This is a genomic window from Vibrio ostreae, from assembly GCF_019226825.1.
Lineage (GTDB): Bacteria > Pseudomonadota > Gammaproteobacteria > Enterobacterales > Vibrionaceae > Vibrio > Vibrio ostreae.
The window spans coordinates 2766792-2882134 of the sequence record NZ_CP076643.1; the positions used below are offsets into that span (position 1 = coordinate 2766792).

Annotated in this window: 101 protein-coding genes, 6 tRNA genes, 3 rRNA genes, 7 pseudogenes and 1 riboswitch (2 of these 118 cut by a window edge); of the genes and pseudogenes, 79 read left to right on the forward strand and 38 right to left on the reverse strand. The window is 53.0% G+C overall.

Annotated features, from left to right (window positions below):
* From atpA to glmU, 5 genes are all read left to right on the forward strand, one after another.
* Positions 1 to 279, forward strand: the 3' portion of a protein-coding gene (gene atpA / locus KNV97_RS18840; RefSeq protein WP_136487714.1) for a F0F1 ATP synthase subunit alpha. It extends 1263 nt beyond the left edge of the window; 279 of the gene's 1542 nt are visible here — the last part of the coding sequence; its start codon lies off the left edge, out of view; it ends in the stop codon at positions 277 to 279.
* A gap of 43 nt (positions 280 to 322) precedes the next feature.
* The gene (atpG, locus tag KNV97_RS18845) at positions 323 to 1189 is read left to right on the forward strand and encodes a F0F1 ATP synthase subunit gamma (RefSeq protein WP_136487713.1); all 867 of its coding nucleotides are present in this window, start codon (positions 323 to 325) and stop codon (positions 1187 to 1189) included.
* Positions 1190 to 1223: 34 nt separating this feature from the next.
* Positions 1224 to 2627, forward strand: coding sequence for a F0F1 ATP synthase subunit beta (atpD, locus tag KNV97_RS18850; protein WP_136487712.1), 1404 nt, complete (start codon positions 1224 to 1226; stop codon positions 2625 to 2627).
* An 18-nt stretch (positions 2628 to 2645) separates the two neighbouring features.
* On the forward strand, positions 2646 to 3068 hold the full coding sequence (locus tag KNV97_RS18855; protein WP_136487711.1) for a F0F1 ATP synthase subunit epsilon: 423 nt from the start codon (positions 2646 to 2648) through the stop codon (positions 3066 to 3068).
* A 148-nt stretch (positions 3069 to 3216) separates the two neighbouring features.
* The gene (gene glmU, locus KNV97_RS18860; protein ID WP_218562572.1) at positions 3217 to 4578 is read left to right on the forward strand and encodes a bifunctional UDP-N-acetylglucosamine diphosphorylase/glucosamine-1-phosphate N-acetyltransferase GlmU; all 1362 of its coding nucleotides are present in this window, start codon (positions 3217 to 3219) and stop codon (positions 4576 to 4578) included.
* A gap of 82 nt (positions 4579 to 4660) precedes the next feature.
* On the opposite strand, the gene punC is transcribed toward glmU, so the two are convergent.
* Positions 4661 to 5863: a purine nucleoside transporter PunC gene (gene punC, locus KNV97_RS18865; protein ID WP_136487709.1), complete on the reverse strand. Its 1203-nt coding sequence runs from the start codon at positions 5861 to 5863 to the stop codon at positions 4661 to 4663.
* A 154-nt stretch (positions 5864 to 6017) separates the two neighbouring features.
* On the opposite strand from punC, the gene punR reads away from it, so the two are divergent.
* A complete protein-coding gene (punR, locus tag KNV97_RS18870) occupies positions 6018 to 6923 on the forward strand; it encodes a DNA-binding transcriptional activator PunR (protein WP_218562573.1) in 906 nt (301 codons plus the stop codon).
* A gap of 134 nt (positions 6924 to 7057) precedes the next feature.
* On the opposite strand, the gene fadA is transcribed toward punR, so the two are convergent.
* Both fadA and fadB read right to left on the reverse strand, forming a co-directional pair.
* Positions 7058 to 8221 (reverse strand): acetyl-CoA C-acyltransferase FadA, encoded by a 1164-nt coding sequence (gene fadA, locus KNV97_RS18875; RefSeq protein WP_218562574.1) that lies wholly within the window; start codon positions 8219 to 8221, stop codon positions 7058 to 7060.
* 29 nt (positions 8222 to 8250) lie between these two features.
* Positions 8251 to 10419, reverse strand: coding sequence for a fatty acid oxidation complex subunit alpha FadB (gene fadB, locus KNV97_RS18880; RefSeq protein ID WP_218562575.1), 2169 nt, complete (start codon positions 10417 to 10419; stop codon positions 8251 to 8253).
* Between the two features lie 227 nt (positions 10420 to 10646).
* On the opposite strand from fadB, the gene KNV97_RS18885 reads away from it, so the two are divergent.
* The 20 genes and pseudogenes from KNV97_RS18885 (at position 10647) to thiH (ending at position 27964) form a co-directional block, all read left to right on the forward strand.
* Entirely contained in the window at positions 10647 to 11270 is a 624-nt protein-coding gene (locus KNV97_RS18885) for a YigZ family protein (RefSeq protein ID WP_136487705.1), read from the forward strand.
* Between the two features lie 32 nt (positions 11271 to 11302).
* Positions 11303 to 12760 carry a TrkH family potassium uptake protein gene (locus tag KNV97_RS18890; protein WP_136487704.1) on the forward strand — a complete coding sequence of 486 codons (1458 nt, stop codon included), beginning with the start codon at positions 11303 to 11305 and terminating at the stop codon, positions 12758 to 12760.
* A 10-nt stretch (positions 12761 to 12770) separates the two neighbouring features.
* Entirely contained in the window at positions 12771 to 13295 is a 525-nt protein-coding gene (gene hemG, locus KNV97_RS18895) for a menaquinone-dependent protoporphyrinogen IX dehydrogenase (protein ID WP_218562576.1), read from the forward strand.
* Between the two features lie 493 nt (positions 13296 to 13788).
* Positions 13789 to 15341: ribosomal RNA gene (locus KNV97_RS18900) — 16S ribosomal RNA — on the forward strand.
* Positions 15342 to 15409: 68 nt separating this feature from the next.
* Positions 15410 to 15485, forward strand: a tRNA-Glu gene (locus KNV97_RS18905).
* 20 nt (positions 15486 to 15505) lie between these two features.
* Positions 15506 to 15581, forward strand: a tRNA-Lys gene (locus KNV97_RS18910).
* A 32-nt stretch (positions 15582 to 15613) separates the two neighbouring features.
* Positions 15614 to 15689, forward strand: a tRNA-Ala gene (locus tag KNV97_RS18915).
* Between the two features lie 12 nt (positions 15690 to 15701).
* A tRNA-Val gene (locus KNV97_RS18920) sits at positions 15702 to 15778 on the forward strand.
* A gap of 331 nt (positions 15779 to 16109) precedes the next feature.
* Positions 16110 to 19000 (forward strand): 23S ribosomal RNA (locus KNV97_RS18925).
* A 99-nt stretch (positions 19001 to 19099) separates the two neighbouring features.
* Positions 19100 to 19215, forward strand: a 5S ribosomal RNA gene (gene rrf / locus KNV97_RS18930).
* The 16S, 23S and 5S rRNA genes sit together here with 6 tRNA genes alongside, the layout of an rRNA operon.
* 79 nt (positions 19216 to 19294) lie before the next feature.
* Positions 19295 to 19371, forward strand: a tRNA-Asp gene (locus tag KNV97_RS18935).
* Between the two features lie 87 nt (positions 19372 to 19458).
* Positions 19459 to 19535, forward strand: a tRNA-Trp gene (locus tag KNV97_RS18940).
* Between the two features lie 166 nt (positions 19536 to 19701).
* Positions 19702 to 21084 carry a multicopper oxidase family protein gene (locus KNV97_RS18945; RefSeq protein WP_136487256.1) on the forward strand — a complete coding sequence of 461 codons (1383 nt, stop codon included), beginning with the start codon at positions 19702 to 19704 and terminating at the stop codon, positions 21082 to 21084.
* 140 nt (positions 21085 to 21224) lie between these two features.
* Positions 21225 to 21608: a fluoride efflux transporter CrcB gene (crcB, locus tag KNV97_RS18950; protein ID WP_136487257.1), complete on the forward strand. Its 384-nt coding sequence runs from the start codon at positions 21225 to 21227 to the stop codon at positions 21606 to 21608.
* A 52-nt stretch (positions 21609 to 21660) separates the two neighbouring features.
* Positions 21661 to 21759: riboswitch (TPP riboswitch) on the forward strand.
* A 108-nt stretch (positions 21760 to 21867) separates the two neighbouring features.
* Positions 21868 to 23818 (forward strand): annotated as a pseudogene (gene thiC, locus KNV97_RS18955) (phosphomethylpyrimidine synthase ThiC).
* Positions 23819 to 23853: 35 nt separating this feature from the next.
* Positions 23854 to 25047 carry a thiamine phosphate synthase gene (locus KNV97_RS18960; protein WP_256613004.1) on the forward strand — a complete coding sequence of 398 codons (1194 nt, stop codon included), beginning with the start codon at positions 23854 to 23856 and terminating at the stop codon, positions 25045 to 25047.
* Complete coding sequence (locus KNV97_RS18965; protein WP_136487260.1) at positions 25037 to 25795, forward strand: HesA/MoeB/ThiF family protein; 759 nt, start codon at positions 25037 to 25039, stop codon at positions 25793 to 25795. The genes KNV97_RS18960 and KNV97_RS18965 overlap by 11 nt, the downstream gene beginning before the upstream one ends.
* Positions 25796 to 25799: 4 nt before the next feature.
* Positions 25800 to 26006 (forward strand): sulfur carrier protein ThiS, encoded by a 207-nt coding sequence (gene thiS / locus KNV97_RS18970; protein WP_136487261.1) that lies wholly within the window; start codon positions 25800 to 25802, stop codon positions 26004 to 26006.
* A gap of 5 nt (positions 26007 to 26011) precedes the next feature.
* A complete protein-coding gene (locus KNV97_RS18975) occupies positions 26012 to 26836 on the forward strand; it encodes a thiazole synthase (protein ID WP_218562579.1) in 825 nt (274 codons plus the stop codon).
* A gap of 15 nt (positions 26837 to 26851) precedes the next feature.
* Entirely contained in the window at positions 26852 to 27964 is a 1113-nt protein-coding gene (gene thiH, locus KNV97_RS18980; protein ID WP_136487263.1) for a 2-iminoacetate synthase ThiH, read from the forward strand.
* A gap of 113 nt (positions 27965 to 28077) precedes the next feature.
* On the opposite strand, the pseudogene choV reads toward thiH, so the two are convergent.
* From choV to KNV97_RS19020, 8 genes and pseudogenes are all read right to left on the reverse strand, one after another.
* A pseudogene (gene choV / locus KNV97_RS18985) lies at positions 28078 to 29261 on the reverse strand (choline ABC transporter ATP-binding protein).
* 2 nt (positions 29262 to 29263) lie between these two features.
* Complete coding sequence (gene choW, locus KNV97_RS18990) at positions 29264 to 30100, reverse strand: choline ABC transporter permease subunit (protein WP_136487265.1); 837 nt, start codon at positions 30098 to 30100, stop codon at positions 29264 to 29266.
* 45 nt (positions 30101 to 30145) lie between these two features.
* Positions 30146 to 31075 carry a choline ABC transporter substrate-binding protein gene (locus KNV97_RS18995; RefSeq protein WP_136487266.1) on the reverse strand — a complete coding sequence of 310 codons (930 nt, stop codon included), beginning with the start codon at positions 31073 to 31075 and terminating at the stop codon, positions 30146 to 30148.
* Positions 31076 to 31085: 10 nt separating this feature from the next.
* The gene (gene betA / locus KNV97_RS19000) at positions 31086 to 32807 is read right to left on the reverse strand and encodes a choline dehydrogenase (protein ID WP_218562580.1); all 1722 of its coding nucleotides are present in this window, start codon (positions 32805 to 32807) and stop codon (positions 31086 to 31088) included.
* 9 nt (positions 32808 to 32816) lie between these two features.
* The gene (gene betB, locus KNV97_RS19005) at positions 32817 to 34277 is read right to left on the reverse strand and encodes a betaine-aldehyde dehydrogenase (protein WP_136487268.1); all 1461 of its coding nucleotides are present in this window, start codon (positions 34275 to 34277) and stop codon (positions 32817 to 32819) included.
* Between the two features lie 23 nt (positions 34278 to 34300).
* Complete coding sequence (gene betI, locus KNV97_RS19010) at positions 34301 to 34903, reverse strand: transcriptional regulator BetI (protein WP_218562581.1); 603 nt, start codon at positions 34901 to 34903, stop codon at positions 34301 to 34303.
* 264 nt (positions 34904 to 35167) lie between these two features.
* Positions 35168 to 36959, reverse strand: a pseudogene (locus KNV97_RS19015) (aminopeptidase P family protein).
* A gap of 156 nt (positions 36960 to 37115) precedes the next feature.
* Positions 37116 to 38066, reverse strand: a complete 951-nt coding sequence (locus tag KNV97_RS19020) for a LysR family transcriptional regulator (protein ID WP_136487271.1) — start codon at positions 38064 to 38066, stop codon at positions 37116 to 37118.
* Positions 38067 to 38213: 147 nt separating this feature from the next.
* Between KNV97_RS19020 and KNV97_RS19025 the strand changes: the two genes are divergently transcribed.
* Positions 38214 to 39374: a multidrug effflux MFS transporter gene (locus KNV97_RS19025; protein ID WP_218563457.1), complete on the forward strand. Its 1161-nt coding sequence runs from the start codon at positions 38214 to 38216 to the stop codon at positions 39372 to 39374.
* A gap of 119 nt (positions 39375 to 39493) precedes the next feature.
* Complete coding sequence (tsrA, locus tag KNV97_RS19030; protein WP_136487273.1) at positions 39494 to 39775, forward strand: H-NS-like global regulator TsrA; 282 nt, start codon at positions 39494 to 39496, stop codon at positions 39773 to 39775.
* A gap of 180 nt (positions 39776 to 39955) precedes the next feature.
* Here tsrA and asnC read toward each other — a convergent pair whose 3' ends face one another.
* Positions 39956 to 40420, reverse strand: coding sequence for a transcriptional regulator AsnC (gene asnC, locus KNV97_RS19035; protein WP_136487274.1), 465 nt, complete (start codon positions 40418 to 40420; stop codon positions 39956 to 39958).
* A 228-nt stretch (positions 40421 to 40648) separates the two neighbouring features.
* Between asnC and KNV97_RS19040 the strand changes: the two genes are divergently transcribed.
* Complete coding sequence (locus KNV97_RS19040; RefSeq protein ID WP_136487275.1) at positions 40649 to 41431, forward strand: class I SAM-dependent methyltransferase; 783 nt, start codon at positions 40649 to 40651, stop codon at positions 41429 to 41431.
* Between the two features lie 172 nt (positions 41432 to 41603).
* Entirely contained in the window at positions 41604 to 42032 is a 429-nt protein-coding gene (locus KNV97_RS19045) for a hypothetical protein (protein WP_218562582.1), read from the forward strand.
* Between the two features lie 112 nt (positions 42033 to 42144).
* On the opposite strand, the gene KNV97_RS19050 is transcribed toward KNV97_RS19045, so the two are convergent.
* Entirely contained in the window at positions 42145 to 43029 is an 885-nt protein-coding gene (locus KNV97_RS19050; protein ID WP_136487277.1) for a carboxylate/amino acid/amine transporter, read from the reverse strand.
* Between the two features lie 57 nt (positions 43030 to 43086).
* Positions 43087 to 43512 (reverse strand): universal stress protein, encoded by a 426-nt coding sequence (locus tag KNV97_RS19055; protein WP_136487278.1) that lies wholly within the window; start codon positions 43510 to 43512, stop codon positions 43087 to 43089.
* Between the two features lie 163 nt (positions 43513 to 43675).
* Between KNV97_RS19055 and ftnA the strand changes: the two genes are divergently transcribed.
* The 3 genes from ftnA to KNV97_RS19070 all read left to right on the forward strand — a co-directional run bounded on the left by ftnA (position 43676) and on the right by KNV97_RS19070 (position 45895).
* Positions 43676 to 44203: a non-heme ferritin gene (gene ftnA, locus KNV97_RS19060; RefSeq protein WP_136487279.1), complete on the forward strand. Its 528-nt coding sequence runs from the start codon at positions 43676 to 43678 to the stop codon at positions 44201 to 44203.
* 77 nt (positions 44204 to 44280) lie between these two features.
* Complete coding sequence (uspB, locus tag KNV97_RS19065; protein ID WP_136487280.1) at positions 44281 to 44604, forward strand: universal stress protein UspB; 324 nt, start codon at positions 44281 to 44283, stop codon at positions 44602 to 44604.
* 103 nt (positions 44605 to 44707) lie between these two features.
* On the forward strand, positions 44708 to 45895 hold the full coding sequence (locus KNV97_RS19070) for a BaiN/RdsA family NAD(P)/FAD-dependent oxidoreductase (protein WP_168797050.1): 1188 nt from the start codon (positions 44708 to 44710) through the stop codon (positions 45893 to 45895).
* An 84-nt stretch (positions 45896 to 45979) separates the two neighbouring features.
* On the opposite strand, the gene yjfF is transcribed toward KNV97_RS19070, so the two are convergent.
* The 7 genes from yjfF to KNV97_RS19105 all read right to left on the reverse strand — a co-directional run bounded on the left by yjfF (position 45980) and on the right by KNV97_RS19105 (position 54512).
* The gene (yjfF, locus tag KNV97_RS19075) at positions 45980 to 46969 is read right to left on the reverse strand and encodes a galactofuranose ABC transporter, permease protein YjfF (RefSeq protein ID WP_136487282.1); all 990 of its coding nucleotides are present in this window, start codon (positions 46967 to 46969) and stop codon (positions 45980 to 45982) included.
* Positions 46966 to 47982, reverse strand: coding sequence for a galactofuranose ABC transporter, ATP-binding protein YtfT (gene ytfT, locus KNV97_RS19080; RefSeq protein WP_136487283.1), 1017 nt, complete (start codon positions 47980 to 47982; stop codon positions 46966 to 46968). Before ytfT ends, yjfF begins: the two co-directional genes overlap by 4 nt.
* Before the next feature lie 10 nt (positions 47983 to 47992).
* On the reverse strand, positions 47993 to 49498 hold the full coding sequence (ytfR, locus tag KNV97_RS19085) for a galactofuranose ABC transporter, ATP-binding protein YtfR (protein WP_218562583.1): 1506 nt from the start codon (positions 49496 to 49498) through the stop codon (positions 47993 to 47995).
* Positions 49499 to 49609: 111 nt separating this feature from the next.
* Positions 49610 to 50569, reverse strand: coding sequence for a galactofuranose ABC transporter, galactofuranose-binding protein YtfQ (ytfQ, locus tag KNV97_RS19090; RefSeq protein WP_218562584.1), 960 nt, complete (start codon positions 50567 to 50569; stop codon positions 49610 to 49612).
* Positions 50570 to 50918: 349 nt separating this feature from the next.
* Positions 50919 to 51905 (reverse strand): L-arabinose ABC transporter permease AraH, encoded by a 987-nt coding sequence (gene araH, locus KNV97_RS19095; protein ID WP_136487286.1) that lies wholly within the window; start codon positions 51903 to 51905, stop codon positions 50919 to 50921.
* A gap of 17 nt (positions 51906 to 51922) precedes the next feature.
* Positions 51923 to 53437: an L-arabinose ABC transporter ATP-binding protein AraG gene (gene araG, locus KNV97_RS19100; RefSeq protein WP_136487287.1), complete on the reverse strand. Its 1515-nt coding sequence runs from the start codon at positions 53435 to 53437 to the stop codon at positions 51923 to 51925.
* Between the two features lie 76 nt (positions 53438 to 53513).
* Entirely contained in the window at positions 53514 to 54512 is a 999-nt protein-coding gene (locus KNV97_RS19105) for an arabinose ABC transporter substrate-binding protein (RefSeq protein ID WP_136487288.1), read from the reverse strand.
* 361 nt (positions 54513 to 54873) lie between these two features.
* Here KNV97_RS19105 and KNV97_RS19110 point away from each other — a divergent pair, with 361 nt between their 5' ends.
* The 6 genes and pseudogenes from KNV97_RS19110 to KNV97_RS19135 all read left to right on the forward strand — a co-directional run bounded on the left by KNV97_RS19110 (position 54874) and on the right by KNV97_RS19135 (position 61252).
* Positions 54874 to 56568 carry a ribulokinase gene (locus KNV97_RS19110; protein ID WP_136487289.1) on the forward strand — a complete coding sequence of 565 codons (1695 nt, stop codon included), beginning with the start codon at positions 54874 to 54876 and terminating at the stop codon, positions 56566 to 56568.
* A 1-nt stretch (position 56569) separates the two neighbouring features.
* Complete coding sequence (locus KNV97_RS19115; protein ID WP_136487290.1) at positions 56570 to 57319, forward strand: L-ribulose-5-phosphate 4-epimerase; 750 nt, start codon at positions 56570 to 56572, stop codon at positions 57317 to 57319.
* A gap of 13 nt (positions 57320 to 57332) precedes the next feature.
* A complete protein-coding gene (araA, locus tag KNV97_RS19120) occupies positions 57333 to 58835 on the forward strand; it encodes an L-arabinose isomerase (protein WP_136487291.1) in 1503 nt (500 codons plus the stop codon).
* Between the two features lie 57 nt (positions 58836 to 58892).
* Positions 58893 to 59435 carry a hypothetical protein gene (locus KNV97_RS19125; protein ID WP_218562585.1) on the forward strand — a complete coding sequence of 181 codons (543 nt, stop codon included), beginning with the start codon at positions 58893 to 58895 and terminating at the stop codon, positions 59433 to 59435.
* 65 nt (positions 59436 to 59500) lie between these two features.
* Positions 59501 to 60340 carry an arabinose operon transcriptional regulator AraC gene (gene araC / locus KNV97_RS19130; RefSeq protein WP_136487293.1) on the forward strand — a complete coding sequence of 280 codons (840 nt, stop codon included), beginning with the start codon at positions 59501 to 59503 and terminating at the stop codon, positions 60338 to 60340.
* An 80-nt stretch (positions 60341 to 60420) separates the two neighbouring features.
* A pseudogene (locus KNV97_RS19135) lies at positions 60421 to 61252 on the forward strand (HDOD domain-containing protein).
* Here KNV97_RS19135 and KNV97_RS19140 read toward each other — a convergent pair.
* Positions 61249 to 62154, reverse strand: coding sequence for a DMT family transporter (locus KNV97_RS19140; protein ID WP_136487295.1), 906 nt, complete (start codon positions 62152 to 62154; stop codon positions 61249 to 61251). The pseudogene KNV97_RS19135 and the gene KNV97_RS19140 overlap by 4 nt on opposite strands.
* A 127-nt stretch (positions 62155 to 62281) precedes the next feature.
* On the opposite strand from KNV97_RS19140, the gene rmuC reads away from it, so the two are divergent.
* The 7 genes and pseudogenes from rmuC (at position 62282) to tatC (ending at position 68380) form a co-directional block, all read left to right on the forward strand.
* Positions 62282 to 63805: a DNA recombination protein RmuC gene (gene rmuC, locus KNV97_RS19145; RefSeq protein WP_218562586.1), complete on the forward strand. Its 1524-nt coding sequence runs from the start codon at positions 62282 to 62284 to the stop codon at positions 63803 to 63805.
* Positions 63806 to 63853: 48 nt separating this feature from the next.
* Positions 63854 to 64632, forward strand: a pseudogene (ubiE, locus tag KNV97_RS19150) (bifunctional demethylmenaquinone methyltransferase/2-methoxy-6-polyprenyl-1,4-benzoquinol methylase UbiE).
* Positions 64633 to 64641: 9 nt separating this feature from the next.
* On the forward strand, positions 64642 to 65247 hold the full coding sequence (locus tag KNV97_RS19155; RefSeq protein WP_136487298.1) for a ubiquinone biosynthesis accessory factor UbiJ: 606 nt from the start codon (positions 64642 to 64644) through the stop codon (positions 65245 to 65247).
* Entirely contained in the window at positions 65244 to 66878 is a 1635-nt protein-coding gene (gene ubiB, locus KNV97_RS19160; protein ID WP_218562587.1) for a ubiquinone biosynthesis regulatory protein kinase UbiB, read from the forward strand. The genes KNV97_RS19155 and ubiB overlap by 4 nt, the downstream gene beginning before the upstream one ends.
* Positions 66879 to 66928: 50 nt before the next feature.
* A complete protein-coding gene (gene tatA, locus KNV97_RS19165; RefSeq protein ID WP_136487300.1) occupies positions 66929 to 67174 on the forward strand; it encodes a Sec-independent protein translocase subunit TatA in 246 nt (81 codons plus the stop codon).
* Positions 67175 to 67177: 3 nt separating this feature from the next.
* A complete protein-coding gene (tatB, locus tag KNV97_RS19170) occupies positions 67178 to 67570 on the forward strand; it encodes a Sec-independent protein translocase protein TatB (RefSeq protein ID WP_136487301.1) in 393 nt (130 codons plus the stop codon).
* A 57-nt stretch (positions 67571 to 67627) separates the two neighbouring features.
* Entirely contained in the window at positions 67628 to 68380 is a 753-nt protein-coding gene (gene tatC, locus KNV97_RS19175; protein WP_136487302.1) for a twin-arginine translocase subunit TatC, read from the forward strand.
* A 144-nt stretch (positions 68381 to 68524) separates the two neighbouring features.
* Here tatC and KNV97_RS19180 read toward each other — a convergent pair whose 3' ends face one another.
* Positions 68525 to 69286 carry a TatD family hydrolase gene (locus tag KNV97_RS19180; protein WP_136487303.1) on the reverse strand — a complete coding sequence of 254 codons (762 nt, stop codon included), beginning with the start codon at positions 69284 to 69286 and terminating at the stop codon, positions 68525 to 68527.
* 231 nt (positions 69287 to 69517) lie between these two features.
* Between KNV97_RS19180 and hemB the strand changes: the two genes are divergently transcribed.
* The 4 genes from hemB to KNV97_RS22320 all read left to right on the forward strand — a co-directional run bounded on the left by hemB (position 69518) and on the right by KNV97_RS22320 (position 74783).
* Entirely contained in the window at positions 69518 to 70564 is a 1047-nt protein-coding gene (gene hemB / locus KNV97_RS19185; RefSeq protein WP_218562588.1) for a porphobilinogen synthase, read from the forward strand.
* Positions 70565 to 70637: 73 nt separating this feature from the next.
* Positions 70638 to 71066 (forward strand): GNAT family N-acetyltransferase, encoded by a 429-nt coding sequence (locus KNV97_RS19190; protein WP_218562589.1) that lies wholly within the window; start codon positions 70638 to 70640, stop codon positions 71064 to 71066.
* Positions 71067 to 71741: 675 nt separating this feature from the next.
* Positions 71742 to 74543 carry a DNA polymerase I gene (gene polA / locus KNV97_RS19195; RefSeq protein ID WP_136487306.1) on the forward strand — a complete coding sequence of 934 codons (2802 nt, stop codon included), beginning with the start codon at positions 71742 to 71744 and terminating at the stop codon, positions 74541 to 74543.
* A gap of 192 nt (positions 74544 to 74735) precedes the next feature.
* The gene (locus tag KNV97_RS22320; RefSeq protein ID WP_438356636.1) at positions 74736 to 74783 is read left to right on the forward strand and encodes a hypothetical protein; all 48 of its coding nucleotides are present in this window, start codon (positions 74736 to 74738) and stop codon (positions 74781 to 74783) included.
* 557 nt (positions 74784 to 75340) lie between these two features.
* On the opposite strand, the gene yihA is transcribed toward KNV97_RS22320, so the two are convergent.
* The gene (gene yihA / locus KNV97_RS19200) at positions 75341 to 76003 is read right to left on the reverse strand and encodes a ribosome biogenesis GTP-binding protein YihA/YsxC (RefSeq protein ID WP_218562590.1); all 663 of its coding nucleotides are present in this window, start codon (positions 76001 to 76003) and stop codon (positions 75341 to 75343) included.
* Positions 76004 to 76149: 146 nt separating this feature from the next.
* On the opposite strand from yihA, the gene KNV97_RS19205 reads away from it, so the two are divergent.
* From KNV97_RS19205 to hemN, 5 genes are all read left to right on the forward strand, one after another.
* Positions 76150 to 76767: a c-type cytochrome gene (locus KNV97_RS19205; protein WP_218562591.1), complete on the forward strand. Its 618-nt coding sequence runs from the start codon at positions 76150 to 76152 to the stop codon at positions 76765 to 76767.
* Positions 76768 to 77492: 725 nt separating this feature from the next.
* Positions 77493 to 78131, forward strand: a complete 639-nt coding sequence (locus KNV97_RS19210; protein WP_136487309.1) for a class I SAM-dependent methyltransferase — start codon at positions 77493 to 77495, stop codon at positions 78129 to 78131.
* Complete coding sequence (gene yihI, locus KNV97_RS19215; RefSeq protein ID WP_218562592.1) at positions 78131 to 78700, forward strand: Der GTPase-activating protein YihI; 570 nt, start codon at positions 78131 to 78133, stop codon at positions 78698 to 78700. The genes KNV97_RS19210 and yihI overlap by 1 nt, the downstream gene beginning before the upstream one ends.
* A gap of 9 nt (positions 78701 to 78709) precedes the next feature.
* Complete coding sequence (locus KNV97_RS19220) at positions 78710 to 79198, forward strand: DUF2489 domain-containing protein (protein ID WP_218562593.1); 489 nt, start codon at positions 78710 to 78712, stop codon at positions 79196 to 79198.
* Positions 79199 to 79338: 140 nt separating this feature from the next.
* Positions 79339 to 80727: an oxygen-independent coproporphyrinogen III oxidase gene (gene hemN, locus KNV97_RS19225; protein ID WP_218562594.1), complete on the forward strand. Its 1389-nt coding sequence runs from the start codon at positions 79339 to 79341 to the stop codon at positions 80725 to 80727.
* Between the two features lie 120 nt (positions 80728 to 80847).
* Here hemN and KNV97_RS19230 read toward each other — a convergent pair whose 3' ends face one another.
* The 4 genes from KNV97_RS19230 to hemC are packed head-to-tail and all read right to left on the reverse strand — an operon-like array spanning position 80848 to position 84921.
* Positions 80848 to 82029, reverse strand: coding sequence for a heme biosynthesis protein HemY (locus KNV97_RS19230; RefSeq protein WP_136487313.1), 1182 nt, complete (start codon positions 82027 to 82029; stop codon positions 80848 to 80850).
* Positions 82029 to 83231: a uroporphyrinogen-III C-methyltransferase gene (locus KNV97_RS19235; RefSeq protein WP_218562595.1), complete on the reverse strand. Its 1203-nt coding sequence runs from the start codon at positions 83229 to 83231 to the stop codon at positions 82029 to 82031. Before KNV97_RS19235 ends, KNV97_RS19230 begins: the two co-directional genes overlap by 1 nt.
* A gap of 18 nt (positions 83232 to 83249) precedes the next feature.
* Entirely contained in the window at positions 83250 to 83978 is a 729-nt protein-coding gene (locus KNV97_RS19240; RefSeq protein ID WP_136487315.1) for a uroporphyrinogen-III synthase, read from the reverse strand.
* Between the two features lie 4 nt (positions 83979 to 83982).
* Positions 83983 to 84921 carry a hydroxymethylbilane synthase gene (gene hemC / locus KNV97_RS19245; protein ID WP_136487316.1) on the reverse strand — a complete coding sequence of 313 codons (939 nt, stop codon included), beginning with the start codon at positions 84919 to 84921 and terminating at the stop codon, positions 83983 to 83985.
* A 352-nt stretch (positions 84922 to 85273) separates the two neighbouring features.
* Here hemC and KNV97_RS19250 point away from each other — a divergent pair.
* Positions 85274 to 87801: pseudogene (locus tag KNV97_RS19250) on the forward strand (class I adenylate cyclase).
* Between the two features lie 55 nt (positions 87802 to 87856).
* On the opposite strand, the gene cyaY reads toward KNV97_RS19250, so the two are convergent.
* Positions 87857 to 88171, reverse strand: coding sequence for an iron donor protein CyaY (gene cyaY / locus KNV97_RS19255; protein WP_136487317.1), 315 nt, complete (start codon positions 88169 to 88171; stop codon positions 87857 to 87859).
* A 75-nt stretch (positions 88172 to 88246) separates the two neighbouring features.
* On the opposite strand from cyaY, the gene lptM reads away from it, so the two are divergent.
* From lptM to KNV97_RS19290, 7 genes are all read left to right on the forward strand, one after another.
* Positions 88247 to 88363, forward strand: a complete 117-nt coding sequence (lptM, locus tag KNV97_RS22285; protein WP_407701894.1) for an LPS translocon maturation chaperone LptM — start codon at positions 88247 to 88249, stop codon at positions 88361 to 88363.
* A gap of 30 nt (positions 88364 to 88393) precedes the next feature.
* Entirely contained in the window at positions 88394 to 89647 is a 1254-nt protein-coding gene (gene lysA, locus KNV97_RS19265; RefSeq protein WP_136487319.1) for a diaminopimelate decarboxylase, read from the forward strand.
* A gap of 11 nt (positions 89648 to 89658) precedes the next feature.
* Positions 89659 to 90489 (forward strand): diaminopimelate epimerase, encoded by an 831-nt coding sequence (gene dapF / locus KNV97_RS19270; protein ID WP_136487320.1) that lies wholly within the window; start codon positions 89659 to 89661, stop codon positions 90487 to 90489.
* A gap of 12 nt (positions 90490 to 90501) precedes the next feature.
* Entirely contained in the window at positions 90502 to 91206 is a 705-nt protein-coding gene (locus tag KNV97_RS19275; RefSeq protein WP_136487321.1) for a DUF484 family protein, read from the forward strand.
* Positions 91178 to 92107: a tyrosine recombinase XerC gene (gene xerC / locus KNV97_RS19280; RefSeq protein WP_136487322.1), complete on the forward strand. Its 930-nt coding sequence runs from the start codon at positions 91178 to 91180 to the stop codon at positions 92105 to 92107. Before KNV97_RS19275 ends, xerC begins: the two co-directional genes overlap by 29 nt.
* A gap of 3 nt (positions 92108 to 92110) precedes the next feature.
* Complete coding sequence (gene yigB, locus KNV97_RS19285) at positions 92111 to 92830, forward strand: 5-amino-6-(5-phospho-D-ribitylamino)uracil phosphatase YigB (RefSeq protein ID WP_136487323.1); 720 nt, start codon at positions 92111 to 92113, stop codon at positions 92828 to 92830.
* Between the two features lie 108 nt (positions 92831 to 92938).
* Entirely contained in the window at positions 92939 to 95428 is a 2490-nt protein-coding gene (locus tag KNV97_RS19290; protein WP_218563458.1) for a bifunctional diguanylate cyclase/phosphodiesterase, read from the forward strand.
* 78 nt (positions 95429 to 95506) lie between these two features.
* Here the strand turns inward: KNV97_RS19290 and KNV97_RS19295 are convergent, their stop codons facing one another.
* Entirely contained in the window at positions 95507 to 96112 is a 606-nt protein-coding gene (locus KNV97_RS19295) for a tRNA-uridine aminocarboxypropyltransferase (protein ID WP_136487325.1), read from the reverse strand.
* Positions 96109 to 97639, reverse strand: a pseudogene (locus tag KNV97_RS19300) (COG3650 family protein). The gene KNV97_RS19295 and the pseudogene KNV97_RS19300 overlap by 4 nt, the downstream one beginning before the upstream one ends.
* A 41-nt stretch (positions 97640 to 97680) precedes the next feature.
* On the opposite strand from KNV97_RS19300, the gene KNV97_RS19305 reads away from it, so the two are divergent.
* Positions 97681 to 98145: an EVE domain-containing protein gene (locus KNV97_RS19305; RefSeq protein WP_136487327.1), complete on the forward strand. Its 465-nt coding sequence runs from the start codon at positions 97681 to 97683 to the stop codon at positions 98143 to 98145.
* Positions 98146 to 98269: 124 nt separating this feature from the next.
* On the opposite strand, the gene KNV97_RS19310 is transcribed toward KNV97_RS19305, so the two are convergent.
* Positions 98270 to 99097, reverse strand: a complete 828-nt coding sequence (locus tag KNV97_RS19310) for a Cof-type HAD-IIB family hydrolase (protein WP_218562596.1) — start codon at positions 99095 to 99097, stop codon at positions 98270 to 98272.
* 138 nt (positions 99098 to 99235) lie between these two features.
* Complete coding sequence (locus tag KNV97_RS19315; RefSeq protein WP_218562597.1) at positions 99236 to 100222, reverse strand: alpha/beta fold hydrolase; 987 nt, start codon at positions 100220 to 100222, stop codon at positions 99236 to 99238.
* Positions 100223 to 100483: 261 nt separating this feature from the next.
* Between KNV97_RS19315 and KNV97_RS19320 the strand changes: the two genes are divergently transcribed.
* On the forward strand, positions 100484 to 100819 hold the full coding sequence (locus tag KNV97_RS19320; protein WP_136487330.1) for a metalloregulator ArsR/SmtB family transcription factor: 336 nt from the start codon (positions 100484 to 100486) through the stop codon (positions 100817 to 100819).
* Between the two features lie 122 nt (positions 100820 to 100941).
* The gene (locus tag KNV97_RS19325) at positions 100942 to 101436 is read left to right on the forward strand and encodes a phosphatase domain-containing putative toxin (protein ID WP_136487331.1); all 495 of its coding nucleotides are present in this window, start codon (positions 100942 to 100944) and stop codon (positions 101434 to 101436) included.
* 238 nt (positions 101437 to 101674) lie between these two features.
* On the opposite strand, the gene KNV97_RS19330 is transcribed toward KNV97_RS19325, so the two are convergent.
* Positions 101675 to 102145: a Dps family protein gene (locus KNV97_RS19330; RefSeq protein ID WP_218562598.1), complete on the reverse strand. Its 471-nt coding sequence runs from the start codon at positions 102143 to 102145 to the stop codon at positions 101675 to 101677.
* Between the two features lie 225 nt (positions 102146 to 102370).
* Between KNV97_RS19330 and KNV97_RS19335 the strand changes: the two genes are divergently transcribed.
* The 5 genes from KNV97_RS19335 to KNV97_RS19355 all read left to right on the forward strand — a co-directional run bounded on the left by KNV97_RS19335 (position 102371) and on the right by KNV97_RS19355 (position 106452).
* The gene (locus KNV97_RS19335) at positions 102371 to 103384 is read left to right on the forward strand and encodes an acyltransferase (protein ID WP_218562599.1); all 1014 of its coding nucleotides are present in this window, start codon (positions 102371 to 102373) and stop codon (positions 103382 to 103384) included.
* Positions 103385 to 103542: 158 nt separating this feature from the next.
* A complete protein-coding gene (locus KNV97_RS19340; RefSeq protein ID WP_218562600.1) occupies positions 103543 to 103911 on the forward strand; it encodes a DUF4145 domain-containing protein in 369 nt (122 codons plus the stop codon).
* A gap of 1015 nt (positions 103912 to 104926) precedes the next feature.
* On the forward strand, positions 104927 to 105466 hold the full coding sequence (locus tag KNV97_RS19345) for a lysoplasmalogenase (protein WP_136487361.1): 540 nt from the start codon (positions 104927 to 104929) through the stop codon (positions 105464 to 105466).
* Between the two features lie 69 nt (positions 105467 to 105535).
* A complete protein-coding gene (locus tag KNV97_RS19350; protein WP_136487335.1) occupies positions 105536 to 105772 on the forward strand; it encodes a YecH family metal-binding protein in 237 nt (78 codons plus the stop codon).
* 92 nt (positions 105773 to 105864) lie between these two features.
* The gene (locus KNV97_RS19355) at positions 105865 to 106452 is read left to right on the forward strand and encodes a YhgN family NAAT transporter (protein WP_218562601.1); all 588 of its coding nucleotides are present in this window, start codon (positions 105865 to 105867) and stop codon (positions 106450 to 106452) included.
* Positions 106453 to 106482: 30 nt separating this feature from the next.
* Here the strand turns inward: KNV97_RS19355 and KNV97_RS19360 are convergent, their stop codons facing one another.
* Positions 106483 to 106749, reverse strand: coding sequence for a DUF1145 domain-containing protein (locus KNV97_RS19360; RefSeq protein WP_218562602.1), 267 nt, complete (start codon positions 106747 to 106749; stop codon positions 106483 to 106485).
* On the reverse strand, positions 106746 to 107345 hold the full coding sequence (gene rsmD, locus KNV97_RS19365) for a 16S rRNA (guanine(966)-N(2))-methyltransferase RsmD (RefSeq protein WP_218562603.1): 600 nt from the start codon (positions 107343 to 107345) through the stop codon (positions 106746 to 106748). Before rsmD ends, KNV97_RS19360 begins: the two co-directional genes overlap by 4 nt.
* A 265-nt stretch (positions 107346 to 107610) precedes the next feature.
* Here rsmD and ftsY point away from each other — a divergent pair, with 265 nt between their 5' ends.
* The 6 genes from ftsY to glpG all read left to right on the forward strand — a co-directional run bounded on the left by ftsY (position 107611) and on the right by glpG (position 113097).
* Positions 107611 to 108798 (forward strand): signal recognition particle-docking protein FtsY, encoded by a 1188-nt coding sequence (gene ftsY / locus KNV97_RS19370; RefSeq protein WP_218562604.1) that lies wholly within the window; start codon positions 107611 to 107613, stop codon positions 108796 to 108798.
* Between the two features lie 63 nt (positions 108799 to 108861).
* Positions 108862 to 109536, forward strand: a complete 675-nt coding sequence (gene ftsE / locus KNV97_RS19375; protein ID WP_218562605.1) for a cell division ATP-binding protein FtsE — start codon at positions 108862 to 108864, stop codon at positions 109534 to 109536.
* Entirely contained in the window at positions 109526 to 110509 is a 984-nt protein-coding gene (ftsX, locus tag KNV97_RS19380) for a permease-like cell division protein FtsX (RefSeq protein WP_218562606.1), read from the forward strand. Before ftsE ends, ftsX begins: the two co-directional genes overlap by 11 nt.
* 168 nt (positions 110510 to 110677) lie before the next feature.
* The gene (gene rpoH / locus KNV97_RS19385; protein ID WP_136487342.1) at positions 110678 to 111535 is read left to right on the forward strand and encodes an RNA polymerase sigma factor RpoH; all 858 of its coding nucleotides are present in this window, start codon (positions 110678 to 110680) and stop codon (positions 111533 to 111535) included.
* 392 nt (positions 111536 to 111927) lie between these two features.
* Positions 111928 to 112248: a thiosulfate sulfurtransferase GlpE gene (gene glpE / locus KNV97_RS19390; protein WP_136487343.1), complete on the forward strand. Its 321-nt coding sequence runs from the start codon at positions 111928 to 111930 to the stop codon at positions 112246 to 112248.
* A gap of 3 nt (positions 112249 to 112251) precedes the next feature.
* A complete protein-coding gene (gene glpG, locus KNV97_RS19395) occupies positions 112252 to 113097 on the forward strand; it encodes a rhomboid family intramembrane serine protease GlpG (protein ID WP_136487344.1) in 846 nt (281 codons plus the stop codon).
* 13 nt (positions 113098 to 113110) lie between these two features.
* On the opposite strand, the gene KNV97_RS19400 is transcribed toward glpG, so the two are convergent.
* Positions 113111 to 113518: a flagellar basal body-associated protein FliL gene (locus KNV97_RS19400; protein WP_136487345.1), complete on the reverse strand. Its 408-nt coding sequence runs from the start codon at positions 113516 to 113518 to the stop codon at positions 113111 to 113113.
* Positions 113519 to 113683: 165 nt separating this feature from the next.
* Here KNV97_RS19400 and KNV97_RS19405 point away from each other — a divergent pair, with 165 nt between their 5' ends.
* Together KNV97_RS19405 and ubiA are read left to right on the forward strand one after the other, a co-directional pair.
* Positions 113684 to 114217 (forward strand): chorismate lyase, encoded by a 534-nt coding sequence (locus KNV97_RS19405; protein WP_136487346.1) that lies wholly within the window; start codon positions 113684 to 113686, stop codon positions 114215 to 114217.
* Positions 114218 to 115072 (forward strand): 4-hydroxybenzoate octaprenyltransferase, encoded by an 855-nt coding sequence (gene ubiA, locus KNV97_RS19410; RefSeq protein ID WP_218562607.1) that lies wholly within the window; start codon positions 114218 to 114220, stop codon positions 115070 to 115072. It begins immediately after the preceding gene.
* A 112-nt stretch (positions 115073 to 115184) separates the two neighbouring features.
* Here the strand turns inward: ubiA and plsB are convergent, their stop codons facing one another.
* Positions 115185 to 115343: the final stretch of a glycerol-3-phosphate 1-O-acyltransferase PlsB gene (plsB, locus tag KNV97_RS19415; protein WP_136487348.1), read on the reverse strand. 2265 nt of this gene lie beyond the right edge of the window; only the last 159 of its 2424 coding nucleotides appear in the window; the start codon falls outside the window, past its right edge — the gene reads right to left on this strand; its stop codon occupies positions 115185 to 115187.

Sequence of the window (115343 nt, forward strand, 5' to 3'; positions counted from 1 at the left end):
AACCATGGTCAGAAAGTAACTGAACTGATGAAACAGAAACAGTACGCTCCAATGTCTGTTTTTGATCAGGCTCTGACTATCTACGCAGCTGAGCGTGGTTACCTGAATGATGTAGAACTGTCAAAAGTTCTGGATTTCGAGGCAGCCCTACTATCGTTTGCTCGCGCGCAATACGCTGAACTTGCAGCGCAAATCGACCAGACGGGTGCATATAACGATGAAATCGAAGCTCAGCTGAAGAAGCTGGTTGATGATTTCGTAGCAACCCAAACTTGGTAATAGGTCGGTGGCATTCTTTGCCACCAACTAATGGAGAGTAACGATGGCCGGCGCAAAAGAGATACGTAATAAAATCGGTAGTGTAAAAAGCACTCAGAAAATTACGAAAGCGATGGAAATGGTGGCAGCTTCAAAAATGCGTCGCTCGCAAGAAGCGATGGAAGCTTCCCGTCCATACGCAACAACTATGCGTAAAGTGATCGGTCATGTCGCTCATGCAAATCTGGAATACCGTCATCCGTATCTGGAAGAGCGTGAAGCGAAACGTGTTGGTTACATCATTGTTTCTACAGACCGTGGTTTGTGTGGTGGTTTGAACGTTAACTTGTTCAAGAAAGCCATCACAGATATGCAAACCTGGCAGGAGAAAGGTGTTGAAGTTGAACTGGCGATTGTCGGTTCAAAAGCAACCGCTTTCTTCAAAAACAGCGGCGCGCGCGTAGCGGCTCAGGTGTCTGGTCTGGGGGATACCCCGGTACTGGAAGATCTGATCGGCTCGGTCGGTGTGATGCTGAAGAAATATGATAACGGCGAATTGGATCGTCTGTACGTGGTGTTCAACGAATTTGTAAACACCATGGTACAACAACCAAAGATCGATCAATTACTACCTTTGCCTAAATCGGAAAGCGAAGAAGTCAAGCGTGAGCATTCATGGGACTACATCTACGAGCCTGAACCAAAACCTCTGCTGGATGCGCTACTGCTGCGCTACGTAGAGTCTCAGGTTTATCAGGGTGTGGTTGAGAACCTTGCTTGTGAGCAAGCGGCTCGAATGATTGCGATGAAAGCTGCGACGGACAACGCGAGCAACCTGATTGACGAACTGGAACTGGTGTACAACAAAGCCCGTCAGGCGGCGATTACACAGGAACTGTCGGAAATCGTAAGTGGTGCGGCAGCGGTTTAAGCTTAGGTAAAACAAACAGTTTAGAGGATTAACGATGGCTACAGGTAAGATCGTACAGATCATCGGTGCGGTAGTCGACGTAGAGTTCCCGCAGAGCGATGTACCTCAGGTATACGACGCTCTAAACGTAACGGACTCCAAAGAACGTCTGGTTCTTGAAGTTCAGCAACAGCTAGGCGGTGGCGTAGTTCGTTGTATCGTAATGGGTAGCTCTGATGGTTTACGTCGTGGAGTAGAAGTAGTAAATACCGGTGCTCCAATTTCAGTACCAGTAGGTACTAAAACCCTAGGTCGTATCATGAACGTTCTGGGTGATGCGATTGATGAGCGTGGTGAGATCGGTGCGGAAGAGTCTTACTCAATCCACCGTGCAGCACCAAGCTACGAAGAGCAATCAAACGAGACTGCACTCCTGGAAACAGGGGTTAAAGTTATCGACCTGATCTGTCCATTTGCTAAAGGTGGTAAGATCGGTCTGTTTGGTGGTGCTGGTGTAGGTAAGACCGTTAACATGATGGAACTTATCAACAACATCGCACTGCAACACTCAGGTCTGTCTGTATTTGCCGGTGTAGGTGAGCGTACTCGTGAGGGTAACGACTTCTACTTCGAGATGCAGGAAGCGGGTGTTGTAAACATCGAGAAGCCGGAAGAATCAAAAGTAGCAATGGTTTACGGCCAGATGAACGAGCCACCGGGTAACCGTCTGCGTGTTGCTCTGACTGGTCTGACTATGGCTGAGCGCTTCCGTGACGAAGGTCGTGACGTACTGCTGTTCATCGATAACATTTACCGTTATACCCTTGCGGGTACTGAAGTATCGGCTCTGCTGGGTCGTATGCCATCAGCGGTAGGTTACCAGCCAACACTGGCTGAAGAGATGGGTGTTCTGCAGGAGCGTATCACGTCAACCAAGCAAGGTTCTATCACGTCTGTACAGGCGGTATACGTACCTGCGGATGACTTGACCGACCCGTCACCAGCGACGACTTTCGCGCACTTGGATGCAACCGTTGTACTTAACCGTAACATCGCATCTATGGGTCTGTACCCTGCGATCGACCCACTGGATTCGACTTCACGTCAGCTGGATCCACTGGTTGTTGGTCAGGAGCACTACGACATTGCGCGTGGCGTTCAGCAGACTCTGCAGCGCTACAAAGAGCTGAAAGACATCATTGCGATTCTGGGTATGGACGAGCTGTCTGAAGAAGACAAGCGCGTGGTATCTCGTGCACGTAAGATTGAGCGTTTCCTGACTCAGCCTTACCACGTAGCGGAAGTCTTCACAGGCGACCCGGGTACCTACGTACCACTGAAAGAAACTCTGCGTGGCTTTAAAGGCCTGTTAGCTGGTGACTACGACGACGTTCCAGAGCAAGCGTTCATGTACTGCGGTGCAATCGACGAAGCTCTAGAGAATGCGAAGAAGCTATAAGGCTAACTAGGAGGCGATATGGCAGCAATAACCTTTCATCTGGATGTAGTCAGTGCTGAGAAGAAAATCTTCTCTGGCCTAGTGGAAACATTTCAGGTGACCGGTAGCGAAGGTGAGCTAGGTATTTTCCATGGCCACACACCGCTGCTGACCGCTATTAAGCCTGGTATGGTGCGTATTGTGAAACAGCACGGCCACGAAGAAATTATTTATGTTTCTGGTGGTATTGTTGAAGTTCAGCCTGGCACAGCGACTGTGCTGGCTGATACTGCAATTCGTGGTGAAGACCTAGACGCAGCGAAGGCAGCAGAAGCTAAGCGTCGCGCTGAGGAGAATATCCAGAATCAGCACGGCGATATGAACTTCGCACAAGCGGCCAGTGAACTGGCTAAAGCCATTGCTCAGCTTCGAGTGATCGAGTTGACGAAAAAACGTCGTTAATCTTTAGCGATGTGATGACAAAAGGCGGCCTCAGGGTCGCCTTTTTGCTTATTTTTTATCAGAAATTTAACCCAATCATTTAACACGCCTATAGTAAGCCGCTAAAATGCGGTCAGTTCTTTTTATTAAAACGTCAGACAGGTACAACATGAAATTTAGCGCAGTGATCCTTGCCGCTGGTAAGGGAACACGCATGCACTCGGAGCTGCCGAAAGTGCTGCATACTCTGGCCGGTAAGCCAATGGTGAAACATGTGATTGATACGTGTCATTCACTGGGAACCCAGAATATTCATCTGGTGTACGGCCATGGCGGCGACAAAATGCAGCAGACACTGGCTCAGGAGTCGGTCAACTGGGTTTTGCAGGCCCAGCAGCTGGGGACCGGTCATGCGGTTGATCAGGCATCGGCTCAGTTTGCCGATGATGAAAAAATCCTGGTGTTGTACGGTGACGTGCCGCTGATTTCGCCACAGACCCTGGAGCGTCTGCTCGATGCCCAGCCGGAAGGTGGGATTGGTCTGCTGACGGTTGAGCTGGACAACCCGACCGGTTATGGACGTATTGTGCGCCGGGACGGTCAGGTGGTGGCCATTGTGGAGCAGAAAGATGCCTCTGAAGAGCAGAAGCTGATCCGCGAAATTAATACCGGTGTGATGGTGGCAACCGGCCGCGATCTCAAACGTTGGCTGTCTGGCCTTAACAACAATAATGCTCAGGGTGAATACTACCTGACTGACGTGATCGCGGCGGCGCACGCGGATGGCCGTATCATTGAGGCGGTGCACGCCGCCAGCGCAACGGAAGTGGAAGGGGTTAATGATCGCATTCAACTGGCGCGTCTTGAGCGTGCTTTCCAGTCCGCTCAGGCTCAGGCATTGCTGGAGCAGGGCGTGATGCTGCGTGACCCGGCCCGTTTTGATCTGCGTGGTACTATCCAGTGCGGGCGCGACGTCGAAATCGACGTGAATGTGATCATCGAAGGTAATGTGTCGATCGGCAACAACGTTGTGATTGGTGCCGGTGCGATTCTGAAAGATTGTGAAATCGACGATAACACTGTGATTCGCCCATACAGCGTGATTGAAGGTGCCACGGTCGGTGAAGACTGTACCGTTGGCCCGTTCGCCCGTCTGCGTCCGGGCGCGGAAATGCACAACGATGCTCATGTTGGTAATTTCGTTGAAATGAAAAATGTCCGTCTGGGTCAGGGATCAAAAGCCAACCATCTGACCTACCTGGGCGATGCGGAAATTGGCCAGCGCACCAATATTGGTGCCGGTACTATTACTTGTAACTACGACGGTGCTAACAAGCACAAAACCCTGATCGGGAATGATGTATTTGTCGGCTCTGACAGCCAGCTGGTGGCACCGGTCGTGATTGCCGACGGAGCGACAATTGGCGCGGGCACCACATTAACCCGTGATGTGGCCGCTGGTGAGTTAGTGATTACTCGCGCTAAAGAGAAGAAAATTTCTGGCTGGCAGCGTCCGGTGAAGAAAAAATAATTCATCGCTGATTGATATAAAAAAAGCCTGCATGATAATGCAGGCTTTTTTGTGGTCGCCATCAGCAGAGAGTTAAAGACGATTACTTCTCTTCGGCGACACGGGCATGGTCCGCCGCTGTGAACTCATCATGCTTGGCGCGGTTAGCCAGCCAGTAGCCGCTCCACAGACCGAGCATACAGACCAGAATAGCTACGCCAGTAACCAGTTGGGCCTGGCTGGCCAGCGCAGCCACCAGAGCACTGGCCAGGCTGGAGACACAAATCTGCAGGCTGTTTTGCAGTCCTGCTGCCGTTGCCGGGCTCTGTTTGGCACTTGCCAGGGCGCGGTTGACCACAATCGGGTACAGAGCGCCATTGGCGACCGCAATCAGGCAGAACGGTGCCAAGATTGGCCAGATAGAGGTCAGTAGCCACTGCGAAGCAATAAATACTAGCAGCGTGGCCACAGTAAACAGTGCCAGCAGTTGTTTCAGAACCCGCTCATCACCGTATTGGCGTACACACCATTTACCCAGATAGCCACCGGTCATAAAGGCGATGGTTTGCGGAATAAAGCTCAGGCCGATATCGCGCGCATCATAGCCAAGTTGGGCCATGATTTCCGGCATCCCGGTCAGGTAGGCAAAAAACGCTGCGGACGCGGTGGCAAACATCAAAACGTGACCGGTATAAGTCCGGCTGCGCAGTAGCGCTTTGATATCTTGCCCGACTGAGGTGGTCTTTGCTTCGGGCGCGGTGTTGGTTTGTAAGCCCGTACTTACCGCCAGTACCAGACCTATCGAGGCCAGGACAATAAAGATACTGTTCCAGCCAAAGTGATCGGTCAGCACCACACCCAGCTGCGGGGCCAGCGCCGGAGAGAGCGCCACCAGCGGCATAATGGTGGCAAAGATTTGTTGGCTGGTTTTGCTCGGGTAGCGCTGGATCACCATGGCCTGCCAGATCACCGCTGGTGCACAGACACCAATCGCCTGCATAAAGCGCAGGCTGAGCAGCTGCCACACCTGATCGCTCCAGGCCAGACCGGCAGACGCCAGAGCAAACAGCAGCAGGCCGCTGATGAGGGTATTACGATGACCAAACTTATCGCTGGCCAGGCCCCACAGCAGCTGACCTGATGCCATGCCGACCAGGAAGACCGTCAGTGACAGCGCAATCTGTTCTGGTCCGGTGGCAAAGTCCTGCTCCATCAGCTTAAAGGCGGGCAGATACATGTCAGTGGCAACGAAGCCGAGCATAGAAAGTGCAGCCAGATAGAACAGCTGCCATGACGATACTTTCATTCTTATTCCCATCAAAAAAATTAACTGAAATTTATCCTGTCTGTTGAGTTGTTATGCAGGATTTATCGAAGCTGCCATTCTATTTTTGCTTTAAGATAAAATGAAACGCGAAATTTATTAGTTATCAGTCAAATTTTTTGAAAGGTAGGGCGTGATGTTTGCAAAGTCTTCACTGGAGATGCTCGATACGGTGGCCAGGCTGGGGAGCTTCACTGCGGCCGCCGAGCAACTGCATAAAGTCCCCTCGGCGATCAGCTACGGGGTGCGTCAGGTCGAGAGCGAACTGGGAGTGGTCTTGTTTCGGCGCCTGCCGCGCAAGGTGGAACTGACACCGGCTGGGGAACTGTTTATGGCCGAGGCGCGGCTGTTACTGCGTCAGATGGAAGAGGTCAAGGCACAAACCCGGCGCGCGGCGCGTGGCTGGCAGGCCACACTGAAGGTCACGCTGGATAACGTGGTTAAGTTGGATCCACTTAAAGCTATGATCGAAGAGTTTTATCGCCGCTTTGAATTTGCTGAGCTGCAAATCAACATGGAAGTGTTTAATGGATCCTGGGAAGCGATCGCTCAGGGCCGGGCGGATGTGGTGATCGGCGCCACTTCTGCTGTGCCGGTCGGGGGCGACTTTGAAGTGCGTGATATGGGCGTGCTTGACTGGGCTTTTGTCGTTGCCAGAGACCATCCTTGTGCCCGTGAGCCGGAGCTGAGTGAGGCCTTTGTCAGTCAGTTTGCTGCGATTTGTCTCGATGATACGTCCAGTGTGTTGCCGAAACGGCATACCAGCCATTATCCGCAGCAGCGCCGTTTGCTGCTGCCCAACTGGCACAGTGCGATCGAATGTCTTAAAAACGGGCTTGGAGTCGGCTATATGCCGCGCCATATGGCGCAGGGCCTGCTCGCCAGCGGTGAGCTGGTGGAGCGTGATTTGACGGATCACAAGCCACTCAGCCAGTGCTGTCTGGTGTGGCGTAAAGAGGACAACCATAAACTGATTGGCTGGATGGTCGACTACCTCGGCAGTAGTGAGCAGCTTTACCGCGACTGGCTTCAGGCGTATTGAGCCAGGTCAGGACACACTAAGCCAGGCCAGAAAACCCAGTCCCGCTCTTGGCGAGCGGGGCTGGAATCATCATGCCAGCTAGCACGCGACCGGGTTTGGCCGCGCACGTATTCCAATTTCAGTACCAGTAGCGACTACGGGCGTTCAAAAATGGTGGCTATGCCCTGGCCAAGACCGATACACATGGTTGCCAGACCATATTTGGCATGGTTGGCTTCCATCAGATTAATCAGTGTGGTTGAAATACGGGTACCGGAGCAACCCAGCGGATGGCCGAGAGCGATCGCGCCGCCATTGAGGTTGACCTTGCTCTCCATTTTATCCAGCAAGCCGAGATCTTTGGCGCATGGCAGAGCCTGGGCGGCAAACGCTTCGTTGAGCTCGACTAAATCAATGTCATCGATAGTCAGTCCGGCCCGCTGCAGCGCTTTTTTGGTCGCCGGTACCGGGCCGTAGCCCATGATGGATGGATCGCAGCCGGCGACGGCCATTGACTTGACCCGGGCTCGGATAGTCAGTCCCAGCTCTATCGCTTTGTCCTCACTCATGATCAGCATCGCCGAGGCGCCATCTGATAACGCCGAAGAAGTGCCAGCCGTGACTGTGCCATTGGCTGGGTCAAACACCGGGCGCAACTCCGCCAGACTGGTGGTCGTGGTTTCCGCACGAATCACTTCATCACTGTCGAGCATGAATAGGGTGCCATCTGGTGCATGCCCTTCGGTAGGCAGAATCTCATTGGTAAAGCGACCTTCCAGTGTGGCTGCGTGCGCGCGCTGGTGGGAGCGGGCAGCAAAGGCATCCTGTTGCTCACGGCTGATACCGTGCAGTTTACCCAGCATCTCTGCCGTCAGGCCCATCATACCGGCCGCTTTAGCGACCTGTTTCGATAAGCCGGGATGAAAATCAACGCCATGAGTCATCGGTACATGGCCCATGTGCTCCACGCCGCCGACCAGGCAAATATCAGCATCGCCGACCATGATCGCACGGCTGGCATCGTGCAGCGCCTGCATCGAAGAACCACACAGACGGTTCACCGTGACGGCGCCGACTTCAATCGGTAACCCGGCCAGCAGAGCGGCATTACGAGCAATATTAAAACCCTGCTCCAGTGTCTGTTGCACACAGCCCCAGTAAATGTCTTCGATAGCGTGTGCATTAACCGCAGGGTTACGTGCCAGCAGGCCTTTCATCAGGTGGGCGGATAAATCTTCTGCGCGCTGGTGGCGGAAGGCGCCGCCTTTGGAGCGTCCCATCGGTGTGCGCAGGCAATCTACAATCACTACATTTTTCATTCTGTTATTCCTTGTGCAAATCGACGTAATCACGAACGGGCAGAGGGAGCCGGATAAAAGCTCTCAGCACGGGCTGCTTTGTCCAGCAACAATTGCGGCACCTGATACAGCGCACCCAGCTCTTGGTACTGCTCCGCCATAGCGATATAGGTGTCCAGCCCCAGGCTGTCCAGATAACGGAATACACCGCCGCGGAAAGGCGGGAAACCAAGGCCATAGACCAGCGCCATATCCGCTTCTGCGGCTGAGGCGACAATGCCTTCCTGCAGGCACAGCACCACTTCGTTGATCATCGGAATCATCATGCGTTCAATGATGGTCTGTGCTGCGGGTTCGCTGCGTTCGCCGCACACGGTTTCCAGCAACGGCATGATCTCGAGCGAGAATGATTTTTTCGGTTTGCCTTTTTTATCCAGGCTGTATTGATAGAAGCCGCTGCCATTCTTCTGGCCAAACTTTTCCGCTTCGTACAGCGCATCAATGGCATCACGACCGGTTTTGCCCATGCGTTGCGGGAAGCCTTCCGCCATCACGGCCTGGGCATGATGAGCGGTATCGATACCCACAACGTCCAGCAGGTAAGCCGGGCCCATTGGCCAGCCAAACTGGCGCTCCATCACTTTATCAATTTGGGTGAAGTCGGCGCCGTCACGCAGCAGCAGGCTGAAAGCAGCAAAATAAGGGAAGAGTACCCGGTTGACGAAGAACCCTGGGCAGTCGTTAACCACGATGGGGGATTTGCCCATTTTAGCGGCGTATGCGACGACCCGGTTGATGGTGTCATCTGAGGTATGCTTGCCGCGAATGATCTCAACCAGTGGCATGCGATGGACCGGGTTAAAGAAATGCATGCCACAGAAATTCTCCGGGCGCTGCAGCGATTTGGCCAGCAGGTTAATTGGAATGGTCGAGGTATTGGAGGTGATGATGGTTGCATTGTCGACCTGCTGCTCCACTTCGCTCAGAACCGCGGCTTTGACCTTAGGATTTTCCACCACAGCTTCGACCACGACATCGGCCTGTTCTATGCCGGCGTAATGCAGGCTGGGGGTGATGGAGGCCAGAATCTCGGCCATCTTGAAACCGTCAATCTTACCGCGTTCCAGCTGTTTATTGAGTAGCTTGGACGCTTCGGTCATACCCAGATCCAGTGAGTGCTGGGCAATGTCTTTCATCACGACCGGTACGCCTTTGGTCGCCGACTGATATGCGATGCCGCCACCCATGATGCCGGCCCCCAGCACCGCCGCGCGCTCGGTCTGTCGGGTTGCCGCTTTGGCGGATTGTTTAGCCAGGCCTTTAATGTACTGGTCGTTGAGGAAGATACCGACCAGCGCGGCAGCCTGCGGGGATTTGGCTAACTGGATAAAATGCTGGCGTTCAATCGCCAGTGCTTCATCACGCTGACAAGCTGCTGCCTGTTCTATGCTGGTGACGGCGGCCATCGGGGCCGGATAATGCGGGCCGGCAACCTGAGCGACCATGCCCTTGGCGCAGGTAAAGCTCATCATGGCTTCGGTTTTACTTAAACTGAGTGGCGCCATCTTTTGTGCCCGGCGAGCCTGCCAGTCCAGTTTCTCGTGGATGGCCTGAGTCAGGGTAGCCAGAGCTGAGCTGATGAGCTGATCACGGTCGACAATCGCATCCAGCAGACCCAGTTTGAGAGCCTCTTCTGCCCGGCACGCTTTACCCTGCGTAATGATTTCCATCGCGCTGTCGGTACCGATCAAGCGCGGCAGGCGCACTGTGCCGCCAAAACCGGGCATGATACCCAGTTTGGTTTCTGGTAGCCCGATGCTGGTGGTTTTGTCACCAATGCGAAAGTCGGTAGCAAGTACACACTCACATCCACCACCGAGCGTGAAGCCGGTCAGGGCTGACAGCGTCGGTACGGGCAGATCTTCCAGTTTATTGAAAATGCGGTTGGCAAATTGCAGCCACTGGTCGAGCTCGGCTTCCGGTTTGGCAAACAGGCCGAGAAATTCGGTGATGTCGGCCCCGACAATAAAAGCGTCTTTGTCCGAGTTGAGAATTAGGCCTTTTAGACCAGCGGTGGCATGCAGCACATCTAACGCTTCATCTAACGATTGCAGGGTAGCAAGGTCAAGTTTATTAACGGATTGCGGCGCGCAGAAGGTAAGCTCGGCAATACCGTCCTGTAATTCCTTTACCTGTAGGGTGTTGGCTTGGTAAATCATTGTCTATCTCCGTGACATACAATCGGTGATTGTGTGTGAGAGTGTTCTGGGTACTCAGTTGTTATTTTGTTCTGGTTAGACCAGTAATTTTAGTGTGAACCCGGGACTGGTTAATTTCAATACATTTTTTAAACAACTGTTTAACATTGTGCGCTCATACCAATCCTAGGTCATTTTTACTGAGCTCGTGTTACACTGGCCGGCCTTTTCATCACAGAGTGAGAGTTATGAACGTTCAGCCCTATTTCATTCCCGCCGCTCCGGTGCAGTCTGAAGAGGAAATCAAGAAAAGCCACTTTATTACCTATCTGGCGCATACGCCGGGGATTGAGGCGGCTAAAACCTTTGTTGAACAGATTAAAGCTCAGCATAGCGATGCCCGTCATAACTGTTGGGCCTTCGTGGCCGGACGACCACAAGATTCCATGTTGTGGGGATTCAGTGATGATGGTGAACCATCCGGTACCGCGGGGAAGCCTATTTTGGCCCAGTTGTCCGGTTGCGGCGTGGGTGAATTGACGGCGGTGGTGACGCGCTATTATGGTGGTATTCGCCTTGGTACCGGTGGCTTGGTCAAAGCCTATGGCGGCGGAGTGCAACAGGCACTTAAGTTGCTTCAAACAATTGAGAAAAAAATCACCACAAAGTTACGCCTGACGTTAGACTACGGATTAGTGGCTCTGGCGCAGTCAGTGATGAGTCAGTTCGAGGCGGTCGAAGTGCAGTCACAATATAATGAAAGTGTTCAATTGGTGGTGGAGCTGGAATTCCTCAACGTAGATGCGTTCACCCAAAGCCTTATTAACAAGAGTGGGGCTAAAATTCTTGTTACTCGTATGGATAACGAATAGGAAGTCAGAAGCGCTGCTTCGTAAGTCTGTTAATGCAATTTCGTTCAATAATTCGAATCGTCGGGCTGCTGCTCGCTCTGTTTAGTGTCTCCATGCTGGCGCCGGCGCTGGTGGCGTTGATCTATCGTGATGGTGCCGGGGTGCCTTTTGTCTCGACATTTTTTGTGCTGCTGCTGTGCGGAGGCCTATTCTGGTGGCCTAACCGGCGCTATCGGCATGAATTAAAATCCCGTGACGGCTTTCTGATCGTGGTTCTGTTCTGGACCGTTATCGGCAGTGCCGGTTCACTGCCTTTCCTGCTGGCTGATACGCCCAATGTTTCGGTCACGGACGCCTTCTTTGAATCGTTTTCTGCTTTGACTACCACCGGTGCGACAGTGATCGTCGGACTCGACAGTCTGCCCAAAGCCATTCTGTTCTATCGCCAGTTTCTGCAATGGTTCGGCGGAATGGGGATCATTGTCTTGGCGGTGGCTATTCTGCCGGTACTTGGCATCGGTGGTATGCAGCTTTACCGGGCTGAGATTCCCGGCCCGGTGAAAGATAATAAGGTGACGCCACGCATTGCCGAAACGGCCAAAGCGCTGTGGTACATTTATCTCAGCCTAACCATTGCCTGTGCGGGTTCATTCTGGCTGGCCGGGATGACGCTGTTTGACGCCATTTGTCATAGCTTCTCTACCATCGCTATCGGTGGCTTCTCTACCCATGACGCCAGCATCGGTTACTTCGACAGTTACGCCATCAACATGATCACTGTGGTGTTCCTGCTTATTTCTGCCTGTAACTTCACTCTGCACTATGCGGCATTTTCAACCGGCGGGGTGCATCCTAAGTATTATTGGCGCGATCCCGAATTCCGCGCCTTTATTGTGATTCAGTTTATCCTGTTTGCGGTTTGTTTCCTCATGCTGTTGAAACATCACTCAACGGACTCTCTGTACGACGCTTTTGATCAGGCACTGTTTCAGACCGTGTCGATATCAACGACCGCCGGATTTACCACCACCGGCTTTGCTGATTGGCCGCTGTTCTTACCAGTCCTGTTACTGTTTTCCTCTTTTATCGGTGGCTGTGCCGGTTCGACCGGTGGGGGGATGAAGGTCATCCGGGTTTTTCTGCTTACTCTGCAAGGGGCCCGGGAAATGAAACGTCTGGTCCATCCGCGCGCCATCTATCATATTAAAATCGGAGACAGTGCACTGCCACAACGGGTTGTCGATGCGGTGTGGGGGTTCTTCTCGGCTTACGCGCTGGTGTTTGTGGTGTGTATGCTGGCTTTGATAGCAACCGGTATGGATGAACTGAGCGCTTTTGCTGCGGTGGCGGCCACACTGAATAACCTAGGGCCTGGACTGGGAGAAGTCTCAGTCCACTTTGCCAATGTGAACGATACCGCCAAGTGGATCCTGATTGTGTCGATGCTATTCGGCCGCTTAGAAATATTTACCTTATTGATACTGCTGACGCCGACTTTCTGGCGCAGCTAAGGATAGAATCGTGAAAGCACTGTTGCTTTATTCCAGCCGTGAAGGGCAGACGAAAAAAATCATCGAGCGAATTGCTACTCAGCTTGCACCAATAGAATGCGAGATTGCAGACCTGCACACAACCGGGGAAGTGGACTGGGCCGCGTACGACAAAGTGCTGATCGGAGCCTCAATTCGTTATGGCCGTTTTAATAAGGAACTGTATCAGTTCATCGAACGCAATCTTACACCATTACAACGCGCTGATGCCGCTTTCTTCTGTGTTAATCTGACCGCCCGTAAAGAAGACCAGGGTAAAGATACCCCGCAAGGTAGTGTCTATGTTCAGACCTTCCTTAAGAAGTCCCCTTGGCAGCCCGAGGTGATTGGGGTGTTTGCCGGTGCTCTCTATTACCCTCGCTACCGCTGGTTCGATAAAATGATGATTCGTCTGATAATGACGATGACCGGTGGCGAAACGGATACCAGTAAAGAAGTCGAGTACACCAATTGGGAAAAAGTGACTCAATTCGCGAAAAAGTTTAAAAACATGTAAACCAAACGGGTAGATTTGCGGCTTATTGACGTCTTTTTATACGAACGGCAAGAAAGTAATAAAAAATGGCAAAAAAACTATTGCCAAATTCTGGTTGCTCCCTATAATGCCGCCTCACTGACACGGGAACAGTTCGCAAGAAGCGCTTCCGGGTTTAGACGGTTACCAAGCATCATCAAAATTGATGAAAAAGTTTTGAAAAAAGTGGTTGACACTAAAACTTAACTCGCTAAAATGGCCGTCCGCTTTGAGAGGAAGACCTCAATAAGCAACGCTCTTTAACAATATAAACCTATCAATCTGTGTGGGCACTCGTTGATGATAATCGAAGATGATTCTAAAGAATCAACTTAGGTATCAATGAACTGAGTGACCAATTTGAATGAGCAATCATTCGAGCACAGTCAATTCATTACCATTCTGTTGGAATGGTAATAGCTTTGAATTACTAAGGTAATTTGAAGTCAGTATTCATTGAGCCGAACAAAATCTTAAATTGAAGAGTTTGATCATGGCTCAGATTGAACGCTGGCGGCAGGCCTAACACATGCAAGTCGAGCGGCAGCGACTTAACTGAACCTTCGGGGAACGTTAAGGGCGGCGAGCGGCGGACGGGTGAGTAATGCCTGGGAAATTGCCCTGATGTGGGGGATAACCATTGGAAACGATGGCTAATACCGCATAATGCCTTCGGGCCAAAGAGGGGGACCTTCGGGCCTCTCGCGTCAGGATATGCCCAGGTGGGATTAGCTAGTTGGTGAGGTAAGGGCTCACCAAGGCGACGATCCCTAGCTGGTCTGAGAGGATGATCAGCCACACTGGAACTGAGACACGGTCCAGACTCCTACGGGAGGCAGCAGTGGGGAATATTGCACAATGGGCGCAAGCCTGATGCAGCCATGCCGCGTGTATGAAGAAGGCCTTCGGGTTGTAAAGTACTTTCAGCAGTGAGGAAGGCGGGTGTGTTAATAGCGCATTCGTTTGACGTTAGCTGCAGAAGAAGCACCGGCTAACTCCGTGCCAGCAGCCGCGGTAATACGGAGGGTGCGAGCGTTAATCGGAATTACTGGGCGTAAAGCGCATGCAGGTGGTTTGTTAAGTCAGATGTGAAAGCCCGGGGCTCAACCTCGGAATTGCATTTGAAACTGGCAGGCTAGAGTACTGTAGAGGGGGGTAGAATTTCAGGTGTAGCGGTGAAATGCGTAGAGATCTGAAGGAATACCGGTGGCGAAGGCGGCCCCCTGGACAGATACTGACACTCAGATGCGAAAGCGTGGGGAGCAAACAGGATTAGATACCCTGGTAGTCCACGCCGTCAACGATGTCTACTTGGAGGTTGTGGCCTTGAGCCGTGGCTTTCGGAGCTAACGCGTTAAGTAGACCGCCTGGGGAGTACGGTCGCAAGATTAAAACTCAAATGAATTGACGGGGGCCCGCACAAGCGGTGGAGCATGTGGTTTAATTCGATGCAACGCGAAGAACCTTACCTACTCTTGACATCCTCAGAAGAGACTGGAGACAGTCTTGTGCCTTCGGGAACTGAGAGACAGGTGCTGCATGGCTGTCGTCAGCTCGTGTTGTGAAATGTTGGGTTAAGTCCCGCAACGAGCGCAACCCTTATCCTTGTTTGCCAGCGAGTAAAGTCGGGAACTCCAGGGAGACTGCCGGTGATAAACCGGAGGAAGGTGGGGACGACGTCAAGTCATCATGGCCCTTACGAGTAGGGCTACACACGTGCTACAATGGCGCATACAGAGGGCGGCCAACTTGCGAAAGTGAGCGAATCCCAAAAAGTGCGTCGTAGTCCGGATTGGAGTCTGCAACTCGACTCCATGAAGTCGGAATCGCTAGTAATCGTGGATCAGAATGCCACGGTGAATACGTTCCCGGGCCTTGTACACACCGCCCGTCACACCATGGGAGTGGGCTGCAAAAGAAGCAGGTAGTTTAACCTTCGGGAGGACGCTTGCCACTTTGTGGTTCATGACTGGGGTGAAGTCGTAACAAGGTAGCGCTAGGGGAACCTGGCGCTGGATCACCTCCTTATACGAATGATTATTGCGATGAGTGTTCACACAGATTGATACGGTTTAGATAAAGAAGAGTATCTTAGTGTCCCGTTCGTCTAGAGGCCTAGGACACTGCCCTTTCACGGCGGTAACAGGGGTTCGACTCCCCTACGGGATACCATTTCCTTGTGAAATAAAAAGGGGTCGTTAGCTCAGTTGGTAGAGCAGTTGACTTTTAATCAATTGGTCGCAGGTTCGAATCCTGCACGACCCACCATTCCTTCCATTAGGAATTAAAACTCAAGACTTGGGGCTATAGCTCAGCTGGGAGAGCGCCTGCCTTGCACGCAGGAGGTCAGCAGTTCGATCCTGCTTAGCTCCACCATTCTTGAATAATGGGCGATTAGCTCAGTTGGGAGAGCACCTGCCTTACAAGCAGGGGGGTCACTGGTTCGAACCCGGTATCGCCCACCATCTTTAAGCGCATTCCTTCATAAAGAAGAAATCAGTGCTCTTAAACATGGTTCATCTCATCAGAGATACGAATCTTGCTCTTTAACAATTTGGAAAGCTGACAAAATAATCTTTTGTTTATTCGTAAACGAAACATTATTTGTAAAGTTCTCAATGTATTCCGAACTGGAATACACCAACAACACATTCAAGTGTGCTTGGTAGAAACTTGTTTAACAAGTTTCAAAATTGAGTCCGGCAAAATCGACATGTCTCTCGCTCATTCAAATAATGAGAGACAACGAAACCTTGGTGACTTGGTTCATCAACTCGAAACTCCTTCGGGTTGTATGGTTAAGTGACTAAGCGTACACGGTGGATGCCTTGGCAGTCAGAGGCGATGAAGGACGTACTAACTTGCGATAAGCGTAGATGAGGCAGTAAGAGCCACTTGAGTCTACGATTTCCGAATGGGGAAACCCACCTGCATAAGCAGGTATCATTAACTGAATACATAGGTTAATGAAGCGAACCGGGGGAACTGAAACATCTAAGTACCCCGAGGAAAAGAAATCAATTGAGATTCCGAAAGTAGCGGCGAGCGAAATTGGATTAGCCCTTAAGCTTTATATGCGTCAGGTGAAGGTTCTGGAAAGGACCGCGAAACAGGGTGATAGCCCCGTAGCCGACAGCGTATGTTCAGTGAAATCGAGTAGGGCGGGACACGTGTTATCCTGTCTGAACATGGGGGGACCATCCTCCAAGGCTAAATACTCCTGACTGACCGATAGTGAACCAGTACCGTGAGGGAAAGGCGAAAAGAACCCCTGTGAGGGGAGTGAAATAGAACCTGAAACCGTGTACGTACAAGCAGTAGGAGCACCTTCGTGGTGTGACTGCGTACCTTTTGTATAATGGGTCAGCGACTTATATTCAGTGGCAAGGTTAACCATTTAGGGGAGCCGTAGGGAAACCGAGTCTTAACTGGGCGTTCAGTCTCTGGATATAGACCCGAAACCGAGTGATCTAGCCATGGGCAGGTTGAAGATTGAGTAACATCAATTGGAGGACCGAACCGACTAATGTTGAAAAATTAGCGGATGACTTGTGGCTAGGGGTGAAAGGCCAATCAAACTCGGAGATAGCTGGTTCTCCCCGAAAGCTATTTAGGTAGCGCCTCGGACGAATACTACTGGGGGTAGAGCACTGTTAAGGCTAGGGGGTCATCCCGACTTACCAACCCTTTGCAAACTCCGAATACCAGTAAGTACTATCCGGGAGACACACGGCGGGTGCTAACGTCCGTCGTGGAGAGGGAAACAACCCAGACCGCCAGCTAAGGTCCCAAATTACAGCTAAGTGGGAAACGATGTGGGAAGGCTCAGACAGCTAGGATGTTGGCTTAGAAGCAGCCATCATTTAAAGAAAGCGTAATAGCTCACTAGTCGAGTCGGCCTGCGCGGAAGATGTAACGGGGCTAAGCTGTAAACCGAAGCTGCGGCAATGCGATTTATCGTATTGGGTAGGGGAGCGTTCTGTAAGCCGTTGAAGGTGTGCTGTAAGGCATGCTGGAGGTATCAGAAGTGCGAATGCTGACATGAGTAACGATAAAGGGGGTGAAAAACCTCCTCGCCGGAAGACCAAGGGTTCCTGTCCAACGTTAATCGGGGCAGGGTAAGTCGACCCCTAAGGCGAGGCCGAAAGGCGTAGTCGATGGGAAACGGGTTAATATTCCCGTACTTCTTACAATTGCGATGGGGGGGACGGAGAAGGCTAGGTGGGCCTGGCGACGGTTGTCCAGGTTCAAGTGCGTAGGCTTGAGAGTTAGGTAAATCCGGCTCTCTATAAGGCTGAGACACGATGTCGAGTCACTACGGTGATGAAGTCATTGATGCCATGCTTCCAGGAAAAGCCTCTAAGCTTCAGATTGTAAGGAATCGTACCCCAAACCGACACAGGTGGTCGGGTAGAGAATACCAAGGCGCTTGAGAGAACTCGGGTGAAGGAACTAGGCAAAATGGTACCGTAACTTCGGGAGAAGGTACGCTTCTGACGGTGAAGTCCCTTGCGGATGGAGCTATTGGAAGTCGCAGATACCAGGTGGCTGCAACTGTTTATTAAAAACACAGCACTGTGCAAAATCGTAAGATGACGTATACGGTGTGACGCCTGCCCGGTGCCGGAAGGTTAATTGATGGGGTTAGACTTCGGTCGACGCTCTTGATCGAAGCCCCGGTAAACGGCGGCCGTAACTATAACGGTCCTAAGGTAGCGAAATTCCTTGTCGGGTAAGTTCCGACCTGCACGAATGGCGTAATGATGGCCACGCTGTCTCCACCCGAGACTCAGTGAAATTGAAATCGCTGTGAAGATGCAGTGTACCCGCGGCTAGACGGAAAGACCCCGTGAACCTTTACTACAGCTTGGCACTGAACATTGAACCTACATGTGTAGGATAGGTGGGAGGCTTTGAAGACGTGACGCCAGTTGCGTTGGAGCCGTCCTTGAAATACCACCCTTGTATGTTTGATGTTCTAACTCTGGACCGTTATCCGGTTCGAGGACAGTGCCTGGTGGGTAGTTTGACTGGGGCGGTCTCCTCCCAAAGAGTAACGGAGGAGCACGAAGGTGGGCTAATCACGGTTGGACATCGTGAGGTTAGTGCAATGGCATAAGCCCGCTTGACTGCGAGAATGACAATTCGAGCAGGTGCGAAAGCAGGTCATAGTGATCCGGTGGTTCTGAATGGAAGGGCCATCGCTCAACGGATAAAAGGTACTCCGGGGATAACAGGCTGATACCGCCCAAGAGTTCATATCGACGGCGGTGTTTGGCACCTCGATGTCGGCTCATCACATCCTGGGGCTGAAGTCGGTCCCAAGGGTATGGCTGTTCGCCATTTAAAGTGGTACGCGAGCTGGGTTTAGAACGTCGTGAGACAGTTCGGTCCCTATCTGCCGTGGGCGTTGGAAGATTGAAGGGGGCTGCTCCTAGTACGAGAGGACCGGAGTGGACGAACCTCTGGTGTTCGGGTTGTGTCGCCAGACGCATTGCCCGGTAGCTAAGTTCGGAATCGATAACCGCTGAAAGCATCTAAGCGGGAAGCGAGCCCTGAGATGAGTCTTCCCTGACACTTTAAGTGTCCTAAAGGGTTGTTCGAGACTAGAACGTTGATAGGCAGGGTGTGTAAGCGTTGTGAGGCGTTGAGCTAACCTGTACTAATTGCCCGTGAGGCTTAACCATACAACACCCAAGGGGTTTTGATGGACTCAATGACCAGTACATTGAATGTGTAAAGAGAACCTTTTTCGAAAGAACAGCTTTCCGAATTTTAAAATTTTGCTTGGCGACCATAGCGTTTTGGACCCACCTGACTCCATTCCGAACTCAGAAGTGAAACGAAACAGCGTCGATGGTAGTGTGGGGCCTCCCCATGTGAGAGTAGAACATCGCCAGGCTTTAACTTCTTGTTTTGAGTTTTTTTAAGCAAAAGCTCAAAGCAAAAAATGAAAAAGACTTTTATAGTCTGACCAATGCGGAGCGGTAGTTCAGTTGGTTAGAATACCGGCCTGTCACGCCGGGGGTCGCGGGTTCGAGTCCCGTCCGCTCCGCCACTTATTCGAAACCCTAGCAGCAATGCTAGGGTTTTCTCAAATCTGGTGTTTCATAATCTGCCAGAGACAATTTGGGTACCTATTTCTAGGGGTGTAGCTCCAATTGGCAGAGCAGCGGATTCCAAATCCGCGTGTTGGGAGTTCGAATCTCTCCACCCCTGCCATATTAAGAAGCCTCAGCAGTAATGCTGGGGCTTTTTTACGTTTAGAAGCACAAATACTTATCCAATCTACTCCCCATATCTGGCATATTTCTGCGTCCGGTCATTTACATTTTGTGGCCAATCAGTTTTATTACCAATATCAAGGTTATATTTATCAGGAATGGTTATGGAACTCACTCGGCGCCGCTTGCTGCAATTCGGTTCGGCGATTGGAATTGGAGCGGCGTTGCCAGCATGCTCTTTGCTGCGTCTTAGTTCAGACGAAGACAGTTATGTGTATCACCTGACCGCACAACCCGCTACCGCTGAGCTGGTTCCCGGTTATCAGACCGACGTCCTCGGTTTCAATGGTTCCATTCCGGCGCCGACGATTCGTTGTCGGCAGGGTAAAAAGGTGACCATCCATTTCACTAACAAACTGAACCAACCGACGACCATTCACTGGCATGGTTTGCGTATACCGATTGCGATGGATGGCGTCCCTTTCCTGAGTCAGGCTCCGATTATGCCGGGTGAGACTTTTACCTATGAGTTTACTCCGCCGGATGCGGGGACTTTCTGGTATCACCCGCATATGAACAGTGTCAATCAGCTGGGTATGGGGCTAGTTGGTATGCTGGTTGTGGAAGAAGCGGATCCGGTTGTGTTTGATCAGGAGTTTTCCCTGATGCTGAAACACTGGCACATCGATAAGCAGGGGCAGTGGAAACAGCGTATGATTCCACGCTACAGTGCTCGTATGGGGACTCCTGGCGAGTGGGGTACGGTTAACGGGCAGCATAACCCCCAGTACCCGATTAAGCACAATGCAACCGTGCGAGCGCGTATCGCCAATGTTGACAACACCATCACCTATCCGATAGCGGTGCAAGGCGTCGATGCCTGGATCGTGGCGATTGACGGCAACCCGATTACTACCCCGTATTTACTCAAAGAACACAAGATGGGCCCGGGGATGCGCCTGGATATCGCCTTCATTGCACCAGCCGCCGGGCAGACGGTTTACATTCGCCAGATGAAAGGTAAATTTGCGTTTCCGCTGTGTGAGTTTGTCAGTCAGGAATCCTGGCTGGCTGAGGAGAAATCGATTCCCCGTCTGCCATTAAATCCGATTCCTGAAGTGGACTTATATCGTGCCGAAGAGATCGATTTTGTCTTTGAGTGGGAAGGGGCGGTGACACCCGCAGATGAGTCCGGAAACGCGGTACCGGATTTCTGGTTGATCAATAAACGCGCCTGGGAAGGGATGAGTGCCGGTAATATTCCTAAGCCGCTTGCGACGCTGACGCGCGGTAAAAGCTATATTTTTAACCTGCGCAATGTTACTCAGTATCACCATCCGATTCACCTGCATGGTCATACCTTTACCGTGATTGAACTTAATGGTCAGCCTGTTAAAGAGCCGTTTCATACCGATACCGTGTTACTGGGCAAGAATGGTAGCGCCAAGGCGGCATTTGTGGCTGATAACCCGGGACGCTGGATGTATCACTGTCATGTGATAGAGCATATGCATACCGGGCTGATGGGCTATATTGAAGTGGTCTAGATGTGACTCCTGTAACTTTTTTAAAATCGGCTGTTTAATGTATCAGGCTACTGAAAAAGAAAACTATTTTTTCCTTTCTCCGCGCTGATCTTGAGCGATAAATCGTTACAATAGGTTACAAATTAGTACGGAGAGGTTACATGGGACAATTATCAATTTTGGGCCTGATAGCTTTAGGTGGGGCGATTGGTGCCTGCTCACGTTATCTGGTCTCAGAGTGGTGCATTACTTTATTCGGGCGCAGCTTTCCATACGGTACTCTGACCGTGAACATCGTAGGTTCTTTCATCATGGGATTATTGATTGCTGCGTTTGAAAATGAATGGCTGGCACCTTATCCGTGGCGTCAGGTGGTTGGGTTGGGATTTCTCGGTGCCTTGACTACTTTCTCGACCTTTTCAATGGATAACGTATTGATGATGCAACAGGGCGCTTTTGTGAAAATGGGCCTGAATGTATTGCTTAATGTCACGTTGAGTATTTCTGCTGCCTGGCTCGCTTACCAGTGGTTAGTTCGAGCCTGATTAAAAACTCGACATTAACACTTGGTTAACGCAACACGATTCTCTATAATCGATTCACTTGTCGGAGTGCCATAAGGCTGAGACCGTTTATTCGGGATCCGTTGAACCTGATCTGGTTAGTACCAGCGAAGGGAACAAGAGAAGACTTTCTCTGGCGATCTGTGGATCGTCATATCTTCAGTAACCAGATTTGTCTGCTTACCTCTTGTCGCAACTATCCGCCAAGCATTTATCCCTAAAATCCTAAAAGGAAAATGCTATGTCGTCGAATCGCAAACAAGCGAGACTGGAAGCTAAACAGTTTATTGAATCGCTTTCTGTTCAACCTTATCCCAATTCTCAAAAAAACATACGTCACCGGCTCTCGTCCGGACATTCGCGTGCCGATGCGTGAAATTTCTCTGGCTGACAGTCTGATCGGCGGCAGCAAAGAGCAGCCGGTTTACGAGCCTAATGAGCCGGTGAGTGTCTACGATACTTCCGGTGTGTACACCGATCCCGAGCATACCATTGACCTCTATCAAGGGCTGCCAAAGCTGCGTGCTGAATGGGTGGCGGAGCGCGACGATACCGAGCTGCTGGATGCGATGAGTTCCGAGTATGCCCGTGAGCGTCTGGCTGATGAAACACTAGATGAACTACGCTACGGCAATCTACCGCAGATTCGCCGCGCGAAAGCAGGTCAGTGCGTCACTCAACTGCATTATGCCCGTCAGGGAATGATTACCCCGGAAATGGAGTTTATCGCCATTCGGGAAAATATGGGCCGACGTCGTTACCAGGATGAGCAGCTTAATCAGCAACATCCGGGGCAAAACTTCGGCGCAAATCTGCCACGGGAAATTACGGCAGAATTTGTGCGTCGTGAAGTGGCCGAAGGACGAGCCATTATCCCGAGTAATATCAACCATCCTGAATCTGAACCTATGATCATCGGCCGTAACTTCCTGGTCAAAGTCAACGCCAACATCGGTAACTCTTCGGTCAGCTCCTCGATTGAAGAAGAAGTTGAGAAACTGGTGTGGGCGACGCGCTGGGGTGGTGATACCGTGATGGATCTGTCGACCGGACGTAATATTCATGAAACACGCGAATGGATTCTGCGTAACAGCCCGGTGCCGATTGGTACCGTACCTATGTATCAGGCGCTGGAAAAGGTCAACGGTATCGCTGAAAACCTGACCTGGGAAGTGATGCGTGACACCTTACTTGAACAAGCAGAGCAGGGGGTGGATTACTTTACTATCCATGCCGGTTTGTTGCTGCGCTATGTGCCTATGACTGCCAAACGGGTCACTGGCATTGTTTCCCGCGGTGGATCGATTATCGCCAAATGGTGTCTGGCACACCATGAAGAGAACTTCCTTTATACTCATTTTCGAGAGATTTGTGAGATCTGTGCCAAGTACGATGTGGCGTTGTCGCTGGGTGATGGCCTGCGTCCAGGATCGATCGCAGATGCTAATGATGAAGCTCAGTTTGCCGAGTTGCGTACTCTGGGTGAGCTGACTAAGGTGGCGTGGGAATACGATGTGCAGGTGATGATTGAAGGCCCGGGGCACGTTCCGATGCACATGATTAAAGCCAATATGGACGAGCAGCTGGAGCATTGTCATGAAGCGCCGTTCTACACCTTAGGCCCGCTAACTACGGATATTGCCCCGGGTTATGACCACATTACTTCCGGTATCGGTGCGGCGATGATTGGTTGGTTTGGTTGTGCGATGTTGTGCTACGTCACCCCTAAAGAGCACCTTGGCCTGCCGAATAAAGAGGATGTGAAGACTGGCCTGATTACCTACAAACTGGCCGCCCATGCTGCTGATTTGGCCAAAGGTCATCCTGGGGCGCAGATCCGTGATAATGCTCTGTCGAAGGCGCGTTTTGAGTTCCGCTGGGAAGACCAGTTTAACCTGGCGCTGGATCCGGTGACTGCCCGAGCTTTCCATGATGAAACCCTGCCGCAGGAGTCAGGTAAGGTTGCCCATTTCTGTTCGATGTGCGGTCCGAAATTCTGCTCGATGAAGATCTCCCAGGAGGTGCGCCGTACTTACGCTGATTACACGGCGTCGAGTAATGACGCGATGACAGTGACATTGCTGGATGATCCCCTGGAAGGGATGCGTCAGAAATCGCAGGAGTTTCTTAGCTCAGGTTCTCAGCTCTATCATCCGGCTGTGACCAGTCCAGAGAGCGTGGCTGAGGAGTAACCGTGAAATTACTGATCCCATCTCATTGTGTTGTGATGACGGGAGACGTGCAGCGGGTACTGTTACTTGCCAAACAACAAGGTTTGCATATCGATCACATTGAGTTGGGCGTTAGCCCAACTCAGTATTTCCACCTTGTTGCTGACACGACTCTTCGTTTATCAAGCAATCTGTTTGTATTAAATCACCTCTCGCTTGGCAGCGAGTCTGCTCCGGATCTTTGTATTGATTACATCGGCGCAGGCAGTCACTTGACCAGCTCACTATGCCCAGCAGTCGCTACGGTCGCTATCGGCGTAGCCGGTTGCAACGGGCTGGAAGATACCTGGTGGTATGGCGATGAACAGCGTCGGCTGATTCATCTGCGGGCATTAACCGCGCAGCAGCAACGACAACATCTGACCTGGCTGCTGAGTTTGCTCGCTCTTGATTTTGCCTTGGAGGATGCGTTGGTGCTGTCTCGGGCTGCACTCAATGTTTCACGTGAAACATGGCCGCGCGATTATCGCGATTTTCCCCAGCCGGAACCTCAGGCCATCTACCGTGGTGTTGCGCCGTTTGCGTTATTGGATAAAACATCGCTCGGGCTCTATCCGGTGGTGGATGACGTACGTTGGATTGCCACCTTGCTGCCGCTTGGCATCAAGACGATTCAGCTGCGCATCAAAGACCCCGCCCAAGCTGATCTGGAACAGCAGATTATCCAGGCGATAGCGTTGGGCCGCGAACATGGTGCCCAGGTGTTTATTAATGATTACTGGCAATTGGCCCTTAAACATCGGGCGTTTGGCGTCCATCTGGGGCAGGAAGATCTGCTGTGCGCCGATCTCGCTGCGTTATCTGCCGCCGGTATCTGCCTCGGATTGTCTACCCACGGCTATTTTGAACTGCTGCGTATCCAGCAGTTAGCACCGAGCTATATCGCGTTGGGGCATATTTTTCCCACCACCACCAAGCAAATGCCGTCCAAGCCGCAGGGGCTGGTACGACTGAAACTGTATCAAAGCTTGCTCGATAGTCTTCCTTATGGCGAGCATGTCGGAGTACCCAGCGTGGCGATTGGCGGTATTGATCGCAGCAACGCCGCTCAGGTTCTCGAGTGTGGGGTAAGCAGTATTGCTGTGGTCAGGGCAATTACCCAGGCTGAGGATGTCGGCCTGGCTGTTAGCCAACTGCAGCGGTTTCTTCCCGCGCCTGCGAGCGTGACGGAGGCCGGTGATGTTAAGTGATCAACAATTTATGCGCTATCAGCGTCAGGTTGCGTTACCGCAGATCGGTGAAGCGGGGCAGCAGCGTTTGCTCAACAGTCAGGTCCTGATTATTGGCTGTGGCGGATTGGGCAGCGCGGCGGCGCAGTTTCTCGCCGCCGCCGGGGTCGCAAGGCTGGTAATTGCCGACGATGATCAGGTCGCACTTTCCAATCTGCATCGTCAGTTGGCTTATCGCGTGCAGGATGTCGGCCAACCCAAAGTACGTGCTTTGGCGCGCAGTCTACAAGCACTCAATCCAGACTGTCAGGTACGTACGGTTGAGCGCTACATGGATGCCACCTTACTGAATCTGGAAGTGGGCTTAGCCGATGTGGTGCTCGACTGCAGCGACAATCTGCCGACACGTCACCAGGTTAACCGGGCTTGTCATCAGGCCGGAGTGTGTCTGATTTCAGGCTCGGCCATTGGCTGGGAGGGTCAGTTGATCCCGCTCGATTTTACTCAGCGTCCCCAGGGCTGCTATCAGTGTGTGGTACCCGAGCAGGAATCGGCGGCTGCGCTGCGCTGCTCCGACATGGGTGTGGCCGGCCCTGTGGTCGGCAGCATAGGTAACTTACAGGCTCTGCTCGCTGTGCAGAAATTAATTCAGCTTGAGGAGTTTCACAGTCACTACATGCAACGTTTCGATGCGCTGAGTATGCAGTGGCAAAAGTGGCAACTGATCGCCGATCCACACTGTTTACAGTGCGGGTGTGGCAAGGAATGAAGGTATGACTATCACCATCTTTATTAATCAGCAAGCACACCAGATTAAGGCGGCGACCAGTTTGCAGACACTGCAGCACGAACTGGGCCTACCGACACTAGGCTGTGTGTTTGCCATCAACCAACAAGTTATACCCAAAGGCTTATGGTCTGAGACGCTACTCAATCAGGGTGATCAGATCGCACTGTTTCAGGCCATCGCAGGAGGCTAATATTTATGTCTGTAACGAATTCTATATCTAAGCAATCCAAGCGCGAAATTTTAGCTGGCAATCCACCGCTGATTATCGCCAATCGCCAGTTCGATTCTCGCTTACTGACCGGAACCGGAAAGTTTTCTGATCGTAGCACTATGGCTAAAGCGATTGCTGTGAGTCAGTCTGAGCTGGTCACTATGGCACTCAAGCGGGTTGATCTCGAACAGCGTGATGACGACATTCTCGCACCGCTGATCGCCAGCGGGATGAACTTGTTGCCCAATACTTCCGGTGCCAAAACGGCGCAGGATGCGATCTATGCCGCACATCTGGCGCGCGAGGCGCTGGGTACTGAGTGGCTGAAACTGGAAATTCATCCCGATCCCAAGTATTTGATGCCGGACCCGATCGAAACTCTGAAGGCGGCCGAACAGTTGGTTAAAGACGGCTTTATTATCTTGCCTTACTGTCATGCCGACCCGGTGCTGTGCAAACGGCTGGAAGAGGTCGGTTGTGCGGCCGTCATGCCGCTGGGTGCGCCGATTGGGACCAATCAGGGACTAAGCTCAAAAACCTTCCTGGAGATTATCATCGACCAGGCGAACGTACCGGTCATTGTAGATGCCGGTATCGGTGCGCCATCGGATGCCGCGTTGGCGATGGAGATGGGCGCAGATGCGGTATTGGTCAATACCGCAATCGCCACGGCACGTGATCCGCTGGTGATGGCTAACGCGTTTCGGTTGGCAGTGGAAGCGGGCCGAATGGCTTATCTGTCTGGCCTGGCGACTCAGCAACAGAGCGCGTCTGCGTCGAGTCCGTTTACGGCATTCCTGGATAATTGAGCGGGATGATTGAGTATGAGTTTTATTGATCAATTTAACCAGCTCGGCTGGGATGATATTAAGTTGTCGGTGTATGCGAAAACCCGGCACGACGTAGAACGGGCACTGGCCAAAAGCAAACGCGATCTGGAAGATTTTAAAGCGCTGATTTCGCCTGCGGCGGAAGGGTATCTGGAACAGATGGCGCAGCTCTCTTACCAGGCGACCCGACGCCGTTTTGGCAATACGATGTCGTTCTACATTCCGCTCTATCTGTCCAACCTGTGTGCCAACGCATGTACTTATTGTGGCTTTTCGATGGAAAACCGCATTAAGCGTAAAACACTTAATGAGGAGGAAATCCGGGCTGAAATCGCCGCTATCAAGCAGATGAAATTTGATAGCGTATTGCTGGTGACTGGTGAGCATGAAACCAAAGTCGGCATGAACTACTTTCGGCATATGCTGCCGATCATTAAGCCGTCGTTTCACTATCTGGCGATGGAAGTGCAGCCACTGCAGCAGCAGGAGTATGCAGAACTCAAGACGTTGGGATTGGATGCCGTGATGGTTTATCAGGAGACGTATCATCCATCGACGTACGCCCAGCATCATCTGCGTGGTAACAAAATGGATTTCGAGTTTCGGCTTGAAACTCCAGATCGCCTGGCGCGAGCCGGGATAGATAAAATCGGTTTAGGCGCCCTGATTGGTTTAGAAGACTGGCGTACCGATTGCTTCTATGTTGCGGCCCATCTTGATTACCTGGAGCGGACTTACTGGCAGTCACGCTACTCGATTTCGTTTCCGCGCCTGCGGCCGTGTGAAGGGGCTTTGCAGCCTAAATCGGTGATGACGGACAAACAGTTGGTGCAGCTGATTTGCGCTTTTCGGTTGTTTAATTCTGAGGTTGAATTATCACTTTCCACCCGAGAAACGCCGGCCTTTCGCGATAATGTTGCACCGCTTGGCATAACCAGTTTGTCAGCGGCATCGAAAACCCAGCCCGGTGGCTATGCGGATCCGAAAGCGGAGCTGGAGCAGTTTGCTACCAGTGATGAACGTTCAGCGCTTATGGTAGAACAGGCGATGCAAGCGCGAGGTTTGCAGCCGGTCTGGCATGACTGGCATGCAGTCTATTCCGGTTAGCCTGAGGTTTGAATGACCCGGCTTATGTTTCACGTGAAACATACACAAATAAGGCGACCTCTGGTCGCCTTATTTGTGTGGCCGATGTGAGCAGTATTAGAATGAAGTCTTCATCAGGCAGCTTGTGCCTGGTGGTATTTACCCAGCAGAGCATGGTAAAAATCGTGATCGCTCAATGTACCGAGCAGACGATTTTCTTCCATCAGTAAAATAGGGTTACCAGTACGGTAGCGAATTTCAATCGCCTGACGCATATCAATGTCCGGGCTGGCCATGACCAATGTTTGTGGATTCAATGACTGCAGCGATAACTCAGCATGCCACTCAATCAGCTCAACCGGGCTATCGCCACACACAACCCATTGTTGTTGCTGTTGCTCAACCCACAGATCTGACTGCTGGCAGATTTGCCAGCGCCCATTGTCCTGAACCAGGCTGTCGCTGCTGTTCATCAGCGAACGGCCTTTGAGCACATTGAGCGGATTAGTGTGGGCGACAAAATCTTTCACGTATTGCGTTTCCGGCGTCAGGACTATCTGTTCCGGCTTGCCATACTGAATCAACTTGCCGGATTCCATAATCGCAATACGTGAGCCGATTTTCAGCGCTTCATCGAGATCATGACTGACGAAGATGATGGTCTTATTGAGCTGCTTTTGCAGCAGCAGCAATTCATCCTGCAGCTGGCTGCGGATCAGGGATCGAGAGCCGAGAAAGGTTCGTCCATCAACAGAATGTCGCTGTCCATGGCGAAGGCGCGCGCCAGACCGACCCGTTGCTGCATACCACCGGACAGCTCATGAGGCAGTTTGTTTTCCCATTCGGCCAGGCCGACCATGGCCAGTTTTTCCCGTGCCTGGGCACGGCGTTGCTGTTTGCCGATGCCTTGCATTTCCAGGCCAAATGCCACGTTATCCAGCACGCTCAGCCACGGCATGAGGGCAAATTTCTGAAATACCATTGAGACTTTGTTGGTGCGCAGATGGCGCAGCGTATCGGCGTCGCACTGCGCCAGGTCGATACTTTGTTCACCATCCTGGATTTTCAGAGCGCCGCGCGTGACCGGGTTGAGGCCGTTAACCGCGCGCAGCAGGCTGGATTTACCTGAGCCGGACAGACCCATCAGCACGCAGATTTCACCTTGTTGCACATCGAGTGTCACATTATCAACGCCGACCACCAGACCGGTCTGGTCGATGATCTCCTGGCGGCTTTTGCCCTGATCGAGCAGTTCCAGAGCCGGTGCTGTGTTTTGGCCAAACACCACGTCGAGATTTTCAATACTGATCGCTGGCATGATTATGCCTCCTTGCTGTTAGGTGCTTTACACAGACGGTCGAGAATAATAGCGACCAGGACAATCGCCAGACCGGCTTCAAACCCTTGGGAAATATTGACCGTATTGAGGGCACGAATAACGGGTTTGCCCAGGCCATCTGCGCCGACCAAGGCGGCAATAACTACCATCGACAGTGACAACATAATGCATTGGGTAATGCCGGCCATGATGCTCGGCAGGGCGGCCGGTAGTTCCACTTTGAACAGCAGTTTCATCCGGCTGGCTCCGAAAGCTTTACCGGCCTCGATCAGTTCTTCCGGCACTTTAGTGACGCCAAGATAGGTGAGGCGGATTGGAGCGGCTATGGCGAAAATGATGGTGGAAATCAGTCCGGGCACAATGCCCAGTCCGAACAGAACCAGCGTCGGGATCAGATAAACGAATGTAGGTACCGTCTGCATCAGATCCAGAATCGGGCGCAGTACGGTATACAGCCATGGTCGGTGCGCAGCCATGATGCCAAGCGGAACGCCGAGCAGAACCGAAATCGTAGTGGCGGCAAAGACCAGTACAAAGGTTTCCAGCATCTCCTGCCAGTAGCCCAGGTTAAGGATCAGCAGCAGCGCGGCAATAATAAACACCACCAGGGAAAGGCTGCGGTGCAGCCACCAGGCCAGTGCTGCGGTGATAATGATAGGGACCGCTGGCGGGAACCATTTGAAGACATCGACTAACACCATGATGATGTTTTCCAGTACGAAAGAGATGGTATCGAATACGCCCGAAGCATGCAGAGTCAGCCAGTCCACACCGGCTTCCATCCAGTGGCCCAACGGAATTTTGTGATCGCTAATCATAGTGTGCAGTTCCTTATAGCGGGTGGCTTGTGCCACCCGGCGGGGTTATACGTCAGAGTTGAGATAATCAGTTACGGCTTTCTCCGCAGGCTTGCCATCACGCGTGGTGACATCTTTCAGCCACGGGGTCAGCACGTCAGGATGCTGACGCAACCAATCTTTGGCGGCTTGTTCCGGGCGCTGGCCCTGATTGAGGATGGCTTCCATCAGGCTGTTTTCCATCTCAAGACTGAACTGCAGATTACTGAGCAACTGGCCGACATTCGGGCACTGTTGGGTATAGTCATGGCGCACGTTGGTGTAGACGTTGGCACCGCCATAATTAGGGCCGAAGTAGTCATCACCGCCGCTGAGGTATTCCATCTCAACATTGCTGTTCATCGGGTGCGGCGCCCAGCCGAGGAAAGCTATCCATTGCTGGCGGCGTACCGCCCGCTTGACCTGCGAGACCATGCCGGCTTCGCTCGATTCCACCAGATCAAATTGCTTGAGGTCGAACGCATTGTTGTCAATCATTGACTGGATCAGGCGGTTACCATCGTTGCCCGGCTCGATGCCGTAGATGCGGTGTTTAAACTGATCGGCATGCTTGGCAAGATCGGCAAATGACTTAACCCCGGCGTCATACACGTACTTAGGTACGGCCAGGGTGTACTTGGCACCTTCGAGATTGGCACGAATGGTTTGTACGCTGCCGTTGTCACGGTACTTGGCAATATCGCCTTCCATGGTTGGCATCCAGTTACCGAGAAAGACATCGATGTCGCCGTTGGCCATGGAAGAATAGGTCACCGGTACCGACAACAGATCGGTCTTGGTCTGATAGCCCAGGCCGTGCAGCAGCTCAGTGGTCACGGCTGTCGTTGAGGTGATATCGGTCCAGCCGACATCGGCAAAACGAACGGTGTCGCAGCTGTTGGCATAGGCGTTGATTGACAGCAGTGTGGCTGCTGAGAAGGTCATGACTTTACGCATTGAACTGTCCTTATTTTATCATTAATTCCACACCGGACTGCGTGTCTAGCGCACGCTGCGGTGGTGTTTCTCTTTGTTGGGTCTGCCAGTGCGCAGCGATCCACACCGGCTCTGGTTCGGCAGGAAGCGGCGCAGTCCCGAGTAGCATGTCGGCAGCGCGCTCGGCGACCATAATGGTTGGCGCATTGAGGTTACCGTTAGGAATGGTCGGGAACACGGAGGAGTCGACCACCCGCAAGCTGGCAATGCCGCGTACCCGGCACGCTTCATCCAGCACCGCCATTGCATCATCGGCTGCCCCCATTTTGCAGCTGCATGACGGGTGGTAAGCACTCTCGACATTCTGTTTTACCCAGGCATCGATTTCGGCATCAGTGCTGATGGTGTTGCCTGGCTGGATTTCAGCGCCGCGATACTCATCCAGCGCTTGCTGGGCGAGGATTTCACGCGTGAGGCGGATACAGTCACGCCAGTCCTGGATATCTTGCTGTTCAGACAGATAACGGAACAGAATGGCCGGTTTATCGGCCGGATCGGCGGAGCGAATCCACACCCGGCCGCGACTGAGTGGCTTATTCGGGCCGACATGGACCTGAAAGCCGTGACCGTCGAAGGCGGTGCGACCGTCATACCGCATGGCGGCTGGTAAAAAATGGTATTGCAGATTGGGCCATTTCAGTCCGGCCCGCGAGCGGATAAAGGCGCATGACTCGAAATGATTGGTGGCACCCAGGCCTTGCTTGGTCAGCAGCCACTGCGCCCCGATCATGCCTTTACTGACCAGGCCCAGTTTGCTGTTAAGGGTGATCGGCTGCTGACAGCGATACTGGAAATAGATTTCCAGGTGATCCTGCAGGTTTTCACCCACTCCGGGTAATTCATGTTCCACTTTGACACCGGCATTTTCCAGCACGTCACGCGGGCCGATACCAGACAGCTGCAACAGCTGTGGTGAGCCGATGGAGCCAGCGCACGACACGACTTCCTGTGTTGCTGTGGCGGTTTCAATCCGGCCATTACGTTCAAACTCGACTCCGACCGCACATTTGTTTTTCAGCAGGATTTTACGCGTCAGTACTCCTTTGAGCAGAGTCAGGTTAGGACGCTTGAGCGCACGGCGCAGATAGGCGTTGGAGGTTGAGGCGCGTACGCCGTTATCCACCGTCATATGCATGGCGCCAAAGCCTTCCTGCTGGTAGCCGTTGTAATCTTTGGTGTACGGATAACCGGCTTGCTGCCCGGCATCGATGAAAGCCTGGTAGAGCGGGTTGAGTTCCATATCGTTGCCGTTACAGGTCGCCAGCGGGCCGTCACCGCCGCGGTACTCATCAGCGCCGCCGCTCCAGGTTTCTGCCTTCTTAAAATAAGGCAGGCAGGAGGCGTAATCCCAACCGGCCGCTCCCTGCTGTTGCCATTCATCAAAGTCACAGGCGTGACCACGGACATACACCATGCCGTTGATCGATGAACTGCCACCCAGCACTTTGCCGCGCGGGCAGTGCAGGGTCCGTCCGTCCAGACCAGGTTCGGGCAGGGATTCAAACTGCCAGGCATATTTGGCACTGTTCATCGGGTATGAGAGTGCTGTCGGCATCTGGATGAAGACACTTTTGTCGCCTCCGCCGGCCTCAAGCAGCAATACGGAATGTTCCCCGCTGGCGCTGAGGCGATCGGCCAGTACGCAGCCTGCCGATCCGGCGCCGATAATGATGTAATCAAATGTCTGGGTCATAACTGCTCCTCAGGCGTACGGGCCGGCAAAATCGTCCAGCTCAATCAGGACGCTTTTGGTCTGGGTGTAGTGGCTCAGGGTTTCCATGCCGTTCTCGCGTCCGACACCGGACTGTTTGTAACCGCCGACCGGCATGGGTGCCGGAGAGTCACCCCAGGTGTTAACCCAGCAGATACCGGCTTGCAGCTGGTGGATCACGCGGTGCGCGCGTGACAGGTTCTGGGTGAATACGCCGGCGGCCAGGCCATAGTGGGTGTGATTGGCGCGGCGGATCACTTCCTGTTCATCACTGAACTTGAGTACCGCCATCACAGGGCCAAAGATTTCCTGCTGCACGAACGCCATATCGTCGCTGCAGTCGGTAAACACAGTGGGAGCGACGAAGTTACCATTGGCCAGACCGTTATCGGTGACCTGATAGCCGCCGGTCAGCAAGGTGGCGCCGCTGGTTTTGGCGCTTTGGATTGCGTCCAGAACCTTGTGCATATGATCGCGCGAGATCAATGCACCGATTTGAGTGCGCGGATCCTGCGGATCGCCGACGATCAGTTTTTCGCTGCGGATTTTGAGCTGATCAATGAAATCGTCGTACAGACTTTCATGGACAAAAACCCGGGTTCCGTTAGTACACACTTCGCCCTGAGTGTAGAAGTTTGCCACCATGGCCGCTGATACTGCCTGGTCGAGCTTGGCATCTTCGAACACCAGCAGTGGCGATTTACCACCCAGCTCCATGGTGACCGATTTGAGGCTGCGCGCACTGTCTGCCATGACCGCCTTACCTGTACCGGTTTCACCAGTAAAGGACACCTTGGCGATCGCCGGGTGGGCGGTCAGCATCTGGCCGACACGACCGTCCCCCTGGACGACGTTAAATACCCCGTCCGGCAGGCCGGCTTCGCTGAAAATCTGTGCCAGCTTCAGCGCTGTCAGCGGTGTTTCTTCCGAAGGCTTGAAGATCATCGCATTGCCTGCTGCCAGCGCAGGGGCCGCTTTCCACATTGCAATTTGAATCGGGTAGTTCCAGGCGCCGATACCGGCACAGATACCGAGTGGCTCTTTGCGGGTGTAAAAAAACTGATTGGCGCTGAGCGGTTGCTGTTCACCCTGCAGAGCGGGTGCCAGACCCGCAAAATATTCAATCACATCGGCACCAGTGGCGATGTCGACACAGTCTGCTTCCTGAATCGGCTTCCCGGTATCGAGCACTTCCAGTTGCGCCAGTTCATCGTTACGCTCGCGCAGTATACGCACTGCGTTGAGCAGGATTCGGCTGCGTTCCACCGCGCTCATCGCCGACCAGACAGCAAATCCGGCCTGGGCGGATTCGATTGCCTGTTGCACGTCCTGCTCGCTGGCGAGCCCCAAAACAGCCAGTGGCTGACCCGTTGCCGGGTTATATGAGGTAAAGGTTTCCCCGGACGACGCGCGTTGCAGCGAGCCGCCTATATAAAGTGATGCTTGTTCCATGTGAAGACCTTGTGGTTAAAGACCTAATTTGTCATCGGTGCGTGTTGCGCCAGTTGTATGTCTAGGTAATCGTTAATTAACAGTCGGGCTTGCTCGGCATTGATCCCGGCAGGGTTCAGTGCGCCGCGCAGCCAGATTCCATCAATCAGAGCCGCGATGCCGTGGGCCACCTGGTTAGCGCGGTGGCGGGGCAGAAGAGAATTCAATTCAATTTTAAGATGTGAGAGCAGACGCTTTTCGTTGACACGTTGTAAACGATGTAATTGTTCGTCATGCATCGAATAGGTCCAGAAGGCGAGCCAGGTTTTCACGACCTGACTTTCGGCCTGAAAGCCTAAGAAGTTGGCATTGACGATGGCATTGATACGCGCCTGATGATCATTTTTCGGCAGTTTGGCCAGTGCCTGAGTTACGGTAATCGAATGTTGGCGCAATATGGCGCGCATGGTTTCTTCCAGCAGGCCATGTTTGCCACCAAAGTAGTGATTGATGATCCCGGTTGAGACGCCGGCCTCGCGGCTGATCAGTGCGATGCTGGCCGCATGTAATCCCACTCGCTCGATGACTGCCATCGTGGCCTGAACCAACTGTGGCTTGCGTATGTCTGGCATTCCTACCTTGGGCATCTGCACTCCTTATCATTTTTAATTGAACGATTAGTTAAATATAACTTAGCCAAAAAATAATTAGATCTCAAATCAAATTGTTGAGTATTTAGTGTTCTATATGGTGTGGTTTTATATTTTATTTAAATAAAAACAATCTATTAACCAGTAAATATTTTTTTGATTCGAGGTGGAAAGTTTTGAATTGTATACAAGTGACAAAAAGTGACAGGCAAAAAATCCCCGAGCGGCAAGGCTCAGGGATGAACAGTCGGATGGGACGGGTTATGGATGCTGCAGTGGCTGGGTGGCCTGTTGCAGCCAGGCTTTCACCTCTCCGTCGACTAACGGACTGACTTCCTGCCACACCGTTTGATGATAGTGGTTGAGCCATGTCAGCTCAGGCTTGGTCAGCATGTTGATGTTAATCGCGCGCACATCGATCGGGCAGCGGGTCAGCGACTGAAAACCGAGGACGGAAAAATCACCCTGAGTGGCAAATTCGCTGACCAGCTCGAGGTTTTCTATCCGGATACCAAAACCGTCAGCTCGGTAGTAACCCGGCTCGTTCGACACCACCATACCGGGGCGCAGTGCGACCGGGTTATGGACTTTGCTGATGCGCTGTGGCCCCTCGTGGACACTGAGGGAAATGGCCGACACCGTGGCCGGTGCCGTGATCATAATCGTAACCGTGCGCCCACAGGTGCTGACGCGCCAGCGCATCGAGCTGGTGGCCGCAGGTCCCTTGCGGGAAGCGTGCTGTCGCCAGAGCAATGTGGCCTTTCAGGACTAGGGTGAACTGCTGTTTCATCTCGTCACTGACTTCGCCGATGGCGATGGTACGGGTGATGTCTGTGGTGCCGTCACTGTACTGGCCGCCTGAATCGACCAGATAGAGGCTGTTCATGCTCAGCTGACCCGGCTGTGGCTGGTTGATGTGATTGTAGTGACACATGGCGGCATTACTGCCAGCCGCGGAGATGGTATCAAAACTCAAATCGGCCAGGCTCGGATCGAGTTCGCGCAAGGCTTGCAGTTTATCGGCCAGTGCCGCTTCATCATGCAGACGTCCGGCGGCGACTTCGCTGTCGAGCCAGGCGAGAAATTTCGCCATCGCCGCGCCATCCCGGATATGGCACGCTTTCATACCGGCCACTTCCGTGGCGTTCTTGGCCGCTTTAGGCAGCAGACAAGGGTCGGCGTCACTGACTAGCTCAGCACCCGCGTTTTGCAGGGTGAGGGTAAACCAGGCATTGCTGGTGGCGGGATCCACCAACACGCGGCGTCCGCTCAGGGCTGCGAGCTGCTCGGGCAGAGCTTCAGGTGGATGGACACGAACCCCCAGACCGACGTGTTCGGCAAAACCTTGTGCCAGACGAGCCGGGTCGAGGAAGAAATCAACGCTGGCATCAGCATGGATGATGGCGTGTGACAGCAGAACCGGCAGGCGGGACACGTCCAGGCCACGAATATTCAGCAACCAGCAGATGGAATCAAGTTCGGTTAAAATGGCGCTATCTACAGTCTTTTTACGCAGAATTTCGGCGATTGTGTGGCGTTTTTCGCTGCTGGATGTGCCGACCAGTTCGTTGCCCATCAGGCGCATCGCAGAGACCAGAGGCTGCGGACGGTCATGCCACAGCTGATCAATCGCGTTGTGGTCATTGGCAATAAGCTGCAGTTCGCTGCCCAGTGTGGTTTGTGCCGCTGTCAGCCAGCTGGCGCGGTGCATACGCGGGTCATAACCGATTTTACTGCCTGTCGGCAGGCTCTGTTTCAGCCAGGCCAGGTAGGGCTCTTCAATCAGGTGACGGTATTCAAACCACTGCGCCGGAACCTGTTTGCGTACCTGAACGGTGTAGCGGCCATCGACGAAAATCGCCGCTTTGTCCCGGGTGATCACGGCGGCACCTGCCGAGCCGGTAAAACCGGTCAGCCAGTGCAGGCGTTCATTGTGGGCCGGCACATATTCGCCGAGGTATTCATCTTCGTGAGGGACGATCAGAGCGTCCAGACCCTGCTGGGTCAGCCAGTCACGCAGGGCGGTGACGCGTTGGGAAATAGAATCGGGCATCTGTGATTATCCTTATTAACATCCTTACTTATGGTGCATGGATTGCACGTCCGGGACGGAGCGAAATAAGCTACTCCTTTTATTATGACTGTGCAAATGTACGCCATGCGGGGTGTTGAATGATTTATCAGCCGGGTGACTGACTTTTCTAGCGCTTTACTGACTTTGGCGCAGGTGCAACGTTTTACTGTAAATGATCTGGCGCAGCCAGCTCAGCGCCGGGTCGTTATCACGGTCGCGGTGCCAGAATAAAGTATACGCCATCGGCGGGAATTCGAGCGGCAGGGGCAGTACGGCCAGCCCCATCTGCTGTGCCACCAACTGGGTAAAATGGCTTGGCGCAGTGAAGACAAAGTCGGTGTAGGTGCACAGACTGGCGGCGCTGTTAAAGTCCGGCACAGTTATGGCAATGTCACGTTCCAGCCCCTGATCGGCGAGGCGGTAGTCGAGCAGCCAGCGATCATTGCCGTCACAGCGCACCTGAACATGACGCAGCGCCAGATATTGCTGCAGATTCCACGGCTGCTGCAGCACCGGATGGTCACGGCGTACCACACACATCTGGCTGTCGCGATAAATTTCCTGCTCGCAGATATCGCTCGGCGGCAACATGGTCAGACGGGCATCATTAATATCGATGTCTTTGCCGGTCAGGCCCAAATCCAGTTCACCCAGTTGCAGTTTTTTAAAGGTCTGCTCGCTCCAGGTGTGAGTACTGATATTGATGTTCGGTCCCTGATTGAAAATGGCCGGTAAAAAGTGGGGCAGAATCAGTGAGTAGACACTCTCTACGGCGGCAATGTGAAAGCGGTATTCGCTCGATTTAGGGCAGAACTGCTCCGGCTGGGTGATCAGTTCGAGCTGATTAACCAGAATATCCAGCTTGGGCTGCAGAAACACCACTTTTGGTGTCGGTTTGAGACCGTGTGAGGTGCGTACGAAAAGAGGGTCGTTGAACTGCTCGCGCAGTTTAGCCAGTGATTTGCTGACCGCTGACTGGCTCAGGCATAACCGGTGGGCAGCACGGGTGACATTGAGTTCTTCACTGAGCACTTTCAGGCACACCAGCAGGTTGAGATCGATGCGGGCTAGCTTTTCAATCTTCATCTGATTTTCCTAAATGGAATAATAGGGATGATTATAAGCCATTTTTACTCATATCATGCCTGGTTTATAGTCCACGGCGAGATCTTAATCACTGAAGTTGGAGTAAACGTGAGCGTGACGCAATCTGTTGGTCCCGGCAAACTACAAATGGTGCTGCTGACCCTGCTGGTTCTTTTCAGCCCTTTGGCCATTGATATTTATCTGCCCGCCTTGCCGCAGATTTCGCAGACGTTTCACGTGGAACACGCTCTGGCCCAGGATACGATCACCTGGTTTCTGTTTGCTATGGGAATCGGCCAGTTGTTTGCCGGACCGTTAGCAGACAAACTCGGTCGTCGAACTGTTGCATTAGGAGGGATAGGTATCTACGCGTTGAGCGCTTTATTGGCGTGGAGTGCTCAAAACATCGAGTGGATGCTGACTGCCCGTCTGCTACAAGGCTTAGGTGCATGTGCAACATCGGTAGCAGCCTTTGCAACAGTTCGCGATATTTTCGGTCCGCATCGCAGCGGTAAAATGATCAGCTACCTCAACGGGGCGATCTGCTTTATTCCGGCCCTGGCGCCGATTCTCGGCAGCTGGCTGACCCAGCAGTTTGGCTGGCGCAGTAATTTCAGCTTTATGGCTGCTTTTGCGGTTGTAGTCGGGCTGCTGATGCTGGTCACCATGCGCGAAACCAACCCGACTACCGACAAACAGGCGGTGTTTAAACTGAGCCGCTACTGGTCGGTGATTAAAACCCCGTCTTTCCTGTTTCATGCCAGCTTGTGTCTGTTAGCAATGGCCGTCATTCTGGCGTATGTCACCTCTGCTCCTGTGGTGCTGATGACCAACCAGGGGCTGGATATGAACCAGTTCACCTTCTGGTTCGGCATCAACGCGGTCATCAATATTATCGCTTGTCTGACGGCGCCGCGCATTATGGACCGCTTTGGTACTCATACAACGCTGGTGATGGGCATTACGGCTCTGCTGGTGGCCGGTGTGAGCATGTTGCTGCTGGCTCAGGTGGCGACTCCATTCGCGTTCATGCTGCCAATTTTTATCTCTTCGATGGGGTTTGCCTGGGTGCTGGGGGCGGCGGCCGGCAAAGCACTGGCGCCGTTTGGTGATAAGGCCGGTACCGCGGCCGCTTTGTTAGGTTTGTTCCAAATGAGTGGCTCAGGTCTGGTGGTCGGTCTGTTGCAGCGGTTAGACTTGCAGCCGCAGATGCTGATTGGATTACATATGTGGCTGATCGCGCCAGCGTTGTTGGTTCTGTTTTCGAAAGCCGGGCGCGCCTGGCATCAGTGGGCACTGGACTCTTAGCTTCAGTTGCAGTGTTCGCTTGGGTAAATTCACCCTAAGGGCTATTTTCTAAACGACACAACGCGTGTATATTGTAGTTTCTTTCGTTCTTTAGAATAACTCTTTGGAATCTCTATACGATGTCTATGACGACCTACGAAATGGCTCGCATCTGGGAGCAGCTTGATGATTCACCAGAAAAAGTCATGTTTGGTAAATTGCTTGCGGAGTTGGGCAATCAAAGTAGCGAGCGCATTCGCAGCGCCGCGAAGCAAGTTCCGCTACCGGTACTGCGTGATCTGGTTTACCAGTTTCAGCAAGTGATCGATTCGCGCAAGCATGAACAGGTTGATCTGCTGGCAAAAGAGCTGGCTAAACAGGGCATCTCCGCTGACGAGTTGCTCAGCTACCTGAACAAGTAAGCGCTCTCGGGACTCTGCGGGTCCGCAATAGCGCTGAAATGATAAGCCCGGGCATTGCTCCGGGCTTTTTGCATTCTCGCTGGCAACTGGCAACTGGCATGCTAGCTGAGCAGCGGCATTGTGGCGGGTAGGTCTTGCCTGGCGTACATCCTGCCAGTGTATGTGGTTGGTTTTGCTGCTTCAGGGATTGACGTTGCGGTTGATCGGGTTCTGCAGTGAAATCAGAGTTTCGGTTGACTGCACTTCGTCAATCGCCTGCAGTTTATCGATCAGGACATACTGCAGCTCTTCAATCGATCGGCACATCAGTTTGACGAAAATATTGTACGCCCCGGTGGTGTAATAGGCTTCGACCACTTCATCCAGTGCATTGAGCTTGGCCAGCGCCGAGTGGTAATCGCGCGCGGCATTCAGGTTGATACCAATAAAGCAGCATACGTCGTAACCGAGCTTTTTGGTGTTGACCACCACTTCGGTGCCCTGAATGATGTCGGCGGCTTTCATCTTTTCTATCCGTACATGGATAGTGGCCGGACTGACATTAAATTGTTTCGCCATCTCCGCGTAGGGAGTGCGTGCGTCATCCATCAAAATCTTCAGAATCGCACGATCCAATTCATCCAGTTTGGTTGATGCTAGTTGCATATAAAATCCTGGCGGTTGTTCAACGGTTGAGTGTTACCCTGGCTGAGGAGAGCAGATATCATCCTGAGTGATATCATTAATTGCTGATTGTGCCAAGTGGTGTCGCGGCCTGAGATGTTTTTTCGCGCTCTGTCCGGCACTTCCGGGCCCTGCAGAACCTTTAGCCGCGCCGGACAAAATCGGCTAAACTGGCGCCCAATCTAACTTTCTCTTTGCTGGAGTAACACCTTGCAGCTACAACTGATTTGTGAAGCCCCGCACCGTGCCCTGCAATTGCAGCATATCGCGCAGCGCTGGCAGTTGACCCACGATGCCAGCAGTGCGTTTGCGCTGGTTCTGACCGAAGAGCGTCTTGAACTGCGTAAAACTGATGAAGCGAAACTGGGCGCGATTTACGTCGACTGGGTGAGTGGTGCGGTGGCGCACCGGCGTAAATTCGGCGGTGGTAAAGGGCAGGCGATTGCCAAAGCGGCCGGGCTGAACAAAGGCGTAACTCCGACAGTGCTGGATGGAACCGCCGGGTTAGGCCGCGATGCCTTTGTGTTGGCCTCGCTGGGCTGTAAGGTGCAGATGGTGGAGCGTCATCCGGTGGTGGCGGCGCTGCTCGATGATGGTCTGGCCCGCGCCCGAGAGGATGCGGAGATCGGTCCTTGGGTCTCAGAGCGGGTCAGTCTGCTGCATGCTTCCAGCCATGACGCGCTCGATAAACTGGCTGATGATGCCAGCTTCCAGCGTCCGGATGTGGTCTATCTTGACCCTATGTATCCCCATCCGGAGAACAAGAAAAAATCGGCTCTGGTCAAGAAAGAGATGCGTGTGTTCCAGTCTCTGGTGGGCGCCGACCATGATGCCGATGGCTTGCTGGCACCGGCGTTGCAATTGGCGACTAAGCGGGTGGTGGTCAAGCGCCCGGATTATGCCGATTGGCTGGCCGGGCAGAAACCGAGTATGGCGATTGAAACCAAGAAAAACCGCTTTGATGTGTACGTCCTGGCGGCGATGGGTGAGTGAGCGGATGAGTCTGTTGGCTTGCGGTCTGTAGTCTCTCGCTACCCTGGCCTTGCTCGGTATTGATTCACCCGCGGCAGTGATTAGCATTCTTCACAATCAGAGCTTGCGTTTGGTCGCGCCCGGCGTTATATCTAACTAAGAATTATTCTTATTCTTACCGGAGCGTCACCTTATGGCCACACGTCTGTGCAAATTAAATCGTCGCGATATTGCCGCCTCGCTGGATGACATTCAGGCGATGGTGGCACAGCCTGGTTACATGTGCCGTTCTTGTGCCCGTTCCTGTGCGGATAAGTCGGCGTTGTGCAAACCCCAGGCGCTGGCCAAGCAGCACACTCAGCAGAAGTCACTGCTGCCGGTGGCTAATGTCGACAGTAAATCAGCCAAAGCGGCCAATAAGGTGGCGTTAAAGCTGGCGAAGAAGACGCTCAAAAAGCAGAAAAAGTATCAAAAGAAGCTGGAAAAAGTGCTTAAAAAGCAGCGTAAACTGATGCGCAAGCAGCAGGCATTGCAGTCTAAATTCAGTGTACTGCAGGAGGCGGGATCCGATCTGAACGTCACTCCGGTGCTCGATACAGGTTTCAGTGCGCAGATGCATTAATTGTCTGTCTCACAACCAATAAAAAGGCCCACTACCTCGGCAGTGGGCCTTTTTGTTGCTCCCGGCCAGCGAGTCATGGGCGGACACGTTGGGCATGCAGCAAAGCTGCGCCTTAACGGCTGGCGCGCTGGTAGCTGAGTTCGGCGCGACGTTTGACCCAGGTTTCATTGACCCACAGCGACAGCAGAATGATGGCACCGCCAATCAACAGACGCGGCAGATCGACATCCCGGTTCCAGATCAGAATATTGACCAACAGGCCGGCTGGCACCAAGGCATTGTTCATAATTGCCAGCGCGCCGGCATTGACCAGACAGGCGCCGCGGTTCCAGGCAAAATAACCGAAACCGGAAGCAATCACGCCAAGGTAAAGCAGGATGCCCCACTGCAGATGGGTGGTCGGCAGTCGTTCCGGATTACCGAGTAGCAGGAAGGCCACACTGGCGACCACTAACGCGCCGAGGTAGAAGTAACCGAAAATGGTGCGTTGTGGCAGCTCTACCTGTTCTTTTTCCATCACATATTTGTACAGCACCTGGCCGATGGCAAAGCAGATGTTCGAGCCCTGAACCACCATGAAGCCGAGGAAAAAGTTTTCATTCACTCCGGCAAATTTGATCACTGCCGCGCCGGCTACCGCAATCGCAGCCGTCACCAGATACCAAGGTGAAAAGCGCCCTTTGAGCAAATCATAAATCAGGGTGACATAAATCGGTGTGAAAACGGTAAACAGTAGCACTTCCGGTACCGAAAGCAGCTCGAATGACGGGTAGTAGAAGCAGTACATCAGACCGAGCTGAAAACCACCGGCTGCCATCAGTTTCAGCGCCAGTTTGCCCGGCACCTGCTTGAATTTGAGGAAAGGTAGAAAGACGACACTGGCCAGTGCAATCCGGATCCAGACCGAAAACCAGGCATCGACCTGACCAGCCAGATAGACGCCAATCAGGCTGAACGAAAAGGCCCAAAGAAGGGTCACTGCAGACAAATAAATCATGATTAAAACGTTTCAATCGAAAAAGTGCCTGCAGTGTAACTGAGTTTTAAATCAGCGTCAGTCTTTGAGTGGCACTACCAGCAGGTCGACAGGTGAGCAATTAATAAGCTGACGGGTCGAGGAGAGCAGTTTACTCCAGAAATCCTGATGATGGCCGCACACCACCAGGTCAATCTGGAACTCTTTGATGGTATCGCACAGTTCGTTGTTGAGGTCACCGCTGCCGACCAGGGTATGTTTGATCGGGAAATTAGCGTACTGAGCCAGTTCCTGCAGTTGCTTTTGCGATGTTTCCATCGAGTGATGCTGGGTTTCCGCCAGATTGATGTCAATCAGGCCGGTGTAAAGTTCGGCGTAATTGACGTCGATATGAACAAAAGAGATCTCAGCATTGAGAGGCGTGGCCAGTGCAACTGCTTTGTCGATCAGGTGTTTGCTGTCTTCTGAAAGATCGATAGCAACTAAAATGTGTTGATAGCTCATAATGCTCGCTCCTAGTCAGTAATCCACTACAGATTAGCACCTCGGCGCGAAATTTTTTGCCATCCGGATCAAATATCCTTCGCCATTGGTGCAGGTCGCCTCACAATAGCGATTGAACATGTTATAGTCAGCTCAGTGATTTATAACGTATTAGGAGCGTCCGATGCTATCGCAAGCCATGGTTGAACAACTCAATGATCAAATTAATCTCGAATTTTTTTCATCCAATCTATACTTACAAATGAGTGCTTGGTGTGAGGACAAAGGATTTGATGGTGCGGCTGAATTTTTACGCGTCCACGCCGTAGAAGAGATGCAGCACATGCAACGTCTGTTCACTTACGTAAGTGAAACCGGTGCAATGCCTATCCTGGGTGCGATCGCAGCGCCAAAACACGATTTCGCGAGTCTGGGTGATGTATTCCGCGAAACTCTGGAACATGAGCTAATGATTACACAGAAAATCAATAAACTGGCACATGTGGCGTTCACATCTCAAGATTACTCAACGTTTAACTTCCTTCAGTGGTACGTGGCGGAACAGCACGAGGAAGAGAAGTTGTTTAAAGGGATTGTAGATAAGCTGGATCTGGTTGGTGAAGACGGTAAGGCATTGTTCTTCATCGATAAAGACTTGGCAGCATTGGCAAAAGCAGGCTCATCTTCGGTAATGGATGCCCCCGCTGGGTAATCATCTCAGCAAAAAGACCAATTGAAGCGATCGTCTTTTTCTCTGGGCATACTTACTCGAGGTGTAGGGAGGAAAAGATGATCAGTGGAGATATTCTTCTATTAGCGCTCATGATAGTAACCGGAGTCAACCTGTTACGTTATCTGACCGCGTTACGCTCACTCATTTATATCATGCGCGAAGCTCATCCGTTGCTTTATCAGCAAGTGGATGGCGGTGGTTTCTTTACCACCCATGGTAATGTGACCAAACAGGTGCGTTTGTACCATTATCTGAAAAGTAAAGAGTATCACCATCACCACGATCCGGTTTTTACCGGCAAATGTGATCGGGTGCGTGAGCTGTTTATCCTCTCTACCACCTTAGTGGTCGTGACGACAGTCGCTTCATTTATGCTGTAACACGGTCAATTGGCAAGCGGGGTTTTTGCCGTTAGAATACCGCCCCGAGTGAGTAAGGATGTGCGCTGCACATCCTTTTTTATTGCAGTTGAGTGTGGAAATTATGAGTGAAAAAGTCGATGTGGTGGTCATTGGAGCCGGTGCTGCCGGGCTGATGTGTGCGGCCGAAGCCGGTAAACGGGGCCGTCGGGTGCTGGTCATCGATCACGCCAAAAAACCGGGGCGCAAAATCCTCATCTCTGGTGGCGGACGCTGTAATTTCACCAACTACGATGTCTCGGCGGCCAATTACCTGTGCCGCAACCCGCATTTTGTTAAATCGGCGCTGTCGCAGTACACCAATTGGGATTTTATCGCCATGGTGAGCAAGTACGGGATCGACTTTGAAGAGCGCGATCACGGGCAGCTGTTCTGCCTCGATTCCGCCAAAGATATTGTCAATATGCTGCTGGCTGAATGTGACCAGCCGACCATCAGCCAGCGCTATCAGGTTGAAACGCTTGACATCGCCAAGACCGAGAGCGGCTTTAGCCTGCATACTTCGGCGGGTGACATTGAGTGTGAGTCACTGGTGGTGGCGAGTGGTGGTTTATCGATGCCGAAACTGGGTGCAACGCCGTTTGGCTACAAGGTGGCTGAGCAGTTTGGTTTGGCAGTACACACGACCACGGCCGGCCTGGTGCCGTTTACCCTGCATGTCGAAGATAAAGAGGCGTTGGCCGAGCTATCGGGTATTGCGGTACCGGCAGAAATCCGCGCCGAATGTGGTCAGGTGTTTAAAGAAGCGCTGCTGTTTACCCACCGGGGTCTGTCGGGACCGGCAGTACTGCAGATCTCCTCGTACTGGAAGCCGGGCCAGGCAGTCACCATTAATCTGGTGCCGGACGTGGATGTGGAAGAGTTGCTGACCCGCTCGCGTGACAAGCATCCCAACCAGAGTCTGAAAAATACCCTGGCACGGGTGCTGCCAAAACGGCTGGTGGAAGTGCTGATTGAGCGTAAATGGCTGAGCGACAAACCGCTAAAACAGTTTAATTCCAAAGAACTGGCACAGATCACCACCACACTTGAGCAGTGGCGTATCGTGCCGAACGGCACGGAAGGTTACCGCACCGCAGAAGTGACCCTGGGCGGGGTCGATACCGATGCGATTTCCTCCAAAACCATGCAATGCAACAGCGTGCCCGGGCTCTATTTTGTCGGCGAAGTGATGGATGTCACCGGCTGGCTGGGCGGCTACAACTTCCAGTGGGCCTGGTCGAGCGGTTACGTCGCCGGACAATGGGTGTAACGGGCCTGAGACAAGAGTCACGGCCAGAAAAGACAGCCGCTTGGTATGCGCCGCCGGGATGGGTCCTCTCCGGCGGCTTTGTTTTTATCCGCCGCTGAGCGCAGCGCTGCTGAGGTGACGGCGCCGCTCGCTCATTACCAGCAGCAGACGTTGCAGGGCAATAAAGCTGAACAGCAGAATCCCGACAATGATTTTGGTCCACCACGAGCTTAAGGTGCCATCAAAGGTAATGTAGGTCTGAATCAGGCCCTGAATTAACACGCCAAACAGCGAACCAAACACCGTGCCCACGCCGCCTGACAGCAGCGTGCCGCCAATCACCACGGCGGCAATCGCATCCAGTTCGACACCGACCGCCGCCAGCGGGTAACCCGCTGAGGTATAGATGGAAAACACTATTCCGGCGCAGGTGGCGAGAAAGGTCGACAGCATATAAATACCGACGGTTGTGCGTCTGACCGGCACCCCCATCAGGGCGGCAGACGCTGCATTACCGCCGACGGCATAGACGTTATTGCCAAAGCGGGTGCGGTGCGCCAGCAGGATACCGGCGACTACGATCACCAGCATCACCACCGCCATCAGACTAAGCCGGCCGCCGCCGGCAATATGCCAGGCACTGCGTGATAACTCGCGGTACACCGGGTGCTCAATCGGCAGCGACTGCTCAGAAATCAGGAAACTGACCCCGCGCAGGAAAAACATCCCGGCCAGAGTAACAATAAAAGCCGGGATCTTGAGAGCGTCGATCACCCAGCCCATCAGGCCGCCAAACAGCGCGCCCAGCACCAGCACCAGCCCCATGGCCAGATACGGATGCAGGCCCCAGTCTCCGATCACAGTGGCGAGAAATACCCCGCTGAAGGCTACCACCGAGCCGACCGACAAATCGATACCGCCGGATAAGATCACAAATGTCATACCTACGGCGAGAATGCCGAGAAAGGCATTGTCAGTCAGAATGTTACAGATGACCCGGGTGGACAGAAAGGCCGGAAATTCCACCATGCAGTACAGGTAACCGAGCAGAAACACACCAATGGTGATTAACAGCGGAAAATGACGTTGCATCATGATGATTTCCTCTTTAGCAGCTGCAGCACCGCCGGTGATTGCAGTATCAGCACGGTGAGTACCACCATGGCTTTGACAATGTGATTCCATTGCGGCTGATAACCGGACAGCAGAATTCCGGTGTTAATACTCTGGATAATGAAGGCGCCAACCAGGGTCAGCAGCAGGTTGAAACGTCCGCCCATCAGCGCGGTGCCGCCAATCACTACCGCCAGAATGGCATCCATTTCCAGCCACAGACCGGCGTTATTGGCGTCCGCGCCGCGAATATCCGCTGCGACGATAATGCCGGCCACGGCAGCCATGACGCCGCTCAGCATATAGACAGACATCACGATCGCCGGAGTATGGATACCGGCGTTTTTGGCGGCACGGATATTGATACCTACCGATTCGATAAACAGACCGAGCGCGGTTTTTTTGGTCAGAGCCCACAATGCCAGGGTACTCAGTAGCAGCAGTATAATTGGCGTTGGCAGATAGAGGAGCGAGCCGCTGCCAAACCAGGCCAGGCTGGTATTACTGAAGGTGACAATCTGGCCTTCGGTGATGAGCTGGGCCACGCCGCGCCCGGCCACCATCAGGATCAGGGTAGCGACGATTGGTTGGATTTTGCAGATCGCGACCAGAAAGCCGTTCCACAATCCGCATGCGACACCGGACAGCAGGGCGCAGAGTAGAATGGTGCCCGGTGCATAGCCCTGCTGTGCCATGCTGGCCAGCACAGCGCCGCTGATCGCCATCACCGCACCGACCGAGAGATCAATCCCGCCGGTGGCGATGACCAGGGTCATGCCCAGTGCCAGCAGGGCGACCGGCGCACCGCGATTAAAAATATCGATCACGCTGCCAAACAGGCGGCCATCCTGAATATGAATGGAGAAAAAGTTATCGGCGATCAGGGCATTGATAACAAACAGCAGCACCAGCGCTGCCAATTGTGGTGTGCCTTTGGGCAGCGAGCCGGAGCGGTGGCGCTGCTTGCCCAGCGCCGGGGTATTGAGAATGGTCATAACGTCTTCCTTACAGCGCGATAGCTTGCATGATGGCCGGTACAGAGAGATCCGCGGTGGGGATTTCCGCCACCTGACGCCGGTCTTTCAGCACCAGCACCCGATCGGCATAACCGACCAGCTCTTCCAGCTCGGAAGAGATCACCAGCAGGGCGAGGCCGTTGGCACACAGGCTCTCAATCAGACGGATGATTTCGGCGTGGGCACCGACATCGATGCCGCGGGTCGGCTCATCCAGGATCAGAAACCTGGGTTTGGTCAGCAGCCAGCGTGCCAGCAGCACTTTTTGCTGGTTGCCGCCGGAGAGAAACTCAATCGGTTGCTCAATATCCGGGGTTTTAATCTCCAGCTGGCGCACAAAACGCTGTGCGATAGCGTCCTGCTCTTTGCGCGGCACCGGCTTGAACCAGCCACGCTGCGCCTGCAGGGCGAGAATAATGTTTTCCCGCACGGAAGCGGCACCTATGATGCCATCGGTTTTGCGATCCTCCGGACAGTAGCCGAAACCGAGTTGCGCGGCGTGGCGGGCAGAGCGGATGGCAACCGGCTGGCCTTTCAGACGACATTCGCCACTGTCGCTGCGCTCGATACCGAAAATAACCTGCGCCGTTTCAGTGCGGCCTGAGCCGAGCAAGCCGGCCAGGCCGACGATTTCACCGGCATGCACTTTGAGGTCAAACGGGGCGATACAGCCCTGTTTGCCAAATTGGTGAAACTCCACCACAGGTTCATCACTGAGACGGGTTTTACCGGCCCGGTGCAGAGCACTCTGGTCGAGCTCGCGCCCCAGCATCATTTTCACCAGCTCCAGCTGGGGCAGTTGAGCGGTGTCTCGGGTGCCGACCAGCTGACCGTTACGCAGCACGGTAATGCGGTCGCTGATCTCATACACCTGATCGAGAAAATGGGTAATAAACACCAGGCTGATACCACGTTGTTTCAACTGGCGCATGATGGCAAACAGCATGGCGACTTCGTTGCTGTCCAGACTGGCGGTGGGTTCATCGAGGATGAGTATCTTGGCTGACAGTGAGATGGCGCGTGCGATGGCGATCACCTGCTGGATAGCGACCGAAAAATGATTAAGCGGCTGGCTGACATCGATATCGAGCCCGTAACTGCGAACAATATCGTGCGCTTCTCTGGCCATCGTGCGGCGATCGACCAGGCCCCATTTACGCGGTTCATTGCCGATAAACAGGTTGTCCATCACCGTCATATTGGGCAGCAGGTTGACCTCCTGATACACGGTGCCGATCCCCAGTTGCTGGGCATGGGCTGTGTTGTGCGGTGTGATGGTCTCGCCATCGAGTTCCACTGTGCCGCTGTCGCGTTGATAGACTCCGGTCAGGGTTTTCACCAGGGTCGATTTACCGGCGCCATTTTCGCCCAGTAGAGCCATGATCTCGCCCCGCTGCAGGGTGAAATCCACCTTATCCAGTGCTTTCACTCCGGGAAAATATTTGCATATCCCGCGTGCACTGAGCAGCGTTGGTGATTGGTGTGCTAAAGACATAATCGCTCCCGAAGGTGCCCGTTGGGCCGGGCACCGCTGAATCTGTCACTCACGCTGAGCGTGAGTGACTTGGATAAGCCAGTTATTCAGATCTGTGATGACGACATCCAATCAGTAGCCCAGATCTTGTTTCAGCTCCAGTTGCGACTGGGCGTCATCCGGCAGGTACAGCTTGGACTCGGTAACGATTTTCTTCGGCGGGACAGTGCCTTTGTCTTTCAGGGCGATCAGGGCATCGAAGGCGGGACCGGCCATGTTCGGCGTCAGCTCGACCGTGGCGTTGGCCTCGCCGTTAAGCATGGCCTTGAAGATGTCCGGCACCGCATCAATGGAGACAATGACGATATCGCTGCCCGGTTTGAGGCCGGCTTCTTTAATCGCCTGAATGGCGCCGATCGCCATGTCGTCATTGTGAGCAAACACCGCGCAGATGTTCTTGCCGTTATTTTCCGCTTTGATGAAACTCTCCATCACCTCTTTGCCCTTGCTACGGGTAAATTCACCGGACTGGGTACGGACTATCTGCACGTTGTCAGCCTGTTTCAGCGCCTCGGCAAAGCCCTGTTTACGGTCAATCGCCACGCTGGCGCCGACGGTGCCCTGCAGTTCAACCACGTTACAGGCTTGGCTGCCGACTTTATCAATCAGCCATTGACCGGCGACTTTGCCTTCCAGCACGTTGTCAGCGGTGATAGCGGTGGTATAGAGCGAGTCATCCTCTACGCTGATGCCGCGGTCGAGCAGAAAGACCGGAATATCATAGTCACGGGCTTCTTCCAGGACCGGACCCCAGCCCGTCTGCACCACTGGGGCGATAAAGATGGCATCCACGCCCTGGGCGATGAACGAACGGACCGCTTTGATCTGATTTTCCTGTTTTTGCTGTGCATCAGCAATTTTGAGGTTAATACCGCGTTTTTCTGCTTCTGCTTTGGAAACGGCGGTTTCGGCGGCTCGCCAACCGGATTCAGAACCAATTTGTGAGAAGCCGACGGTAAGGGTGTTGGCCAGCAGTGAACCGGACATCAGTACCGCACTGATGGAGGCAGCTAAAGAGAGTTTTTTTAACATGATTTATTCCCTATCTTGTTGATTTTTTTGTTTCACTCTCGGAGTAGACGTATGGCTTTTAGCTATCTGGCGCTGGAATTTTAGAATGTGTTATCAGCGGGCCAGATATGAGAGTGAGTTAATAATAGGTTGATCAATTGTTAAGCAGCTAGAGCTCGGTCACAGAAAGGTTTTGCCAGCAAATATGTCCATTTTATTAGCATTATTGCGCAGTTTGGCGGGTATTCGCCGCCATTTCGCAGCGATTCGTGACCACAGGGCGGACTGAAGGGAATGAATGAGAAGCGGCGCATAAAAAAGCCTCCTTATTGCAGGCAATAAGGAGGCAAAACAGCAGAAAGTTCCCCACTTACTGCGATTTCTGTTTATAGCGGTCAAAAATAACGGCTGCCAGCAGAATTGCGCCGCGCACGACGTATTGGGCAAACGGTGACATATTGAGCAGGTTCATGGCATTCTCAACCGTGCCCAGGATCAGCACCCCGGCAATCACATAAGAGACTTTACCTATGCCGCCTTTGAGCGATACGCCACCCAGGACACAGGCTGAAATTACCACCAGTTCGAAACCGACTGAGGTCATCGGCTGACCACTGGTCATGCGCGCTGCCAGAATCACCCCGGCCAGCGCCGAGATAAAGCCGGACACGGTGAAGATGATCATCTTGGTTTTGACCACGTTGACGCCGGCCAGACGGGCCGCTTCTTCGTTACCACCAATGGCCAGGGTGTTACGGCCATACACGGTGCGGTTGAGCAGGAAAGCAAACACCGCGAAGGTCACTATAGTCAGCCAGATCGGGGTCGGGATACCGAGCAGGGATGAGTTCCCCAGGGCAAAGAAGCTCTCTTCGGTAATGCCGACCGCTTTTCCGTCGGAGATGATGTAGCCCAGACCGCGCGCGATTTGCATCGTCGCCAGGGTGGTGATCAGCGCGTTAATCTGCAGTTTGGCAATCACAAACCCGTTCAGCAGGCCAAACAGCACGCCGGACAACAGACCGGCTCCGACGCCGAGCACCACGCTGCTGGTGGCGTTGATCGCCACCGCCGTTACCACGCCGGAGCAGGCAATGACCGAAGCCACGGACAGATCGAGATCGCCACAGGCGAGACAAAACAGCATGGCACAGGCCACCATCCCGCTCATGGAGATAGCCAGGCCGAGGCCTTTCATATTGATGAAGGTAGCAAAGTAGGGCACAAACAGCGCGCAGAGCAGAAACAGGCCGGCAAACACGATCAGCATGCCGAATTTGTCCCAGATCTTGGCGAAGTTAAAACTTGAGCGGCCAGGCTCGCTATCGATCACTTTGGTAGGGTTGGATAAAGACATAATATTCTTCCTCAGGATTAAGCTGCGACAGCTTCATTGCCCAGCATCGCCAGACGCAGGGCCGCTTGTTCATTAAACTCGTCCCGCTGCAGCTCACCGCTCACGGCACCATCTTTCATCACCAGCAGGCGGTCGGAAATGCCAAGTACTTCCGGTAAGTCGCTGGATACCACCAGTACCGTGACGCCGTTTTCAGCCAGCTTAAAAATCAGTTCATAAATTTCCGACTTGGCACCGACATCGATACCTCGAGTCGGTTCATCGAGCAGGATCACGCTCATTGCCGTCGATAACCAGCGGCCGAGAATCACTTTCTGCTGGTTGCCACCCGACAGTTTGCCGATCGGTTGCTCGAGTGATGAGGCTTTGACATTGAGTGCCTCTTTCTGTGTCTGTGCGTTGCGTTTTTCCCATTCAAAGTCGATCAGGCTGTTGAATTTCAGGTACCAGGGGCGGGCACTGATGTTGGTGTTTTCCTGGACTGACATGATAGGGACGATGCCGTCCGCTTTACGGTCTTCCGAGCACAGGGTGATACCGGCGCGAATCGCATCCTGCGGGGTTTTGATACCGATTTTGACATCATGCAGGTAGAGATCACCGCCTGTTGCGCGTTCAGCGCCGAAAATCAGCCGGGTCAGTTCGGTACGTCCCGCTCCCACCAGACCAAACAGGCCGAGGATTTCCCCCTGTTTGATGTCGAGCGAGACTGGCGCGCTCAGCCCCGGGCCCTGGAAATTTTCGATGCGTAATCCGCTCTGGCCATGTTGGCGTCCCCGGTAGTTATAGATGTCGTTGATTTCCCGGCCGACCATCAGCTCAACCAGGCGATCGTGGCTCAGTTCGCTGAGGTCATCAAAGGTCTGCACGTGAGTACCGTCTTTAAAAATGGTGAGCGCATCGCACAGATCAAAGATCTCTTCCATACGGTGCGAGACATATAAAATGATTTTGCCGTCATCACGCAGTTCGCGAATCACCTTAAACAGGTTTTTAATTTCCCGTTGTGACAGGCTGCTGGTTGGTTCGTCAAAGGCGATGATTTGCGCGTTGCGGCTCAGCGCTTTGGCGATCTCAACCATCTGCCACTGACCAATCGAAAACTCTTTCAGCGGCCGCGATGGGTCAAAGGTTTCACCCAGACGTTCGAGCTGCACCCGCGCGTTACGGTTGAGGGTGTCGTTATCCACCCGGCCATTCTTAGTCGGCAACTGACCGAGGTAGATGTTTTCCGCCACACTCAGTTCCGGCACCAGGTTGAGTTCCTGATAAATGATCGCGATGCCTTGTTCCAGCGCATCATTGGTGGAGTCAAACAGGTGCTCCTTGCCATCGATCGCCAGGTGACCGTCGGTTGGTTTATGGAACCCGCTCAAGGTTTTCAGTAACGTCGATTTTCCGGCGCCGTTTTCGCCCATCAGAGCATGCACGCTGCCGGCATTGGCGCGGAAGCTGATATTACTCAGAGCTTTAACTCCGGGGAAATGCTTGGAAATGTTACGAAATTCGAGGTAAGAGGGGGACTTCGCCATAACGTTTTCTCCGTTTAATCCTTTCTCTCCGTGGAATCCGGTGGCGACCGAAAGGCGGTCGCCACCCTGCAGCGACTTACAGGCCTTTTTTCGCCAGTTCGTCACGGAAGTTGTCGCGCGTGATCAGGACCACATCGGTGACTTCGACGAATTTTTTCGGTTCAACACCGTCTTTGACCCACTTGTACAGCGATTCAATACTTTGATAGCCGTGCACGTCCGGGCTTGGCAGCAGAGAGCCATAGAAGCCGGTCGGTTGAGATTTAGCCAGTTCGTTGACGGCATCCACACCGTTGATACCGATACCGATCACGTTGTCGGCACCAAAGCCCTGGCCTTCAGTGGCGCGAATGCCACCCAGTACTGTGTTGTCGTTCATGCCGACCACCAGCCACTGTTTCACGTCCGGGTATTGCACCAGCAGTGAGTTGGCCGCATCCAGTGCACCAGGAATGTCATTGGTTTTGGTTGGGACGCGGTAGATTTGTCCGGCCGGGAACCCAGCCGCTTTCAGTGCGGAAATCGAACCATCCACGCGGCGGCGCGCGGTATCGAGTTCATCGGCAGTAATTGCCATTACACCGGTCGTGGCGGCATCCCAGCCACGTTTGGTCATTTCGTTATACAGCTCCTGACCCTGGCGCTCACCGATGGCCGTTGCTGCCATCATCACCAGCGGCACGTCCGTCATTGGCTGGCCTTTGGCGTTAAGAAACTGGTCGTCGACCGTGACTACTTTAAGGTCATAGCTTTTCGCTTTGGCCATGATGGCCGGACCCAGTTTTGGATCCGGGGTGCAAATCACAAAACCTTTCGCGCCTTGTGCGGCCAGGGTATCGATGGCGTTAAGGGTTTTCTCGCCATCCGGCACCGCCATTTTGACCACTTCAAAACCGAGATCTTTGCCTGCTTGTTCGGCGAACGACCACTCAGTCTGGAACCAGGGTTCTTCCGGCTGTTTAACCAGATAACCAAGCCGCAATTCATCATCCGAACCGAAGAACGCATTGGCAGAAGCACTTAACAAGGTCAATCCACTGAGGACTGCGGTAGAGAGTAGGGTTTTTAGTTTCATTGTTATTCCATCCGCTGGTAGGGGTTTGTTTCGCTATCCATAGTTGAGGATTCCGCGCCAGGTTGAAGTGACCAAAATCACACCTAAAGATTGTAGCAATTTTGTCCATTTATTTAGCGGGAGGGAACATGATGCGGATCTCAGTTGCCAGCTTATGGTGCGAAATTGGCGCTCTGACAGGCTGAAAATCACGGCATTTGCGCACTATTGGTGAGCTTTTTATCGCTTGCCCTTTTTTTAAACAACAGCACGCTTTTATCTATGTGGCGTTTTTATCCATATATCTAGCGGTCGTGGTCATGGTTGCCGCAGCGTAGCGGAGTTATAACAAAATAAAAATCCCACCCTACATGGAGTTGTTATGGAGCATTTTGCTACTCAGCCTGCGTATGTCATCGGTCTTGATTTTGGCTCGGACTCGGTACGTGCCTTACTGGTTAACGCGACCAGTGGCGAAGAGGTGGCCTCCGGTGTCACTTATTATCCGCGCTGGATGCAGGGCCTGTATAACCAGCCGGAACAGTCTCAGTTTCGCCATCACCCGCGAGATTATATTGAAGCGATGACGAGCGCGGTGCAGGCAGCGTTGGCCGCTCAACCGGCCGCCGTGCGCCAGGCGGTGGTTGGTATCGGCGTGGACACCACAGGTTCCACGCCGGCGCCGATTGATGCAGATGGCAATGTGCTGGCGCTGCTGCCGGAGTTTGAGCACAACCCGCATGCGATGTTTATTTTGTGGAAAGACCACACCTCGGTGGCCAAAGCGGAGCGCATCAACCAGCTGGCACATAGCGGTGATTTTACCGATTACACCAAATACATCGGCGGCATCTACTCCTCGGAATGGTTCTGGGCCAAAGCCGCCTGGGTCAGTGAGCAGGATGCGGCGGTCGCAGCCCGGGCGCACAGCTGGGTTGAACTGTGTGACTGGATTCCTGCCTTGCTGAGCGGTAACCAACATCCCGATACGCTGCGGCGCGGTATTTGTGCCGCCGGACACAAGGCGATGTGGCACGACAGCTGGGGCGGTCTGCCGGATCAGGCGTTCTTGTCGGCGATTTCACCCACGCTGGATGGCATGCGCGCGCGCATGTTCAGTCAGGTTTATACCGCTGAGCAGCAGGCCGGGCAACTGAGTACGCAATGGGCGGAAACGCTGGGCCTGCCGGCCGGGATTGCTGTGGCCGTCGGTGAGTTTGACTGTCACATGGGCGCGGTTGGTGCCGGCGCCGGCGCGAATGACTTGGTTAAGGTGATTGGTACCTCAACCTGCGACATTTTAATGGTCGATGCCGGAGACGTTGGCGAGCGCACGATTCATGGTATCTGCGGTCAGGTCAAAGGCAGTGCACTGCCCGCGCTGATGGCACTTGAAGCCGGTCAGTCGGCCTTTGGTGACATTTATGCCTGGCTGAAACGGGTCCTGTTGTGGCCACTGCAGAGCTTCGCAGCGCAGCACCCCGGGGCGCAGCAAACCCTGGATGAACTGGAGCAAGCGCTGATCCCTATGCTGTCTGATGCGGCGGCGCAGTATCAGTTTAATCCGCATTCACCACTGGCAATGGACTGGCACAACGGTCGCCGCACGCCTTATGCCAACCAGCGCCTCAAAGGTGCGCTGGCTGACCTTAATCTTGGCTCGGAAGCGCCGGCTTTGTTCGCGGCGCTGGTGGAGTCCACCGCGCACGGTGCCAAAGCCATCGTGGATTGTTTTGTCGATCAGGGCGTAGACGTGGCGCGGGTGATTGCCATTGGCGGTATCTCGCAAAAATCACCCTATGTGATGCAGATGTGTGCCGATGTGATCGGACGTGAGATTGCTGTGGTGCGTTCAGAGCAGTGCTGCGCGCTGGGGGCGGCGATATTTGCGGCGGTCGCGGCCGGGGTATACGCCGATGCGCAGCAGGCGCAACAGGTCATGGCGAGCCCAATCAGTGCCGTGTATCAGCCGGACCCTGAGTTGCAGGCGCTGCGCGCCCGTCGTTATCAGGGCTATCGTCAGTTAGGTCAGCACCTGGAGCAGCTGGCGGAATTTCATCAAGCGCAGGAGCAATAACATGACTCAACAGGCAACTCTCAATCCGGTGCGCCCGCAGGCTGAGCGTCTGCGTAAGCTGCGCCACGAGGTGTGGCAGGCCAATCTGGATCTGCAGCGCCACAATCTGGTGACATTCACCTGGGGCAATGTGTCCGCGATTGACCGCGAATCCGGCTTGGTGGTGATTAAGCCGAGCGGTGTGGCGTATGAAGATCTCAGCGCTGACAACATGGTGGTGGTCAACCTGGCTGGTGACATTGTTGAGGGAGAATTGAATCCGTCTTCCGACACGGCGACGCATCTGGTGCTGTACCGCACCTATGCACACATCGGCGGTGTGGTGCACACCCATTCACCGCATGCCACGGCCTGGGCTCAGGCAGGTAAGGCCATTCCGGCGCTGGGCACCACGCATGCGGATTACTTCTACGGCAGTATTCCCTGTACCCGCGCGCTGTCGAACGCAGAAATCGCCAGCGATTACGAACTCAATACCGGTCTGGTGATGGTGGAAACCCTGGCAGACCAGGATCCGATGGCGACACCGGGCATGATCGTCAAAGAACATGGCCCGTTCAGTTGGGGCAAAGATGCCCACCAGGCGGTGCATAACGCCGTGGTGATGGAAGTGGTGGCGTCGATGGCGCTGCAGACACTGCAGATCAATCCGGCGGTGGAATACATCAATCAGGCATTGCTCGACAAACATTACCTCCGCAAACACGGCGCCAATGCCTATTACGGCCAGGCCGACAGTCATAAAAAATAAGCAGGGAAATAGAATGAAAGTATTTAACGATAAGCAAGTATGGTTTGTAACCGGCTCTCAGCATCTGTATGGCCCGAAAGTTTTGCAGCAAGTGGCCCAGGACAGCGCTCACATCGTGGCAGGGCTCAACGAGTCTGCGGCGATTTCGGTGCCTATGGTAGATAAAGGTACGGTGAAAACGCCGGACGAAATCCTCGCCGTGTGCCGCGCAGCCAATAACGATCCGGACTGTCTTGGCCTGGTGCTGTGGATGCATACCTTCTCACCGGCCAAAATGTGGATTGCCGGCCTGAGCCAGCTCAACAAGCCGTTTTTACACCTGCATACCCAGTTCAATGCCGCGTTGCCGTGGGATTCGATCGATATGAACTTCATGAACCTTAACCAGAGTGCACATGGTTGTCGAGAGTTCGGTTTCATCGGTACCCGGATGGATATTGACCGTAAAGTCGTGGTTGGTCACTGGCAGAATCCGCAGGTGCATGAGCAGATTGATGACTGGTGCCGCGCGGCGGTAGGTATCGCGGTCGGTCAAAGCCTGAAAGTGGCGCGTTTTGGTGATAATATGCGTCAGGTGGCAGTAACGGAAGGCAACAAGGTTTCGGCGCAGATTAAGTTTGGCTATGAAGTCAACGCTTACGGCCTGGGCGAACTGACCGAGGTTGTCGATGCCGTCTCCGAGGCGGATGTGGCCCGTATGCTGGACGAATACGCGTCGAGCTATGCGATGGATGCGGCGCTGATCAATGACAGTGACCTGCGTAAGATTATGCAGCGTGAGGCCCGGCTGGAAATCGGCATGGAACGCTTCCTCACTTCCGTTGGCGCCAGTGCATTCACCAATACGTTCGAGAACCTGACCGGACTGGGATCGCTGCCGGGCCTGGCGACACAGCGCCTGATGGCGAAAGGCTTCGGTTACGGTGGCGAAGGCGACTGGAAAACGTCGGCCATGGTGCACATCATGAAGCAGATGGGTAAAGGCCGCCGTGGCGGCACTTCCTTTATGGAAGATTACACTTACCACTTTGGCGCGACCGATCAGGTGCTGGGCGCGCATATGCTGGAGGTGTGTCCGAGCATTGCCGCGGCGAAGCCTAAGCTGGAAATCCATCCGCACACTATCGGCCTGCGTTGTGATGTACCGCGCTTGTTGTTCAGTGGTGAGCAGGGACCTGCGCTCAATGTGTCGGTGATTGACCTCGGTAACCGCTTCCGCATGCTGGTCAACTGTCTCAACACGGTTGCGCCGCCACAAAGCCTGCCGCATCTGCCGGTCGCGCATGCCCTGTGGCAGCCTCTGCCGGATCTGCAAACCGCGGCGGCGGCCTGGATCCATGGCGGCGGCGCGCACCACAGTGCTTACAGCCAGGCAGTCAGCGTCGAGATGCTGAGCGACTACGCCGATATGCTGGGCATGGAAATGGTGCTTATCGACCAGCAGACCAATCTGCGTCAATTCAAGTCGGAGCTCAAAATGCAAAGTGTGTACTATCGCTTGGCTTCCGGCGTTTAAGTCGTCTGTCCCCTTTGCGTGCAGAGGGGACGCACAAGCACAAAGAGGTAATGCATAGTGAGCGTAGACGAGTCTTGTCGCGAACCCAGCTTTGATATTCATCATCAGTTGTGGACCCTGAGGGTGTCGACAGCCCGTCCGACAGAGTTTCAGCTCTATCACGCCGGGCAGATGCTCTATCAGGGACGACTGGAATTGACCAATAATGGTGAGCAGCTCGATCTGTCGGCGGCGGAGTGGAAATTTCGTCATCGTGCGGAGCGTATCGAGCAGTGGTGCCAGTGGCATCACAGTGACCGTTTGTCACTCAACATGAATTACTTCTTTCATCAGCAATCGGAGCAGCCAGCGGTGGTGATTGAGTATCTGGCGCGTAACAGCATTCCGACTCGGCTTGATATCCGCCATGTCATCCAGCCTGTCACTGCGCAGCCTTCGCCAATCGCGGCGGCCAGCCGTGAGTTACCGGCGCCGTCTTCCCAGCACTGGCAGCGTGCGCGGCATGGCCTGCCGAGTGATTTTATTCGTCAGGCGGCCAAAACCGATCTGTTTCGTGAAGCATTTTCTGCCACCCAGTGGATCGTATTGGAAAAAGTGTGAACTCAAAAATCGCCAAGCTAACAGGCAGCCCCTACACTAGGGAAAAATTCAGCGACTGTTGGTCTATGCAAACAACCGATCCTCTCAAACCTGGCTACAATTTCGATGCACACCTGGTGGCCGGGCTGACGCCGATCATTGAAGGCGATGAACTGGATTACACCATAGATCGTCCCGGCGGTATGAAGGGTTACATTATTAACATCACCAGCAAAGGCGAAGGCACAATCTTTTGCGGTGAACAGATGTTTCACGTGAAACCGGGCGATCTGCTGCTGTTTCCACCCAGCGCTAACCATTTCTATCATCGTAAAACCGACAGTGCATCCTGGTTCCATCGCTGGGTTTATTTCCGTCCGCGCGCGTTCTGGAATGACTGGTTGAGCTGGCAGGAAGAGCGTAACGGCGTGTTCCTGACTCAGGGGCTGGACGCGCAGACGATAGAGCATATCGAAAACCTGTTTGTCGATATTGAATATACCGCCAAGTCGGATATGCCGTATCGCGATGATTTGGCGATTAACCTGCTGGAGCAACTGCTGATCCGCTGTAAAACCGTGCAGCCGGATGTGGTGAGTAAACCGCTTGATCCGCGCATTATCCAGGCGATTAACTATATGACCCAGAACCTCAACCAGGATTTTACTCTGGAGGAGATCGCGGCCCACACCTGTTTGTCACCGTCCCGGCTTGGCCATCTGTTTCGTGATGAAATGAAGATGACCATTACCCAGTGGCGCGATGATCAGCGCATCAGCCGAGCCAAACAACTGTTAGTGACGACTCACTATTCAGTCAATCACATTGGCCGGATCGTCGGTTATTCCGATCCGCTCTATTTTTCACGGGTGTTCAAGCGTAAAGCTGGGGTCAGTCCGAAAATGTACCGCGAGCAAATTACCTGATAAATCTCTCATTATTGCCCTGCTGCCGCGCCGAAATCTGTCCTATAGTATTGCTGTTGGCTGCCACAAGGAGTGCAAGCATGAATCAAGAAGCCCTGATCTCCCGCCTCAATGAATTGCCCCGTATCGAGAGCATCCAGCAGGAACTGCTCAATATGGTTCATCGTGACAATGTCGATTTCAGTGATTTATCGCGCAAGATGTCGATGGATCAGGTACTCAGCGCCAGGGTGCTGCGGATGGCCAATTCGGCCCAGTTTGGCAACGCCGCAAGCAAAGGGGTATCGACCATCAGCGATGCCATTGTCCGTGTCGGCAGTGGTGCGGTGCGCACCCTGATCTCTTCTTCTGTGGTGTCAGGGGTGTTTCCGGCGCTGAAAACACTCAATATCAAAGACTACTGGTCGCATACATTTGAAATAGCCATGATCGCCAGCAAGCTGGCCAAACCGCTCAAACTGGATTCGAATGAGGCCTTTACCACCGGCGTTTTGCATAATATCGGTGAGCTGATGATTCACGCGCTGGAACCGACCAAGGCTGAACAGATTGAACAGCGAGTCCGTCAGGGGGAAAAAGCCAGTGAGGTGCAGCAGGAGTTGCTAGGGGTTGATGCACAACAGCTGGGGGGCTCAGCTGGCGAAAGCGTGGAATTTTCCGCCCGAGATGGCGGATGCCATCGAGCATGTCAATCACCCTGGTCAGGCGGAGCAATCGAAACGTCTGGCGTGTGTGCTTTATCTGGCGCGCGATGTCCATCGCCGCTGGGATTCACTGTTTGATGCGCAGGAAAAACAGGCTTTTCTTGAGCGTCATCCGGCGGTGAAAGCACTTAAGCTTGACCCGCAGTGCTATGTCGTCATCGATCAGGTGCGCGGTCAGGGCGCTGAACTGGCCCATCAGTTGTTCTAGGCTTTTTCTGCCGCCAGTTTACTGCGTTTACGTTTGAACTGCTGAATAACCAGGCCGGTGATGATCAGAACCAGCCCGATCAGTGTGGTCGGGTGAATCTGTTCGTCGATGATGGTGGCGAGTAAAATCAGGGATACAAACGGCGAGACAAAAATCAGGTTGCTGATGCGGGCGGTATTATGGGTGTTTTTCAGTGCGCTCAGCCACAGCACAAAGGTAATGCCCATTTCAAACAGGCCGACGTAAGTGACCGCTGCCCAGCCGCTGGCGGTGATGGCGTTCCAGGCGGCGCCTTCATACAGGCTGATCGCAATCGCAAACGGGATGGCGATAACAAAGCCGAGCAGGACGCCGACCACAGGGTCCGCCTTGTTTTTGGTATTCAGAATCCAGTAGCCGGCCCACAGCAAGGTCGAGATCAGGGCCAGTCCGACGCCGAGCGGACTGTCAAACTGCAGACCCAGTACATCGCCTTTAGTGGCGATCACCACCACGCCGAAATAACTCAGTACGCAGGCAATCCAGTCCTGAACACGGATTTTCTGGCCGAGAAACAGCGCCGCCATCAAGGTCAGGGTGATGGCCCAGCTGTAGTTGATCGCCTGAGCCTGAGAGGCCGGCAGCAGGTCGTAGGCTTTGAACAGAATCAGATAGTAAGCGAGCGGGTTGATCAGGCCAAGCAGCAGGTAATAACCGGGGTTAGCAATCAGAGTCGGGACGATCAGCTGGCGTTTACCCTGCCAGCAGCAGATGGCGAGCAGCGCCAGAGCCGAGACGATACAGGCCACGGTCAGCATCTGGATTGGCGTGAACTGGGCCAGGGTCAGCTTAAACGCGGTGGCGACGGTAGACCAGAGTAATACTGCACTCAGCCCTAATCCCAGGGCACGACCTTCATTCATACAAGTTTCCATTCCATGTTTGCTTAGTCGCTAGTCTAAGCGCGGAATAATGTGCCGACAAACTGGACATTTATCCAGTATCGAAATACTCTTTTTGTCAACAACCCAAAGTAAGTAAACCGTTATTATGCAATGGATTCTCGACAACCTGGAAGCCTGTCTGGCCGCACTGGGCGCCGCTGCCGTGTCTGGTCTGGCCGTCGGCTGGTGGGTCAAACAAAAATATCAGGTTCAGGCCCAGTTGCTGCAACAGCAACTGAGCAGCGAAGCGCGCTGGCATGAGCAGCAAATCACCCAGTTGCAACAATCACTCAGCAGTGCCCAGCAGGAGCTGGAACAGCTCGATCAGGAGCGTGATAAAGCGGAATTCGAATTGCGCCAGTCACACGGCAAAATGATGGCGGTGCTGGAAAAATTGCGTTATTTCGAGGCGATTAAACAGGAACGGCAGCAATACAGCGATGAGCTGGGCCGGCTGCGGGAAGAAAAAGCGCAGCTTGAAGTGCAACTGCATGAACAACAGGCCCGTCATCAGCAGCAACTGGAATCGAGCCAGGAAAAACTGCAGCTGCTGGAGCGCGCCGAAGAGCGCCTCAAGCAGCAGTTTGAACAGCTGGCCAATCAGGTGTTTGAAGCCAAAACCGCCAAGGTGGATCAGCAGAACCGTCAGAGCCTGGATGGTTTGTTGTCACCACTGCGTGAGCAGCTGGACGGCTTTAAGCGCCAGGTGAATGACAGTTTTAACCAGGAAGCGAAAGAGCGCCATACGCTGGTGCATGAACTGCGTAATCTGCAGCGCCTCAATGAACAGATGGCCAAAGAAGCGCTCAACCTGACGCAGGCGCTGAAAGGTGATAATAAACAGCAGGGTAGCTGGGGCGAGGTGGTGCTGGCGCGGGTACTGGCGGAGTCCGGCCTGCGTGAAGGGCACGAATACCAGACCCAGGTCAGCCTGCAAAACGAGGCGGGTAGACGCTATCAGCCGGATGTGATTGTCCATCTGCCGCATGACAAACAGGTGGTGATTGACTCGAAAATGGCGCTGGTGGCTTACGAGCGTTACTTCCATGCCGAGACGGACGCGGAGCGCGATGTGGCGCTGCGCGATCACCTGCTGGCGCTGCGCAGTCACATCAAAGGGCTGGGGCAGAAGGATTATCATCAGCTCAAAGGCATTCAGAGCCTGGATTACGTATTAATGTTTATTCCGGTTGAGCCGGCGTTCCAGGTTGCGATTCAGGCTGACCCGAGTCTGGTCAAAGATGCGATGGAGCACAACATTATTCTGGTCAGCCCGACCACCTTGCTGGTGGCGCTGCGCACGATCGATAACCTGTGGCGTAACGACCGCCAGAACCAGAACGCCAAGCTCATTGCCGAGCGGGCCAGCCGCCTGTACGACAAGCTGCGTCTGTTTGTCGATGATATGGAAGGGCTGGGCGGTGCGTTGGATAAAGCCAATCAGAGTTATCAGGGCGCAATGAACAAACTGGCCAGTGGTCGTGGTAATGCGATTCGTCAGGCGGAGGGGTTTAAACAGCTCGGGGTGGAAGTCAAACGTTCTATCGGCCAGCAGTGGGTCGAAAAGGCTCAGCATGAAACAGATTTCGGGTTAGAAGAAAGACATCAAGCTGAGGATAAAGTAAACTAATCGCCGCAGTTGCAGTTTAGTCGTGAACACGGCTCAAGAGGAAACACAATGACGGATACCAGAGTGCAAACCAATACAGCAGAGAATCAAGAAACCACCCATTTCGGTTTTGAGACAGTAAAGACCGCGGAGAAAGCGACCAAAGTGGCCCAGGTATTCCACTCAGTGGCAGCCAAATACGACATGATGAATGACATGATGTCGGGGGGATTCACCGTCTGTGGAAGCGCTTTACCATCGATTGTTCCGGTGCGCGTCCGGGGCAGCGTATTCTGGATCTGGGCGGTGGTACCGGTGACCTGACCGCAAAATTTTCCCGTATCGTGGGCGAACAAGGTCATGTGATCCTGGCCGATATCAACAACTCGATGCTCAATGTCGGCCGCGATAAGCTGCGTGACCGCGGTATTGTCGGCAACGTACATTATGTGCAGGCCAATGCAGAAGAACTGCCGTTTCCAGATAACTATTTTGACTGTATCACCATCAGTTTTTGTCTGCGTAACGTGACTGACAAAGACAAAGCGTTACGTTCTATGTACCGCGTACTCAAGCCGGGCGGTCGTCTGCTGGTACTGGAGTTCTCCAAACCTCTGCTCGATCCGCTGTCGAAAGTGTATGATGCTTATTCATTCCACATTCTGCCGAAGATGGGCCAGTTGATCGCTAACGACGCCGATAGCTACCGTTATCTGGCGGAGTCGATTCGTATGCACCCGGATCAGGAAACCCTGAAAGGAATGATGGAAGAGGCCGGTTTCGATAATGCCAGCTATTACAACCTGACTGGCGGGATTGTGGCTCTGCACCGCGGTTACAAATTCTAAGGACCGCTTATGCCGTTTGAACCTTTAGTTACGGCGGTGATCGAATCATCGCTCAATACTCTGATTCATGATGATCCTGAACTCGAACGCCGCCTTGCCCGCCTTAAGGGGCAGGTGATCCAGGTTCATCTCAAAGAACTGAATAAGACCCTGACCTTTATCTTCAGCCAGCAGATTGATGTGCTGGCTAACTATGAAGGTGAGCCGGACTGCTATCTGTCGCTCCACCTCTCGGTATTGCCTGAACTGCGTGAGCAGGCCAACATTACCCGTTTGATTAAACAGGACAAACTGGTGCTGGAAGGCGACATTCAGCTGGCGCAGAAATTCTCCCAACTGATGACCGACTGTAAGCCGGATCTTGAAGAATGGCTGTCACGTGTCACCGGTGATGTGGTTGCCCACGGTCTGGTGCAAGGGGTGAAAAATGTCGGCGCTGCATTGCATGCCCGGATCAGCAAACATCAGAATCACCTCGGCCAGGTGCTGACCGAAGAGTGGCGTGTCGCTCCGGCTGCGCTCGAGATCGCCCATTTCTGCGATCAGGTTGATGATGTCAAAAGTCAGGCTGCGCGCGTTGAAGCCCGTTTAGCCAAGTTGTTGGAACGAGTATGACCCTGGCCGAAGTAAAGCGTTTATACCGGATTATCAAAGTCCAGCTTGAGTATGGTCTGGACGAGTTCCTGCCTGATCATCAGTTGGCTCGGGTGCCACGTCTGGCGCGTAAATCGATGTTCTGGATTCGTAACCAGCATGCGGATAAACCACTGGGTGAACGGCTGCGTCTCGCGCTGCAGGAGCTCGGACCGGTGTGGATCAAGTTCGGTCAGATGATGTCGACCCGACGTGACCTGTTCCCGCCGCATATTGCCGATCAGCTGGCCCTGTTGCAGGATAAAGTCGCGCCGTTTGATGGTGCACTGGCCAAGCAGCAGATGGAGAAAGCCCTCGGCGGGCCGCTGGAAACCTGGTTTGATGAGTTTGATATTGAACCGCTCGCCTCGGCCTCGATTGCCCAGGTACACACTGCCAAGCTCAAGTCCAATGGCCGCGAAGTGGTGCTGAAAGTGATTCGTCCGGATATTCGTCCGGTCATCAATGCCGATCTGAAACTGATGTACCGTCTAGCGCGTATTCTGGCCCGGGTTACACCGGAGGCTCGCCGCCTTAAGCCGGTAGAAGTGGTGCGTGAGTACGAAAAAACGCTGCTCGATGAACTGGACCTGCGCCGTGAAGCCGCCAATGCCATCCAGCTGCGGCGTAACTTCGAAGGTAGTGATGAACTGTACGTGCCGGAAATTATTACTGAGCTCAGTAATAAAACTGTCATGGTTTCTGAGCGAATATACGGCATCCAGGTTTCAGACGTTAACCGTCTGCAGGCCAATGGTACCAATATGAAACTGTTGGCTGAGCGTGGTGTAACGGTGTTTTTCACCCAGGTTTTCCGCGACAGTTTTTTCCATGCCGATATGCATCCGGGCAATGTGTTTGTCAGCCCTGAGCATCCGGACAATCCGATGTGGATTGGTCTTGATTGCGGTATTGTCGGCACCTTGAATGCCGAAGATAAGCGCTATCTGGCCGAAAACTTCCTGGCGTTTTTCAACCGCGACTACCGTAAAGTTGCTCAGTTGCATGTTGACTCCGGTTGGGTTCCGCAGGATACCAATATCGATGAATTCGAAGTGGCGATTCGCATTGTGTGCGAACCGATTTTTGCCAAACCGCTGTGCGATATTTCGTTTGGCCATGTATTGCTGAATCTGTTCAACACTGCGCGTCGCTTCAATATGGAAGTGCAGCCGCAGCTGGTACTGCTCCAGAAAACGCTGCTCTACGTAGAAGGTTTAGGGCGTCAGTTGTATCCGCAACTCGACCTGTGGCAAACCGCCAAGCCGTTTCTGGAAAAATGGATGATGAACCAGGTCGGCCCGCAAGCGGTGGTGAATGCCATCAAAGAAAAAGCGCCGTTCTGGGCAGAAAAACTGCCTGAGTTGCCTGAGTTACTGTATGACAGTCTCAAGCAGGGCAAAAATTTGAATACCCGCATGGAGCAGTTTTACCAGGGCTACCGTGACAGTAAGCGCCAGCAGGCGACGGGTAAGTTTTTATTTGGTGTTGGCGCCACTTTAGTCGTATGCTCGGCAATATTGCTGTCCAGCCACTACGAGCAATGGGCGGCAGGCGGTGCGATTGCCGGCGTCGTATTTTGGCTGTTGAGTTGGCGAGCTTATCGTCAGTAGACGTTAATCTCTTGAAATATTTGTGTAACTAATAACCCGAGGTAAAGAAAATGGGTGGGATCAGTATTTGGCAACTTCTTATCATTGCCGTTATCGTCGTCTTGCTGTTTGGTACGAAGAAACTGCGTGGTATCGGTGGCGATCTGGGTGGTGCGGTGAAAGGCTTTAAGAAAGCCATGTCGGAAGATGACCAGACAACGGCGAAGAAAGATGCCGACTTTGAACCAAAGAATCTGGAACAGCAGAAAAGCGAAGCGGCTGCTGCTGAGACAAAGAAAGACAAAGAGCAGGCCTAAATCGTGTTTGATATCGGTTTTTGGGAACTGGTATTAATTTCTGTCGTGGCTCTGGTGGTGTTAGGTCCGGAACGTCTGCCGACAGCCATTCGCAGCGTGGCGAAATTCGTTTCGTCCGCCAAGAACATGGCCAACAGCGTCAAAGATGAACTGGCTCATGAACTCAAGGTGCAGGAGCTGCAGGAAAACCTGCGCAAGGCGGAACAGATGAACATGAAAAATCTGTCGCCAGAGTTGCAGGAATCGGTGGATACGCTTAAGCAGGCTGCGCGTGATGTGCAGCGTCCTTACGCTGCGCAGGCGCAGAGTGAAGCGGCGTCATCGGATGCCGAGCCTGTTGTGAGCAATTCTGCTTCAGCCGAGCCGTCCAACACGGCAGAAAAGAAAGCCGACTAATTACTCCGGCCAAGCACTGCCGATGGCAGCTGTCAGGTCCGGTTACATGAGGTTTCAATGTCTTCAGTCGAACAGACTCAACCGTTGATCAGCCATTTGTTGGAGCTTCGTGATCGCCTGCTGCGTTGTATCGCAGCGGTGATCGTGGTGTTTGTCGGGCTGATTTATTTTTCGAATACGATTTACGAATTTGTCTCGCGGCCGCTGGTGGATCGTTTGCCGGAAGGGGCGACCATGATCGCCACTGATGTGGCGTCGCCGTTTTTTACTCCGCTGAAACTGACGTTGATCGTCGCGGTCTTTATTGCGGTACCGTTTATTTTGTACCAGGTGTGGGCATTTGTTGCGCCGGGCCTGTATAAGCACGAACGCCGCCTGATTTTCCCGCTGTTGCTATCCAGCTCGCTGCTGTTTTATTGCGGTGTCGCGTTCGCCTATTTCGTGGTTTTTCCGCTGGTGTTCGGTTTCTTTACCGCTATCTCGCTAGGCGGGGTCGAGTTTGCGACCGACATCGCCAGTTATCTCGACTTCGTTCTGGCGCTGTTTATGGCGTTCGGAGTCGCGTTCGAGGTGCCGGTGGCGATTATTTTGCTGTGCTGGACGGGTGTCACGACGCCAAAAGAGCTGGGAGAGAAGCGTCCGTATATTATTGTGGCGGCATTCATTGTCGGCATGCTGCTGACGCCGCCGGATATGGTATCGCAGACGCTGCTCGCCATTCCGATGTGTCTGTTGTTTGAAATCGGTCTGTTCTTTGCCCGTTTTTACACCCGCAAAGATGACCAGCAAGAGGATGCGGAGCAGGAGTGATTTAGCCTGTCACCACAATCGACGTCGATAAACGAGAAACGGTAAAATAACCAAGAGCGGCCTGCGGGCCGCTCTTGCTGTTTGTGCGCAGCAGGATTGACCTGCGAGCTGGCGTCATCCGGTCTGATGGTCGCTCAGCGCTGATTAGAGCTTAAACAGCGTTTTTGCGTTGTGGGTGGTGATGCGATCAATGTCGGCCACATCGGTCTCTCGCAGTTCAGCGACACGCTGTGCGACCAGCTGGGTATAGGCCGGTTCATTACGCTTGCCGCGATGCGGTACCGGCGCCAGATAAGGGCAGTCGGTTTCCAGAATAACGTAGTTCATATCCAGATGCGGGATGACCTGATCCATTCCGCCATTCTTAAAGGTTGATACACCGCCCAGGCCAAGGTGGAAACCCAGCTCATTAATCGCTTGCGCTTCTGCCACGCTGCCACCAAAACAGTGGAACACACCGCGCAGCTGGCCGTCCTGCTCCTGACGCAGCAAAGTCAGGGTCTCTTCAATCGAATCCCGGGTGTGGATCACCACAGGCAGATCGCGCTGTTTGGCCCAGTTAAGCTGGGTCACGAATGCCATTTGTTGTTCAGTGCGGTAGGTTTTATCCCAGTATAAATCGATACCGATTTCACCCACGGCAATGAAATTATGCCGGTCAAACCAGGCTTCAATCTCGGCCAGCGTTTGGGTGATGTTGCTGTCGACATAACAGGGGTGCAAACCCATCATCGAGCGGCATACCTGCGGGTAAGCCGCTTCGGTCGCCAGCATTGGCGCGATGGAGTCGAGATCGATATTCGGCAGCAGGATCTGCTCGATTCCCTGAGCCAGTGCCCGGCTGACCACCTCGTCACGATCCTGGTCAAACTCACTGGCATAAATATGGGCATGGCTGTCAATCATAGCGCACTCTCGTTCGTTGGCTGTCGAAAAATCCCAGTATACGTGAGTGTGAGCTTGGGGTCATTTTTTGCATTTTTCCCGCCAGATCCTAGCGCCGTGAAGTAGGAGTGATATCATTTCGCCACCAGGCGGTACTATCACCACATCAGGTGATGCCGCAGAGCTGCGAAAAAATGCCTGAGCCAGGGTGGCATCAGCGCCAGTATCAGGTCGAATCATAAGGAGAGTAGAGTGTCTGTATCCATTCAAGGTCAGTTTCCGGGGCGCCGCATGCGCCGTCTGCGTAAGCACGATTTCAGCCGTCGTCTGATGGCGGAAAATCAGCTGTCAGTGGATGATTTGATTTATCCGATGTTTATTCTGATGGGCAAAGATCGCCGTGAAGCGGTGGAATCGATGCCGGGTGTCGAACGTTTGTCGATTGATCTGATGCTGGAAGAGGCACTGTATCTGGCGAATCTTGGTGTGCCGGCGATTGCACTCTTCCCGGTGGTTAACCAGGACGCCAAAAGCCTGTGTGCGACCGAAGCGTACAACCCGGATGGTCTGGTGCAGCGCGCGGTGCGTCTGCTTAAAGAGCATGTACCGCAAATTGGTGTCATCACCGATGTCGCGCTTGATCCGTACACTACCCATGGTCAGGACGGCATTATCGACGACGACGGCTATGTGATGAATGACGAGACCACCGAGGTGCTGGTTAAGCAGGCGCTGTCACACGCCGCGGCCGGTGCCGATGTGGTTGCACCGTCAGATATGATGGATGGCCGGATCGGTAAAATCCGCGCGGCACTGGAAGAGGCCGGGCATATTCATACCCAGATCATGGCTTATTCGGCCAAATATGCTTCCAATTATTATGGTCCGTTCCGTGATGCCGTCGGCTCTGCTGGTAATCTCAAGGGCGGCAACAAGAAAAATTACCAAATGGATCCGGCCAACAGTGATGAAGCGCTGCATGAAGTGGCGCTGGACATCAATGAAGGGGCGGACATGGTGATGGTCAAGCCGGGTATGCCGTATCTTGACGTGGTACGCCGGGTGAAAAGCGAACTGCAGGTGCCAACGTTTGCTTACCAGGTCTCAGGTGAATACGCGATGCATAAAGCAGCGATTAATAACGGCTGGCTGGCTGAGCGTGAAACCGTGTTTGAATCGCTGCTGTGTTTCAAACGTGCCGGTGCCGATGGCATTCTGACCTATTTTGCCAAAGATGTGGCCGAGTGGCTGGCTGAGGATAATGCCACGGCGGCTGAATATCTGCGCCGCGCGGACTAAACGAGTCTGTTGCCATTATCCAGGCTGGCCGCAGTGCCGGCCTTTTTTATACCAGAATGACGAGGAGTAAGGGATGCAAATTCGGATCGGAACCCTGCAAGAGGCGGAGCAGGTTGCTGCGCAAATCGCTGAGTTCAGCCGCAGCGAGAACCGCGCCAGTATGGCACTGCGTTTGGCAGGCAAGCGGCATCTTATTCTGGTGGCGGAAGATGAGCAGCAACTATTGGGGTTTAAAATTGGCTATCAGGTCGATGCCAGCACCTTCTACAGCTGGTTTGGTGGTGTGACGGCGGCAGCGCGTAATCGTGGTGTGGCGCAGCAGTTGCTCGAGGCTCAGGAGCGATGGGTAACAGAGCAGGGATATCAGGCGTTAACGGTTAAATCGCGTAATCAGTTTCCGGCCATGTTACGTTTACTGCTGAGAAATGGTTATCTTATTGAAAATTTTGAAAAAGTAGACCCTTTGATTGAGAGCCGACTGTACTTGATTAAATATTTTTAAAAATAAATGAGATTTTTTCTCATTTAGAGCTTGACTACGAAATGAGAATCATTATTATTAAACCTGTCTTAGGGAATAAGTGACCAGCCAGACAGTGCGGCACACCACTGGTGACAAAACACAGAAGTTTGGCCGGACACATTCTTTTTGACACGACATTGCTCACATTGCTTCCAGTGTAATATTTTAAGCTTTATGGGAAAGGACAGCTAACGGACTTTCACCTTATATTGCTAGGCGACATTCTCGGATGTCGCTTTTTTTATGCCTGTTATCCGCGCGGGGGCAGCTTTGCAGCGTAATGTTTAACTTTCATGCCTGATCCGAATGATTCGCCAGCACTCTGGCTACCTGCAGCAGGGTGGTTGAGTAAAAGGACAGCGAGTGTCTTTTCCACATTGCATGATCGGAAAAGGATCGTAATGAGATTGATCGATCTTTGTGAAAGTCATTTAAAAATATACACTTAAAATGATTGTATCGCAGTTTATGTGCCATTTAATAACCAGTGGATAAAATCTATGAACAGAGTTATCCACAGGGGGCCGACCAAGGCGGACCAGGTCTGGGGGAATAATTGCTGCCACATAGAGCGCGCTTTGGCGCTTGAACATGGAAACCGGACAGCAGTCATGGCATCCTAAGCGGCATTGTTTCTTGTTGGATAGCAAATCTATGGCCCGCATCCCTGATAACCCGTTAATTCTGATTGATGGTTCTTCTTATTTATACCGCGCTTTTCACGCCTACCCGGGCACCATGAGTAATGGTGAAATCCCGACCAACGCCGTCTATGGTGTGGTTAACATGGTGCGAGCCATGATGCGTCAGTTTGCCAGTGAGCGTATTGCGGTGGTGTTCGACGCCAAAGGCAAAACCTTCCGTGATGATATGTATGCCGAGTACAAGGCGCACCGTCCGCCAATGCCGGATGATCTGCGTTGTCAGATAGAGCCGCTGCATCAGGTGATCCGTGCCATGGGGCTGCCGCTGCTGTCGATTGAAGGCGTGGAAGCGGATGATGTGATAGGTACCCTGGCGCACCAGGCGTCGCAAGCCGGTATGCCGGTGCTGATCAGCACCGGTGATAAAGATATGGCGCAGCTGGTGGATGACAACGTTACCCTGATCAACACCATGACCAACGTGGTGATGGATCGTGCAGGGGTGATCGAAAAATTCGGCATCCCGCCCGAGCTGATCATCGATTATCTGGCGCTGATGGGCGATAAAGTCGATAACATTCCGGGTGTGCCCGGGGTGGGTGATAAAACCGCGACTGCGCTGCTGCAGGGTATCGGTGGTCTGAATGATCTGTATGACAAGCTGGATGATATTGCCGCGCTCGGTTTCCGTGGTTCGAAAACCATGGCGAAAAAGCTGCAGGATAACCGCGACAATGCCATGCTGTCCTATCAGTTGGCGACCATCAAACTGGACGTCGAGCTGGACTGCACACCAGAAAGTTTGCTGAAAAATACCCCAGACCGTGATGCTCTGATTGAACTGTACGGCAAGCTGGCGTTTAAATCCTGGCTGACCGAACTGCTGGAAGGTGGCAACGGCGTGGTGGAAGCGGCGGAAAAAACCGGCGCCAGCGCAGCGTCCAGTGGTGCGAAAACCTCTTCAGTGCCTGCGGCGGATACCTCAGCAGTGACGATTGATCGCAGCCATTACGAAACCATTGTTGATGAAGCGGCGTTTGCCCGCTGGCTGGATAAGCTGCAAGCGGCTGAAGTGTTTGCGTTTGATACCGAAACTGACAGCCTGGACTACATGGTGGCCAATCTGGTCGGTGTCTCATTCGCGGTAGCGGAAGGCGAAGCGGCTTATGTGCCGGTCGCGCATGATTATCTCGATGCGCCGCAGCAACTGGACCGCGACTGGGTATTGGCCCAGCTCAAGCCCATTCTGCAGGATGCACAGCAGGCCAAAGTGGGCCAGAACCTCAAATACGATGCCAGTGTGCTGGCCCGTTATAACATCGAACTGCGCGGTATTAAGCACGATACCATGCTGGCCTCTTACGTTTATAACAGCGTCGGTGGTAAGCACGATATGGACAGCCTGGCACTGCGTTTCTTGCAGCACAGTTGTATTTCGTTTGAGCAGGTGGCCGGCAAAGGCAAAAACCAGCTGACCTTTAACCAAATCGATCTTAAGCAGGCTGCGCCTTACGCGGCAGAAGATGCCGATGTGACGCTGCGTCTGCATCACCGTCTGCAGCCGCTTATCGATCAGGATGAGTCTTTGCAGCGTATCTATCGTGACATTGAAATGCCACTGGTGCCCGTGTTGTCGCGTATTGAGCGTACCGGAGTCCTGATCGATGACATGCTGCTTGGTGCGCAGTCGCAGGAGATTGCTCACAAGCTCGATGAACTAGAGCAGAAAGCGTTTGATATCGCCGGTCAGGAATTTAACCTCAGCTCGCCAAAACAGCTGCAGACCATTTTGTTTGAGCAGATGCAATTGCCGGTGGTGAAGAAGACGCCGTCCGGTACTCCGTCGACCAACGAAGAAGTGCTGCAGGAGCTGGCTCTGGATTACCCGTTGCCGGCCGTGATTCTGCAATACCGCGGTCTGGCCAAATTGAAATCGACGTACACCGACAAACTGCCGAAAATGATTAACCCAAGTACCGGCCGGGTGCACACCTCTTATCATCAGGCGGTGACGGCGACCGGGCGTTTGTCCTCGACCGATCCTAACCTGCAGAATATCCCAATCCGTAATGAGGAAGGGCGTCGTATCCGTCAGGCGTTTATTGCGCCACACGGCTGGAAAATTATGGCTGTCGACTACTCGCAGATTGAACTGCGTATTATGGCGCATCTGTCCGGTGATAAAGCGCTGCTGGAAGCTTTCCAACAGGGTAAAGATATCCACGCCGCGACCGCAGCGGAAATTCTCGGAGTCAGTATTGATCAGGTCAGCAGCGAACAGCGCCGCCGTGCCAAAGCGGTGAACTTCGGTCTGATCTATGGCATGAGTGCTTTTGGCCTCGCCAAGCAACTCGGCATTCCGCGTGGTGAAGCGCAGCAGTATATGGATACTTACTTCGAGCGTTATCCGGGCGTGATGCAGTACATGGAAGATACCCGCAGTACGGCAGCCGAACAGGGCTATGTGGAAACCATCTTCGGACGTCGTCTTCATTTGCCGGAAATTCAGTCGCGCAACGGTATGCGTCGTAAAGCGGCTGAGCGTGCGGCAATCAACGCGCCGATGCAGGGCACGGCAGCGGACATCATCAAGAAAGCCATGCTGCTGGTCGATGAATGGATCGAAGCGGAAGGGGCTGGTCGGGTGAAACTGCTGATGCAGGTCCACGATGAACTGGTGTTTGAAGTCGAAGAGTCAGCTTTGTCCGAAATTGAAAGTAAAGTACAGAATCTGATGGAATCTGCCGCATCTCTGGCGGTGCCTTTAGTGGCTGAATCTGGTCACGGTAACAACTGGGATGAGGCACACTAGACAGAATATCGCCTAATCCACTGAAATATCATGAGCCAGCGCACAGTCGCTGGCTTTTTTTATCAATAAAAAAGTAAGTGTATTTCAGAAGTTTATGTTGCTTAATAAAAATTTAATGAAAAAAAACTACAAAAGGAGTTCCCATTTGTGACCAATTGTTGTACATTAACTTCCGTAGGGTACAGAGGTAAGATGTTCTATCTTTCAGACCTTTTGTTTCACGTTATTGGATTAGGCTGATTCAGCCGCCCCAGTCACACTTTTGACTGGGGCGTTTTTTATTGGGCCGCGTTTAATCTGAAGCTGCCCGTTTGCCACTCTCTGAACTGATTTTATCCACGTGGTCTGCCTGACCAAGCCCATTCTCCTGCTCTGTCACTCTGCGAACAACGGCGAAAGCCAGTAACCATTTCTGTAATTCATCGTCATTCACACTTTTGGTTATTTCTGCGAGTAAACTAAGCGGATCGGACGGCCGTTTTGTTTCTATCTTGATGATCTATATGGTTTAGTTGTCATTTTTTTCGGTCGGGAAGGTGAGTGAATTTCGTGATCCGGCCATATTGTAATCTGGCGTAAATTAATCAATCCTAGCGCCATAACAATAATTACCTCCTATTTCTCTCCCGTTGCCCCACCAGGATGGTGGGGATTTTTATTTGTGTCCTGGGCCAACTGTTGCTTGTGAAAGCTGTTTTGTTTGAACACGGCCGCGCACTGATTGACGGGCGAAAAAAAGCCCTGCGTGTGCAGGGCAATCAAATAATAAGTGGGCGTAAATTGCAGTTGGTTAGCGTTTACTGCTGTGGATCATCAAACTGCTCGGCTGTGGCTTCCTCGGCGGCCAGCTGTGCCAGCATTGGTGCAAACCAGCTATCGAGTTTGTGACGTAATACATCGACACCGATACCATTGTGGGACGAAAACGCATCCACTTTAACATCGCCGCCCAGCTCCAGCGCATCCTGACGCACTTTCAGTAACTGAGCTTTACGCGCGCCGCTTTTCAGTTTATCGGCTTTGGTCAGCAGCACCTGGACCGGAATGTTGCATTCCACTGCCCAGATAATCAGCTGCTGGTCGAGATCTTTCATCGGATGGCGAATATCCATCAGCACCACCAGACCTTTCAGGCAGGTACGCTTTTGCAGGTATTCCCCCAGTGACTGTTGCCACTTTTTCTTCATTTCCAGCGGCACCTGGGCAAATCCATAGCCAGGCAGATCGACAATATGACAGCCTTCGGTCACCTTAAACAGGTTGATCAGCTGAGTACGGCCGGGAGTTTTACTGGTCTTCGCTAAGTTTTTTTGGTTAGTTAACTTATTGAGAGAACTGGATTTTCCAGCGTTTGAGCGTCCTGCAAACGCAATTTCGATACCTTCATCAGCGGGAAGATGGCGAATGTCTGGCGCACTGGTGATGAAATGCGTGTTTTGATAATGAATTTTTACGCTCACTGTTAACTCCATCTCGACTTTGAGTTGTCGATTGATTACTTTTTGGTGAAATTGTGTAATATAACCGTGCTCGGCATAAGGTCGCTTATTGTACCATGAGTGGTACCTTCTGGTACTGGAAGCTTGATAATTATAAATGGAATGTCATGAAGAAATTAGCGCTAATCTTAAGTCTTTTAGCCAGCTGCTCTGCATGGGCCCAAGGCAGCATTGAAGCTGGTAAAGCAAAATCCCAAACGTGTGTTGCCTGCCATGGTGCAGATGGCAACAGTCAAATTACCACTTACCCTAAACTGGCCGGTCAACACGCTAAGTATATTGAGAAGCAGCTGAAAGATCTCAAGCTTGGTATGTCGAGCGGTGGTGCACAAGGCCGTTATGATCCGGTGATGAGCGCGATGGCGATGCCATTGAGCGAAGAAGATATGGCCGATCTGGCTGCCTATTATGCGTCGTTGCCGATATCAACGAACTCCACCCCGGAAGACGTGGTAGCGCAGGGCAAGGTGCTGTATACCGCCGGTGATGCGTCCCGCGGACTGACGGCATGTATTGCCTGTCACGGCCCGCGCGGTAACGGCACCGAACTGTCCGGTTTCCCGAAAATTTCGGGCCAGCATGCGGACTACGTCAAAGCCCAGCTGCAAAAATTCCGTGATGATCAGCGCGGTAACGACATGAACGCGATGATGCGTGATGTGGCGAAAAAACTGACCGATGCTGATATCGAAACCCTGTCCAAATATGTCGGCGGCCTGCACTAACCTTTTTGTCCTACACCTGTTCGAGCATTGCTGTTGAAATAACCCCGCCTGGCGGGGTTATTTCGTTTAAGACGGATCGGTTTGAGACGAACGCCGGGATAGGCTGAGTTTGCCATGCCGTGTGTAAGACATTGGCTATAGTTGTCATTTTTATCGGGATTGGTTTTAGGTTAATTGTCTGATTTAAAACATAATAATTTTTAGAGTCGGGTGAGGTTAGCAAAGTTTGCGCTGGCGCACATTGTGCCGGAGTGCGAAGCGGGTAAAGTAGGGTCATCGGCATGACGCTGAACAGGGAATTCAGACCAGGCAGGTCTCCACGGAGCTGGCGAGGAATGCTGGTAAACGGACAGGGAAACGCTTTACAGGAGTGAAGCGCAACAAGGATGGTTAACTGGTCTTAAGGTAAAGACAGTGACAAGGAATCAGGCGCAGGACGCGCCCGGATACAGGAAGTAATCAGGGATTGCCATAACTCATCAGGATGATGACAAACCACACTTTTTGGCACGGAAAGCCCGAAAAACAAACGGACATTTGGTGCACCATCTGGTGCGACCCGATTTCGTCACTTCAGGTGACGATTTGGAAAGCGACAGGGAAACCTGCCGCTTTTTTTATTTGCGCTGGCTTTTTTTACAAAATCGGCGCGATTTTGTACGATCACTCTCCACTCTACAGCCAGTTTCTGGTATGTTTCGCATCCCCGTTTGAAGGATGTCTGTATGCACCCATGCCCTTTATGTCACAGTAACGACACTCACGCTTACTATGAAGACCAGCACCGTGCGTACCTGCAGTGCCAGCTGTGTCAACTGGTGTTTGTCAATCCGGAGCACCGCCTGGACGCCGTGCGTGAAAAAGCCTTTTACGATTTACATGAAAATGACCCGGCTGATGCTGGTTATCGTCGCTTTTTATCCCGTGTCTGTGATCCGATACTGGCCAGGCTGGCGCCTCAATCTAAGGGGTTAGATTTTGGTTGTGGTCCCGGACCGACGTTGTCCCTGATGCTGGAAGAAGCCGGCCATCAGGTGGCGCTGTATGATGTGTTTTATCATCCAGGGCGCCAGGTGCTGGAGACCAGCTATGATTTTATGACTGCCACTGAAGTGATCGAGCATTTGCACGATCCGGCCCAGGTTTGGCAGCAATGGTTAAATTTAGTTAAGCCAGGTGGCTGGATTGGTCTGATGACCAAGATGGTCAAAAATGTGGACGCATTCGCGACATGGCACTATAAAAATGATCTGACCCATGTGATCTTTTTTAGCCGCCACACGTTTGAATTTCTGGCAGAGCGGGATCAGCTCGAACTTGAATTTATAGGCAATGATGTAATTTTACTGAGGAAACCCCAGTAATGACTCGACAAAAAGAATCAATCAGCAAAACCGGTATCAATGGCGATCTGGTTTTTGCTCGTAAACATAACCGTACTTCTGGTGAGCTGGAAGGACGTCTGCGCAAAAAACTCAAAAAGCGCAAAGGTCTGAAAACCGGCAGTCGTCACTCGGAAGGCTCGCAGGAAGCGCAGCGTAAAGCAGCGCAGCAGAGCGATCCGCGTCTGGGCAGCAAGAAAAAAATTCCGCTGATTGCCGAAGCGCCAAAGAAACTGAACAAGCAGGAGCGTCGCGCCTCTGCTGAGCAGGAACTGGCGATGCTGGAAAATGATGCGCAGCTGAACGTGTTGCTGGACCGGATCGATAACGGCGAGAAGCTGGGGGCCGGTCTGCAGAAATACGTGGACCAGAAGCTGGATCGGATTGAAATCCTGATGAAGCAGCTCGGTCTGTTTGACGGCAGCGAAGAGCTGGAACAAGAACAGCCAGTTGAGCCGGTCGCGAAAGCTAAAACCAAAGCTAAGGCGAAAACGGATGACGATCTGCTGTCGCAGTTCGAAAATCTCGATCTGGATGATTACAAAGACTAAGGTGGCACCATGAACGTAACCCTACTAGCGATAGCTGGCGCTGTGATTATTCTGGGCCTTGCGGCCTATGCGGGTTACCTTTTGTTGCAACTGAAAAAGCAAAAGGAGCTGCAGCAGCAGCACCAGGCTCTGGCGATCGAAAAGCGCAACGCGAATATTTTCGATAACGTCAACATTCTCTGTATGGCGGGGATTCAGGGCCAGTGTGATCTGTCGGAAATCAGCATCCGGGTGTATTGCATTATGGATTATGTCCAAGGTGATAACCGGGTTGATTTCGACCGCGAATTTCCGGCAATCGCCGAGCTGTACCATACGGTAAAAGATATGCCGCGTGGTGAAGCTCGTCAGCAAATGGTGAAGAAGGATCGCATGCAGCACAACCTGATTCGCCAGAAAGCCGAAACCCGTCTCAACGATGCCATTGTTGAAGAGCTGAAGGCCCTGCAAAAACGTGTTCAGCCGCTGAATAATCAAATCGCGATTCAGATGGTATAAATGATCACTCACTCGAAAGAGTGAGTGATCATGCTAGCAGTTTCGAATATTTTGTTCACAAATTCTACGTTTGCCACGCTGCACTCTGCTGTCGTGTGGCAAAATAGCTCGTCACAGCAGAAAATGGAAAGAGTCACACTATGTCGTCGTATGTCGTACCCAGCCAGCAGATCGTTTGGGATCAAGCCAGTTTAGACAAGTACAACTATTCAGGGCCACGCTACACCTCATACCCGACCGCGGTAGAGTTTCATGAAGCGTTTACTATTGCTGACTACGACATGGCGTGTACCCAGTATCCGGACCGCCCGTTGTCGCTCTATGTCCATATTCCGTTTTGTCACAAGCTCTGTTACTACTGCGGCTGTAACAAGGTCATTACCCGTCATGCGCATAAAGCGGATGAGTACCTGGACGTGCTTGAGCATGAAATCCTCCAGCGTGCGTCTCTGCTCGGTGGCCGTCACGTCACTCAGCTTCATTTCGGTGGTGGTACGCCCACTTTCCTGAGCAAAAAACAGATCAGCCGGCTGATGACTCTGCTGCGCGAAGAGTTTGATTTTACAGCGGATGCGGAAATCAGTATTGAGATTGATCCGCGTGAAATTGAGCTGGATGTCCTCGACCATCTGCGTGAGGAAGGCTTCAACCGGGTCAGTATCGGGGTGCAGGATTTCAATAAAGAAGTGCAGAAACTGGTCAACCGCGAGCAGGATGAGCAGTTTATTGTTGATCTGGTTGCGCGTGCCAAACAGCTGGGGTTCCGCTCCACTAATCTGGATTTGATTTACGGTTTGCCTAAGCAGACCCTGGCCAGCTTCAGTGCCACACTGCAGCAGGTGCTGGCGATGCAGCCGGGCCGTTTGTCGGTCTTCAACTACGCCCATATGCCACAACTGTTTGCCGCGCAGCGTAAGATTAAAGACGCGGATTTGCCGCCCGCCGAAGAGAAGATGGCGATTCTGCAGTACACCATCAACACGCTGACCGAAGCCGGTTATCAGTTCATCGGTATGGACCACTTTGCGTTGCCGGATGACGAACTGGCGGTTGCACAGCGCAACGGTGTACTGCACCGTAATTTCCAGGGTTATACCACGCAGGGCGAATGTGACCTGGTTGGTTTTGGCGTCTCGGCAATTTCGATGATTGGCGATGCTTATGCTCAGAACCAGAAAGAGCTGAAAACATACTACGAGCAGGTCAATGACATGCGTCATGCGCTGTGGAAAGGGGTGGCTCTGGATAGTGACGACTTACTGCGCCGTGAAGTAATTAAGCAGCTGATCTGTAATTTCAGCCTCGATAAGCAGGCGATTGAGCGCGGCTTTAAGGTGCGCTTTGGCGATTATTTCCGTGAGGATCTGGCTCTGCTGCAAAGCTTTATTGATGATGGACTGGTCAGTGTTGATGAGCGTTTTATTCAGGTGACACCGCGTGGCCGCTTACTGATTCGCAATATCTGTATGTGCTTTGATAAATACCTGCGCAGCCGCGCTCGTCAGCAGCAGTTCTCGCGTGTGATTTAATCTCTCACCACGCTCAAAGTGTGGCGCGCTAAAACAGCAACATGATAAAAAACCAGCGTAGCAACGCTGGTTTTTTTTGTCTGTACTGTCGCAGCAGGCGGGGTGCCACCTGGCGGCGAATCAGGCCGATTCAAGCAGCGTCAAGGCCTTGCGCGTCACTTCATGCGCCGCTTTGGTCAGATGCTGTTTTTCCAGGGCATCGGCCAGATAAGCGTAATCGGAAATACTTGCGCGTTGTGACAGCGCCGTTTCCAGATGCTGCTGCGCCAGTTGCCACTGTTGCTCACGCAGATAGAGCTGGCCAAGTGCGCTGTGCGCTTCGGCATTGTTACCGTCACGCTGCAAGGCCTCCTGTAGCAGCACAATCGCCGGATGGCGGTCCGCGAGGTTGAGTTCTGCCAGCAGGCTGTACAGCTCCGCTGAGCGGTGCTTATGCAGGTTTTCCTTAATCAGGGTGAAGGCTTCATGGTCGGCTTTACGTTTAATCAGCTGCTGAATAAACGCCAGCACCAGTTGCGGCTCCGCCTGTTGTTTGCGGCTGAGTCCGTTCCAGTGGCTGATCAGCCCTTCGCTGCCTTGCTGGCTGGCAATGCTTTCCAGTAATCCCTGCTGAGCGGTGGTGGTCAGCGCATCGGCTTCCTGCTGGCTGATATGCTTGGTCTTGACCAGTTTCGGCAGCAGATCAAGCAGCGCTTGCCACTCCTTGCGCTGCAGATAGGTCTGCTTGAGCAGATTGAGCAGCACCGTATTATCCGGATATTGTTGTTGCAGCGCACTCAGCGTGCTTTGTGCCGCCTGCAATTCACCGTCACTGATCTGTTGCTTGGCGCGGGTCAGCTCGACCGCCAGAGTGGCATTGTCCTGTTGGGCGGCCAGCTCCAGATAGTGGTCGCGTTTGCTGCGATCACCCATGCCGTTGGCGGCCTCCGATGCCACCAGGTAGCACAGCAGCGGCATGTCATGATGGTTGGCCCAGCGGGTGACTTTCTTCTCTGCCTGCTTCCAGTCGCCTTCCAGCAGCTTGATGATGGCTTCGTTTGTATAACGACGGGAACGCTTCATCTTACGCACACTGAACCAGTTCCAGGTGGATGAGCTGGCGTAAATCAGCTTCTTCACCACATACTCCAGGGCAAACAGACCGGCCAGGGCAGCAATCACTAAGATAACCAGGGTCGTGACGCTCATTTCAATCGTGTGTTCGGCTACTGAAATCAGCACGTAACCCTGCTGACCGGCATACTGGGTGCCGGCAAACAGGCCAGCGCCGAGCACAATGAACAGAAACAGTAATCTGACCATTATTTCTCCTCCGTCGTCATCGAGCTGATGGAGCGGCGCAGACGTTCACTGATCACGTCACTGAGTTGTTTCTGCGTTTCCAGTTTCACCGGATACTCGACCTGGACCTTCTGCTTGCCCAGTTGTTCAAGCGTGCTACTGAACGCCGTTACCTGGCTGTCATCAAGGTTAAAGAATGAGCCGGACCACTGGGCGGCGGTGGACAGAGCGGTGGTGTACATCTCCTGGTTTTCTGCGTATACCGCTTTGATGGCGGTCTCCAGCTTGGCTTTCAGATTTTCTTTGAGGTAAAAGTGCTGCTCCGGTGACAGCAGGGGCACCACATTACCATCGCGGGTGCGGAAAGTGATGAAGTTATCGGCGAAATCTTTCAGCGATGTCATCAGGTTCTGCTGCCAGTTGTTGATGTCTTGCGAGACCGTTGGTGGCTGTTGTTCAGCCGCGTGCGGCAGAATCGCGTTGGCGAGCGGCAGATGGTCAACCTGCTGCTGCAGACTGATCAGGCGCAGCACCAGACCGTCACGGTCCAGCAGCGGAATGGTCTTTAACTTGGTGATGTCGTTTGCCATTGCTTTACGCAGTGGCGTCAGGCTCGGGTCGTTAAGGGCAGCGATACGCTGGTCGGCACTTTCCATCAGCTGAGTGGCGCTTTCCACATCGTGCTCGAGGAACAGTTTACGCCCGGCCAGTTTGACCAGATAGTCGGCTTCGGCCAGCAGCCAGTCATTAGGACGACGGCCTTTCATGTCGGCGACGGCTACCTGCAGGCTTTCGATGGTTTTCTGCTGCTGGGTCAGCACCACTTCGGCGCGGTGAGTGACTTCATTGGCGTGCTCGACCGCTTGCTGCTTCGCATCGGCCAGTTTTTGATCGATGCTGGCGCGGGTCTGGGCCAGCTCGGTTTGCAGCGCTTTAATTTGCGCCTGGTACTGCGCCTGTTGTTGCTGGCTGTGCAGGGTCAGGCCGCCACCAAACAGAATCGCCAGGACAATCGCAATCGTGCCCAGTTTGACGCCGCGTTTGGCCTGTTTCTCGGTCACGCTTGTCTCACTGTCTGCCGGTTTCGCTGCGGCAGCTTCGCCGTCAGCGTTGGCTGCCTTGGCGCCGTTTGCGTCATGGGCTGAGGTTTGCATGCTGGAATCAGCAGCAGGTACGGATGACTGTTCAGGTTCCTGCTGTGGATTATCTTTTTTACTTGTCATTGCTAAGAGTCCTGTGTGTTAAGGCTGGAGAGCCGCCACTAAATCTTGGTTCGCCGCACTTCCTGTGGTCACGACATGGCTGAATCCCAGGCGCTGGGCATCGTGGGCGATTCGGTCACTGGGAACCAGTAATTTCAGACTCAGGGCCCAGTTCAGGTCTGCCCCGGTCAGTTGCGAAACAAAAAACATCAGCTGATGACTGCTGGTGATGACCAGCGTGTCAACCTGCGCCTGTTGCCAGCGAGCCACGCTAGTTGGCGCGCTGAACGGCAAGTCTACACGCTGATACACTTCACGGTAACGTACCATGGCGCCACGAGCACACAGAGTGTCGTAAATCAATTCCCGGCCACCGTTGCCGCGCAGAATTTCGATCCGTTGACCTCGTACATGATGCAATTCCGGCAGAGCGAGCAGATGTTCGCTGTCGCTGATGTCCGGGTAGTGTACTGGTTGCGCACAGACTTTGCTTAAAAGCTGTGCAGTTTTTTGACCAACGGCAAGGTATCGGGGGGAGGCGGGCCATTTCAGTTGCTGAGCGTGGAGAAATTGCTGACTCAGTAACACCGCGTGCTGGCTGACAGCCAGCACGTAATCACAGTGCAGCAGGGCCTGTGGCAGTTGAGGTAAATCGGCACCGGCTTCGATCCCGATCAGGGGCTGGTGCAGGGCAGGGATACCGAGCGCTACCAGTTGCTGACACAGCTCCTTGCCCTGAGTGTCAGGGCGTGTCACCAGAACCGCCATCGCGTTACTCGTGCTCGGCGTACAGCTTGGTCAGAATATCGCGTGCGCCGTCGTCCAGCAGCCGGTTAGCAAGCTCGACTCCAAGGCGTTCTGCATCCTGACGCGGACCGCGGATTTCACCGCGCACAATCAGTGAGCCATCCGGTTCGCCGACCAGGGCGCGCAGCCACAGGTCATCGCCGTCAAGCAGAGCATAGCTGCCGATTGGCACCTGACAGCCGCCTTCCAGGGTCAGGTTCATGGCGCGTTCACACAATACACGGTCAGTGGTGTCGGCGTGACTGAGCGGCGTCAGCAGTCTGCGCAGGCGTTCATCATCGAGACGGCATTCAATACCGACCGCGCCCTGGCCGACCGCCGGCAATGATTGCTCCGGCTCTATCAGGCTGCGGATGCGCTGTTCCAGTTTGAGGCGTTTCAGCCCGGCCGCGGCGAGAATAATGGCGTCATATTCACCGGCATCGAGTTTGCCGAGGCGGGTGCCGACATTGCCGCGCAGCTCTTTGATCACCAGATCCGGACGCGCTTCTTTGAGCTGACACTGGCGGCGCAGGCTGCAGGTACCGACCACGGCGCCTTGTGGCAGCTCATCGAGTGATGTGTATTGGTTTGACACGAACGCATCACGCGGGTCTTCACGTTCACAGATGGTGACCAGGCCGAGGCCTTCGGGGAAGTCGACCGGAACATCTTTCATCGAGTGCACGGCGAGATCGGCGCGTCCTTCGAGCATGGCCACTTCCAGCTCTTTGACGAACAACCCTTTACCACCAACTTTGGCCAGTGGGGTATCCAGAATAATGTCGCCGCGAGTCACCATGGTGACCAGTTCCACTTCCAGACCGGGATGGGCCGCCTGCAGTGCATCTTTGACGTAATGGGCTTGCCACAGGGCGAGTGGACTCTGGCGCGTCGCGATTCGGATTGGGGTGGTAGAGGTCATGATATTCCCGTTTGACAGTCAACAATGGCCTCATCCTACCATTTCGGACAGAAATTTCTCACTACAAGATCACCGTCCGGCGGATTTGCTGCGCGCCGCTGTAACAGCGGTACAAAATTGTGTGATTAGGCTCTCGTTTATAAACTGAGCTATTATTACAAAGCACTGCTTAGCGTGGACACTATGCCGACTCTGAATTTGGCGCATTTTGTTTAATACGACTTTAGTGTTAACCACAGAGCAGATGCTTTACCAACACAAATTAAAGTGTTAAATTGATCACGTTTTGTTGGCTGTTTTGCGCAAAACACAATCAAATTGTGCATTTATGTTTCAATCAAGGGAACTGACCTTGCAGGCTTACACCAAGACCTTATTACAGAGATTAGATAAGCTGAACCGGCAACGCACTGAGCGGGCGCTGGCGCTTATGGATTTACAAGGTCAGCGTGTTTTTCATCTGATCCCGGCCCTGCTGCACTACAACCATCCTCTGATCCCCGGCTATTACGCTGACCAGGTACCGTACGGTATTCACCAGTTTTCTCTGAATGACATTCAGCAACAGTTTGTGGACGATACCGAACTGACCCTTGGCCAGCCGCTGCTCAGCGCCGCCCAGCCAGAGATTTTAGGTCTCTATACAATGGGCAGTACTTCATCGATCGGTCAGAGTACCTCGAGCGATCTCGATATCTGGGTGTGTGTGGAGGCGGACATGGATTGCGACGCGCGTGACTGCCTGAGCAATAAATGTTTACTGATCACCGACTGGGCGAAAAGTCAGGGTGTGGAAGCCAACTTCTTTATCATGGATGAAGAGCGCTTTCGTCATAACCAGTCAGATGAGATGACCGGCGAAAACTGCGGTTCGTCCCAGCACTTACTGCTGCTGGATGAGTTCTACCGTTCGGCGGTACGTCTGGCCGGCAAACGCCTGCTGTGGCAAATTGTGCCACCGGAAATGGAAGAGTGCTACGACGAATACGTTAAGCAGCTGTGCAGCAACGATTATATTGATTGCAGCGAATGGATCGACTTTGGTCGCCTTAACCGGATTCCGGCCGAGGAGTACTTTGGTGCCAATTTATGGCAGCTGTATAAGAGTATCGATTCGCCGTATAAATCGGTACTGAAAGCGACTCTGCTTGAGGCGTATTCGTGGGAGTACCCGCATACCCAACTGCTCAGTATTGATACCAAGCGTCGCTTCTTCGCCCATGAGCCGGATCTGTACAGTATGGATGCCTATTATCTGATGCTGGCCAAGGTGACCTGTTACCTGGAGCGGATTGGTGATCACGCCCGTCTCGATTTGGTGCGGCGCTGTTTCTATCTTAAAACCCACGAAAAGCTATCCCGTGAACCGGGTGTCGGCTCGGTAGCCTGGCGCCGAGAAGCGCTGAGCGAGATGGTGCAGCACTGGCACTGGGATAAAGCGACGCTCGAAGAGCTCGACAATCGGCGTAACTGGAAAGTGGAGCAGGTCAAAGGGTGCACCACGCGCTGCTGGATGCGCTGATGGTCAGTTACCGTAACCTGATTCAGTTTGCACGGCGCAATGATATTACCTCGGCCATCAGTCCGCAGGACATCTCGATTCTGGCGCGTAAGCTGTATGCTGCCTTTGAGGTGTTGCCGGGTAAAGTCACGTTACTCAATCCGCAGATTTCGCCGGACTTACATGAGCCCGACCTGACCTTTATCGAAGTCTGCCCGGACCGGACGAACAAGGCGGGCTGGTATCTGTATAAACAGCCGCTGGTGGCACATCAAATCATCGGTCAGCCCTACCTGGAGCACAATGAATATCTCAGTAAGTTGGTCGCGTGGGCGTTTTTCAACGGCCTGATCACTGAGTCGACCCGTTTGCACTCTGTGGTGCGTGAAGCACATCTCGATATCGACAAGTTCTATCAGATGATGAGTGACTTGCGTAACACTTTCTCGCTGCACAAACGTCGTCCGACCATGGCAGCGCTGGCGAGTCCGTGTGAAATCAGCCAGCTGGCGATGTTCATTAATTTCGAGAATGACCCGACGGTGGAGCTGAGCGGCAAGTCGCTCAAAGTGGATCTGAAGAACGCTGACATCTTCAGTTTTGGCTGTGAGCAGCAGTGCCTGGTGGGCAGTGTTGATCTGGTCTATCGCAATTCGTGGCAGGAAGTGCGTACTCTGCATTTTAAAGGCGAGACCGCGATGCTGGATGCCCTGAAAACTGTGCTCGGCAAAATGCATCAGGATGCTTTGCCACCGGAGTCGGTGGACGTGTTCTGCTACAGCAAAAACCTGCGCGGGGTGATGCGCAATCTGGTTTATCAGTTACTGGCGGAATGTATCGATCTGCGCCTCAAACCGGTCGAGCAGGAAAAACGCCGCCGCTTCAAAGCGCTGCGTATCGGTACTCAGATGTACGGTCTGTTCTTCGAACGGCGCGGCGTGTCGGTGCAACGTCTGGAAAACTCGGTCGATTTCTACCGCAGTATTTCCACCAATAAGCTGAAAGGCTCACCGCTGCTGATGCTGGACAGGGATCAAGATTATCAGCTGCCGGATGTGGTTGACGGTTTTGCCAGTGAGGGGCTGGTGCAGTTCTTCTTTGAAGATACTGAAAAAGGCTTCAACATCTATGTGCTGGATGAAACCAACCGGGTGGAGATATACCACCAGTTCAGCGGTGAGAAAGATGACATGATTGCCAGCGTGAACAGCTTCTATACCTCGGTGCGGGATGATAACCAACTGGCAGCGAAACTGATTAATTTCAACCTGCCGCAGTATTATCAGATAGTGCATCCGGAAGAGGGCGCAAGTTACGTGGCGCCGTATCGTAACGATTCGGCGGTCTATTCCAGACCTTCCAAAGCAGTTAATGTCTGAACCCAGTACAGAAAATTGACGATAAAAAAGAGCACCTCAGGTGCTCTTTTGCGTTTCATTCCCAGTCGATACTTTCGCCGGCGTGTTTTTCACACTCCTGTTTGACCATGGTGAAAAATTCGCTGCCGGTTTTTGAGCAGATCCACTGTTCATCGTGCCACTGAAAATGAAAACCACCGGATTTGGACGCCAGCCAGATTTCTTTCATCGGTTCCTGACGGTTGATAATGATTTGGCTGCGGTCTTCAAATTCCAGTGTCATCACGTTGCCACTGGTCTCGTAGTCGATGTCCGCGCCGGAATCATCAATGGCTTCTTCAATGATTTGCATCTGGCTGTCCACCAGTTGATGAAATTCAGTCTCGTTCATCCTGTCTATCCTATTGCTTTTCCTGATTGTGGTGCGATTATAGGGGGCATTGATTCAATAAGCACGATATGCAAAATGAAAAAGTCCATCACCGCACTGTTTTTGTTGTCCGTTATGACGCTGGCAGGCTGCGGTCAAACAGGCCCGCTGTACATGCCTGATGATGCTCAAAAGAGCGAACAAAGTCAGTAAATTCAAACAATTAGATTAAGGGAAAGTATTTTGGATTACTTCAATTATCAGGATGATGGCCAACTTTGGGCGGAAAACGTTTCGCTGTCTCAATTGGCTGAGAATTACGGTACACCTCTGTATGTGTATTCTCGCGCGACTCTGGAGCGTCACTGGCACGCCTTTGACAAGTCGGTCGGCGATCATCCCCATCTGGTATGCTACGCAGTGAAAGCCAACTCGAACCTTGGGGTGCTCAACACTCTGGCTCGTCTTGGCTCAGGGTTTGATATCGTATCCGGCGGTGAACTGGAGCGCGTAATCGCAGCAGGTGGCGATCCGGCCAAAGTGGTTTTTTCCGGCGTGGGTAAAACCGCGGCAGAAATGAAGCGAGCGCTGGAGCTTAACATTAAGTGCTTTAATGTTGAGTCGGAGCCGGAGCTGGTTCGTCTTAACGCGGTTGCCGGTGAACTGGGCGTGAAAGCGCCGGTGTCACTGCGTATTAACCCGGACGTGGATGCCAAAACTCACCCTTATATCTCTACCGGTCTGCGTGATAACAAATTTGGTATCACGTTTGATCGCGCTGCGGACGTGTACCGTCTGGCTCAGGGTATGGATAACATCAGCGTGCACGGCATTGATTGCCATATCGGTTCACAGCTGACTGAAATCGACCCGTTTATTGATGCGACGGATCGCCTGCTGGCGCTGATCGACAGCCTGAAAGCGGAAGGTATCCACATTAAACACCTGGATGTCGGTGGTGGCCTCGGGGTTGTGTATCGTAACGAACTGCCACCTCAGCCATCAGAATACGCTAAAGCTCTGCTGGCACGACTGCAAAATCATCAGGATCTGGAACTGATTTTTGAACCGGGCCGGGCGATTGCGGCCAACGCCGGTGTACTGCTGACCCGCGTGGAATTCCTTAAGCATACTGAGCACAAAAACTTCGCTATCATCGATGCAGCCATGAACGATCTGATGCGCCCGGCGCTGTACCAGGCGTGGCAGGATATCGTGCCGGTCGCACCGCGGGAAGGCTCTGCGCTGACCTATGACCTGGTGGGTCCTGTATGCGAAACCGGTGACTTCCTGGGTAAAGATCGTGCGCTGGTGCTTGAGCAGGGCGACCTGCTGGCAGTGCGTTCTGCCGGTGCGTATGGTTTTGTGATGTCGTCTAACTACAACACCCGTACGCGAGCGGCTGAGGTGATGGTGGATGGCGATAAAACCCATTTAGTGCGCCAGCGTGAAGAGCTGTCTAGTCTGTGGGCACTTGAGAGTCTTCTGCCGGAGTAAAGTGACGCATTATGCATTTCCATTTTTCTAAAATGCACGGTTTGGGTAATGACTTTATGGTCGTGGACTGCATTACCCAGAACGTCTTCTTCTCCCCTGATCTGATCCGCCGTCTGGCGGATCGTCATACCGGGGTGGGTTTTGACCAGCTGTTGGTGGTTGAAGCGCCTTATGATCCGGAAACGGATTTTCACTATCGAATTTTCAATGCCGATGGCAGCGAAGTCGAGCAGTGTGGTAACGGCGCGCGTTGTTTTGCCCGCTTTGTACGCATGAAGGGGCTGACCAATAAGTACAGCATCAGCGTCAGTACCAAGAAAGGCAAGATGGTGCTCAATGTCGAAGACGATGACCAGATCACCGTTAACATGGGAGTGCCGGAGTTCGAACCGAATAAGATTCCGTTCCGTGCTAAGCAGACCGAAAAGACCTACATTATGCGCGTTGGTGAGCAGACTCTGTTCTGTGGTGCGGTCAGCATGGGTAACCCGCATGTGGTGACCGTGGTCGATGATGTCAAAACCGCCAATGTGGAAACCCTGGGCCCGCTGCTGGAGTCGCATGAGCGTTTCCCTGAGCGGGTTAATGCCGGTTTTATGCAGGTCGTAAGCCGTAATGCGGTCAATCTGCGTGTCTATGAACGCGGTGCCGGGGAAACCCAGGCCTGTGGCAGCGGCGCTTGTGGCGCGGTTGCGGTCGGCATTGTTCAGGGTCTACTGGATGAAACCGTCACGGTCAGTTTACCGGGCGGCTCTCTGGTGATTAGCTGGAAAGGACCGGGTAAACCGCTGTTTATGACCGGCCCTGCAACCCATGTTTTTGACGGCCAGCTGTCTTGCTAACGAGGATTTGTTTTGTCACAACTGCAAGCCGATGCACTGACGGCTGAAGTCGTTGCCGAGTATCTGAAAGACCATCCCGATTTCTTCCAGCAGCGTCCTGATCTGGTTGATCAAATGGCCCTGCCGCATCAGCAGCTCGGGTCAGTGTCTCTGGTTCATGTTCAACTGGCGCGTCAGCGCCAGCGGATTGAAGAGCTGGAGGAGGAGATCACCACTCTGATGTCGCTGGCTGCGAATAATGATCGCACGTTTCATGAGTTTATGGACCTGCAGGAGCAGATTCTGCAATGTTCTCATCTGCATGCGGTATGCCGGGCGATAGAGACCAAAGCACAGCTGCTGGGGCTGAAAGCTTACGTCCGCCTGCTGGACCACCCTCATCCGCGCTATACTTGGTCTAAAGAGCAGTGGCAGCGTTTTTCTACCAACCATTTCAACGGCAAAAGCGCCTATCTGGGCCGCTTGCGTCAGGCTGATCGCCAGCTGCTGTTTGGTGAAGACACGTCCGCTCCCGAGATGGGGTCGTATGTCGTGTTGCCTTTGGTGCAGCGCAGTGCGCAGGGGGTACTGGCGTTTGCCAGCGAAGATGGCGGCCACTTCCAGCCTTGTATGGATACCTTGTTCCTGCGTCATCTGGCGCTGGTGCTGTCCCATCTGATCGAAATTTTACCCTGGCAGGTGAACGAGCATGACCGAATCAGTCACCCCACTGCCTGATAGTCTGATCAGGCCGCTGGAACGATTCTACGAATATTTGCGCAGCGAGAAAGGCCTCAGCCTGCACACGCAGCGCAATTATAAACAGCAACTTGGTGCCATGGCTGAGCATTTGTGCCAGTTGGGTGTCCGTCACTGGCAGCAGGTCGATGCCGGCTGGGTACGCCAGCTGGCCAGTAAAGGGATGCGTGATGGCATGAAAGCCAGCAGCCTGGCGACCCGCCTCTCTTCCCTGCGCAGTTTTTTCGACTTTCTCATCCTGCGTGGTGAGCTGAGTGCCAATCCGGCCAAAGGCGTATCGGCGCCGCGTAAGCAGCGTCCGCTGCCGAAAAATCTTGATGTCGATGAAATGGCGCAGCTGCTGGAAGTCGACGAAGATGACCCGTTGTCCATCCGTGACCGTGCGATGATGGAGCTGATGTACGGCGCCGGTTTGCGTCTGGCGGAACTGGTGGCGATTGATGTGCGCGATATCAGCCTGCGCAGCGGTGAAATCCGGGTGCTGGGTAAAGGCAACAAAGAGCGTAAAGTCCCGTTTGCCGGCCAGGCCAAAGAGTGGGTTGGCCGATGGCTTAAAGTACGCAGCGCGCTGCTCAAAGGTCCGGAACCGGCTCTGTTTATCTCCAAACTTGGGGGGCGGATTTCCCATCGCAGTGTGCAGAAACGTATGGCGGAGTGGGGGCAGAAACAATCGGTCGCCAGCCATATCAGCCCGCATAAACTGCGCCACTCATTTGCCACTCATATGCTCGAATCGAGTAATAATCTGCGTGCCGTACAGGAGTTGCTCGGCCACGAAAATATTTCCACCACCCAGATCTATACCCACCTCGACTTTCAACATCTGGCTCAGGTATACGATCAGGCTCACCCACGCGCCCACAAAAAATCCAAGGAGTAACGGATGCTGATTTACCGCACACTGTCGCCGATTCAGGCAATGACCTTTGACCTCGATGATACGCTGTATGATAACCGTCCGGTTATCCGCCATCTGGAGCAGCAGGTGACCTTGTGGTTAGCGCGTGAACATCCGGTAACGGTGACGCGCAGTGCCGACTGGTGGCAGGCGGTGAAGCGTAAAGTGGTTGAACAGGATGCCTGGCTGAAAAATGACGTGTCATTATGGCGTTTGGTGCAGATCCGCACCGCATTGATGGAGCTGGGGTATCAGCGCCCAGCTGCGCAGCAGGCAGCCGAAGCCGCAATGGCTGAGGTGTTGCGGCTGCGCAATCTGGTGGATGTCCCGGCTGAAACTCACCAAGTGCTGAGCGAACTTGCCGCACGCATGCCGCTGGTGGCGATTACTAATGGTAACGTGGATGCGGAAAAAATCGGTTTGAGCGGCTATTTTAAACAAGTACTGCGTGCCGGTCCTGACGGATATGCTAAACCGCATGCGGATATGTTTAATCAGGCGCGGGAGTGTCTGGATTTACCGGCCAGAGCGATTTTGCACGTCGGTGACCATCCGGTGACGGATGTGCAGGGCGCGCGCCTCAATGGCTTTCAGGCCTGTTGGTATAACGATCAAGGTCTCAACCCGCGTGTAACGCCGAAAACAAAACTGTTACCGGATGTCGAAATCCATGCTTTGTCTCAACTAAAACAGTTAATTATCTGAATAAACATTGTTTTTTGTAAGTGTGATAATTAACTTATTTAGCAGTATCGATTATTGTTATGGGTTTGTGGGCTCACCTTTGTTCTCGTGATGAGTTAGTTGGATGATATGTTAACCGCGTCGCTTTTTATCCCTTTAGATCAGTCTCCGGATCAGAGGCTGGCTGATTTTTCATTCTCGGCGCAAGGTTCATTACTTATTCAGTTGTTTTCCTGCGAAAGCCCGAGCCAGGTTGAGTGCCTGGCACAACAGCTCAAGCGCAAGTTTCCTCAGGCCACCATTATTGGCTTCAGTAGTGGTCAGGTGATCGAACAGGGAGACATTCATCACCAGGGCACTTTGCTGCTGTTTACCGATTTCCATTCCACCCGCCTCAGCTGCGCCCTGACACGTTATTCCGATAATCCCTCCGGTGATACGCAAGTGCTGCTGGAACGCATCGCAATAGAAGCGGATACGTGCGCCATTTTGTGTTTCGCTGCTTATCTGGAAATGGGGCAGCGTTCCGAGCGGGTACGGGCATTTAATCATCTGGCTCCGGGCCTCACTGTTGCTGGTGGTGCGGCCAGTGAAACCGAACGCGGACGTTGGGTGTTACTCGATACCGAGACTTATCAGAACAGTATGGTGGCGGTGGCGCTGCACAGTTCGCAGCTGGAGCTGATCACGCAGGCTTACATCGAGTGGAACCCGATCGGGCGTCATTTCCGCGTCACCGAAGCGCAGGGGAATACTGTCTATCGTCTTAACGGCGAGCCAATCCAGGCAATCTACAACCGCTATCTCGGTGATGGTCAGTCAGTAGCGCTGGAAATGCTGCATAATTTTCCGTTGATTAAAGGCGATCTTGAGCAGCAGGATGTGTATGTGCCGCTCTATGAGCAGGACTCGGGTCTGGTGTTCAGTAAGCCGCTCGCGGTCGGGGATGAAGTACGGTTTAGTTTCGATCACCCGTCGATGACGCTGGAGCAGGTTTATCTCGGCGCGCAGCAGTTACGCAGTTTCCAGCCACAGCAAATCTGGGTTTACAACTGTATCTCACGGCTCGATTTTATCGAGGATAATCAGGAACTGTTACCACTGCAGGCGGTGGCTGAGACCCATGGCAGCTACTGCATGGGTGAGCTGTGGCATGATGGTCAGTTGCTGCGTTCGATGAGTCACAGTCTGACTTACATCGCGCTGCGGGAAGGAGCTAAGCCTGCCGCCGAGCCTGAACCATTTAGCTTCGGCCATCATGACGTGATTGCACCGTTGTTCAGTCTGATCCGTAATTCGCTCAGTGATTTGGATGAGGTTAACCACAACTTATCGCAAAAAATCCAGCGTCAGGCGACAATGATGACCGCCAGCTACCGGATGGATCCGCGTACTGGTTTGCCGAACCGGGTGGTCCTGCGTGAGAAATTACTGCGTATGAGCGACGGCGATCATCTGCTGGTGCTCAAACTGACCAACTTTAATCAAATCAACGAGAAGTATGGTTACCGGGTTGGTGACAAACTGCTGCAGGATCTGAGCAGTCACTTTCAGCATTATTTGCAGCAGCATCTGCCGGGGCGCAGCGAGCTGTTTGCGATCGGGGTCGGCGAGTGGGCCACGATATTCGCCAGTGCCGCCGATGCCGACTTTATTCATCTGACTTTTTCAAAGTTTGTTGATCAGCTTGAGCATGTCAACTTCGAACCGTTCGGCCTGCCGGAAGTGGATTATGTTTCCGTATCCCTGTGTGCTGGCCTGGTCAGCCGGCGCGATTTTGCTGACAAAACCGCTGATGATCTGCTATTGCGCGCGATAGAAGCTCGCCGCGATGCATATAAGCACAATCGCCATTTCTGTAATGCCAACCGCCTGCGGGCACAGGATGAAGTACGCCAGGAACGGCTGGGATGGCTGTCCTGTGTCAGCCGCGCAGTGTTGAATGACAATGTGCTGGTGTATGCGCAGCCACTCTACCATGCTCACAGTCATCAGCTGGCTTCTTATGAGTGTCTGGTGCGGATTGAAGATGAAGGTGAAGTGATTTTACCGGGGCGCTTTTTACCGATTATCGAGGGTACCCACCTCTATAACCGTCTCAGCCGGCAGATGATTAGTCGTACTTTTGAGCTGATGCGTCATCGCAGTGAAGGATTTTCGATCAACCTGTCTCCGCAGGACTTCATGAGTGAACGCACCCTTATCCATCTGGAAGAGGCGATCAAATCGCTGCCCAATCCACAGCGGGTCGGACTGGAAGTGCTGGAAACCGAACAGATTACCGACTACGGTCATATGATTGATGTCTGTAATCAGTTCCGTGCCCTGGGCGCCAGTATCATTGTTGATGATTTCGGTTCCGGTTATTCCAATATCGATGAAATCGTTAAGCTTGAGCCGCAGGTGATTAAGCTCGACGGTAGCCTGATCCGCAACATCGACCAGGATGTGAAACAGCGCCGTATCGCCCAGCAGCTGGTTAAGTTGTGCCAGGTGCTGAATGCCAAAACTGTGGCTGAGTTTGTTCACAACCAGGACGTGTGTCGTATCAGTGAAGAGATGGGCGTCGACTTTCTGCAGGGCTTCTATCTGGGAGCGCCCGATCGGCTGAAGAAATAGGTGCCTGAGCGGTACTGTCTGCTGACCTGGGCGCAAGAGCGGCAAGAGAAGCCGCTCATCCTGCGATGCAACCCTGGATTAATTCCCGCCGCCTGACCAGCGGTGGCCGCTTTTGTCGGCCTGAAATACCTGCATAAACTCAGTGAAAAAACGCATCAGCTGAGCGGCATTGTCCGCTTCATCCAGCAGCTGCAGCAACTCACAGCCCACTTCCAGTGTACACAGATGTCCGTCACTTTGATTGCGGCGCAGCTGATAAGCCGACTGCTGCTGCGGCATCAGCTGCATGCGCGGCAGAGTGTCCAGCCACGGACTTTTCCGCACCATTTTTTTCGCTTCCTGCCAGGTGCCGTCCAGCACAATAAAGTGGGGCTGCTGTGCGGCGCGGCGCGCCTGATGCAATACCTGCTGCGGGCTCAGACTCTGTTCATCCGGGTAAACCAGCACTGAATACAGGTTCGGATCAGCGATTCTTTGCTGCAGGCCGGACGAAGGTTCGACCCGGCTCCAGCCAAAGTCCTGGCAGCCGGGGACGGCCGCTCGTAACCAACGTCCGGTATTGGTATCACGCTGGTACTCACTCTCGTGCATCAGCAGTGATAAATGCAACTGGCTGCGCAGTTGCGGAATGCGATCGCAGAGACATTGATGCCGCAGTCCGCAGTTGGTGCAGGCACCGCTCACAACGCCACACCGGACTGATGTGGCGACAGACCGTCAGCAAACAGGGTGACACTGCTGCTGTCTTTGCTGTTGGCCGGCTGGGCGGCACTCGGGTTGAGCGGATAGCTGATGCCATTGTACTGCAGGCGGTGTACTGCGGCGTTAGCGCCGCCGCCGCGCACCGGCAGCAATAGATCTTGCCAGCCATGAGAACTGCTGTCGGCGACCTGGAACGGGGTATTGATCAGGGTAATACGGCTGTTAAAACGCCATTCCTGCTGTTGGTGCTCAAATACCAGCAGGGTACAACCGCCGGAGCCGCACCAGTCCAGCTGAACCAGCAGTTCGGGCTTGGCATCACCGTTTAAGTCGTATTTCAGCCAGCGATAGTGACTGCCTTCGGTCGCGGTGTCATGCAGGGCGAAGTAGCGTCTTACGGCCTGGTCGACGTCCTCTTCAAAGCGGTCACTGGATACCAGTTGCGTAGTGTGGTCAATGACCTGCTTATCGGATCGCAGTGAAGCGTTATCTGCGGAGTACAGCACCAGGCCGCCATCGTTGATCGGATAAACCAGACTACCGACTTGTTCATGGGTGGCGGTGAGACGGTTCCCCTCGCGGGTGAAAATCCGTTGTGACAACAGATACTGCTGCTGGTGGCGGGTCATCACGACCTGGACCTGCTGGCCGCTCAGTTGCTGCCAGTAGCCGCTTTCAACCGTATCGGCACTGCCGTCAGAGTAGTGGTAGCGCGTGGTGGCGCTGTGGTCGCCATTGAGGTTGAGTGTCACACTGAATCCGTTGCTGTGTGTCGCGCTGGCAAAATAGGTGCCGGTCCAGCCGAGTGTGGCATCCTGGTTGCCAAGGGTAGCGCAGCCACGGTACTCACCGCCGTTCAGTTCCAGTTCGGCCTGCCAGCTATACAGGGTATCGCTCATATTATCTGAACAGGTGCCCCGGGTCAGACTGAGCTCACCGCCGTCAAACTGGTAATGACGGACTTGTTCGCTGATATCACGCTCTTCAATCGTAAAGGTCTGTTTTTCTCCGCCGACAGGCTGGAAGGTTAGCCCCTGGCTGCTGAAACTCATCGACCAGAAAGGTTCCGTGCCGAAGGCGCGGGTAGGGGTGGAGACCAAATCGCAGCGATCCGGGTTTTCTGCACTGAGGCGGTTTATCTGCTGCACGACAAAGCGCGCGGTGTAATCGCCGTTGTAACCGGTCTGGCTGGGGGGCGCCAGGTAACCAATCATTTCCCCATACATGATCTGATACGGCGACTGATTGAGCGCCATGGCTTGCTGACTCATCTCCTCGGGTAGATCAAGCCACAGTTGCTGCTGGCTGCCGCACGGGGGTGAAGGAGCGCACCTGATGACCGAGTACGACCTGGCCGCGCAGCACAAAACGCTGCGGATGAATAGAGTCGGGCCGGGTCAGGCTGGCCTGCGGTGCCGGCTTGTCAGCCGGTTGGCCGGAAGGTGTGCCGGCACAGGCTTGCAGCAGGGCGGCGGTCAGGATTGCGGCTGGGATTGTCAGCGCCTTCATGTTATATCTTCCTTGTGACAGAACATTAAACGGATTTCATTATGGCATACTGGCTATTCAAAACAGAACCAGACACTTTTTCTATTGACACTCTGCGGACACAAAAGGTTTCCTGCTGGGACGGTGTGCGCAATTACCAGGCACGGAATATGTTGCGTGATGAGGTTAAAATCGGTGATTTGGTGCTGATTTATCATTCATCGTGTAAGAATGTCGGCGTGGTCGGGATAGCCAGAGTGGTGCGTGAAGCGTATCCGGACCATTTTGCATTTGACCCGGAGAGTGACGGTTTTGACCCCAAATCTTCACCAGATAACCCGCGCTGGGTGATGGTGGATATTGAGTTTGTGCGTAAAACCGAGCGCCTTATCTCACTGGCCGTGCTTAAGGCGATGCCTGAACTGAGCGAATTACCGCTGGTTAAGCGTGGTAATCGCTTATCGGTGATGCCGGTCAGTGAGTCTGAGTGGCAGGCGATTTTAACCAAAGAGGCCTGGCCCAAATAGACATTTCCCCACCAGGAATGACCCGGTTAAGCGACGCCGTTAAAGCAAAACAGGCAGCCCGGGCTGCCTGTTGATGTGGAATAACTGGTCGCGGGTCATACCGCCTTGGGTTCAGCGGCCGTGGTTACAGCAGATGCTGCTGCAGGTAGTGCGCCACGGCATCATCGGCATGGCTGCCAATCACTTCATTGTCAGGCAGAGCGCGGAAGACTTTTTCATGCGCCGTACCCATCACCAGACCTTTGCCTGCCATGGCCAGCATTTCGGCATCATTCATACCGTCGCCGAATGCGATGCAGTGGTCCAGGGTCAGCCCCAGAGATTCAGCCACTGCCTGCAGTGCATGGCCCTTAGACACACCGGCAGACATCACTTCCAGACACCAAGGCGTTGAAAAAGCCACATTGAGCTCATCACCAAATTGCTGATTGATGAGTGTTTCGAATCGAGTCAGCAGTTCATGATCGCGTTCTTCATGGGTGAAGAAGATTTTGGCAATGCCGTCGGTCGGTGCGTTATCGGCATCAAACTGTTGCGACGCAAAGCCCGATTCTTCGTGGAACTGACGCAGCAGTTCATTCTCACGACTCAGCAGCCAGTCATCGTTGCGGTACAGGTGGATATACAGTCCCGGCTCGTTTTTCACCAGGTCGATGATCGCCTGCACCCGGTGCGGCGGGACATTCTTGCTGTACATTTCACGGTTGTCCTGGTCGTGAACCCGGGCACCGTTCGAAGTAATCATGTAGGCCGGGATACCGGCGATCTCGCGGATTCCAGCGACATCAATGTGGTGACGACCAGTGGCAAAAATGAACGTGTAGCCTTGCTGATGAAGCTGTTGCAGGGTCTGCTTGGAAAACGGGCTCAGCTGGTGGTTCGGCGCCAGCAGCGTGCCATCCAGATCGGAAGCGACGATGCGAAACGGGGATGGATTACGTTCAGTAGTCATATAACTCTCTTGATCACAGTGGAAACAGGTCGAAGACGGTGCGCGCTTCTGGTCATCCAGTTTACGCGATGCGAAAGAGGAAAAAGAGGGTAAAACTAAGCGGACAAAATTTCCTCTATTTGTCCGCTCCTGCCGCTGCTAACCAGCGTGTGTCTGTTCGGCTTTGGCGAAATGAGCCAGCATGGCATCGAGAGCCTGATTGCGATACGGGTCTCGTTCAAACAGCACTTCATGCCGGGCTCCGGCGATGACCTCAATGCTGCTGGCCGGATTGGTGCGCGCCAGTTTGGTGATAAAACGGACCTGGGCTGCATTGCTGACAATCGTGTCTGCTTCGGCTTGCAGTACTAAGGTCGGGATGCGGATCTGCCGCGTCAGCTGGATACACTGTTTGGCGGCCATCAGACCCTGCCACACCCAGCGTGTGCTCGGGCCGCCCAGCTTAAGTTCGGGTTTTTGTTCGTACAGCTCGCGAAACCAGCGATAGCGTACCTCACTTTGGGTCAGCGGGTTGATTTCAAAAGGTTTCGCATAGTAGGCGCTGTAGCCCGGCGCATAAGTCGGCTTACGGTAGAGAGCGGTCATGAACTGGGTCAGCGGCATGGCGACCGGGCGCAGTTGCCACGGCATGCTGACACCAAACATCGGAGCACTCAGTGCCATGGCACTGAAATCATGATGGGGATGCGTCTGGACGTAGCGGGTAACCACGGCGCCCCCCATTGAATGCCCCAACAGAAAACGCTGCTGGTAACGGCGCAGATCCCACATGGCCACTAATCCGGACAAATCCTGCACATAGTCATCAAACTCGCCGACAAAGCCCATTTCCCGCTCTTCAATCAGGCGGTCCGACAGCCCCTGGCCACGATGGTCATAGGCATAAATGTCGTAACCCTGCTGAAACAGATCATAAAACAGCTCCTGATACTTCCAGGCTGACTCGATACGTCCATTTACGACGACAATCACTTTATCGTGTGCGGGATCGGTCAGTGAACACCAGAAGAGTCGGGTGTTATCAAACGAGCGGTAGTAACCTTCATTGCGTGTTTGCCATAAATCAGCGACAGGGTGGTGGATTGCATACTCAAAGTTTGACTCTTGCGTATAGGTTGAGGCCATAACACTTGCTCAGTTACATCTTCTGGTTGGTGGGCGGAAACAGGTTTTACTGCGGTTAGAATAAGCGAGTTGCGAGGAAATGCAATGGCTATACAATCCGGGGTGGAGCAGAGAGCGTAGGCCCGTTGATGGCGGCACGCCAGTCATGCCCTCCACCGTTCCGATTAAATGAATTTTTTTGTGATGAGCAGGTGACGCGCATTGACGCGTGTTTTTTTATACTTAGGATATGCGGATATTCGCATGTATTTGAGGTGAGTGATGCTACCGCACCAATTTTTTAAACTGCTGGCCGATGAGACCCGTCTGCGCTGCCTGTTGCTGATCGCACGTGAGCGGCGCTTGTGCGTCTGTGAACTGACTTATGCGCTGCAGGAAAGTCAGCCTAAAATTTCCCGCCACCTGGCTCAGTTGCGGCAAAGTGGGGTTCTGCTGGATGAACGTCAGGGACAATGGGTGTTTTACCGTTTGTCACCGGCGCTGCCAGCCTGGTTGCAGACAGTGATTGACGGTTTGCAGCAGGCCGACAATCTGCAGCAGCAATATGTACGAGACAGTGAACGGCTGCAGGATATGGCGGAGCGTCCTTGCTGTTAATCAGTTTAGAATAATAAGTCGTTGGTAAGGTTAGGGAGAACAATAATGAACCAGACAGGGAAAAAGCCCCCGCTCGCACAGTCGGGATATGGCGTGTTGGCGCCGTTTGCGGAGGGGCGAGTATGACCCATCCAATCTGGGAGCTGGCGGTGGAAAAGGCGGCGTTGGTGCTGATGCCGTGTCCGGGCACCCGGCAGGTCACCTTATTAGATAGCCTGAAACAGCTTAAACAAAGTGGTGTGACCGTGATCGTCAGTGCGATAACCCGTGAAGAAATGACCGCAAAACAGGTCGAATCGCTGGGTCAGACCGCGCAGGGTTTAGGGCTGGGCTGGATTCACTTGCCGATTGAAGACAACAGTGTGCCCAGCGCGTTGTTTACTGAACATTGGCCGACGGTGAGCGTGCAGCTGCGTGCTGCACTCAAACGAGGCAATAAAGTGGCGTTGCACTGTATGGGAGGCTCCGGCCGCACCGGACTGCTGGCGGCGCATGTCTTACTCGATTGTGGTTGGCCGCTGACACAGTGTATCAGTGACATTCAGGCGCTACGCCCCGCTGCCTTTTCAAGTGCACAGCAGCGAGCGTACATTGAGCAGGTGGCGACAAGTCGTTAATCGGGTTTTAGGGTTACTATGATCCAAAAGCTAGTCAGGCAGTACCAGGGTAAAGGGACTGCCTGACTTTCGGGCGGCAAACATAGGTTCTGGCGGCAAACATAGGTTGTTCAGGCCATATCAGGCGACTGGCCACCCGTCTTTGGGTGTCTTGGGCTTGAGCAGGGTGGCCAGCCTTAATCGTCACCTCACCGCCTGCCTGAGGCGGTGAGTGGTGCCGGTGCGTTATCGGACGTGATTACTGTAGCCAGGCGTTAAGCATCCAGAGTAGTTTTTCCTGCTCGCGGATATAGTCACTCATCAGTGCCGCTGTCCCTTCGTCTTCGTTTTCCGCCGCCAGCGCTAACACATGGCGTTGCTGGCTGATAAGGCTGGTAAAGCCTGCGACCAGACCCGTCATCGTGCTGACACCATCTGTCGCATTGGTGTGTTCACGAATATCACTCGCGGCCAGGTAGTCGCTGAAACTGTGCATCGGCTGTGAGCCGAGGGTCAGTACCCGTTCTGCCAGTTCATCGATCTTGACCTGCAGGTCGCTGTAAATCTCTTCAAATTTAGCGTGCAGTTCAAAGAACTCTTTACCCTTGATATTCCAGTGATAACCGCGGGTATTCATGTAGAACACCTGGTAGTTGGCCAGCAGGTGATTGAGCGCCTGCGCCAGTTGCTGACTTTGGGTGTTATTCAGGCCAATAAGAGTCGTCGTCATAACGCTTACCTCGTCTGGTTAAATGCATGGGATGTCTGTGACACCGTTGGAAAAAGAGTACCGCTCTGGTGGCGAAAAGAACAACCGGTTGTGTGCATCGTTGCAATAGGTACAGGCTATTGACTGAGTGCTCTTTTCATCACTTAACCGAGAAACAACACCAGACTTACAATTGGCGGGTCATTCGTTTTATAGTGGTGGCTTAATTTATGAAGAGCATTGCGTATGACCAAGCGAGTGATTTTTTTCGATTTATTGCGCTGCGTGGCCGCAGCGGCGGTAATCGCGATTCATGTTCTGGCGCCTTATCGCTTTGAACTGGGTGAGATTCCGTTTTCACAGTGGGCGACGGCAATCAGTGTCAACGGCATGACCCGTTGGGCTGTTCCGGTGTTTATTTTGATCTCCGGTGCTTTGTTGCTGAGTGATGCCCGACCTTTTGACCTTAGTTATTATGTACGGCGTCGTTTAGGAAAAGTGCTGGTTCCGTTTTTGATCTGGTCGCTGTTCTATGCCTGGTTATCGGGCTGGAGTGCGACCGGTTTTGATGGCAGTACGGCCTGGGAGGTGTTGCAACACAGCCCGCAGCATGAAACCTACTACCATTTGGGCTTCTTCTATTATTTCATCCCGCTGTATCTGCTGATTCCATTGTTACAGTGGCTGGTGAAACGCGTTGATGATGTGGCCATTTATGCGCTGGTCGCGGTGTGGATGTTTACCTCAGTGCTGTTCCTGTATGGTTTCGATGGTGCATGGAGTAATCAGTACTGGTTATACAGTGGCTATCTGCCACTCGGTTACCTGCTGTATAAAAAGCTGCCGATCAATCGCTATGTCGTACTGGGTGCTGTAGTGCTCGGTGTTGCGGCATTGTATATGACGGTGTCGACCGTGATTTCTGAAAGCCTGCACTATCAGGCTTATACGATTTGGCGCTGGTTCTCGTATAAAACCCTCAATACCATACTCGCGGCCAGCATGATCTTTATTCTGTGCCGGGCTTATGCTGACCGGCTCTCCGCCGGAGCACAGCGCGTGGTGGGCTTTATCAGCCAGCACAGCCTGGGGATCTATCTGCTCCATCCGCTGTTTTTGTGGCCAATGAAGGCATTTGGTTGGCATCAGGGGCATCCGGGTTGGGTGATCCCGCTGTGGGTAGTGGTTGCCGGGGCCGCATCTCTAGCACTGAGCTGGTTGTTATCACGCAGTGCCAAGACCCGTTGGTTACTGCCCTGAATGGTGGAATGTGACGACATTTTACGCCTGGCGTCACATTTCCTTATCAGGAATGCAGATGAAGCTGGAAGTGCGGGTAAGCCCGCCTTATCTATAACTTAACGGGATTGTCAGCCGCAGCACGTCCTGCCGCTATCGATGGAGTAAGGGAGTTACTGATGTCCGATGTTGAACAGGTTGTAGTACGTACGCGTAAACTTGAGGAGCTGTTGCGTCAGCAATACCATGCTCATGGTGATGGGTTACATCAGTTGATCAGCAGTTGTGAAGAACGTTTGCCGCACGACGTGATTGTCAAATTACGTTATGTTGCCACGGTGGAGGACAAAGCCGATGGCGAGGCTGGGTTTCAGTTGCAAGATCGCAAAGCATTTCTTGCGGTATGTCGCGAGTGTGAAAAAGAACTGACTCCGCGCAGCGGGCGTTTTATCTGGCGCGTGGCATTGATGCTGATGATGCTGATGACTCTGGCCGCGTTGGTGGTGTATTACATCCACTGGGAGGAGCTGTTACAGCATTTGCGCTGAACGCTTATCCGCTATATTGCTTTTTGCAATCAAACGGCTTGTTTTTACAATGAAAAAGGACGCGCAAGCGTCCTTTTTGTTTCTGTTCAGATGATCAGTACATCATCGGCAGTGTCATCAAACCAATGATTACTGCGATCATTACTAATCCCTGTTTTTGAGATGAAGAAATCATAACACTGCTCCTTTCGCCGTTGTCTCATCTTGTGTAATCAGAATAACACTAGTTTGTCGGCTTGATCAATACCATTTGTTTAAACATCTTAAAATTACCAATCTTGTTCGCAAATACTGCCCATAAATGGTGAGTTTTATGTGTTGTTTTGGTGCGTTCATCAATTAATCGATGTGGGTGTTGGTTGTGCAAATTTTTATTTAAATATATGTTTTTATTGGTTTTAATATTTCATTGATATGGGTGTTAATATGACTTTGTCATGTTTTTGCTGGCTAGTGGTGTGGTGCTTGTAAAATTTTAGCTAATTATCATTTTATAAGAATAATATTTTATCTGATGAGAGTTAATCTCATTTGATTCTGGTTTGTCCAGTGATTTGTCGTCATCAAGTTGGTGAACTGATAAAAAAGTTAGCCTGGTTTGGTGTAACAGCTTTTAATCTTATTTTTTAATATAACTCATTGTTTTTTATTTTAATGTTTGTTTATTTTTTCTTTATATCTATGAGTATTTGGCAGTTATTGGTTTTATTTCGAGGTTTAAAACAATGTTTTTATTATCTGGAGGTGGCTGGCTCGGTTTTCTCGCGCTTGTTGAGCGATAACTAGACAGCGCCCCGTGAGTGGTTGAGTAACCCTGCTGGCAGCGTGATGTGAATCGCTATCAAGATCGAACTTTTGTGGTTCGCTTCTGGACATCAACTCTGACATGCCTACACTTGGCGGCAGAATGAAAATCAGGTCTGGCATGCAGCGTCAGGAGGCTGGGTGTTAACGGGGGGTTATTCGTATTTCTGCATTGGAAAACAACAAATTAAAGCATGCTTTACTGCTGAGAATGCTAAGTCTGACCTTGCTGTTATTGATTACTCTCGAGCAGTATTCAGGGTTGAATACGCCTCTGGCCTGGGTCGTGACCGGTTTGGCTGCGGCTGTGGCGGCCGATGGTTTGCGTCTGATGGCAGCGAAACCACGAGCCAGCTTTATTGCTTTTCTTCTCGCTCAGCTGTGCTACAGCGCAGCTTTCTGGGTGCAGAATAGCGCAGCAATGGTGTGGTGGCTGCCTGCGTTGCTGATCGCGGCAGCGATTGTCGGATTCTTTCTTGTTCTGCCGCAACTGGAGCGACGAATTGTGCCGGTCAGTCTGATGGGGCTGACGTTACTGCAGCTGATCTGGGCGGGCGGACAAATCTGGCTGACTACACATACTTTAGCCTCCCTGGTCGGGGTGTTAGCCAGTCTGACCATGGCGGCTTCTGCCGTGCTACTGGCCATTAATACCTATCGCCGGATGTTGCCCGGCGGCCAGCCTCTGGTTTCGCTGACCTGCCTGCTGTCCCAGGCGCTGATTGTCGTCTCTGTGCTGCTGTTGCCCTGAGCCAAATCAAAGTAATCTCTCGCCGGGCGAGTTAAAGTTAAGGCTTTACTGATGACGATGAGAGACACCATGAGTACAGAGATTCACGCCCATAAAGTGCTGGAGTTAATCAAACAGCAGCCAATGACCGAACCGGAATTGCGTGCCGCGGCGTTACGCGCATTTGGCGCCCAGGCTCAGTTTCGAACCTGTAAACGCAGTGGTTTTGATCTCGACAGCTTACTGTTCTTTTTTCAGCAGCAGCAAAAAGTGTTGGTGACCGATGGAGTGTGGTATTTCAACCCGGCGCGTATTTGTCAGCATTAATCCTGGTTCGGGATTAGATTGACCCCGATATGCATCGAAATCGATAAGCGGCGCTGATATACTGCGCAAAATTTTCGATTGATTGAGGTGTTATGGAAATTCTATCGGCTGCAACCATGCTGTTTTTGATCATGGATCCGCTGGGCAATTTACCCGTTGTTTTGTCTATTCTTAAACACCTCGACCCCAAACGCCGCCGCATTGTATTGATTCGTGAATTGCTGTTTGCGTTGGTGATTCTGATGCTGTTCCTGTTTGCCGGCAAATCCATCCTCACTTTTCTGCATGTCGAACCGGAAACGCTGAGTATTTCCGGTGGCGTGATCCTGTTTATCATTGCGATAAAAATGATTTTTCCCAGCGCGGGCAGTATTACCGGCCTGGCTGCCGGGGAAGAGCCGTTCATTGTTCCTATGGCAATCCCTATGATTGCTGGTCCGTCGGTGATTGCGGCGCTGCTGCTGCTGTCGACTCAGTATCCGCATCAGTTGATGGAGCTGTCTGCCGCGGTGCTGATTGCCTGGTCCGGGACGTTTCTGGTCCTGATGTTCTACGGATTCTTCCACCGGGTATTGGGCGAGCGCGGCCTCAAAGCGGTGGAACGCCTGATGGGGTTACTGCTGGTGATGGTGTCGACTCAGATGTTCCTCAACGGCATCAAAAGCTACATGGAAATGTAAGCATAAAAAAACCGCCTGACGGCGGTTTTTTTACATCATGTGTTTGCGGCGAATATCGAGCAGGGCGAAAATGCCAAACACCAGGATTGACCATTTTTCTCCGCGGCTCATGTTGATCTTGTCGCCGAAGGCTCCGATAAAGATCAGCGCTTGCAGGCCATGCATCATCAGCAGGAAAGCCGCCATGATGTACAGGGCAATGGCAGCTTTGCCCGGAAACGGCATCACGATGTTGATCAGCAGAATCAGCCAGACAAAGCCGATGGCCATTTTGGCCAGCGTCAGTAAGATTTTCATGCACTCGTCCTTTCAAACAGGCGGTAGCAGACCTGGCCGGCGGTTTTTTCCCGGTACAGTTCCCAGTTGGGCGGCAGATCCGCCATCGCTAACTCTTTTTCACACTCAATATAAATCATCGCGTTGTCGGCAAGCCATCCATTTTGCTCCAGTAATGCCACGCTTTCTTGTAACAAACCTTGACGGAACGGCGGATCGATAAACACCACATCATAGGCCTGGCCGCTCTGACGCAAAAAGGCCAGTGAGTCGGTGTGAATCGCTTCAATGTTGGTCGCTTTCAGGCTGGCGATGTTGGTTTTGAGCTGGCTAAACGCCTGGCTATTCATCTCCAGCATGGTGACTTTGTCGGCCTGACGTGAGGCAGATTCAAACCCCAGTCCGCCCGAACCGGCAAACAGGTCGAGACATTTGGCATGAGGGATGTCCTGAGCCAGCCAGTTAAACAGGGTTTCTTTGACCCTGTCTGTGGTCGGGCGCAGGCCTTCGGCGTCATGGACCGGAAGTTTTCTCCCGCGCCACAGACCGCTGATGATTCGCACTTGACCACTTGGGGCCTGTTTTTGTGATGGGTTTTGCTGACGACGTCTTGGCATAGATTTTTTGACCGCGAATTAAGTGTTACTATAGCCAGTCTGTATGCGTTTTTACTGGCATCACAGAGGATTGGCTCTCAGAATCAGGGCAAAGTGTAGCAAGCAAGCGTAAAAGTTTTCACTGCTTTGTCACTTTTCTTTGCCGAAAAGAGCAAATTAGTAGTCTCAGCTCAGTATACCCAAGTGACCTTGCCTGGCCTGGCGCACAGGTGGTGCGTGAGATGACTTAGGTATGATTTGTTAAATAAATCCAGGATAACCCCAGATGACGGAAAAGAAGAAGCGTGGCTTACTGTCATGGCTTGGCTTTGGTGATGAAGAACCAGGGCAGAAACCAGCAACCGAAAACGAACTTGAGCAGCAACCCGATGTAGAGCCATCCCAGCCGGAGGTTGAAGAGCCACAGGCTACGCGAGCAGAAGCAGAAGCAGAAGAGACATCTGAGCTGCCGGCTGAGCAAGAGATTGAACCTGAGATTGAGCCTGAACCTGAGATTGTACAACCGGCTGTGGTTGAACAAGAAAAGCCGACCGAAAGCTTTTTCGCCCGCCTGAAACGCAGTCTGAGCCGCACCAAAGCCAACATAGGTGCAGGTTTCTTCGGCCTGTTTAAAGGCAAGAAGATTGACGACGATCTGTTTGAAGAGCTGGAAGAGCAACTGCTGGTGGCCGATGTCGGTATGGACACCACCTTGAAGATCATCCAGAACCTGACCGAGAAATCGACCCGTCAGCAGCTGCGTGATGGTGAAGCCCTGTACGGACTGCTGAAAGAAGAGATGGGTGAAATCCTGTCTCAGGTTGAGCAGCCGCTGCAAGTCGACAGTTCAAAAACGCCGTACGTGATCCTGATGGTCGGTGTAAATGGCGTGGGTAAAACCACCACCATTGGTAAGCTGGCCAAACAGTTTCAGTCAGAAGGCAAGAAAGTCATGCTGGCTGCCGGCGATACTTTCCGCGCTGCTGCGGTTGAGCAGCTGCAGGTCTGGGGTCAGCGTAACAATGTGCCGGTGATTGCGCAGCATACGGGTGCCGACAGTGCGTCGGTTATCTACGATGCGATTGAAGCGGCCAAAGCGCGCGGTGTTGATGTGGTGATTGCTGATACGGCCGGGCGTCTGCAGAACAAAGCCAATCTGATGGAAGAGCTGCGTAAGATTGTCCGCGTGATGAAGAAGATTGATGAGTCGGCACCGCATGAAATCATGCTGACGCTGGATGCTGGTACCGGCCAGAACGCGATCAGCCAGGCCAAACTGTTCAGTGACGTGGCACCATTGACCGGGATTACTCTGACCAAACTGGATGGCACAGCGAAAGGTGGTGTGATCTTTGCGCTTGCGGATCAGTTCCAGATCCCGATCCGCTACATTGGTGTGGGCGAGGGCATCGACGATTTACGTCCGTTTGCCAGCCAGGAATTTATTGACGCGCTGTTCAGCCGCGAAGAGTAAACCGAATGGAGCGTAGCGCCCGTGTTACTGGCACTGCGCTCTGTATTCACAGGGGAAGGATGCGTGATTAAGTTTCAACAAGTAAGTAAAGCCTACCGTGGCGGACGTCAGGCGCTGCAGAAAGTCGATTTTCATTTGCGCCGGGGCGAAATGGCCTTTCTCGGTGGACATTCCGGAGCGGGGAAAAGCACGCTGCTCAAGCTGATTTGTGCGATTGAGCGGCCGAATGACGGCAAAATCAGTTTCAACGGGCACGATATTACCCGTATTCCCAGCAAAGACATTCCTTTCCTGCGCCGCAATATCGGTATTGTGTTTCAGGAGCATCGTTTGCTGATGGATCGCAGCGTGTATGAAAACGTGGCGCTGCCGATGCGGATAGAATCGATCGCGGAAAGTGAGATTAAACGCCGGGTTAATGCGGCGCTGGATAAAACCGGCCTGCTGGATAAAGCTCGCAGCCTGCCGACTCAGCTGTCCGGTGGTGAACAGCAGCGGGTGGGCATTGCCCGAGCGGTGGTTAACCGTCCGACCTTACTGCTGGCTGATGAGCCAACCGGTAACCTGGATCCGGAGCTATCCAACCTTATCCTGCGTCTGTTCGAAGAGTTCAACCGCGCCGGAGTGACGATTCTGCTGGCGACGCACGATATTAATCTGGTCAATTCCCGGCCTCAGTATCGTCATCTGGAGCTTAACCAGGGCTTTTTGAGCGAGGTAGAAGATTATGGCCATTAAGCCAAAGGGTAACACTGCTAATGCGCGCAAGCCTGCGGTCGGACGGGATAAGAAACGCGCCAAAACCGATAGCTTTTTTACGGTACATCGTAAACAGGCCAAAGCCTCGTTTTCGGCGTTATGGCAGCGTCCGCTTGGTAATCTGCTTACCCTGGCAGTGATCTCAATGGCATTAGCGCTGCCGGCCAGCCTCTATTTACTCAGCAAGAACATCGCGTCGGTGGCGGATAACGTTGCCAGCCCGTCACAAATCAGTATCTATTTACGTGAGGGCACGCCGGAAGCGCGCATCATGGTGCTCAAAGATCAGGTGGAAAGCCGTACTGATGTGGCCAAGGTTGATTATATCTCTTCACAGCAAGGGCTGGATGAGCTCAGCCAGTATGCCGGATTCGATCAGGCGATCAGCCTGCTGGATGAATATGCGCTGCCTGGTGTGCTGGTGATTACCCCGGCGGTAGAAGACAAAGCGCGCATTACGGCGATTGCCCGTTCACTGCATGGTGAAGAAGACGTGACCGATGTTCGTCTGGATGAAGACTGGCTGACCCGTCTGGATGCGATTCGGAATCTGACCACGATCGTCGTGGTTTGCTTGTCGCTGCTGATGCTGGCTTCGGTATTTCTCATCGTCGGCAACACGCTGCGCTTTAATGTCCAGGCCAATAAAGATGAAATCCAGACCATGAAGCTGATTGGTGCGACCGACAGCTATATCTTGCGTCCTTATCTGTATTCCGGGATGTGGTTCGGTTTCCTCGGTGCAATGACCGCCTGGCTGATGACGGCGCTGATCACCATTTTACTCAATGGTGCGGTGGAAGAGTTAGCCCGTCTGTATGACAGTCGTTTTCGTCTAATCGGCCTGAGCTGGGATGAATCTTTGCTGCTGCTGATGCTGGGTACACTGCTCGGTTGTGTGGCTGCGCGGGTATCTGCGCGTCGCCATTTACGCGAGATTGAACCAGTTTAATTGCCGGCGGTCATATTACTGCAAAGTTGTTTTGTCACCCTGGGGGAGTCACTTGTCACTCTCGGCAGTTTGTGCATAATGACCAATCGACCCTTGATCCTTGTTCATTTTGAGTTCAATATTGACGGGTTAAACTGTATTCCAGATCAGAGATTGATGAGGATTTGAATGACTAACCAAGCGTATCCAATGGCTCTCGTTTCACAGGACAGCTTAGACAGCTACATTCGTTCCGTAAACAGCTATCCAATGCTGACGGCTGACGAAGAGCGTGAAATGGCTGAGCGTTTACACTACTCCGGTGAGATCGAAGCGGCGAAAGGGCTGATCCTGTCGCATCTTCGCTTTGTTGTTCATGTTGCTCGCGGCTACTCCGGTTATGGTCTGCCAATGGCAGACCTGGTACAGGAAGGTAATATCGGCCTGATGAAAGCGGTTAAACGCTTTAACCCGGAAATGGGCGTCAGACTGGTCTCCTTTGCGGTGCACTGGATTAAAGCGGAAATTCACGAATACGTCCTGCGTAACTGGCGTATCGTCAAAATTGCCACCACCAAAGCGCAGCGTAAGTTGTTCTTCAATTTACGTAAGTCGAAAAAACGCCTTGGCTGGTTTAATAACGGCGAAGTCGAAACAGTAGCTAAAGAGCTGGGTGTCGATCCGGCTGAAGTGCGTGAGATGGAATCCCGTCTGGCGGCACAAGATGCCACGTTTGAAATGTCCGCTGATGATGATGACAATCCGAATGCTTACACTGCGCCGGTGTTGTATCTTGAGGACAAGCAGTCGGATCTGGCTGACAATGTCGAAGCGCAGAACTGGGAAGCCCACACCACGCAACGCCTGACACAGGCGATGTCGACCCTTGATGAGCGCAGCCAGCACATTGTGCGCTCGCGCTGGCTGGACGATCAGAAAGCCACGCTGCAGGAGCTGGCAGAAATGTATAACGTTTCTGCCGAACGTATCCGCCAGCTGGAAAAGAATGCGATGAAAAAGCTTAAAGACGCCGTGGGTGAGTTCTAAACCTCACGACGACCTGACAGTCAAAACCGAGATCTCCGGATCTCGGTTTTTTTATGCCTGATCGAAAAGTAAGATCGCCTTGGTTTACTTACCTTGTGGATAACTCTGTGACAAAATTATTTACTGACTGTCATCAAGCAGGGTAAATCAAGGCCTGAACGCTGTTTTATATTTGGGGATATGTTTATCTTTACACACAGAAAAATAAGGATCATCACAAGATGTTGTGGATCGAACTTTCTCAAACCACTTTATCAACGCAATCCACAGAATTATCCACAAATGACGAATATTTGATCACTGGTGGATAACCTTACTGGTGTCGTGTACTTGTTGAGCACTGGATAGGTTACAATGTGTGCCGGTAAATAATGCTCAACAGAGAACTTAACATGGACCAATTTCAGCACATCGACGTTGCTGGCGCCCAGGCGCTGATCGAACAACACAATGCCAAGCTTCTGGACATTCGTGATCCCCAGTCATTTGCCGTCGCGCATGCCAAAGATGCCTATCACCTGACCAACGACACTATCGTTGCCTTTATGGATCAGACCGAGTTTGATGAACCTGTCTTAGTGATGTGCTATCACGGCATCAGCAGTCAGGGCGCGGCTCAATACCTGGTTAACCAGGGATTCGAACAGGTGTATAGTGTAGACGGCGGTTTTGAGGCCTGGCACCGGGCTAACCTTCCTATCGAAGCGAGCTGATTTATGATTAAACTGATCTCCCTGAACAATCCGCGCATGGCGCAGGCTTTTATTGATTACATGGCATCGCGCCACATTGATATTCAGATGATGCCAGAGGAGGGAGGCCAGTTTGCGCTGTGGCTGACAGATGAACAGCACCTGATAGAGGCGGAAGCAGAACTGCAACATTTCCTGCACAACCCCAATCACAGTAAATATCAGGCGGCATCCTGGGCGCTGGCCGAATCACGCCAGTCCCGCTTTGTTTATCGCTCGCCTAGCATGCTCACCATGCTGCGCTCTAAAGCCGGTCCGGTTACTTTAGGTACCATGCTGTTGTGTGCTGCGATTTTCGCGCTGTCACTGCTGGGAATGGGAAATCAGATCTTTGCGGCACTGCACTTTCCTGCTCACGGCGGACAGCAGTGGCAGCTCTGGCGCTGGTTCAGTCATGCATTGCTGCATTTCTCGGTGCTGCACATTGCCTTTAACCTGCTGTGGTGGTGGCAACTGGGTGGTGACATTGAAAAGCGGCTCGGCAGTGGCAAGCTAGTGCAGATATTTCTGCTGTCGGCGGCCCTGTCCGGAGCCGGGCAATACTGGGTAGAGGGGGCGAACTTCGGTGGTTTGTCCGGAGTGGTGTACGCATTGGTCGGCTATCTTTGGATGCTGAGCGTACGGGCGCCGCATCTCGGACTGACGATGCCCAAAGCGCTGATCGGCTTTATGCTGGTCTGGCTGGTGCTGGGCTTCGTACAGCCTTTTATGGCTATCGCTAATTCTGCCCATCTGGCAGGCCTGGTTACCGGCGTCATTCTTGGTTTACATGATGCCGGACGTTTGCAATCTAAAGGTGCGGATGCCTGAGCTGCCGCCCGGATTACTGATAAATATACTTAGTGAACAGCAGATCAGCGATCAGCTTGCGACCGGTTTCCGGTAGCAGCACACTGTTGAGGTCGTCGACCAGGGTTTTACGCAGATCTTCGCGTCCCGCCAGAGATTTAATCGTGTCTTCACTCTGTTTACCCAGCAGCTCGACGACCGCGTCGCGGATCAGCGGCTGATGGCGTTCAACCAGCGGCAGGTCGGCACTATTGGCCACCATAATATCGATGCGTACCTGGATATAGCCGAGCTTTTTACCCTGAGTAAAAAAGTTGGTGGTCAGATCCGGCTCAAGCGTGAAGTAAGCCAGTTTGGGCGCCTCTTCATCACTGGCATAAACTGCACCAGGTAAGACAAGGCTGGCGGCCAGTATGGCGTGGACTAGGTAACGTTTAAGCATATTTGTGCCTGTTCTTTCTTCTGTTCCTGATACTCGAAGCGCCAGACTCTTGTTACAATAGCGCATCATTAGACAACAAATGCTGCATAGGGTCGGACTGGTTTGGGAATGAGCTTGCATTCGATCTCTATTGTATGACGAATAAGCGTCATATTGAATACTAGTATGAATCAAACAACTGCGTTTTATCTGGCCGCATTGCGCCAGGTCAGCTGGCAACAGCCTGAACAATTTACTTATCCTGACGAGAATGCCAAAACCTGGTTACTTGAGCTGGGCTCGTTGTCACATCTGATGGCAGCACACTGTGAGCATTTCAGCGTCAAATTACTCCACAACCAGTTTACTGCTGCCGCTGAGTTGCATGCCGATGAAGTGCAGCTCTTGAGTGAAGAGCAGTGTCTGCTGCGTCAGGTGGTGTTACAGGGCGATGCGGTGCCATGGGCTCTGGGCAGTACGTTAATTCCACTTTCCTCCATGCAGCAACGTGACTGGCAGCAGCAGGGCGATACTCCGCTCGGCGAGACGATATTCAGTTGTGAAACTGTGAAACGAGATGCTTTGCAGGTCGGATGGGCCGAGACATCCCGTGGTAAATTACTCGCGCGCCGCTCCCGTTTATGGATGCAGCATAAACCCATGTTAGTGGCAGAACTGTTTTTGCCCGATTCACCGATTTACTCCAAGGAGAGAGTGTAAATGAATGCAGAAAAAGCCCGCGCATTGTGGCAGTTAATGCGTATGGATCGTCCGATTGGCTCATTGCTGCTGATGTGGCCGACGATTTGGGCACTGATTCTGGCCGCGCGCGGTATGCCGGATTGGAACGTATTGCTGGTGTTTGTTATCGGAGTATTTGCGATGCGCTCGGCTGGCTGTGTGATCAATGATTTTGCTGACCGTAAGGTAGACGGACACGTTAAACGTACCGCCTCGCGTCCGTTGCCATCCGGCAAAGTGACCGCCCGGGAGGCGATGATCCTGTTCATTTCCCTGTCTGTGCTCTCGTTTCTGCTGGTTCTGACCATGAATCCGCTGACGATTAAGCTCTCGTTTGCCGGGCTGGTGCTGGCTTTCATCTATCCGTTTATGAAGCGTTATACCCATTTACCGCAGTTCTTTTTGGGGCTGGCTTTCAGTTGGTCGATTCCGATGGCTTGGGCCGCGCAGGCGAATGAACTGCCACCTGTGGTGTGGTTTGTGTTTGTTATTAATCTGCTGTGGACGGTGGCTTATGATACTCAGTACGCCATGGTGGATCGCGATGATGATCTGCTGATCGGAATTAAGTCGACCGCTATTTTGTTTGGTCGTTTTGACAAGCTGATTATCGGGGTATTGCAACTGCTGACCGTCGCTATGCTGATTGCGTTGGGGATCAGTGAGCAACTGGGTGGCAGCTACTACTGGGGCGTTTTGATTGCCAGTGTGCTGTTTGCTTACCAGCAGCGTTTGATTCGCCACCGTGAGCGGATGCCGTGCTTTCAGGCGTTCCTCAACAACAACTATGTCGGCATGGCGATAGCGGTCGCGATCTTTATTTCACTGATGTAACCCGATAAAAAAGGCATCCATGCGGATGCCTTTTTTATACCCTGTTCCCGTCCCCTCTGTCCTGTATGGGAACAGGGGGCGGGAAGGGGTGAATAGGACGGCTGCTGCGTCGTTACTCTGCCTGACAGATACTTTCCGAAATAGTTAAGCGTACTTCAGAGTGCAGCATCGCATTGACCATACGTGACAGATGACGAATCTGCTCCTGATTGTTGTTACCCTCGGCATCGACATAGCCTTGTTGCTTGAGGGTGACAAACAGCGCGGCAAA

Excerpts from the sequence above, each read along its gene's own strand:
- atpG (WP_136487713.1), top strand. The coding sequence starts at position 323 with ATGGCCGGCGCAAAAGAGATACGTAATAAAATCGGTAGTGTAAAAAGC.
- atpD (WP_136487712.1), top strand. The coding sequence starts at position 1,224 with ATGGCTACAGGTAAGATCGTACAGATCATCGGTGCGGTAGTCGACGTA.
- KNV97_RS18855 (WP_136487711.1), top strand. The coding sequence starts at position 2,646 with ATGGCAGCAATAACCTTTCATCTGGATGTAGTCAGTGCTGAGAAGAAA.
- glmU (WP_218562572.1), top strand. The coding sequence starts at position 3,217 with ATGAAATTTAGCGCAGTGATCCTTGCCGCTGGTAAGGGAACACGCATG.
- punC (WP_136487709.1), bottom strand. The coding sequence starts at position 5,863 with ATGAAAGTATCGTCATGGCAGCTGTTCTATCTGGCTGCACTTTCTATG.
- punR (WP_218562573.1), top strand. The coding sequence starts at position 6,018 with ATGTTTGCAAAGTCTTCACTGGAGATGCTCGATACGGTGGCCAGGCTG.
- fadA (WP_218562574.1), bottom strand. The coding sequence starts at position 8,221 with ATGAAAAATGTAGTGATTGTAGATTGCCTGCGCACACCGATGGGACGC.
- fadB (WP_218562575.1), bottom strand. The coding sequence starts at position 10,419 with ATGATTTACCAAGCCAACACCCTACAGGTAAAGGAATTACAGGACGGT.
- KNV97_RS18885 (WP_136487705.1), top strand. The coding sequence starts at position 10,647 with ATGAACGTTCAGCCCTATTTCATTCCCGCCGCTCCGGTGCAGTCTGAA.
- KNV97_RS18890 (WP_136487704.1), top strand. The coding sequence starts at position 11,303 with ATGCAATTTCGTTCAATAATTCGAATCGTCGGGCTGCTGCTCGCTCTG.
- KNV97_RS18945 (WP_136487256.1), top strand. The coding sequence starts at position 19,702 with ATGGAACTCACTCGGCGCCGCTTGCTGCAATTCGGTTCGGCGATTGGA.
- crcB (WP_136487257.1), top strand. The coding sequence starts at position 21,225 with ATGGGACAATTATCAATTTTGGGCCTGATAGCTTTAGGTGGGGCGATT.
- KNV97_RS18960 (WP_256613004.1), top strand. The coding sequence starts at position 23,854 with ATGACGGGAGACGTGCAGCGGGTACTGTTACTTGCCAAACAACAAGGT.
- KNV97_RS18965 (WP_136487260.1), top strand. The coding sequence starts at position 25,037 with ATGTTAAGTGATCAACAATTTATGCGCTATCAGCGTCAGGTTGCGTTA.
- thiS (WP_136487261.1), top strand. The coding sequence starts at position 25,800 with ATGACTATCACCATCTTTATTAATCAGCAAGCACACCAGATTAAGGCG.
- KNV97_RS18975 (WP_218562579.1), top strand. The coding sequence starts at position 26,012 with ATGTCTGTAACGAATTCTATATCTAAGCAATCCAAGCGCGAAATTTTA.
- thiH (WP_136487263.1), top strand. The coding sequence starts at position 26,852 with ATGAGTTTTATTGATCAATTTAACCAGCTCGGCTGGGATGATATTAAG.
- choW (WP_136487265.1), bottom strand. The coding sequence starts at position 30,100 with ATGATTAGCGATCACAAAATTCCGTTGGGCCACTGGATGGAAGCCGGT.
- KNV97_RS18995 (WP_136487266.1), bottom strand. The coding sequence starts at position 31,075 with ATGCGTAAAGTCATGACCTTCTCAGCAGCCACACTGCTGTCAATCAAC.
- betA (WP_218562580.1), bottom strand. The coding sequence starts at position 32,807 with ATGACCCAGACATTTGATTACATCATTATCGGCGCCGGATCGGCAGGC.
- betB (WP_136487268.1), bottom strand. The coding sequence starts at position 34,277 with ATGGAACAAGCATCACTTTATATAGGCGGCTCGCTGCAACGCGCGTCG.
- betI (WP_218562581.1), bottom strand. The coding sequence starts at position 34,903 with ATGCCCAAGGTAGGAATGCCAGACATACGCAAGCCACAGTTGGTTCAG.
- KNV97_RS19020 (WP_136487271.1), bottom strand. The coding sequence starts at position 38,066 with ATGAAGATTGAAAAGCTAGCCCGCATCGATCTCAACCTGCTGGTGTGC.
- KNV97_RS19025 (WP_218563457.1), top strand. The coding sequence starts at position 38,214 with ATGGTGCTGCTGACCCTGCTGGTTCTTTTCAGCCCTTTGGCCATTGAT.
- tsrA (WP_136487273.1), top strand. The coding sequence starts at position 39,494 with ATGTCTATGACGACCTACGAAATGGCTCGCATCTGGGAGCAGCTTGAT.
- asnC (WP_136487274.1), bottom strand. The coding sequence starts at position 40,420 with ATGCAACTAGCATCAACCAAACTGGATGAATTGGATCGTGCGATTCTG.
- KNV97_RS19045 (WP_218562582.1), top strand. The coding sequence starts at position 41,604 with ATGGCCACACGTCTGTGCAAATTAAATCGTCGCGATATTGCCGCCTCG.
- KNV97_RS19050 (WP_136487277.1), bottom strand. The coding sequence starts at position 43,029 with ATGATTTATTTGTCTGCAGTGACCCTTCTTTGGGCCTTTTCGTTCAGC.
- KNV97_RS19055 (WP_136487278.1), bottom strand. The coding sequence starts at position 43,512 with ATGAGCTATCAACACATTTTAGTTGCTATCGATCTTTCAGAAGACAGC.
- ftnA (WP_136487279.1), top strand. The coding sequence starts at position 43,676 with ATGCTATCGCAAGCCATGGTTGAACAACTCAATGATCAAATTAATCTC.
- uspB (WP_136487280.1), top strand. The coding sequence starts at position 44,281 with ATGATCAGTGGAGATATTCTTCTATTAGCGCTCATGATAGTAACCGGA.
- KNV97_RS19070 (WP_168797050.1), top strand. The coding sequence starts at position 44,708 with ATGAGTGAAAAAGTCGATGTGGTGGTCATTGGAGCCGGTGCTGCCGGG.
- yjfF (WP_136487282.1), bottom strand. The coding sequence starts at position 46,969 with ATGATGCAACGTCATTTTCCGCTGTTAATCACCATTGGTGTGTTTCTG.
- ytfT (WP_136487283.1), bottom strand. The coding sequence starts at position 47,982 with ATGACCATTCTCAATACCCCGGCGCTGGGCAAGCAGCGCCACCGCTCC.
- ytfR (WP_218562583.1), bottom strand. The coding sequence starts at position 49,498 with ATGTCTTTAGCACACCAATCACCAACGCTGCTCAGTGCACGCGGGATA.
- ytfQ (WP_218562584.1), bottom strand. The coding sequence starts at position 50,569 with ATGTTAAAAAAACTCTCTTTAGCTGCCTCCATCAGTGCGGTACTGATG.
- araH (WP_136487286.1), bottom strand. The coding sequence starts at position 51,905 with ATGTCTTTATCCAACCCTACCAAAGTGATCGATAGCGAGCCTGGCCGC.
- araG (WP_136487287.1), bottom strand. The coding sequence starts at position 53,437 with ATGGCGAAGTCCCCCTCTTACCTCGAATTTCGTAACATTTCCAAGCAT.
- KNV97_RS19105 (WP_136487288.1), bottom strand. The coding sequence starts at position 54,512 with ATGAAACTAAAAACCCTACTCTCTACCGCAGTCCTCAGTGGATTGACC.
- KNV97_RS19110 (WP_136487289.1), top strand. The coding sequence starts at position 54,874 with ATGGAGCATTTTGCTACTCAGCCTGCGTATGTCATCGGTCTTGATTTT.
- KNV97_RS19115 (WP_136487290.1), top strand. The coding sequence starts at position 56,570 with ATGACTCAACAGGCAACTCTCAATCCGGTGCGCCCGCAGGCTGAGCGT.
- araA (WP_136487291.1), top strand. The coding sequence starts at position 57,333 with ATGAAAGTATTTAACGATAAGCAAGTATGGTTTGTAACCGGCTCTCAG.
- araC (WP_136487293.1), top strand. The coding sequence starts at position 59,501 with ATGCAAACAACCGATCCTCTCAAACCTGGCTACAATTTCGATGCACAC.
- KNV97_RS19140 (WP_136487295.1), bottom strand. The coding sequence starts at position 62,154 with ATGAATGAAGGTCGTGCCCTGGGATTAGGGCTGAGTGCAGTATTACTC.
- rmuC (WP_218562586.1), top strand. The coding sequence starts at position 62,282 with ATGCAATGGATTCTCGACAACCTGGAAGCCTGTCTGGCCGCACTGGGC.
- KNV97_RS19155 (WP_136487298.1), top strand. The coding sequence starts at position 64,642 with ATGCCGTTTGAACCTTTAGTTACGGCGGTGATCGAATCATCGCTCAAT.
- ubiB (WP_218562587.1), top strand. The coding sequence starts at position 65,244 with ATGACCCTGGCCGAAGTAAAGCGTTTATACCGGATTATCAAAGTCCAG.
- tatA (WP_136487300.1), top strand. The coding sequence starts at position 66,929 with ATGGGTGGGATCAGTATTTGGCAACTTCTTATCATTGCCGTTATCGTC.
- tatC (WP_136487302.1), top strand. The coding sequence starts at position 67,628 with ATGTCTTCAGTCGAACAGACTCAACCGTTGATCAGCCATTTGTTGGAG.
- KNV97_RS19180 (WP_136487303.1), bottom strand. The coding sequence starts at position 69,286 with ATGATTGACAGCCATGCCCATATTTATGCCAGTGAGTTTGACCAGGAT.
- KNV97_RS19190 (WP_218562589.1), top strand. The coding sequence starts at position 70,638 with ATGCAAATTCGGATCGGAACCCTGCAAGAGGCGGAGCAGGTTGCTGCG.
- polA (WP_136487306.1), top strand. The coding sequence starts at position 71,742 with ATGGCCCGCATCCCTGATAACCCGTTAATTCTGATTGATGGTTCTTCT.
- KNV97_RS19205 (WP_218562591.1), top strand. The coding sequence starts at position 76,150 with ATGAAGAAATTAGCGCTAATCTTAAGTCTTTTAGCCAGCTGCTCTGCA.
- KNV97_RS19210 (WP_136487309.1), top strand. The coding sequence starts at position 77,493 with ATGCACCCATGCCCTTTATGTCACAGTAACGACACTCACGCTTACTAT.
- yihI (WP_218562592.1), top strand. The coding sequence starts at position 78,131 with ATGACTCGACAAAAAGAATCAATCAGCAAAACCGGTATCAATGGCGAT.
- KNV97_RS19220 (WP_218562593.1), top strand. The coding sequence starts at position 78,710 with ATGAACGTAACCCTACTAGCGATAGCTGGCGCTGTGATTATTCTGGGC.
- hemN (WP_218562594.1), top strand. The coding sequence starts at position 79,339 with ATGTCGTCGTATGTCGTACCCAGCCAGCAGATCGTTTGGGATCAAGCC.
- KNV97_RS19230 (WP_136487313.1), bottom strand. The coding sequence starts at position 82,029 with ATGGTCAGATTACTGTTTCTGTTCATTGTGCTCGGCGCTGGCCTGTTT.
- KNV97_RS19235 (WP_218562595.1), bottom strand. The coding sequence starts at position 83,231 with ATGACAAGTAAAAAAGATAATCCACAGCAGGAACCTGAACAGTCATCC.
- KNV97_RS19240 (WP_136487315.1), bottom strand. The coding sequence starts at position 83,978 with ATGGCGGTTCTGGTGACACGCCCTGACACTCAGGGCAAGGAGCTGTGT.
- hemC (WP_136487316.1), bottom strand. The coding sequence starts at position 84,921 with ATGACCTCTACCACCCCAATCCGAATCGCGACGCGCCAGAGTCCACTC.
- cyaY (WP_136487317.1), bottom strand. The coding sequence starts at position 88,171 with ATGAACGAGACTGAATTTCATCAACTGGTGGACAGCCAGATGCAAATC.
- lptM (WP_407701894.1), top strand. The coding sequence starts at position 88,247 with ATGAAAAAGTCCATCACCGCACTGTTTTTGTTGTCCGTTATGACGCTG.
- dapF (WP_136487320.1), top strand. The coding sequence starts at position 89,659 with ATGCATTTCCATTTTTCTAAAATGCACGGTTTGGGTAATGACTTTATG.
- xerC (WP_136487322.1), top strand. The coding sequence starts at position 91,178 with ATGACCGAATCAGTCACCCCACTGCCTGATAGTCTGATCAGGCCGCTG.
- yigB (WP_136487323.1), top strand. The coding sequence starts at position 92,111 with ATGCTGATTTACCGCACACTGTCGCCGATTCAGGCAATGACCTTTGAC.
- KNV97_RS19290 (WP_218563458.1), top strand. The coding sequence starts at position 92,939 with ATGTTAACCGCGTCGCTTTTTATCCCTTTAGATCAGTCTCCGGATCAG.
- KNV97_RS19305 (WP_136487327.1), top strand. The coding sequence starts at position 97,681 with ATGGCATACTGGCTATTCAAAACAGAACCAGACACTTTTTCTATTGAC.
- KNV97_RS19310 (WP_218562596.1), bottom strand. The coding sequence starts at position 99,097 with ATGACTACTGAACGTAATCCATCCCCGTTTCGCATCGTCGCTTCCGAT.
- KNV97_RS19315 (WP_218562597.1), bottom strand. The coding sequence starts at position 100,222 with ATGGCCTCAACCTATACGCAAGAGTCAAACTTTGAGTATGCAATCCAC.
- KNV97_RS19320 (WP_136487330.1), top strand. The coding sequence starts at position 100,484 with ATGCTACCGCACCAATTTTTTAAACTGCTGGCCGATGAGACCCGTCTG.
- KNV97_RS19325 (WP_136487331.1), top strand. The coding sequence starts at position 100,942 with ATGACCCATCCAATCTGGGAGCTGGCGGTGGAAAAGGCGGCGTTGGTG.
- KNV97_RS19330 (WP_218562598.1), bottom strand. The coding sequence starts at position 102,145 with ATGACGACGACTCTTATTGGCCTGAATAACACCCAAAGTCAGCAACTG.
- KNV97_RS19335 (WP_218562599.1), top strand. The coding sequence starts at position 102,371 with ATGACCAAGCGAGTGATTTTTTTCGATTTATTGCGCTGCGTGGCCGCA.
- KNV97_RS19340 (WP_218562600.1), top strand. The coding sequence starts at position 103,543 with ATGTCCGATGTTGAACAGGTTGTAGTACGTACGCGTAAACTTGAGGAG.
- KNV97_RS19345 (WP_136487361.1), top strand. The coding sequence starts at position 104,927 with ATGCTAAGTCTGACCTTGCTGTTATTGATTACTCTCGAGCAGTATTCA.
- KNV97_RS19350 (WP_136487335.1), top strand. The coding sequence starts at position 105,536 with ATGAGTACAGAGATTCACGCCCATAAAGTGCTGGAGTTAATCAAACAG.
- KNV97_RS19355 (WP_218562601.1), top strand. The coding sequence starts at position 105,865 with ATGGAAATTCTATCGGCTGCAACCATGCTGTTTTTGATCATGGATCCG.
- KNV97_RS19360 (WP_218562602.1), bottom strand. The coding sequence starts at position 106,749 with ATGAAAATCTTACTGACGCTGGCCAAAATGGCCATCGGCTTTGTCTGG.
- rsmD (WP_218562603.1), bottom strand. The coding sequence starts at position 107,345 with ATGCCAAGACGTCGTCAGCAAAACCCATCACAAAAACAGGCCCCAAGT.
- ftsY (WP_218562604.1), top strand. The coding sequence starts at position 107,611 with ATGACGGAAAAGAAGAAGCGTGGCTTACTGTCATGGCTTGGCTTTGGT.
- ftsX (WP_218562606.1), top strand. The coding sequence starts at position 109,526 with ATGGCCATTAAGCCAAAGGGTAACACTGCTAATGCGCGCAAGCCTGCG.
- rpoH (WP_136487342.1), top strand. The coding sequence starts at position 110,678 with ATGACTAACCAAGCGTATCCAATGGCTCTCGTTTCACAGGACAGCTTA.
- glpE (WP_136487343.1), top strand. The coding sequence starts at position 111,928 with ATGGACCAATTTCAGCACATCGACGTTGCTGGCGCCCAGGCGCTGATC.
- glpG (WP_136487344.1), top strand. The coding sequence starts at position 112,252 with ATGATTAAACTGATCTCCCTGAACAATCCGCGCATGGCGCAGGCTTTT.
- KNV97_RS19400 (WP_136487345.1), bottom strand. The coding sequence starts at position 113,518 with ATGCTTAAACGTTACCTAGTCCACGCCATACTGGCCGCCAGCCTTGTC.
- KNV97_RS19405 (WP_136487346.1), top strand. The coding sequence starts at position 113,684 with ATGAATCAAACAACTGCGTTTTATCTGGCCGCATTGCGCCAGGTCAGC.
- ubiA (WP_218562607.1), top strand. The coding sequence starts at position 114,218 with ATGAATGCAGAAAAAGCCCGCGCATTGTGGCAGTTAATGCGTATGGAT.